This is a genomic window from Pseudomonas sp. BT-42-2 (genome assembly GCF_025847435.2).
Classification (GTDB): domain Bacteria; phylum Pseudomonadota; class Gammaproteobacteria; order Pseudomonadales; family Pseudomonadaceae; genus Aquipseudomonas; species Aquipseudomonas urmiensis.
Genome location: NZ_JAOYTM010000011.1, coordinates 113,918 through 226,314 on the forward strand (window position 1 = coordinate 113,918; position 112,397 = coordinate 226,314).

Consider the following 112,397-nt stretch of genomic DNA (forward strand, 5'->3'; position numbering starts at 1 on the left):
AATCGCCCGCCTGGTTGCGCATCCTCTCGCGCAGCGCCGCAGCCCTGCTTGGCGGCTATGCCTTCAGCTACGCCGCTACTGCCTGCCTGGCGCGGATCCTGCCGCTGTCGCCTGCCGACGCGGTATTGGTCGCCACACTCCCGGCCTTCATTTTCTACACCCTGGCAATCCTCTGGGCCTTCGCCAGCCGTGACGCGCTGCGTGCCTGGGCGCCGTTGGCGCTGGCCGCGCCGCTGATGTTGATCGGCTTCTGGCCACAGGCATTAGGGTGGCTGGCATGAAAAACACCTTCACCCAATCGATGTCCTGGCTGCACACCTGGGCCGGGCTGATCTTCGGCTGGCTGTTGTTCGCCATCTTCGTCACCGGCACCCTGGCGGTGTTCGACAAGGAGCTCAACCACTGGATGCAGCCGGAAATCCCGGCTGCCGAGGTGTCCCAGGTCGATGCCGCCACGCGCGCCATCGCCTACCTGCAGACCCACGAACCGAACGCCGGCAACTGGAGCATCAGCCTGCCTACCGAGCGTGCTCCAGGGCTGAGGGTATCTACTGGCGATCGTCGCCATGGCGTGGGCGTGCAGCTCGATCCGCAGACTGGCGAGCCGATTGCCGTGCGCGACAGCGTCGGCGGCAACTTCTTCTTCCGCTTTCACTTCACCCTGGATCTGCCGCGCAACTGGGGCATCTTCGTCGTCGGTGCGTTGGCCCTGGTGATGCTCGCCGGGTTGCTCACTGGCATCGTCATCCACAAGAAGATCTTCAAGGAGTTTTTCACCTTCCGCCCGGACAAGGGCCAGCGCTCGTGGCTGGATTTTCACAATGCCAGCGCCGTGTTGTTGCTGCCGTTTCATTTGATGATCACCTACACCGGCCTGGTGATTTTTATGCTGATTTACATCCCGGCTGGCGTGGACGCGTTGTTCGAGGGTGATACTCGGGCGTACTTCCAAGCCCAGGGCAATGCGCGCATGGAACAACCACGCCGGCTGGCCAAGCAACCGGGTGAGCTGGTCGATGTCGCGCCGTTGCTGACCCAGGCCGAAGCGCGCCTGGGGCCGATTGGTGGGCTGAACATTCGCAATCCCAATACTGCAGGTGCGCGCATCGAGATCCGTCCGGTGCTGGGTAATCGCATCGCCCTGACCAAGGGCAACGCAATGGTATTCGATGGTGTCAGCGGCAAGCTGCTCAGTGATGTCCCTGAGCTACGCCCGGCACCGCTGACCCAGCGGGTGATGGCCGGCCTGCATTTCGCCCAGTTCGGCGGCTACCCGATGCGCTGGTTGTACTTCATCTGCGGGCTGGTTAGCTGCGCGATGATTGCCAGCGGATTGGTGCTGTTCTGCGTCAAACGCGGGCGCAAGTACGCCAATGCCAATGCCGATGCCTCGGCGCGCCGCTGGTATCGCGTGGCTGAAGTGTGCAACGTCGGTTTCATCGCCGGGCTGTTGCTGGCGTGCGTGGGCCTGTTGTGGGCCAGCCGCCTGTTGCCGGCGGAGCTGGCGCACCGTGAAGCGTGGGAAGTGCGCAGCTTCTTCGGCCTATGGTTGCTGGGGTTGTTGCATGCCAGCGTGCGTCCGGCCAAGCGCGCATGGATCGAGCAACTGGGGGTGAGCGCACTGCTGTGCGCCGGACTGGGCGTGCTGGGCATGCTGGCGGGCGCCGCGGATAACCTGCGCATCGGCGTCGAAGTGACCGGGCTGGTGCTCGGCCTAGGCCTGGCCCTGGCAGCCTGGCGAGTCGCTCATCCCAAGCCTGCGCCGATCAGGGCCAGGCGCCAGGTGGAGGCTCAGGCATGACGATGATTATTGGCAGTTTGCTGTTCGCTTATGCCGGCATGCTCGGGCTGTGCCAGGGGCTGGAGCGGCATTTCAAACAGGTGTGGAACCGACCTGGCCCGCGCAGCCTGCGCCTGGCCCTGCGCGCAGCGGGCTGGTTGGGCTTGGCGATCAGCTTGCTGTTGTGTGCCCAGGCCTGGGGCTGGGCGATGGGGCCGGTGGCGTGGTGTGGGGTGATTTCGCTGGCGGCGATGGTGCTGGTGATGCTGTTGCCCTATTGGCCCAAGCTGGCAGTCGGGCTGGTGGCGGCGGTGCCGGTTTGGGGTGGTTTGCAGATGTTGATATGAGCCAAGCTTTTTCAGCTCAGAGGCGGCCTCTGCGCGGGTAAAGCCACTCCCACAAGATCTCAACGGTAATTCTTGTGGGAGCGGGCCGCAGCAGGCAGCGCCAGTGCCAGAGTCTTAACTGACGGTCACCTTGGCAAACGCCTCGCGGAACCTGAGCATCTCCCGTTCATTCCCGACACTGACCCGCACCCAGTTCGGCCAACTCGGCCAGACCCTGCCAATCAATACCCCCTCCTTGGCCAGACGCTCGACCACCGGCTGGCCCGGCCCTCGCAGGTCGATCATGAAGCAGTTGGTCTGCGAAGCGGTGCAGCGCCAGCCGCGCTGGTTGAGCCAGGCGATGGTGGCATCGCGCAGGCGGGCATTTTCGGCCTTGCGCTCAGGCACCAGTTGGCGGTCGTGCAAACTGGCCAGCGCACCGAGCAGGGTAGGTGCCGCAGCGACGTTCCCGCCATCATAGACTTCCAGGCGCTGCAACAAAGACGCCTGGCCGATGGCCAGCCCCAGGCGTGCGCCGGCCATGCCGTAGAGTTTGGAGAACGTCTGCAGGACCAATAGCTCAGGGTGCTCCTTGACCAGGTCGATGCAGCTTTGGGCATCGCTGAAGTGAATATAGGCCTCATCGACCAGTACCACGCTGTCCTTGGCCTTGTTTGCCAGCAAGCGCTCGATGTGGCGCCGCGGGGTGAGGGTGCCGGTGGGGTTGTTGGGGTTGCATAGGTAGATCAGCCCGGGTGCCTGGTCGGCGGCCAGCATGGCTTGGATGTCATGCGCATGTTGCCGATCCAGGGCAACCCGATGCACCTTGGTGCCGCGGCTCAAGGCCGCTTCGATCGGGGCTTCGTAGGAGGGCTCGGGCAGCACCAGGCTGTTGGCGCCGGTGAAGGCCATCACCGCATGTTGCAACGCCAGTTTCGAGCCACAGAACACTTGCACTTGATCCGCCTGCAGAGCGTTCTGGGCGGCGAATTCGTCGATCAGGCGATACTGCGCGTCGTAGGGATAGCGGCCGCATTGCTCGATGCCCTCGCGCATCGCCTGGCGCGCGGCGCTGCTCGGGCCCCACGGGCTTTCGTTGAAGTTGATGCGCACCGGGCCGGTGGCGGCAGGGGTGCCTGGCGAACGTGGTGCGGCCCAACCCACTTGGCCGAGCAGCGGTAGAGCCATACCCAGGCCCACCAACGAGCGACGCGTCATATCGGTCATGCTTCGTCTTCCCTGTTGTCATTGGTTACATGAGGGACGAGAGCAGGCGCCGCTGATTAATGGTGGCACTTGGCTTCGCAGGCGCTAGCGCAGCACCCCTTGCTGCGCCAGCCACTGTTCGAAGCACTCGAAGGTGGCGATTGCCGCCTGCACTGTGCGCGTTTGATCCTCGGCGCCACTTGGCGCCTGCTCGAGCCGTTCGAGCAAGCTGCGCCAGCGCGCGCCCGTCAGTGGGCCGTAGACATCGAGAAAGCCTGCGCCGCTGTCTGCGCCAAGGGCCAGGCGTTCGCTCATCGCCCGCTTGAGTACCTGGCCGCCGAGGGTCGAGCCTTCAACCACATACATCACCCCCAAGGCACTGGCTTGATCGCTGATTTGCGGTAGCGCTCGGCAGAGCGGCAGGGTGTCGATCTCGGCGCGGGTCATCGCCAGTGCCAGCAGGTCGGCGACCAGTGTGGGGGTCTTGACCCGCTCGCACTCTTGATAAGCGCCGAGCAGTGCTTCCAGCGGCGCATGAAAGCCGAAATAAGCCTGCATCAGGCGCCGATAGGCTGCCCGGTCGAAATCAGCGGAAAAAAACGGCAGGCGGGCTTCCAGGCGCTTGTGGCAGGTGTGCGTACCCTGGCGCAGGGCGAGCAGCAGAGGGCTGGTGTGGTGGCTGACAGTGGCGGGCATCTTGGGCTCTTGCAGTAAGGTGCCAGTTTTGGACTGGCAAACCTGGCGCGGCGTTCCTGCTACGCGACAGGGTTGGCGAAAAACAGGCATGCTAACGCATCTGCGCGTTTTCTTTCGAAGAGGATACCGGTGAAAGCCGTCCGCCTGACCCTGATATGCCATGGCCTGACCGAGGCCCAGAAGAGCGGGCGCTTGGCCCACCCTGAGGATGCCGTGCTGGCGTTAGCCGAACCGCTGGAGATGGCTGCTCCAGAGGTGCAGGTGCTGTGCGCGCCTGAACGCAGAGCGAGTGAAACGGCTGCGTGGCTCGCCGCCCAGGCCCCTATTGAACCTGCGCTGGCTGACTGCGATCTGGGCAGTTGGCAGGGCCTGGCGCTAAAGCAGTTGCAGCTTGAGCAGCCCGAGGCCCTCGCTCAGTGGCTGCAAGATCCGTATAGCGCCCCGCACGGCGGCGAGTCGATCGCGCAGCTGGTGGAGCGGGTCGGCGCCTGGTTGGCCGGCTTCGATGGGCCGGGACAGTGGCTGGCGGTGACCCATCCAATGGTCATTCGTGCGGTGCTGGTGCAGCTGCTCGGTTGCCCGTTGGCGTCGTTCCAGCGCATCGATGTGTTGCCGCTGTCACGCCTGGCGTTGAGCTTCACCGGGCAGTGGCGGCTGCGTCTGAACTGATCGGCAGTTGGCTCAGAACGCCAGCTTGTAGCCGATCATCAGCAACATGGCCGCCAGGCACGGGCGCAATACGCTGTCGGAGATACGTCCGGTGAGGTGGCTGCCCAGGTAGATGCCAGGCAGCGAACCGAGCAGCAGGTAGCCTAGCAGCGACCAGTCCATGTTGCCCATGCCGGCGTGGCCAAGGCCCGCGACCAGGGTCAGCGGCACGGCGTGAGCGATCTCGGTGCCGACCAGGCGGCGGGTGACCAGGAACGGATACAGCAGGAACAACGCCACGGTGCCCAGGGCACCGGCACCAATCGAGGTGAGGGTGACCATCACGCCCAGCACCACGCCGGTGAGCACGGTGAGGATGTTCAGGTTGCGGTCGCTGAGGTGGTAGTGATCACCGGCGTGGCGGTTGGCGAAGGCTTGCAGGCGCGACTTGAACAGAATCGCCAGCGCCGTGAGGATCAACACCACCGCCAGGCCTTGCTTGATCACCGCGTTGAGCGCCGAGGTGTCGGCATGCAGGGTGCTGAGGAACCACAGGGTCAGGGCCGCCGCAGGCACGCTGCCCAGGCTCAGCCAGCCGGTGATCTTCCAGTCGATATTCTTGTTGCGCCCATGCACCCAGACGCCACTGGCCTTGGTGATGGCGGCGTAGAGCAGGTCGGTACCCACGGCGGTAGCGGGGTTGACGCCAAACCAGAGCAGGATCGGGGTCATCAGCGAACCTCCGCCGACGCCGGTCATGCCAACGATGAAACCCACAACCAGTCCCGCAATGGTGAAACCGAAAGAACCTACATCCATACGCTACTCGACTGCCCAACTTGCCCGTGATCGGATGGGTGCCAGCATATAGATTTTTTTATAGCCAAATAGACTTGTTCGTTATTAGGTTATAACTGTTGGCCCAGGCAGTCAGCGATCGGTCGTCTCCACCATCACAAGCCAAGGGCGAAAAGACGGCATTCTGGGTGGGCCGAGTGGCGGGGCGGCGCTGGGTTTGCTGATGTGGGTGGTTGGCGTGGGTGCGGCGTGGGCGGGTGAGCAAGGCGCTGGCGGCCTAGAAGCATCGCGGGGCAAGCTCGCTCCTACACGATCAGTAGTGACCGGTAGGAACGGGCTTGTCCTTGGCTGCGCAGTTAGATTCGGAAGCTACCCACCAACTGCTTCAAACGCCCGGCCTGCTGGCTGAGGGCATCGCAGTGCACCAGGGTCTCGTTGAGGTTCTGCACCCCTTGCTGGTTCAGCGCGTTGATCTGGGTGATGTCCAGGTTGAGGCTTTCGACCACCGCCGTCTGCTCCTCGGTCGCGGTCGCCACCGATTGGTTCATGCCGTCGATCTCACCGATGCGCTGGGTGACGCTGGCCAGGCGCTCACCGGCTTGGTTGGCGACTTGCACGGTCTGTTCGCTGGACACCTGGCTGGCGTTCATGGTGTGCACCGCTTCACGCGAGCCCACTTGCAGGCTGGTGATCATGCGGTGGATCTCTTCGGCCGACTCCTGGGTGCGGTGCGCCAGGTTACGCACTTCGTCGGCCACCACGGCAAAGCCACGCCCGGCTTCACCGGCCCGCGCGGCCTCGATGGCAGCGTTGAGGGCCAGCAGGTTGGTCTGCTGCGAGATGCCCTTGATCACGTCGAGGATCTTGCCGATGTCGTCGGTGCTGGCATTGAGGGTTTCGATCTGCTCGCACGACTCGCTGATCTTCAGCGACAGCGCGGTCATGGCGTTGATGGCATCGTCGACCACCTGGCGGCCGTCATGCGCCTGCTCGCTGGCGCCGCTGGCGTGCTGCGAGGCATCGGCGGCGTTGCGGGCGATTTCCTGGGTGGCGGCGCCGAGCTGGTTGATTGCCGCCGCCACGCTGTTGGTGCGCATGCTTTGCTCTTCGGAGCCAGTGATCGAGGCGTTGGAGGCGCTCACCACTTTTTCCGACAGGTCATGTACCAGGCGGGTGGCCGAAGACACTTCGCTGATCGAGGCGTGGATACGCTCGACGAAGCGGTTGAAGGAGCTGGCCAGCTCGCCGAACTCGTCTTTGTTCTGCACATCCAGGCGGCGGGTTAGGTCGCCTTCACCTTCAGCGATATCACGCATGGCCCGGCCCATGGTGGTCAGCGGGCGCATCAGCACTGGAATCAACAACCCCAACAGGCCTGCGATGGCCGCCACGGCGATGAGCATGGCGATGATCGCCGAGGTGCGGAATTGGCTCAGCGCTGCGAAGGCCTTGTCTTTGTCGATCGACAGGCCGATGTACCACTGCGCCGAAGGCAGGCCGGTCACTGGTGCGAACGAGATCAGTCGCTCTTCACCGTTGAGGGTCACATCCTGCATGCCCGACTCGACCCGCAGGTTGCTGGCGGGGTAGATGTCCTTGAGGTTCTTCATCAGCTGGCTTTTGTCGGGGCTGACGATCACTTGGCCATCGCGATCGGCGAGGAACGCGTGGCCGATGCCGCCGAAGTCCACCGAGTTGATGATCTCCACCAGGGTATCGAGGGTCAGGTCACCGCCGACCACGCCGATCAGCTGGCCGTCGGCCTTGGCTTTGACCGGGGTGGCGATGGTCACCATCAGGCCGCCCACTGCGCCTTGGTAGGGGGCGGTCAGCACTGTTTGTCCGGCGCTGGCAGCGGCGCCGTACCAGGGGCGCTGGCGTGGGTCGTAACCTGCCGGCATCTGCGTGTCGGGGCGCTGAGTGAACACACCGTTGGCCTGGCCAAGGTAGGTAAACAGGAAGTTGCGCGTGTAGGAAGGCTGATCGACCAGCCCCGCCAAGTTGTCGCCAGCGCCTTGCTGGCCGATGTCCTGGGCGAGGTTTTCCAGGACCAGGATGCGTCCGCTCATCCAGTTCTGCACGCTGCTCGCTGTGAGCGCGCCGGACTGCTGGACCGACGATTCGATATTCTGGCGAATCGTGCTGCGTTGCAGGTAGTCGTTGTAGAGGGTGAACAGTGCGAATGCCAGGACGACGACACCGCAGGCGCTGAGGAGAATCTTGTGGCGGAACTTCAGGTTCATGTTTCGAGACCTTGAGCCATTTCTTGGGGGAGGGCGCCGTGCGCTCGTGGCGCGATGGCGGGACCTTTCAAAGGTTTTATCGGCTCAGGGTGAAAAATGTTGAAACAGTTACCGGCTGTTCTTCATGCGATGTCGACGGACGGCTATGCCAACAACTCAACCAATGTCCGCGCGCCTTGGCGCAACGGCTGCTGCTTGCCCCAGAACGCATGCACAGGCAACTCCAGGGCATTGTGCGTGTTATGAAAATCCAGCCGCACCAACCGCCCGGCAGCTATCAATGGCGCTACCCGTGACAAGGGAAAATCGCCCCAGCCAAGCCCGGCTTCGACCATCTGCAAGGCCAGGTCCAGGCTGTTGCTGCGCCAATGACTGGCGCCGATCAGCGAGCGCGGGTCGGCCAGAGGGAGCTCACTGCTACAGACCAGGATCTGCCGCACGTTGACCAGGTCTTCCAGGTAGCGGATACGTCCGCTAAGTAGCGTCGGATGGTGAGGTGAAAGTGTTGCGACCAACGACTCGCTGGCGATGTGCTGAAAACTGCGGCGTGGATCGACCTGCAGCCCGGCAAAGGCCAGGCACAGGCTGACCCGACCGCTGTCGAGCAGTTGCAAGGCCTCCTCTTGCGGGGCGCTGAGCAGCTCGATGTCGAGCAACGGGTAGCGCTCGGCCAGGCTGGCAATGGCGCGTAACAGGGGGCGGTGATCGATGTCTGGCACCACGGCAATGGCCAGGCTGCTTTCCAATCCCTGGGACAACTCCAAGGCATGCACTTGCAGCAACCCCAGCTGCTCGGCGATCAGCCGGGCATGCGGCTCCAGAGCCTTGGCCTGGGCAGTGGGCCGGGCCTCGCGCGAACCGCGCTCGAACAGCGCATAGCCAAGCTCCGCTTCGAGGTTGCCGATGGCCATGCTCACCGCCGAAGGCACCCGCTTGAGCGCCCGCGCCGCTGCCGAGAACGAGCCGTGGTCGAGTACCGCGAGAAACACCTGGATGGTATCGCTGGAAAAATTCATAGGGTCAGCTCCTTTCAATTAATTTGAAAGCTGCTGACTTTCTCTGTCAAGTTGATTGAAGCATCCTGCACCGCTTTCGTAACCGCATCACCCGAGGTAACCCGGTGCAAGGACTTAAACGCAAACTGGTCTACGTGACCTTCTATGAACTGATCGGCCTGTGCATGTCGACCCTTGGGCTTGCCTACCTGTCGGATACCCAGGCGTCGCACACCGGGCCCTTGGCGGTGATGATCACCACCATCGCCATGCTCTGGAACCTGATCTACAACAGCCTGTTTGAGTGGTGGGAGAGCCGCCAGGTCAAGCGCGGGCGCAGCGTGGCGCGGCGGATTGGCCATGCCATAGGCTTTCAGCTGACGCTGGTGGTGTATTTGATTCCGCTGATTGCCTGGTGGCTGGACATGACCCTGATGGAAGCATTGTTGGTGGACCTGGCGTTCATCGTGCTGGTGCCGTGCTACACCTTTGCCTACAACTGGGCGTTCGATCGGATCTTTGGCTTGCCGACTTCGGCTATGGCCACGGCTTGAGGTTAGCTGCCCCGGCCTCATCGCGGATCAGCGACAACCCTGTAGAAGCGGGCTCGCCCCGCGATGAGGCCGGTGCAGGCGCCAGTGATTGTGCATCCTTGCTCAACAGGCTGTCCTCCACCTGCCCCGACAAGTAATACACCCCAGCCATCGCGCCACTCTGGCGATTCTCCATCAACTCTTTCCATTCCTCGTTCAGCGCCACATTCAGAATCACCCGCAACTGCTCGACCATCTGTGGATGTTCACGGTCGTGGGTCATCATGCCGATGCCGGTCGCCGCCACCGAAATCAATGCACCGGCCGCCTTGCCCACCGCAGCGGCAACCGCACTGGCGATACCGCGCGGGGCCAGGGTAGCGCCGAGTTTTTCACTGGCGCGGGTGGCCACCGATGACAGCCCCACCTGGGTCTTGCTGGCCAGCTTCGCCGCCTGCTGATTGAGGTGCTGGCGTAAAGCAAGCCAGGCCGGTTGCTCATCCAGCGGCTTGGCCCTGAGCAACTGGTACAGCGTGGCGTTACGCGCATCCGGTGGGCCTAGGGCGATTGCCGGGACACGGTTGAGGCGTTGGCTGATCTGATCGGGCGGGGCGTTATAGCGCTGGATGATCGCTGGCAACTGTTGGCCGAACAGCTGCAAGTACAATTCGCTGGCGCGATCACGGATAGCCTCGGGATTGATCTGTTCGGCCACCGGTTCAATCACCCGGTCGTGATACTGCTCTTGCAGATATAACGCCAAGCGTTTCTCCGGTGGATCAGCGCCATTGCCGCTGTTCATCTTGTACCAGGCCACTTTCATGGTCAGCCATTGCTGGGTCCAATAGCCGGTGAACCATGGAATGAAGTCGCTTTCGGTGCGCTGCTGAACCTGCTCCTTCCACACCCGCATCGAGCGCCGGGCATAGTCATTGGCTGAACCTGTGGCGCCGACCGAAGCCTCGATCAGCTCCTGGTCGATCTGTTGCCACATCGCTGCGCTCAGCACGGCAGGCGGCGGCGGGGCAGGCGGGCGCTTGCTGGCGCAACCGGTGAGGGCCAGCAATAGGCAGAGCACGACCAATGCAACACGCGGGTTCACGCAAATAGCCCCCTGGATAGAGGCTGGGTGGTTACCTGATTATAGGTAAGGGCAGGCAGTGGGGCCGGAAGGCGGCCCCTTTTGCGGCAAACGGCATGCCTGCCCGCGCTTATCGCCAGTTCAGCACATTGCGTGCGGGCCGAGGTCCAACTTGGCTTCCAGGCGGTCCAGGTGCTCATGCATCAGCGCCAGGGCCGCCTGGCCGTCGCCGCTCTCCACCGCATCGATAATCGCCGCGTGTTCCTGCCAGGCGCAGTGTTCGCAGCAAGGCGATTCGTAGCGGGCGATGATCAGCGAGGTCATCGGCACCAGGCCGTTGAGAAAGCGCGCCAGCGGCGCGTTGGCGGCCATCTGCGCGAGCTTGAGGTGAAACTCGCCGCCCAGGCGGATCGCCGTGCAGCGTTCACCGCTTTCATGGTGCTGGCGTTCGCGTTCGACCAACTGGCGCAGTTGGCGGATCTGCGTAGGCCGCGCACGCTGGGTGGCCAGGGTGATCAACGTGGTCTCGGCCAGGCGCCGGGCGCTGAGCACCTGGCGCGCTTGCTCTGGATCGGGTGCTGCCAGGTGCGCCGTGTGGCTGGGGCGCTGGACCACCACTTGCTGGTCCGACAAGCGCCCGAGCACCCGCCGGATCACCGTGCGGCTTACCCCAAAGGCGTTGCCCAGGGCCTGTTCGGGTAGGGCGCTGCCGGGTGGCAGGCGCTGTTCGAGGATGGCGTCGAACAGGCGCGGGTAGATCTGCTCGGCCGACAGGCGAGTCTCGCCAGCGCTGAGCAGGGCGGGCAAGTGCGAGGCGGCGTGGGCGCAGGCGGTCATGGTCGCTCTCCTAGATTCAGGGCCCGGGATGTTCGTCCGGGATATTCAGTTCGATGCCCATGCGCTGGCCTTCCTGAAGAATGTGCCGACGCATCTGAGCGCTGGCCTGGGCGCTGTTCTTGTCACGGATGGCGCGCACCACCGCTTCGTTCTCGCTTAGCCGCGCGGCCAGGTGTTCTGGCGAGTTGCGCAGCATGTCGGCGCTCTGCTTGAGGGCATTGCCGGTCTGCTGCACCACGCTCTGGAAGATCGGGTTGGTGGTCAGGGCGAACAGCGCCTGGTGAAAGGCGATGTAGGCGCCAGCGCCGGCTTCACTGTCACCGGCATCCAGCGCTTCGCGCATGTCCATCAGGGTCAGGCGCAATTGGCCGATGTCCTGGCTGTTGGCCGACTGCGCGACCAGGCCGACGATGAACGGCTCAAGCGTGTAGCGCAGTTCCAGTACATCGGCCAGGCTGGCTGTGCCCACGCCATCGCTGAGGTGCTCGGGCTGGGCGGCTTCGGCATCGAGTACCAGCACGCCCTTGCCGGGCAGCGAACGCACCAGGCCGAGCGTTTCCAGCACGGTTACCGCTTCACGCAGGCTGGGCCGGCTGATGCCCAGTTGTTCGGCCAACTCGCGCTGGCCCGGCAGCATCTCGCCAGTGCGCCACTGGCCACGAGCCAGCGCCTGGCGCAGTTTTTCCACCACTGAGGTGACCACGGTCGATGAGCTGATCATGGTTTGCTCCCTGTCGAAGGTTGCATCAAAGCTCCTTGAACAGGCCGGCGCGGTGGCCGGCCTGGGTCAATCAGAATTCCTGTTGATGGGCGTTGGGCTGCTTGCGCGGCAGCGGCGCGAAGCCCGGCTTGCCGCTAAGCACATTGTTGGCCCGCTCAAGGTCGATGTCTTTCTCCCAGCGCGCGATGGCCACGGTGGCGACGCAGTTGCCGATCAGGTTGGTCAGCGCCCGGCCGATACCCATGAACCAGTCCACCGCCAGCACCAGCACCAGGCCAACCACCGGGATCGCCGGCACGGCGGTCAGGGTCGCGGCGAGAATCACCAGCGCCGAGCCTGGGATGCCATGCGCGCCCTTGGACGTTACCAGCGACACCAACAGAATGGTCAGCAGGTCAGTCATGGCCAGCGGCGTGCCGGTGGCATTGGCGATGAACACGATAGCCAAGGTCAGGTAGATGGAGAAACCGTCGAGGTTGAACGAGTACCCGGTAGGGATGACCAGGCCGACCGTCGAGCTGCCGATACCCAGGTGCTCAAGCTTGCGCATGATCTGCGGCAGCACGGCGTCGGACGAGGCGGTGCCCATGACGATGGTCAGTTCTTCACGCAGGTACTTGATCAGTGGCAACAGCTTCAGGCCGGAAAGGCGCATCACCGTGCCCAGCACGATCAGCACGAAGCCTGCGCAGGTCAGGTAGAACAGCGCCACCAAACCGCCCAGGTGCTGTAGCGACTCCAGGCCATATTTGCTGGTGGTGAAGGCGATGGCGCCGAACACGCCCAGCGGCGCCAGGCGCACGATCATGCCCATGATGCGGAAGATCACGTGGCTGAGTTCGTTGATCAGCCGCGAGATACCCGAGGCCGACTCGCCCACCAGGTTCAACGCGCTGCCGAACAGCACCGAGAACAGCAGCACTTGCAGAATGTTGTTGTCAGCGAAGGCGCCCACCACCGAGGTGGGGATCAAGTCCATCAGGAAGGTGGCGGTGCCATGGATGTGCTGGCCGCGCTCGGCCAGGCCATTGGCGTCGGCCGTAGACAGCTGATCGAGGTGGATGTTGGCACCGCTGCCAATGCCGGAGGTGAAGGCGAACACCAGGCCAATGACCAGGGCGAGGGTGGTCAGCACTTCGAAGTAGATCACCGACTTCAGGCCAATCCGACCGACCTTCTTCAGGTCGCCAGCACCGGAGATGCCGCTGACCACCACGCAGAACACGATCAGGCCGATGAGCATCTTGATCAGCTTTATAAAGCCGTCGCCGAGGGGTTTTAGCTGCAGGGAGACTTCGGGAAAACTGAGGCCGCAGGCAATGCCCAGGGCAAGCCCTAGCACCACTTGGAGGAAGATCGAACGCGAGCACCATTTAAGCATGGGAGGGGTCTCTGATCGGTGTCCTTGCTTCGATGGCGCAGGGTCAAAGAGCGCAGGACTTAATTATTGTGGTCTTACCGGTTTGTTCAGTGCGTCCCCATAAAAGCGCGAAAAATCACACAAAGCAAGCAATTTTGGCCTTACCGGTCTGACCAGTTGTGGTGCGATTATGCTTCGACCGCTCTGCTCTGGTGCACGCATGGTTTTCAGGCCTTGGCCAGCGCCTGGTTGACGGCGGTAATCAGCTTGGCGAGGTCCTTGGGCGCTGCGTTGTGCACGACACCGAACAGGTAGGCGCGCTGATCCTCTTCGTCGTCTGGATCGGCGAAGAAGGCCTTGAGCTTGATCCCTAGCACCCTGGCAAACACCTGCAACGCGTCAATGCTGGGGGTGTAGGTGCCGGTTTCAAAACGACTGATGGTCTTGGGGTCGAAGCCGCTTTGCTCGCCAAGCTGAGCCTGTGTCAGTCCGGCGAGCTTGCGGTAGCGACGCAGGGCAGATCCTAGACCTGACATCGTCATCTCTTAATTCCCATTTAGAATCAAGAACTTAACGATATAAATCGTCATAGCGCAACGCCATGATTCATCACATTTATTGGCAAAATGTGATGGATTTCGTAGAATTGGCTTCTTTGACTGATCAGTCATTCAAGTTAATGTCCAAGGTGATTCGACCGCCTGTGAGGTCGCGCAAGCCGTTGTTGGACATTGGAGCTGGTCAAGGATGAACGGTTCCGGTAAGCCGCTGCCATCAAGGCAGGGCGCCGTTTCGTCTGCGAATGGAGTCTCATCGTGCGCCTCAACCTGCCGGTTTCGCCGGTCGAACAACGCTTCCCGCCAGAACAACGGCTGATCTCGGCCACCGATACGGCCAGCCTGATCACCTACTGCAATGCCGAATTTGCCGCTATCAGTGGCTACAGCCAAGCTGAGCTGATCGGCCAGCCGCACAATCTGGTGCGCCATCCCGATATGCCCGAAGCGGTGTTCGAGGATATGTGGCGCTACCTCAAGGCTGGCAAAAGCTGGATGGGCATCGTCAAGAACCGCTGCAAGAACGGCGACTTCTATTGGGTCAATGCCTATGTGACGCCGATTCTTGAAGACGGGCGGCTGGTGGGCTATGAGTCGGTGCGGGTGTGCCCAACCCGCGAGCAAGTGCAGCGCGCTCAGGCCTTGTATGCCCGCTTGCGCGCAGGCAAGCCCGCCTTGTCATTCGGCCGGCGCCTGGCAGGTCTTGGCCAGGCTATGGCTTTGCCGGTGGTGGCTGGGGCGTTGGCAGTTGCGGCTAACCAGCTGTGGCCGGGTCTGCGGGGGCAGGGGCTGACGCTAGCGCTGTTCGTCTCTTATGGGGTGTGGGCCAATGGCGGTGTTGGCCGGCAACTGCGGCGGATCGTCAACGGCGCCGAAGGCACCTTCGCCGACCCGTTAGTGGCACTGACCTACAGCGATTTGCCCGGCGCCGCGGGGCAGCTCGAGCTGATTCTGATCGGCGAAGAGGCGCGGCTGAAAACCGCGCTGACGCGTTTGAGCGATCTTGCCGGCCAAATGGCCGTGGCCGCCAGTGATGCTGGTCGGCTGTCGCGCAGCACCGAACAAGCGCTGCTCGAACAGCGCGCCGAAACCGACCTGAGTGCCACGGCCATGACCCAGATGGCCGCCTCCATCGCTGAAGTGGCCAATCATGTGCAACTGACCGCAGGCGAGGCGCACACCGCGCATCAGTTGGCGGAGCAGGGCAGTCAGGTCGCCGATGCCAGTGGCACGGCGATCCGTGACTTGGCCGGCACGGTCGATCAGATCAATCAGGCCGTCACCGAGCTCGCCGGGCAGACCGATAACATCGCCGAAGCGGCGGGGATGATCCGCGCCATTGCCGAACAGACCAACCTGCTGGCGCTCAACGCTGCCATCGAGGCGGCGCGGGCGGGTGAACAGGGGCGAGGCTTTGCCGTGGTCGCCGATGAGGTGCGGGCGCTGGCCGATAAAACCCGCCAGTCCACCTTGCATATCCAGACCATCATCGACGGCTTGCGCGGCGGTGCCGAGCAGGCTGTGGCCATTGCCAGTCGCGGTATCGCCGGTGCCGAGCAGGGCGTGGCGCGTGTTCTCGAGGCGCAACATGCCCTCGACGGCATTCGCCAGGCGGTGCAGCGCATCAGCGACATGGGCCAGCAAATGGCCACGGCTTCGCAACAGCAATCGGCGGTGGCCGAGGATGTCTCACGGCAGATCAACGGCGTGGCGGGCATCGCCCAGCAGAGCGCGCTCGGTGCCAACGCCGCAGCGTCGCGCGGCGCCGAACTGGAACAGGTGTGTGCCGGGCTGCGTGCCCTGGTTGAGCGCTTCAACCGCTAAGGCATGATGTACATGGATGATATCTATCGCGCGGCTGTGGACGCGGCCGCGATCTTTTCCGAAACCGACCTGAGCGGACGGATTACCTACGTCAACGAGCAGTTCTGCAGTATCTCCGGCTATGGCCGCGAGGAGCTGCTGGGCGCCAACCACCGCATCCTCAACTCGGGCTTGCACGAGCCGGAGTTCTTCCTCGAAATGTGGCGAGCGCTGGTCGCTGGCCGGGTGTGGAAAGGCGAAATCTGCAACCGCGCCAAGGACGGCTCATTGTATTGGGTCGACAGCACCATGGTGCCGCTGATCGATCCGCAGTCGGGCAAGGTGCACAAATATGTGTCGATCCGCTTCGACGTCACCGAGAAGCGTCAGCTGCTGCACACCTTGCAGTGGCGGGTTGGCCACGATGTGCTGACCGGCCTGCCCAACCGCGCTTATCTCTCCGACCTGCTCAACCAGGCCTTGGCCTTTTCCCGCCGCGAGGAAATTCCGCTGGCGGTGTGCATGCTCGACCTGGATGGCTTCAAAGCGGTCAACGATGGCTACGGGCATGCCGCCGGTGACCTGCTGCTGATGGAAGTCGCCCAGCGCTTGCAGGGCATTTTGCGCGCAGGTGACTCGGTGGCGCGGCTATCGGGCGATGAGTTCGTGCTGATCTTGCGCCACATCGATGGCAGTGCGCCGCTGCATGCGGCGTTGCAGCGCATCCTGCACACGTTGGCTGCGCCGTATCTGATTCGCGAGCGAAGCCTGTCGCTGAGCGCTAGCATCGGCGTCACCCTGTTCCCGCAGGACGATGAGGACGCCGATACCCTGGTGCGCCATGCCGACCAGGCCATGTATGTGGCCAAGCAGCGAGGGCGCAACCGGTATCACCTGTTCGATGTGTCCCAGGAGCAGGAGCTCAAGGCCACCCACCAGACCGTGGCGCGGGTGCGCCAGGCCCTGCATCAGGGCGAGCTGTGCCTGCACTATCAGCCGAAGGTCAACATGCGTACGGGCCAGGTGTTGGGGTTCGAGGCGTTGCTGCGCTGGATGCACCCGGCCAAGGGGCCGGTGCCACCCGGAGCATTCTTGCCTTTAGTGGAGCAAACCGACCTGATCGTCGAGATCGGCGAATGGGTCATCGACCAGGCCTTGGCCCAACTGCAAGGCTGGCAACGCCAGGGCCATCGCTGGTCAGTCAGCGTCAACATCGCCGCCCGCCACCTGCAACGCAGCGACTTCGTCCAACGCCTGCAAGACGCACTTTCCCGCCACGCCGAGGTCGATCCTAAGCAGCTGGACCTGGAAATCGTCGAGTCCGTCGCCATCGAGAACATCCACCATGTCAGCCGTTGCCTGGAGGCTTGCCAAGCCCTGGGTGTGCGCTTCTCGCTGGATGACTTCGGCACTGGCTATTCGTCGCTCAATTACCTCAAGCGCCTACCGACCCAGACCATCAAGATCGACAAATCATTTGTGCGCGACATCCTCCATGACCACGACGACCTGGCCTTGACCGGCGCGGTCATCGGCCTGGCCCGTGCGTTCGATCGTGAGGTGATCGCCGAGGGCGTGGAGAGTGTCGAGCATGGCCGGCTGCTGATGGAGCTGGGTTGTGAACTGGCCCAGGGCTATTGCATCGCCCGGCCCATGCCGGCGGGCGAAGTGGTGGGTTGGGTGGCCGACTACCTGCAGCCGGCGCAGTGGCTCACACCTGTGGCGCCGTGCTCTTGACCGAGGCCAGTTCCGGGTGCGCTACCAGTTTGTCGATGTGCAACTCGTCGTTGTTCATCCAGGTCTCGGTCAGCACCCGGTAGTGCTCCATGTCGCGGCAGCGCATGCGCAAGCTGTAGTCGAAATGGCCGCTGATCAGCTGGCATTCATACACCTGCGGGCAGGCACGCACGGTGGCCTCGAAGGCTTTCTGCGCGGCGCGCCCGCTCTGGTTGGACAAGGCCACCAGCACCAGCAATGACAAGCCCGGCGAGACCGTTTGCAGGTCGATGATTGCGCCATAGCCGCGGATCACACCGCGTCGTTCCAGCTTGCGCACCCGCTCCAGGCAAGGCCTGGGAGTCAGGTGCACGAGGGTCGAAAGCTTCTCATAGGTGATGCGCCCGTTGTGCCGCAGCACATCGATGATGGCTTCATCGATGCGGTCCAGTGCGGCAGGGGCGTGAGCGGTGTTGGCCTTGGTATCCATATACGGCGTGACTTCACTTAAGACGGTTGGAAAGGAACTGCCGCAGGCGATCGCTCTGGGGGCGATCGAGGATCTCGGCGCTGCCGTGCTCCTCGACCAGGCCCTGGTGCAGGAACAGCACCTGGCTCGACACCTGGCGGGCGAATCCCATCTCGTGGGTAACCATCAGCATGGTACGTCCTTCCTCGGCGAGCGTCTGTATCACCTTGAGCACTTCCCCGACCAGCTCGGGGTCGAGGGCTGAGGTCGGCTCGTCGAACAAAATGATCTCCGGCTCCATCGCCAGCGCGCGGGCGATGGCCACCCGCTGCTGTTGGCCGCCAGAGAGAAACGCCGGGTACTGCTCGGCTGCGCGCGCGGGCAGGCCGACCTTGTCCAGGTAGGTGCGGGCGCGGGCCTCGGCTTCGCTGGCACTGATGCCCAGCACCTTGCGTGGCGCCAGGCAAATGTTCTCCAGCACGGTCAGGTGGCTCCACAGGTTGAAGTGCTGGAATACCATCGCCAGGCGCGTGCGCAGGTTCTGCAATTGAGCTGGCGGCGGGGTGCGGGTGCCGGGGCGGATCTCAAGGGTCTGGCCGTCCAGGGTGATACTGCCGGCGTCGGGTTGTTCAAGGAAGTTGATACAACGCAGGAAGGTGCTCTTGCCCGAGCCGCTGGCGCCGATCAGGCTGATCACATCGCCCTTGCGCGCTTGTAGCGAAACACCCTTGAGCACCTGGTGCTCGCCGTAATGCTTGTGCAGGCCGTCGACGCTGAGTTTGCGGGTGCCGCTGAGGCTGTGGGCGCCAGGGGCGAGTTCGGTGATGGGCAGGGACAGGGCAGACAGGGTCATCGGTTCAGCCTCGGGTAGGGTTCAGAAAACGCATCCAACGGCGCTCGGCCAGTCGGAACAAGCCGACCAGGGCAAAGGACAACAGCATGTACAAGATCGCCGCGACGCCGAAGGCCTGGAAGGTCAGGAATGTCGCGGCATTGGCGTCGCGGGCCACCTTGAGGAGGTCGGCGACAGTGGCGGTGAAAGCCAGCGAAGTGGCGTGCAGCATCAGGATCAGTTCGTTGCTGTAGGCCGGTAGCGAACGGCGCAAGGCTGCAGGCAGCACCAGGAACAGGTTCAGCCTCCAGCCGCGCAGGCCATAGGCTTGGGCCGCTTCCATCTCGCCGTGGGGGATGTTGCGGATAGCCCCGGCGAAGATCTCCAAGGTGTAGGCGCAGGTGTTGAGCACCAAGGCCAGCAGGGTGCAGTTCAAGGCGTTGCGAAAGAACTGGTCGAGCAGGGCGTAATCGCGCACCACCTCCAGGCTGTACAAGCCGGTGTAGCAAATCAGCAGCTGGATATACAGGGGGGTGCCGCGAAACACGAAGGTGTACAACTGCACCGGCAGGCGCAGCCAGGCGCGGCGTGAGACCCGGGCCAGGGCCAGCGGCAACGAGAGCAGCAAGCCCAGGAGCATGCTGACCACGAACAACCAGAGGGTCATGGCCAGGCCGGACAAGCCACTGCCGTCGCTATAAAGGTAGGCCAGGCCGTATTCCTGAAGCAGTTCGATCATCGCGCCAGCTCCTTGATCCCGGTGTTGTAGCGCCGCTGCAGGTAGTTGAGCAGGCGATTGGAGAGGGTGGTGATCAACAGATAGACCAAGCCTGCGATGCACAGGAAGAACAGCATGTCGTTGGTGGTCTTGCCGGCGTTCTGCGCGGCTTTGACCAGGTCGGCCAGGCCGATGATCGAGACCAGCGCGGTGGACTTGAGCAACACCAGCCAGTTATTGCCCAGGCCCGGCAGGGCGAAGCGCATCAGTTGCGGAAACAGCACCAGCGCAAATCGCTGTGCCCGGCTCAGGCCATAGGCGGTGGCCGCTTCCAGTTGGCCTGCGGGCACGCTGAGGATGGCGCCGCGAAAGTTCTCGGTGAAGTAGGCGCCGTAGATGAAGCCCAAGGTCAGCACGCCGGCGCTGAACGGGTCGATTTCAACGTAGTCCCAGCCCAGCGTTTCGGTCAGGTCGTTGAGCCAGATCTGCAGGCTGTAGAACAGCAGCAGGATCAGCACCAGGTCCGGTACGCTGCGGATCAAGGTGGTGTAGAGGGTGGCGGGGATGCGCAGCAGGGCTGAGCGCGAGAGCTTGGCGCAGGCGCCGATCAGGCCCAGCAGCAGGCTCAGGACCAGCGCCAGCAGGGCCAGTTTGACCGTCATCCAGGTGCCTTCGGCCAGCAACGGGCCGAAGCCTTGCAGGCCGCTCGTGAGCAAGTCGTTCATGGGGTAGGGATCTCGTGGAGGCCACTTCGCCGGCAAGCCCGCTGCCACACAGTGGTGTGGACAGCGAGGTGAGCTACCGGCCAGGTCATTCGTTGTAGATATCCAGTTCGCCGACGTACTTCTTCTGGATCGCGGCATAGGTGCCATCGGCGTGGATCGCGGCGATGCCTTTATCGAGCAGGGCCTTGAGCTCGGGATCGGTCTTGCGCAGGCCCATGGCGATGTCCAGCGGCAGGGTCGGATCCTTGATCGCCGGGCCTGACTTGAAGCCTGCCCCTTCGGGCTTGGAGAGGAAATTGAGCTGGGCTTCGAGCTTGTCGGTGACGGTGGCGTCGAGGCGGCCGTTGATCAGGTCGGCGTAGTTCTGGTCTTGGGACTGGTAAGCCTTGACCTGGGCGCCCAGCGGCGCCAGCTTGGCGCGGGCATAGGCTTCTTGCAGCGAGCCTTGCAGCACGCCGACCTGTTTGCCCTCGAGCGATTCTGCGGTTTCGCCGAAGTCAGCCCCGTTGCGCACGATGACTGAGGTGGGGCTGAGGAACAGGCGCTCGGTGAAAGCGATCTGCTTGAGCCGCGCCGGGGTGACGGCCATCGACGACATGATGGCGTCGAACTTGCGTGCGCGCAGAGCCGGGATCATGCCGTCGAACTCGTTGTGCACCCAGGTGCATTTGACTTGTAGCTTGGCGCAGATGGCATTGCCCAGCTCGATGTCGAAGCCTTGCAGGCTGCCGTCTGCGGCGACCGATTCGAACGGGGGGTATTCGGGGAACACGCCGAAGCGGATTTCAGTCCACTCCTTGGCTTGGGTGGCGCTGGCGCACAAGGAAAGCAGAAGGACGCCGAGGCGTTTTCGCATGCGGATCATATGAAGGTCCCTGGGTGTTGTTATTTGAAGTAGGGGCAGTTCAGAACGGTCGGTTGCTGTTGTTAAGGGTGACTCATCGGTCAGGGCTCAGGATGCGCGAGCTAGAGGGTTTTTTTGTGTCGTTTGGTGTGTTCTGGGCTGACCGATTCGGTTGTTAGGTTCGTGTTGGCAGCAGAATCGGCTGTTGCGACACCGGTTTATAGAAGTGCGACAGCGGTTTTAGCGTGGGTTTTGGCGTTTTGGGGCCTGCAATGCAGGCCCCAAAAACCGTTCAGGCAATGCGTTTGACGCTGGCCACCTTCGGCTGCAACAGCGCATACAGATCCTTCGGATTCTCAAGCGTCGGCACCAGCGCGATGTCACTGCCAATCTCCAACGCCTTGGCCTGATCCAGCACATAACGCAGCGCCGAGTAATCCTCGATGGCAAAGCCGACCGAGTCGAACAGGGTGACCTGCACCTCACTCTCGCGCCCGGCGACCAGCCCCTGGACCACCTGCCAGAATTCAGTGGTCGGCGAGTCCGCCGGCATTTGCTGAATCTCACCCTCGATGCGGCTCTGCGGCTCGTACTCGACGATCACCCGCGCTCGCTCGACGATCTCCCGGTGTAACTCGGTCTTGCCGGGGCAGTCGCCGCCCACGGCATTCAGATGCATGCCCGGTTCGATCATCTGCGGGGTGAGAATGGTCGCGTAAGCCTTGTCGGCAGTCACCGTGGTGACGATGTCGGCGCCGCGTACCGCCTCGGCCACGGAGCCTGCAAGGGTCAATTTCAAGCCAGGGTAGCCGGCCAGGTTGGCCAGCAGCTTGGCCGATGCGTCGGGGTCGATGTCATACAGACGGATCTCCTCGATCCCCAGCATCGTATGGAAGGCAATGGCTTGGAATTCGCTCTGCGAGCCATTGCCGATCAGCGCCATGCTGCGGCTGCCAGAGCGGGCCAGGTAGCGGGCGGCCAGGGCTGATGTGGCGGCAGTACGGATGGCAGTGGTCAGGGTCATTTCGCTGAGCAGCACCGGTGCGCCGGTGTCGACGTCGCCCAGGGCGCCAAAGGCCATGACCGTGAGCAGGCCATTGTGGGTGTTCTTCGGATGGCCGTTGACGTATTTGAAGGCATACAGGTTGGCGTCCGATACCGGCATCAACTCGATCACCCCGTCAGGCGAGTGGTTGGCCAGGCGTGGGCATTTCTCGAAGTCGTGCCAGCGCAGATAGTCCTGGCGGATGTACTCGGCCATTTCGCCAAGGCAGCTGGGCAGGCCCTTGCGATTGACCAGGCGGGCGAGGTCTTGCACGTCGATGTAGCGGGTCATGATGGTCTCCTTCAAGGGTCAATGGCGCACGGGCAGGTGCACCTCGGCGAGCATGCAGCGGGCGCTGCCGCCGCCGATGCGTTCGATATGGTCGATGTTCACCACCACCGGCCGGTTGTGCCGCTCGACCTGGCTGCGCTGGCGGCTGTCTAGCGAGCGCCAGGCACTGCGCGACATCACCAGCAGTGGTTGGCCTTGTTTGTCGTGGACTTCGAGCATGTTGCCGGCGAAGTTCTCCAACTGCTCGAAACCCAGCGCAAGGATGTCTTTGCCGGTATCGCGCAGCGAGTGTTCCAAGGCCTTGCGTTCATGGGCGTGGGGCAGGGCATCGAGACAGGCGACGGCGAGCTGGCGGCCTACATTCATCATTACGTTGCTGTGGTAGATCGGCGCCTGCTGGCGATCAACGGCATGGAACAGGCACAGGCGATAGTCCAGCTGTTCGGCGAATTGGCGCAGCGCGGTCTCATGGGTGCGGTCGGAGTGGCAGGCGTAGCTGATCCGGTGTTCGCGGTCCAAAACCATGCTGCCAGTGCCCTCGAGGAACAGATTCTGCTGCTCCAGCGGGCTCAGATCGATGGTCTGGCCGATGCTGAAACGCTCGCGGATAACCTGCAAAACGCCCTTGTCGCGCTCCAGGCGGCGGTTGTGGCCCTCCATGGGGTAGAGCACCAGGCTGCCGTCGGCATGGCTGCTCCACCAGTTGTTGGGAAAGATCGAGTCTGGGGTGTGCGGCTCAGGTGTGTCTTGCACCACCAGCACCTCGACCCCGTGCTGGCGCAAGGTGTCGACGTAGCCATCGAACTCTTCCAGTGCTTTGCGGCTAGCGCTTTCTGGATCCAGCGGGGCCTGCTGGAAACGGTTGTTGCTGGCGGTATCGGGGTTGAAGGCGAACCGCGCCGGGCGAATCATGAGGACGGTATTTGTTGTTTGCATTAGGGCACGCATCCACAGGTGGGCTGTGTGTCCATTGTCCGCTCAAGGGTGATGAAATCCCGGCTGAAGCGCGGCTGGAGTTCAGCAGGTCCAGCTGAAAAGGTGGGGTGTGCAGCCGAATCGGCTGCACGTTGTCAAAGCCGCCCTGATCAGGCTTGGCTGATGTGGAACAATTCTTCAGCCAGCTGAGCATAAAGCGCTTGTTCTGCTTGGCGACGGGTGCTTAGCAGCAATCTGCCTGCCTGCTCATACAAGGCACTCTCGCCAGGGTAGCGATTGGAAACCAGATCGATGCGTTGCAACACGCCGTCGATCCGCCAGATCAGGCCAGGCACCGCCTGGGTTTGTCGCTCTAGTGCAGCGACAAAGCGTTCGGGCACAGCGGGACCACTGTAGGGGCCGGGGCTGGAAGTTGCCTCGCTGAGTTCATTGAAGTATTCCGAAGCCGCTTCCCAGTCTCGCGCCAACGCCTCGAACGAGGCCGGACGCAAGCGCCGGGTCCAGGCCTGCCAGAAGCGTTGCTCGCTGGCCCAGTGCGCCAGGTAACGAGCATCTGTCTCGCGCTCAACCGCTACTGCCAGGCGTTCTAGCGTCGCCTCGCTGAGGTTGGCCAAATAGCCAAAGGCGATCTGTCCGGGCTGCTCGGGCAAGCCCAGCCGGTCAGCGAGGTAGATCCGCGCAACCAGCGCCATTTCGATTTCATCCAGCGGGCTTTGCGGGTTGCTCAACAGCGCGTCGCTCAGATCGTCATCAGGGTGCAAGGCGGGAGCCGCCTGGCGCTCTGCATCGTCTTGTGCGGCTGCCAATGCACTACGCCGAGCGACGCGGGCGTCGTACACGGCGGCGACTTGCGCATCCAGGCGGCTCTGGCGCGCCATGGCGGTGGCCACGGATACCGCCACGGCCTCGTCGCCAGCACCGGCTTGGGCGGTAGAGACGGCGCGCCAAATCGATACCTCTGTCTCGACCTGCTGGAACAGCAGGCTGGCCTGATCAACGCACGCTTGGGCGGCGGCATCGATCTGGTTGACCAACTGTTGCTGCAATTGCGCCAATCCCCAACCGCCGTCTTCGCCGGCAACCGGTTGCAGGCTTAGCACACGCAGGATATGCACGATCCGTTCGCGCATCCGAGGTGGGCTGGCGACATATTCCGGCGTATCTATCATGCGCTCGAACAGCTGGTACAGCGGGGCCCACATAGGGTCCTCGGCGTTGGCTTGACGTTGCGCTTGCAGGTCGGCGGGAAGCTCGATATTCCACGCTTGGGCGGGCGCCTCGAGCGCGTCCATGTCGGGAATCGCTGCCAAGCCAGCATCACGCAGGGCGCGTTGGGCGGGTTCGGCGAATGGATTGCCGTCGAAATCGTAGAAGGTTGCCTGTTCTTGGTTGCGGATCGCTTCGGCAAATGCACTGTCATTTAGCGCTGGTGCATCGACCAGTCGGTTGTCGCTCAGGTCCAGTGAGCGTAACACCAGTGGCCGCTGGTTCATCAGATCCGCCAGGCCCTGGGGCCACTGGGTGAGTTCGCACTGACCCAGGTCCAACGACTCCAGGTGTTGCCAGCCGCTGACATCGGGGGCCAGCTGCAATGGGTTTTCCCCCAAGTGCAGCGAGCGCAGACGAGTGAGTTGAGCGAGTGCTGCGCGGCTTTCGGCGGTCAAGGTGATGGAGTTGGAGCCGAGGCTGAGTTCGGTCAGTGCAGGCCAGCCGTGCAAGGCTTGGAAATGCTCGGTTTGCAGGGTCAGCTTGTTAGCGTCGAGTTGCACCGCTTGCAGGTGTTGCAACTGCGCCAGTCGTTGCAGCGCTGCAACCGAAAGATTTTCAGCGGCATCGGTCAGGTTCAGGCGCTGCAGCTGCGCCAGGCGAGTCAGCACATTGAGGTTTTGTTCGCCATCGAGCGGGAGGCAATTTTCCGCGACATCCAATGCTTGCAACTCGCGCATCTGGGCGATGGACTCAGGCAACCAGCGCAGCATGTTGGAGGAAATGTCCAGTAGCTGAACCCGCGGGAAGGCTTGCACAAAGCCCTCCATGTTCATCGCTTCGCCACTGCGTGAGCCGTTGATCATGAGCATCCTCACGTGTTCGAACTGGGTTGGCAGATTAGGTAACGGGCCCAGGTGCTCGGCCTGCAGGATCAGCCCCGCATCACCCGGCTGGCTTTGCCTGCGCCAGGCTTGGCGTATTCGCTGCGCAGCCTCGGCACGTGCGGCCCTTCTTTGCTCGAATTCGCCTACAGCGATGCCGTCTGGATCGTTGGTCCAGGTATCGAGCGTGCGGTTAAGCCGCTGCAGGTCGCTGCGTAGACGTTCCAGCAATCTGCCGAACGCACCTGGGCTGTTGCCTGCTTCCTCGCGCAGGCGCTGGCGTAACCAATCACGATCCTGCGGCTCGCGGCTGGGAAACAGCGCCTCGAACACTTGCTCATCAGTCGTCCAGCCTTGGCCTCGGCCGCTGAGTGGATAACCGATACGGCGGTCTTGTGGCAGACGCGTTGGCAGACGGTACAAGGGGCGAATGGGCACCAGCCCTAGTTGATTGGCAGTACGCTGCCGATCTATCGAGGCCTTTTCGAACAGCGCGTCTCGCAGGCGCAGCGGCTGATGGATCTCAAGTTTCATTGCAACGCGCTCGGTATCGGGCAGTGCGTTGAGAATCGCCTGGTAGATAGTCATCTTGCTGGCCAGAGCCTGGCTGCGTTCATCAAAGGGTTGGTAGCCCTGCGCGCTGCGCACCAGGGTTTTGACCGGCCGGTCCTGGGCGCCGCAGGCCTGGAGCAGCGAGCCATGTGGGCTGCCTTGGCGTAGCTCGAGGCGTACCTCGTTGGTCCAACCAGGCAGTTGCTCAAATGCGCTGAAGATCAACGCATCACGGTCCTGGGCTGGGCCGCTTTCTTGATAAAAGCGCTGCAAAGCGCGGTCGATGCGCGCTTCACGCAAATACACGCGGGCCGTTTCGGCGATCGGCAGGGGCAGTCGGCTGCTCTGTTGCATCCGCATGACGTCTTTGGCATCTGCCTTGGCCAGGATCTCAGCGCGGACCCTTGAGCTTAGCGATGGGAAGTCGCGCGCCAACGCGCTGGCGTCCGCCCAACTGCTCTCAGGCCCAGCTGCACCAGTGGCATCCAGTGCTTGCAGGCTGTCGAGCAGCAGCGCGGGCGCCGCTTGCTGATCGGCCATCACTCGACGTACCGCCGCTTCGCTGTAGCCACTGCAGCGCAGCGCACGCAGCAGGGTTTCATCGCTCACTGCCGGCCCGCACTTGGCGATGCGCCTGAGCGACTTGGCAGTACCCCAGGCCAAAGGTTGCTCGTGTTCGAGCTGCCAGGGTATCTGGCCGTTACCAAGCAAGCGCGGCTGATACTGATGGCCCTTGGCAGGCGCCAATTGCCAGCCACCTTCGGGGTTTTGCTCCACGGGCAATGCCTTGCCATCAAGGTTCAGCCAGTGCTTGCCTTGCCATAGGCGCAGGCCTTCGCCGTTGCTGGCGGTGCCGCTGGGCCATGGGGTTGGCTTGCTGAAAGGCTTGAGATCTCCGTGCCACAAGCGTGCACCGGATTTGCCGGCAATGCTTGTCCAGTGCTCCAGCGGCCCAGGCAGTTCGATTGCCGCATGTGCAGCCCCCAGCACAGCGAATTGCACCAGGCTATCGAACACCTCGAAGAGATGCTCGATAGCCGCATCCGTTTCGCCTTCCTCGAGTGCGTGGACCCCCTCGAGAAACTCGTTGACGATCTGCGCGCCTCCTATCACCAACATGACTTGAGCAAGACCAGGAACGAACAAACTGACCACGTTCAGCACAGTCAGGCCGACGCCGAACCAGCCCATAATTCGCGCGCGTTGCGCCTGGGTGTCCAATCGCGCGGTCGGGACGGCGAGGGTGACGGCATCGTCAAGCGTGCTCTGAACCTGATTGCTGGCGCGGGCAGTGAAGCAGTTGCCGGGCCACTGGGTGAATGTCAGGCTCAGGCGGGCATTCTTATCCAAGGTTTCCTGCCACAGCTCATGCGGGGCGGGAAACGCACGCTTGATCCAGCTGAACGCCTGGCCTTTTTCCAGTACGGGTGGTGTGGGATGAAGGGTTGCGTAGGGATAGCGCGGATAGAGCGTCTGGCGCAGCCGGGCGATGAAAGTGGGGCGTTGCGCGTGGCTGACGTAACGCGTGAAGAATTGGCGAAAGTCGGGCTCCCATAGCCTTCGAGTCAGCGCGGCTCCAGCAGCCTGCAAGGAGGGATACTGGCGCACTGCGCCTGGCTGATCGCCAGGTAGATAAAGTAGGCATGGTTCGGTTTGCCCTTGGGGCTCGCGGCGCACCAGCAGCGGGCCGCTCAGAGGTACGCCCAAGAGGCTCAGGTAGCCACATTGCAGGCGCGCCGAGCCGTGTACAGAAGGGATCTCGACCGCTCCTGCCAGGGCAGCTTCGCCCAGCGCTTGCCCCCGGCTGTCGAGCCGACCCTGCATCTGTGCGCAGCTGAGCTCGGCGGCAAAAGCGGCGTGGTCCTGGGCGCGCAACAGGCTGCGAAAAATGTCGTTGTCGACATGATCACGCAGGTGGTTCAGATAGCGCTGGCCCAGGTCAAGGTTGCGGATGCCCTTGACGAACCTGCTCGTATCCAGCGCCATCCGCTCGCCATCGGCTGAAGGATAAAGCCAAATTGGCGTGTCCGGCTTCAGGTTTTGCAAAGCGGCCTCCAACCAGGACATCGATCGGTGGTGGTCCGGGGTGCGATCGCTGAGTACTGCTTGGTCAACCTGGGGCAGCGTTTGGCCGGGATACCAGGACTTAAGAGCGTCGTGCAGCAGTGGCCGGCAGAAAGTCTCGACCGATTGGATCGAGGCCATGGCCTGCTCCAGCTTGCGGGTTGCCTTATGACTGAGCTGCAGACGGCTTTTCAGCGTGCTGCGCTGCGCAAGGGTGCTCTGTTGCAGCCAACTCGGCATTCGTTGATGGATCAAGGCAAGGTGATGAGGCAGTGCGTGAGACATGAGCTGCTCCTGGTGTGTGGAGCAGAGAGGCTAAGCAAACGCCAGTGCCGGGGTTGTGTATCCGGTTGCTACCTGTGCCGGACAAGGCTTGAGTGGGCGGGCTCGACACCTTGCTCACGCAAGCGTTTGTACAAGGTGGTGCGGCTGATACCCAGGCTGCGGGCCAGCGATGAGAGGTTGCCGTTAGCCGAGCGCAGCAGTTCAACCAGGCTGCCGGTTGCCGGCGCACTGCCTGGCAGCGCGCAAGGTTCTGAGATACCAGGCTGTGGTTCAGCAAAGCCTTGTGGTAGGTGCTCAATGCTGATCGCAGCGGTACCGGCGAGTGCCAGTGCCACTTGCAGCACGCTGCTCAGTTGCCGCAGGTTGCCAGGCCAGGGGTGATTGAGCAAAACCTCCAGCACTGGGGCCGTCAGCTGCTGGGGTTGCCCAGCCTCGCAATAGCGGGCGTGCAGTTGTTCGATCAACTGGCGGCGGTCGCTGCGCTCGCGTAGCGCCGGCAGGGTCAGGCTCAGCCCGGCGATGCGGTAGTAAAGGTCCTGGCGAAATGAGCCGTCGCGCACTTGCGCGGCCAAGTCACGGTTGCTCGCCGAGACCACGCGGATGTCCACCGCTACCGGCTCAGCGCTGCCCAGCGGTTGAATGCTGCGCGATTGCAGCACCCGCAGAAGACGAGCTTGGGTGGCCAGTGGCATGTCGCCGATCTCATCGAGAAACAGGATGCCCAGGTGGGCCTTGCGGATCAGCCCAGGGTTGCCTTTGTGGTGGGCACCGGTAAAGGCGCCTTTGTCATAACCGAACAGTTCCGACTCCACCAGCTCGGCCGGGATCGCTGCACAGTTGACCGCCACCAGTGGTTGCTGGGCACGGCTGCTGGCGCGGTGCAGGGCTTGCACGAAGACTTCTTTGCCGACGCCCGTTTCGCCCTGAACCAGCACCGGGATGTCCTTTTCCAGCAGTAGCCCAGCCTGGGCCAGGGCCTTGTCCACGCGCGGGTCGCAGTGGCCGCTGCGCTGCCGAGTGCGCGGCTTGCGTGGGGCGTGCCATTGGCAATGCAAGCGGTTGCGCCCGGTCGCTTGCAGGGCAAACGGCTGACCTTCGGCTTGCGCCAGTATCTGGCGTAGTGGGATCTGAAAGAGTTGTTCCAGATTGTGCTGCAGCGGCACCCGTCCCAGCAGGCTATCGGCCCGGTGGTTGGCGGCCAGTATCCGACCGTGCTCGTCGAACAGCAGCAGGCCGGCCCATGAGCTGTCGAGGTTGTCCGGACCACTGTTGAACAGCAGCTGATGCAATTGATCGGCATGCCGGGCGAGGATCAGCCGGTTCTCCAGGCTCTGGCTCATCATGCGCACCAGGCCCAGGGTTTGAGCGGCGGGCAGATAACCATCGCTGGCCACATCGAGCACGCCAATCAGGCCCCGCTCGGCATCGAACAACGGCGCAGCGGCGCTGGCCATGTAGCGATTCTGGCGCAGGAAGTGCTCGTCCTGGCTGACATGAATGGCTTCACCGCAGATCAGCGCGGTGCCCAGGGCATTGGTCCCCACGCCTTGCTCGCGCCAGCAGGCTCCGGGGCAGAAACCATGTTGCTGGCGCGGCTCGACAAAACGCTGCCTACCCCAGGTCTGCAGCAGGCAGCCAGCGGCATCGGCGAGCATGACCAGATAGCTGGAGTTGCCCAACAGGTGGCTGTATTGCGGCATGACCTCATCTCGGGTCACGTGCAGCAGGGCTTGCTGGCGTTCGAGCAGGGCGCTGAGTTGCGCGGGGGGTAGGCAGTCGAAATCCGGCGCGCCGTGGGGCGCCAGGCCATGCTCGCGGCAACGCGCCCAGGAGGCCTGGATCAGTTGGGCATGGGTCGATGCGGATGCGGCCATGGGCCTGTCCTGTGTGGTTGTTGTTTTATGCCGACCGCAGTTCAGTGTTGTTCAGCTCTGTTCATTGTCAATGCCGAGCCTGTTCAGCTGTGCAGCGAAACTGTTCATTTGTGTTCAGTCGCGTTGTGCTGGCAACCAGCGCTGATGCCCCACGGCTCGGTGATAGAGCGCTTGCCCCTGGCCTGGCACGGATCTGGCTCTGGTCTGCGCACAACAACGACAAAAGGCCACGCCATGTCCCTGGTGCTCGAGCAGGTCAGCCGCAGCGTCGATAACCAACCCTGGATTGTCGATGCCAGCCTGCGTTTCGAACCCGGCTCGTTCAACGTGCTGCTGGGTCGCACCCTGGCCGGCAAGACCAGCCTGATGCGCCTGATGGCCGGGCTCGATCGGCCCGATCGTGGCCGGGTGCTGATCAATGGCCAAGACGTGACCGGCGTGCCGGTGCGTCAGCGCAACGTGTCGATGGTGTATCAGCAGTTCATCAATTACCCGACCCTGACGGTCTTCGAGAATATCGCCTCGCCCTTGCGCCAGGCACGTCTGGCGGAGGATGAAATTCGTCGGCGCGTGCAGGAAACTGCGCAGATGCTGCGCATCGAAGCCTATCTGCAGCGCTTGCCGTTGGAGCTTTCCGGCGGCCAGCAGCAGCGCACGGCGATGGCTCGCGCGCTGGTCAAGGACGCCTCGCTGATCCTGTTCGACGAGCCGTTGGTCAACCTCGACTACAAGTTGCGCGAAGGGCTGCGCCAAGAGTTGCGCGAGCTGTTTGCCGCACGCAATTGCATTGCCGTGTACGCCACCACCGAGCCGAACGAAGCGTTGGCCTTGGGCGGTACCACGACCCTCGTTGATCGAGGGAGGATTATCCAGAGTGCAGCCAGTGCCGAGGTCTACCACCACCCGTGTAATGAACTGGCCGCCGAGCTGTTTTCCGAGCCGCCGATCAATCTGGTGCCCGGGCAGATCGCCGGTAACGAAGTCAGCCTGGCCGGCGCGGTGCACTTTGCCCGCAACGCCGACCTGCGCAGGCTGGGCGATGGCCAGTACCGCTTCGGCGTGCGTCCCAGCCATATCACGCTAGTGCCGGCGCATGACGATGACCTGGAGTTGCCGGTGTTGGTGGAGTTGGCCGAAATCAGTGGCTCGGAAACCTTCCTGCATGTGCGCAACGAGCACTGGCGGATGATTCTGCACCTGCCCGGTGTGCACGAGTATCAGGTCGACACGGCCATTCGCGTGTTTGTCCCGACCCACAAGCTGTTCGTCTTCGACAGCACCGGAGCACTGGTGCAGGCGCCTGGCCTGCGCGAAGCGAGGAGCGCCTGATGGCCGAGATTCGTTTGCGCCAGTTGGCTCACAGCTACAGCCGTCAGCCACGCTCATCGGCCGACTATGCCTTGCATGAGCTGGAGCATGTCTGGGAGCAGGGTGGGGCCTATGCCTTGCTGGGGCCGTCGGGCTGCGGCAAGTCGACCTTGCTCAACATCATTTCCGGTTTGCTCAGCCCATCCCAGGGCGAGGTGCTGTTCGACGGCAAGCCGGTCAATGAACTGTCGCCGCAGCAGCGCAACATCGCCCAGGTGTTTCAGTTCCCGGTTGTCTACGACACCATGAGCGTGTTCGACAACCTGGCCTTTCCCCTGCGCAACCAGGGCCTGGACGAAACTCGGGTGCGCGCGCGGGTGGCGGAGATCGCCGAGGTGCTCGACCTGACTGACGTGCTGAAAAAGAAAGCGCGCAACCTCAGCGCCGACGAGAAGCAGAAAGTTTCCATGGGGCGTGGCCTGGTGCGTGATGACGTCTCGGCGATCCTCTTCGACGAGCCGTTGACGGTGATCGACCCGCACCTGAAGTGGAAGCTGCGGCGCAAGCTCAAGCAGATCCATGAGCAGTTCAACATCACCATGATCTACGTCACCCATGATCAGCTGGAAGCCTCGACCTTCGCCGACAAGATTGCGGTGATGCATGGCGGACGTATCGTCCAGTTCGGCACCCCGCGTGAGCTGTTCGAGCGCCCGCGTCACACCTTTGTCGGCTACTTCATCGGTAGCCCTGGGATGAACCTGATCGAGGTGCGCGCGCAGGCCGATGGCGTGGGTTTTGGCGACGTCCACCTAACGCTGCCAGCAGGCTTGCGCGAGCGGCTGGCGGCGCAGCCGGGCGGACGCCTGCAGGTGGGGATCAGGCCGGAGTTCGTGCAGGTTTGGGAGCGGCCGCTGGACGATACCTTCGAGGCGCGTGTGGTGGATGTCGAGGATTTGGGCACCTACCGCATTGTCACGCTCGATTTGGCCGGCACCCCGCTCAAGGCGCGTATGGCAGAAGATCGGCCGGTGCCACAGGGGCGCGCCTGGGTGAGCTTGCCGAGCCAGTGGTTGATGCTCTATGTCGATGATCTGCTGCTGGAGCTGGCGCCATGAACAAGGTGCCGAACAACAAGGCCTGGTGGCTGGTGCTGCCGGTGTTCCTGCTGGTCGCGTTCAGCGCGGTGATCCCGATGATGACCGTGGTCAACTATTCGCTGCAGGACATCTTCGATCAGTCCAATCGCTACTTCGTCGGCGCCGACTGGTATCGCCAGGTGCTGCGAGACCCGGCCCTGCACGACGCGCTGTGGCGTCAGTTCATCTATTCCGGTTGCGTGCTGCTGATCGAGATCCCGCTGGGCATCGCCATCGCCCTGACCATGCCGACCAAAGGCCGCATGGCCTCGGTGTGCCTGATCGTGATGGCCATCCCGCTGCTGATTCCATGGAACGTGGTGGGCACCATCTGGCAGATCTTCGGCCGTGCCGATATCGGCCTGCTCGGGGCTACCCTGGCGCAGCTGGGGGTCAACTACAACTATGCCGGTAACCCCTTCGATGCCTGGGTCACGGTGCTGGTAATGGATGTCTGGCACTGGACTTCACTGGTCGCGCTGCTGTGCTACTCGGGCCTGCGCGCGATCCCCGATGTGTATTACCAGGCCGCGCGCATCGACCGCGCCTCGGCCTGGGCGGTGTTTCGGCATATCCAATTGCCGAAGCTGAAGAATGTGCTGCTGATCGCGGTAATGCTGCGTTTCATGGACAGCTTCATGATCTACACCGAGCCTTTCGTGCTCACTGGTGGCGGCCCCGGTAATGCCACCACCTTCCTCAGTCAGACCCTGACGCGCATGGCCGTGGGGCAGTTCGACCTAGGCCCGGCAGCGGCGTTTTCGCTGGTGTATTTCCTGATCATCCTGCTGGTGTCGTGGCTGTTCTACACGGCCATGACCCATGCCGACAAGGACTAGGCCGATGACCGTGCGCAAGACAGTACCACTGCTGCTGTACTTCTTCTTCCTGCTGGTGCCGATCTATTGGCTGCTGAACATGTCGTTCAAGCCCAACAGCGAGATCCTCGGCGGCCTGACCTTGTGGCCAGAGGCATTCACTTTGGATAACTACAAGGTGATCTTCACTGACCCCAGCTGGTACACCGGCTACCTCAACTCGCTGTACTACGTGTGCCTGAATACCCTGATCTCGCTGGCGGTGGCGCTGCCGGCTGCGTATGCCTTCTCGCGTTACCGCTTTCTCGGCGACCGGCATCTGTTCTTCTGGCTGTTGACCAACCGCATGGCACCGCCGGCGGTGTTCTTGCTGCCGTTCTTCCAGCTGTATTCCTCGATCGGCCTGTTCGACACCCATATCGCCGTAGCGCTGGCGCACTGCCTGTTCAACGTGCCGCTGGCGGTGTGGATCCTGGAAGGCTTCATGTCCGGCGTGCCCAAGGAAATCGACGAAACTGCCTACATCGACGGTTATAGCTTCCCGCGTTTTTTTGTGAAGATTTTCATCCCGCTGATCGGCTCAGGGATCGGTGTGACGGCGTTTTTCTGTTTCATGTTTTCCTGGGTCGAGCTGCTCCTGGCGCGCACCTTGACCTCGGTCAACGCCAAACCGATCGCCTCGGTGATGACCCGCACCGTGTCGGCCTCGGGCATCGACTGGGGGGTGCTGGCCGCCGCCGGGGTGCTGACGATCCTGCCAGGCATGCTGGTGATCTGGTTTGTCCGTAATCATGTGGCCAAGGGCTTTGCCTTGGGCCGGGTGTAGGAGGGCGACGCGATGGAGTGGATGGCCTGGACCTTGCCCACTGCGCTGTTTTTCATCGCAGTCGGCCTGTTGCTGTTGGGCATGACCGTGCTTGAGCTGCGCCGGCCGTGCATCGAGCGGCGTGGTTTTCTGCCGATCGCCACCACCCGTGGTGACCGGCTGTTCATCGGTTTGCTGGCCAGTGCCTACCTGCACCTGTTGCTGGTCGGGGTCAGCGACTGGCCGTTGTGGGTGGCCTCGCTGTTGTCGCTGGCTTGGCTGGTGCTAGTGCTGCGCTGGGGATGACTGGCGCCGTGGAATAACTCAATCGGGAGATCACAATGTTCGATAACGACAACAACCGGCGACATTTGACCCTGGCCGCGGTACTTGTGCTAGGGCTGCAGGGCAACGCCTGGGCCGATCAGTACGAGGACGCGGCGAAGAAGTGGATCGACAGCGAATTCAAGCCCTCGACCCTGACCCCGCAGCAGCAGATGGACGAACTCAAGTGGTTCATCAAAGCCGCAGAGTCGTTCCGTGGGATGAAGATCAACGTGGTGTCGGAAACCATCACCACCCACGAGTACGAGTCCAAGGTACTGGCCAAGGCCTTCAGTGAGATCACCGGGATTGCGCTGACCCACGATCTGCTGCAAGAAGGTGATGTGGTGGAAAAGCTGCAGACCCAGATGCAGTCGGACAAGAACATTTATGACGGCTGGGTCAACGACTCCGACTTGATCGGTACGCATTTTCGCTACGGTAAGGTCGAATCGATTACCGACATGATGGCCAACGAAGGCAAGGCCTACACCTCGCCGACCTTGGATCTGCAAGACTTCATCGGTATCTCGTTCACCACCGCGCCAGACGGCAAGGTCTACCAACTGCCTGACCAGCAGTTCGCCAACTTGTACTGGTTCCGCGCTGACTGGTTCGATCGCCCCGACCTCAAGGCCAAGTTCAAGGAGAAATACGGCTACGAACTGGGCGTGCCGGTGAACTGGTCGGCCTATGAGGACATCGCCAAGTTCTTCACTGAAGACGTCAAGCAGATCGACGGCAAGCGCGTGTATGGTCACATGGACTATGGCAAGAAGGACCCATCGTTGGGCTGGCGCTTCACGGACGCCTGGTTCTCCATGGCCGGCGGCGGCGACAAGGGCCTGCCCAATGGCCTGCCGGTGGACGAGTGGGGGATACGCGTTGAGGACTGTCATCCGGTCGGCTCCAGCGTGACCCGGGGGGGTGACACCAACGGCCCAGCAGCGGTCTATGCGACCCAGAAGTATGTCGACTGGATGCGTGCCTACGCGCCCAAGGAGGCCCAGGGCATGACCTTCTCTGAGGCAGGCCCGGTGCCTGCGCAAGGCAACATCGCCCAGCAGATCTTCTGGTACACCGCGTTTACCGCTGACATGACCAAGCCCGGCCTGCCAGTAGTCAATGCCGACGGTACGCCGAAGTGGCGCATGGCGCCTTCGCCGAAGGGCCCGTACTGGGAGGAAGGGATGAAGCTCGGTTACCAGGACACGGGCTCCTGGACGTTCTTCAAATCCACTCCCGAGAAGCAGCGTTTGGCGGCCTGGCTGTATGCGCAGTTCGTGACCTCCAAGACCGTGTCGTTGAAAAAGACCATCGTCGGCCTGACGCCAATTCGTGAGTCGGACATCAACTCCCAGGCCATGACCGAGCTTGCGCCCAAGCTTGGCGGTTTGGTGGAGTTTTACCGCAGCCCGGCTCGGGTGCAGTGGACGCCGACCGGGACCAACGTGCCGGATTATCCGCGCTTGGCCCAGTTGTGGTGGAGCCATATTGCTGAAGTGGCCAGTGGCGAGAAGACTCCGCAACAGGCGCTCGATGGGTTGGCCCGCGATCAGGACCGCATGCTTGAACGGCTTGAGCGCTCCAAGGCGCAGGCGACCTGTGCACCCAAGCTCAATCCGGAGAAAGATGCCCAATACTGGTTCGACCAGCCGGGTGCACCCAAGCCTAAGCTTGAGAACGAGAAGCCCAAGGGCGAGACGGTGAGCTACAGCGAATTGCTCAAGTCGTGGGAGGCGGCGCGTAAGTGACTTGAGGGTGCTGCTGTACGTGCCAAGGCGCAGAGCGTGGGGGCGGGCTTGCCCCGCGATGAGGCCGGTGAGGGCTGCGTGAAATCCAGAGCATAAAAAAACGGCACCTGCTAAAGGTGCCGTTCTCTGTTCAACTCACTTATGCAGCTCTTCGGCGGCAAACAGTGTGTTCTCCAGCAAGCAGGCCCGGGTCATCGGGCCGACGCCGCCCGGTACCGGGGTGATCCAGCCTGCGCGGGGCAGGGCAGTCTCATAGACCACGTCGCCGACCAGCTTGCCGTCTTCCTGGCGGTTGATGCCGACGTCGATGACGATCGCACCTTGCTTGATCCACTCACCCTTGACCAGGCCTGGTTTGCCAGCAGCCACCACCACCAGGTCGGCGCGGCCGACGTGGCCGGCCAGGTCCTTGGTGAAGCGGTGGGTGACGGTCACGGTGCAGCCGGCCAGCAGCAGCTCCATGGCCATTGGCCGGCCAACGATGTTTGAAGCGCCCACTACGACCGCGTTCATCCCATACAGATCCTGCCCGGTGCTTTCCAGCAAGGTCATGATGCCTTTCGGCGTGCACGGGCGCAGCAGCGGGATGCGTTGGGCCAGACGACCGACGTTATAAGGATGGAAGCCATCGACGTCTTTGTCCGGGCGGATGCGCTCGAGCAGCAGCGAGGCGTCCAGGTGTGCCGGCAGCGGCAGTTGCAGCAGGATGCCGTCGACCGCTGCATCGTCATTGAGGCGATCGATCAGCTCGGTCAGGGCTTGCTGCGTGGTATCGCTAGGCAGGTCGAAGGCTTGGGAAATGAAACCGACCTCCTCGCAGTCCTTGCGCTTGTGCGATACATAGACTTGGGAAGCGGGATCGGTGCCGACCAGGATCACCGCCAGGCCTGGCGTACGCAGGCCTTGCTGGCGACGCTCCACGACACGTTGAGCGATCTGCTGGCGCAGGCTGGCGGCGATCGCCTTGCCATCGATAAGGTGTGCAGTCATAGACGCGTGATTAACCATCGAGAAAGGAACATATAGAAGCGCGCATTCTCGCACGACACGGCGCGAGGGCAAAGGCGGGTGGTCGGGCAAATCCCCTAACCCCTTCAATAATTTAAATTTTTTAGAGAAAGAGGTTGACGCTTTTGCAGCTCGTCTATAACATTCGGCGCACTTGTCGGGCACAGCCTAGCACTGGTTGGCTAAGTCGGGCAGAATGAGTGGTTTAACAGCTTGACTGATAAGCCTCATTCGGTCAGGCGGCATGCTTATGCGCCCGTAGCTCAGCTGGATAGAGCATCCGCCTTCTAAGCGGATGGTCGCAGGTTCGAGTCCTGCCGGGTGCGCCATTAGGCGGCATAGGCACGCAAGTGAAGTTGTAGCGCGATATGGTGGGCGTAGCTCAGTTGGTAGAGCGCCGGATTGTGATTCCGGTTGTCGTGGGTTCGATTCCCATCGTCCACCCCATATTCTGCAAAGGCGCCTTGATTGTTGGATCTGGCGCCTTTGTTTTAAGTGTTACACGCGGACGTGGTGAAATTGGTAGACACACTGGATTTAGGTTCCAGCGGCGCAAGCTGTAAGAGTTCGAGTCTCTTCGTCCGCACCATGTTTCTCTAGGCTTCAGCGCAACACTGCAACACCGCAATATGGTGGGCGTAGCTCAGTTGGTAGAGCGCCGGATTGTGATTCCGGTTGTCGTGGGTTCGATTCCCATCGTCCACCCCATATTTTTCGAAGGCGCCTTGATTGTATAATCAGGCGCCTTTTGTTTTATCTGCTTCACGCGGACGTGGTGAAATTGGTAGACACACTGGATTTAGGTTCCAGCGGCGCAAGCTGTAAGAGTTCGAGTCTCTTCGTCCGCACCATCCAAGTGCTTGATCGTTCGAGCACAAAAAAGAGGCAGCCAGTGGTGCTGCCTTTTTTCTGCCTGTATCGAGGCTTTCTGCGAGGCTGAATGATTCGCCGCTGCGCCGCACTGCCCGGATTGTTACTGCTAATGGCCACCTTGCTCAGCGCGGGATGCCAATCGCCGCGCGACAGCCTGCAAGCCCTCGCAGCCGGGCATGGGCAGCGCGTTGAGCTCATCCACACTCGCGACTATCCAGTGCTCTACAGTGCAGTGCGTGTTCCTGCGGCGCCCACGCTGCAGGTGCAGACCTTGGCGGGTAATCTGAGTCCACAGCAATGGGTGCGCTTGCTCTTATTGGCCTCATGAGCAAGCCTGGCGTCAGTGGCGCGGGCGCTCGCTGGAGTGCGTGGGCGCGCAGGATTAGCGCCGATCACGCAGCTGGCTCTGGTGGCGGCGTAATAAAAGCTGATAGATTTCAGTCGGTTGAAACTCCGGTCGACAAACCGGTAGAGGGATTGCCCCAATGATTGCAAAAGAAGCCCGCCAAGCCTTGGCGCTAGAGCGTTTCGCCCAAGCCAATCCGCAGATGCTCGAGGAGATCCGCGAGTTGGATCCGCGCGAGCAGGCCCAGCAGATTGAATGGGCGTTCGAAGATGCAGCGCAGGAGCAGGGCATAGAGCCCTGGGAGTTGACCCTGCAACTGATCGCCGAGAGCCCAGAACAGCTGCAGGCCATGCGTCTGGAGGTCCATCGCGAGGTGGCCGAGGCGCTGGGGATGGAGTGGCAAGAGTACTGCGCGTTCAACGAGATCGATCCCGAGCAGGGGTGATGGTCGCTTGGCCGGGTAGTTGTTTGACAAGGTTTTTCAGCTGCGTGCCCCAAGCGGTGGCGTGCAGCCCTTAACGGATAGGGCCTGGCGGCTGAGCGCGCAGGTCCTTGAATGAAATCGATCGGCGTGGTTTCCCGTCGTCCCGAGTGGGGTGACTTCTGGTGCGTGAGTCACTAGAATGCTTGCCCTTGATTCTGGAGTCGGGCTATCGCCGGCTAACGTCTGTGCAACGAGGAATATCCATGCAAGTTTCGGTTGAAAACACTTCCGCTCTCGAGCGCCGCATGACCATCGCCGTTCCGGCCGAGCGCGTCGAGACCGAAGTCAACAAGCGTCTGCAACAGACTGCCCGTCGCGCCAAGGTTCCAGGCTTCCGTCCTGGCAAGGTGCCAATGAGCGTCATCCGTCAGCGTTACGAAGACGCTGCCCGCCAGGAAGCGTTCGGTGACCTGGTCCAGTCGTCCTTCTACGAAGCCGTCGTCGAGCAGAAGCTGAACCCGGCTGGCGCCCCAGCTGTTGAGCCTAAGTCCTTCGAAAAAGGCAAGGACCTGGAATTCGTTGCCATCTTCGAAGTATTCCCAGAGTTCACCGTTGCAGGTTTCGAGTCGATCAACGTCGAGCGCCTGAGCGCCGAAGTGGCTGACGCTGACCTGGACAACATGCTGGAAGTCCTGCGCAAGCAGAACACCCGTTTTGAAACCGTTGAGCGCGCTGCGCAAAACGATGACCAGGTCAACATCGATTTCGTTGGCAAGGTCGACGGTGAAGTATTCGCCGGCGGTTCGGCCAAGGGCACCCAGCTGGTGCTGGGTTCCGGCCGCATGATCCCAGGCTTCGAAGATGGCCTGGTTGGTGCCAAGGCTGGCGAAGAGCGCGTTGTCAACGTGACCTTCCCAGAGGACTACCAGAACCTCGACCTGGCGGGTAAAGCCGCCGAGTTCACCATCACTGTCAACAGCGTTTCCGCGCCTCAGCTGCCAGAGTTGAACGAAGAGTTCTTCGCTCAGTTCGGCATCAAAGAGTCGACCCTGGAAGGCTTCCGCAACGAAGTTCGCAAGAACATGGAGCGCGAGCTGCGCCAAGCGATCAAGACCAAGGTGAAAAACCAGGTCATGGACGGTCTGCTGGCCGCCAACCCGATCGAAGTGCCAAAAGCGCTGCTGGAAAACGAAGTCAACCGTCTGCGCGTACAAGCTGTTCAGCAGTTCGGTGGCAACATCAAGCCTGACCAACTGCCGGCCGAACTGTTCGAAGAACAGGCCAAGCGTCGCGTTGTCCTGGGTCTGATCGTTGCTGAAGTGGTCAAGCAATTCGACCTCAAGCCTGACGAAGGCAAGGTTCGCGAGATGATCGAAGAAATGGCTTCGGCTTACCAAGAGCCAGAGCAGGTCATCAGCTGGTACTACAAGAACGACCAGCAACTGAACGAAGTGCGTTCGGTTGTGCTGGAAGAGCAAGTTGTAGATACTGTCTTGCAGAAAGCGACTGTGACCGACAAATCGGTCTCGTACGAAGACGCAGTCAAACCAGCCCAGGCCCCTGCCGAAGCTGAGTAAACTGCCCCTCTCGTAGGAAGCCCCCACAAGCCAGCCTTCGCGCTGGCTTGTGCGTATTCAAGCCATGACTATTTGGGAGTGAGTGCAGGACATGTCCCGCAATTCTTATATTCAGCAGAGCTCTGACATCCAGGCCGCAGGCGGTCTGGTCCCGATGGTTATCGAGCAGTCCGCCCGTGGCGAACGCGCCTATGACATCTACTCGCGCCTGTTGAAGGAGCGAGTGATCTTCCTGGTAGGTCCGGTAGAAGACTACATGGCCAACTTGGTCGTGGCGCAACTGCTGTTCCTGGAAGCGGAAAACCCGGACAAGGATATCCATCTCTACATCAACTCACCGGGCGGTTCGGTGACTGCTGGCATGTCGATCTACGACACCATGCAGTTCATCAAGCCGGACGTCTCCACCATCTGCATCGGCCAGGCCTGCAGCATGGGCGCCTTCCTGTTGACCGCGGGTGCCAAAGGCAAGCGTCACTGCCTGCCGAACTCGCGCGTCATGATTCACCAGCCGCTCGGCGGCTTCCAGGGGCAGGCGACCGACATCCAGATCCACGCCCAGGAGATCCTCAGCATCAAGGGTCGTCTGAACGAGCTGCTGGCCTACCACACCGGCCAGGACCTCGAGACCATCCAGCGTGATACTGAGCGCGACAACTTCATGAGCGCCCAGCGCGCGGCCGAGTACGGCCTGATCGACTCGGTATACGACAAGCGGCAACTGGTCTCCTGATCCCAGGGGCCAGAGCGGGTAGGCGCCGAAAGCGCCTACCTGCGGACTTGAAAAAGCCCGCAATTGCCTTCATCTTGTGTTTCAAGCCTACCGGATTGGATCGATCGAATGACTGACACCCGTAACGGCGAGGACAGCGGCAAATTGCTCTATTGCTCCTTCTGCGGCAAAAGCCAGCACGAAGTGCGCAAATTGATTGCCGGGCCCTCGGTATTTATCTGCGACGAGTGCGTCGACCTGTGCAACGACATCATCCGCGAGGAGGTGCAGGAAGCCCAGGCCGAGAGCAACGCGCACAAACTGCCTTCGCCAAAAGAAATCAGCGGCATCCTGGACCAGTACGTCATTGGTCAGGAGCGCGCCAAGAAGGTGCTGTCCGTAGCGGTGTACAACCACTACAAGCGCCTGAACCAGCGTGACAAGAAGGGCGACGAAGTCGAACTGGGCAAAAGCAACATCCTGCTCATCGGGCCTACTGGCTCGGGCAAGACCCTGCTCGCCGAAACCCTTGCACGCCTGTTGAACGTACCGTTCACCATTGCTGACGCCACCACCCTGACCGAAGCCGGTTATGTCGGTGAGGACGTCGAGAACATCATTCAGAAACTGCTGCAAAAGTGCGACTACGACGTAGAAAAAGCCCAGATGGGCATTGTCTACATCGACGAGATCGATAAGATTTCGCGTAAGTCGGACAACCCGTCGATCACCCGCGACGTTTCGGGCGAGGGCGTGCAGCAGGCACTGTTGAAGCTGATCGAAGGCACCGTGGCCTCCGTGCCGCCGCAAGGTGGCCGTAAGCACCCGCAACAGGAATTCCTGCAGGTTGATACCCGCAACATCCTGTTCATCTGCGGTGGCGCGTTCTCGGGTCTGGAAAAAGTCATCCAGAACCGTTCCACCAAAGGTGGCATCGGCTTTAGCGCTGAAGTGCGCAGTAAGGAAGAAGGCAAGAAGGTCGGTGAATCCCTGCGTGAAGTCGAGCCTGACGATTTGGTCAAGTTCGGTCTGATCCCAGAATTCGTTGGTCGTCTGCCAGTGCTGGCGACGCTCGACGAGCTGGATGAGGCAGCGCTCATGCAGATCCTCACCGAGCCGAAGAACGCGCTGACCAAGCAATATGGCAAGCTGTTCGAAATGGAAGGCGTGGACCTTGAGTTCCGCAGCGATGCGCTCAAGGCCGTTGCTCGCAAGGCTCTGGAGCGCAAGACTGGCGCCCGTGGCCTGCGTTCGATCCTCGAAGGCGTGCTGCTCGACACCATGTATGAAATTCCTTCGCAGAAGGAAGTCAGCAAGGTGGTGATCGACGAGAGCGTCATCGAAGGTAGCTCGCAACCGCTGCTCATCTACGAGAACAGCGAGCCGCAAGCCAAAGCCGCGCCAGACGCCTGAATCAGGTATTTGTTGCGTAAACAGAAGGGGCCTACGGGCCCCTTTCTGCTTTTCCTGCTTAAGCGCTTGTAATTTCGCAGGGCTGCCCCCACATTAGGTCCAAGCATAATTTCCACCGGTTTCCGGCCATAAGGCCGCTGTAGAGGCGAAATCATGAAGACCACCCTCGACTTGCCTCTTTTGCCATTGCGCGATGTCGTCGTCTATCCGCACATGGTTATCCCGCTGTTCGTGGGGCGCGAAAAATCCATCGAGGCCCTCGAGGCCGCGATGACGGGCGAAAAGCAGATCCTGCTGCTGGCCCAGAAGAATCCAGCCGATGATGATCCAGGTGAAGACGCCCTGTATCGCGTGGGCACCATTGCCACTGTTCTGCAGCTGCTGAAACTGCCCGACGGTACCGTCAAGGTGCTGGTCGAGGGTGAGCAGCGCGGCGCGGTCGAGCGTTTCACTGAAGTCGATGGGCATGTGCGTGCCGAAGTCAGCCTGATCGATGAAATCGACGCACCTGAACGTGAGTCGGAAGTCTTCGTACGCAGCCTGCTGTCGCAGTTCGAGCAATACGTGCAGTTGGGCAAGAAGGTGCCAGCCGAAGTGCTGTCCTCGCTCAACAGCATCGAAGAGCCTGGGCGCCTGGTCGATACCATGGCCGCGCACATGGCGCTGAAGATCGAGCAAAAGCAAGAGATCCTCGAGATCGTCGACCTGCAGACACGTGTCGAACACGTGCTGGCCCTGCTGGACGCGGAAATCGACCTGTTGCAGGTTGAGAAGCGTATCCGTGGTCGGGTCAAGAAGCAGATGGAGCGCAGCCAGCGCGAGTACTACCTGAATGAGCAGATGAAGGCCATTCAGAAAGAGCTCGGCGATGGCGATGAAGGTCACAACGAAGTCGAAGAGCTGAAAAAGCGTATCGACGCCGCTGGCTTGCCTAAAGATGCCCTGGCCAAGGCCCAGGCCGAGCTGAACAAGCTCAAGCAAATGTCGCCGATGTCGGCCGAAGCCACCGTGGTCCGTTCCTACCTGGACTGGCTGGTGCAGGTGCCGTGGAAGGCGCAGAGCAAGGTGCGTCTCGATCTGACCAAGGCCGAGGAAATCCTCGACGCCGACCACTACGGTCTGGAGGAGGTCAAGGAGCGCATCCTTGAGTACCTCGCCGTGCAAAAGCGGGTGAAGAAGATCCGTGGTCCGGTGTTATGCCTGGTCGGTCCTCCGGGTGTCGGCAAGACCTCGCTGGCCGAGTCGATCGCCGCTGCGACCAACCGCAAGTTCGTGCGCATGGCCCTTGGTGGGGTGCGTGACGAGGCTGAGATCCGTGGCCACCGCCGCACCTACATCGGTTCCATGCCCGGTCGTCTGATTCAGAAAATGACCAAGGTGGGTGTACGCAATCCGCTGTTCTTGCTCGATGAAATCGACAAGATGGGCAGCGACATGCGTGGCGACCCGGCATCGGCGCTGCTGGAGGTGCTCGACCCCGAGCAGAACCACAATTTCAACGATCACTACCTGGAGGTCGACTACGACCTGTCGGATGTGATGTTCCTGTGCACCTCCAACTCGATGAACATCCCGCCGGCGCTGCTTGACCGGATGGAAGTGATCCGCCTGCCGGGTTACACCGAGGACGAGAAGATCAACATCGCGGTCAAGTACCTGGTGCCCAAGCAGGTCAAGGCCAACGGTTTGAAGAAGGATGAGCTTGAGGTCGACGTCAGTGCGATCCGCGACATCATTCGTTACTACACCCGTGAAGCTGGCGTGCGTGGCCTGGAGCGACAAATTGCCAAGGTCTGCCGCAAGGTGGTCAAGGAGCACACCGGGCAGAAACTGGTGAAGGTCAAGGTCACTGGCGAGCAGCTTGAGCAACTGCTGGGTGTGCGCAAGTTCCGCTACGGCCTGGCCGAGCAGCAGGACCAGATTGGCCAGGTCACCGGCCTTGCCTGGACCCAGGTGGGCGGCGAATTGCTGACCATCGAAGCGGTGGTCATCCCGGGCAAAGGCCAGTTGATCAAGACCGGTTCGCTGGGCGATGTGATGGTCGAATCGATCACTGCCGCGCAGACCGTGGTGCGTAGCCGTGCCCGCAGCCTGGGGATTGCCGCTGATTTCCACGAGAAGCGTGATGTGCACATCCACATGCCCGAGGGCGCCACGCCCAAGGATGGCCCGAGTGCCGGTATCGGCATGTGCACTGCACTGGTCTCGGCCCTGACCCAGATCCCGGTGCGGGCAGATGTCGCGATGACCGGCGAAATCACCCTGCGCGGGCAGGTTCTGGCCATTGGTGGTTTGAAGGAAAAACTGCTCGCAGCGCACCGTGGTGGGATCAAGACCGTGATCATTCCCGAGGAGAATGTTCGCGATCTGAAGGAGATTCCGGAAAATATCAAACAGGATCTTCAGATCAAACCGGTCAAATGGATTGACGAAGTCCTCCAAATTGCGCTGCAATACGCCCCGGAGCCCTTGCCAGATGTGGCTCCTGAGATTGTCGCGAAAGATGACAAGCGCGACAGCGATGCCAAGGAAAGAATCAGCACGCACTAATCCGTTTCTCGCTGGGGGGCTTTCCTTGACAGTTTTTTCGGGCCCTTGTTATAAAGCGGCACGCCAGTGTCAACAGGCCACCCAGCGCTAGTTTCATACGCTTTTCATTACATACTTAGAAACAAACTCAAATAGAGATATAAGGGGACTTAGAGTGAACAAGTCGGAACTGATTGACGCTATCGCCACATCTGCTGATATTTCGAAAGCCACCGCCGGCAAGGCGCTGGACGCCGTAATCGAATCCGTCACCGGCGCCCTGAAGCAAGGTGATGACGTGGTACTGGTAGGCTTCGGTACTTTCTCCGTCAAGGATCGCGCTGAGCGCACCGGCCGCAACCCGCAAACCGGTAAGGCGATCAAGATCGCAGCTGCCAAGGTTCCAGGTTTCAAAGCTGGTAAAGGCTTGAAAGACGCCGTCAACTAAGTCGTCTCTTTCAGCCGGTCCGGGCGCCGCCAGGGCCGACCGCGTGACGGCGGGACGCAAACGTTCCCGCCCGACACGCTCGCTTCGAGAAGGCGCATCTTCGGATGCGCCTTTCTTCTATCAGGACTCTACCCACGCTCCGCGGTTGACGACGCAGTGGTACAACCGTTTCTGGGGGACGCATGCTGCAGAATATCCGGGACAATTCACAAGGTTGGATTGCCAAGTCCATCATCGGCCTTATCGTCGTGTTGATGGCGTTGACTGGCTTCGAGGCCATTTTCCAGGCCGCCAGCCATAGCCAGGACGCCGCCAAGGTGAACGGCCAGACCATCAGCCAGAACGAGCTGAGCCAGGCCGTCGACATGCAGCGCCGCCAGCTGATACAACAGCTGGGCAAGGATTTCGATCCTGCTCTGCTGGATGAGAAAATGTTGCGCGAAGCCGCGCTCAAAGGGCTGATCGATCGCAAACTGCTGTTGCAGGGTGCCGAAGACGCCAAGTTCGCATTCTCCGAGGCTGCACTGGATCAAGTGATCCTGCAAACGCCGGAGTTCCAGGTTGACGGCAAGTTCGACGCCAACCGCTTCGACCAGGTCATCCGCCAGATGGGCTACGGTCGCATGCAGTTCCGTGAAATGCTCGCCGAAGAAATGCTCATCGGCCAGCTGCGCACCGGGCTAGCCGGTAGCAGCTTCGTCACCGACAAGCAGGTCGATGCGTTTGCCCGCCTGGAAAAGCAGACCCGTGATTTCGCTTCGCTGACCTTCAAGGCCAACCCGGCATCGGTCAACGTCAGCGACGACGAGGTCAAGGCCCATTACGAGCAGCACGCCAAAGAGTTCATGACGCCTGATCAGGTAGTCATCGACTATATCGAGCTGAAGAAGTCGGCGTTCTTCGACCAGGTCAAGGTCAACGAAGACGAGCTCAAGGCGCTGTACGAGAAAGAAATCGCCAACCTGTCCGAGCAACGCCATGCCGCGCACATCCTCATCGATGTCAACGACAAGGTCAGCGAAGCCCAGGCCAAGGCGCGTATCGAAGAGATCCAGCAACGTCTGGCCAAGGGTGAAGACTTCGCCAAACTGGCCAAGGAGTTCTCCCAGGATCCAGGTTCCGCGACCACCGGTGGTGACCTTGGCTTCGCAGGGCCTGGCGTCTACGACCCAGCCTTCGAAGATGCGCTGTACAAGCTGAGCAAGGACCAGGTCTCCGAGCCAGTGCGCACAGAGTACGGCTATCACCTGATCAAGCTGCTGGGCGTCGAGGCACCTGAAGTGCCGAGCTTTGCCAGCCTGAAAGACAAGCTGACGCGTGAGCTCAAGACCCAGCAGGTCGAACAGCGCTTCGTCGAAGTGACCAAGGAACTCGAAGATGCTGCCTTTGAAGCTTCCGACCTGGCCCAACCGGCCCAGGACCTGGGCTTGAAAGTGCAGACCTCGGCGCCGTTCGGTCGTGAAGGTGGCGAAGGCATCACCGCCAACCGTGCGGTAGTCCAGGCAGCCTTCAGCGAAGAAGTGATCGATGAAGGTTCCAACAGCAACGCCATCGAGCTCGATCCGGAAACCGTGATCGTGCTGCGCGCCAAGGAACACCGCAAGCCAGAACAACTGCCGCTGGAAGCGGTAGCCAAGAACATCCGCGAGCACCTGGCCAAAGAGAAGGCGACCGCCGAACTCAAAGCCAAGGCTGACAAGCTGATTGCAGGTTTGCGTGATGGCTCGATCGCTGCCGGCACCGCCCACGAAGGTCAGAGCTGGAAGGTCCAGGAAGCGGTCACCCGTGGCCAGGACGGCATCGACCCGCTCGAGCTGCAGGCGGTATTCCGCCTGGCCAAGCCAGCCGCCAAGGACAAGCCGGAATACGGCAGTGTGGTCCTGGCCGATGGCAGCCTGGTGGTAGTGCAGCTCAAAGGCGTCAACGAAGGCGCTGCGGCCACTGACGAGGAGAAGCAGCAGATCCGTCGCTACCTCGCCTCGCGTGCAGGCCAGCAGGACTTTGCCGCCTACCGCAAGCAGCTGGAAGCCAATGCCGATATCACGCGCTACTGAGTGATCATTGGATAACCAGACAGGCCGCTTTTGCGGCCTGTCTGCTTTGCGCGATCTGAACTACCATGCCGACCTCATCGCGCGGCTAGCCCAGAGGCATCGCCTGGCTAGTCGAGCGACCTCGTGGGAGCGGGCTTGCCCCGCGATGCTCAGCTTGCATCAACGCCGTGTCCCTTCGTAGTTATCCAGCGTATCGCGTGCAATCTCCCGCCCCAGCGCAATCAACTCCGGCGCCTTGTAGAACTCGAAGAACTGGCACACCCGCTTGGGTACGTTGATCAGTACATCCGGCGGATAGCCGGCGATCTTGTATTGGGCCAGCGAGGTCTGCATCACTTCAAAACTTTGGTTGATCAGGTCCAGCAACGAGGCAGGTCCCACGTTGTCGATGATGAACGAGCCGGTCGCCGACTTTGGCGCGCCGCTGCTTTCCGGCGCCGCCGCCGGTTGCTGGCCTTCAGGTTCGGCCGAGTCACTGAGCCAGGGGTTGGGCGGCGCCATGCCCTCGGCAGCGATCTCCTGTTCGATGCGGATCATCTGCTCGGCCGGCTTGCGTCGAAACGGCAGGCGCGAGCCTACCGAGTTGATCAAGGAATCAAAGCGTTTCTTGAACGCTGCTGGGCGCTCGATCACGGGCAGTTGATACTGCTTCTGGTTGGTGGCGTTGAGGTTGACCGCGATGATCAGGTCGCAGTGGCTGGACACCACCGGCACGATTGGCAGCGGGTTGAGGATGCCGCCGTCCACCAGCATACGATTGCCTTGCACCACGGGCGTGAACAGGCTGGGGATCGCCGCCGAAGCGCGCATGGCCTGATGCAGGCAACCTTCCTGGAACCAGATCTCCTGTTGGTTGGTAAGGTCGGTGGCTACCGCGGTATAGGGGATGCGCAGCTGCTCGATGTTGATCTCGCCCACGATCTTGCGGATCTGGCCAAACACCTTATCGCCCCGAATGGCGCCAAGGCGAAAGCTCACATCGACCAAGCGCAACACATCCAAGTAGTCCAGACTTTCGATCCAGTGCCGGTATTCGTCGAGCTTGCCAGCGGCGTAGATGCCACCGACCACGGCACCCATGGAGCAGCCGGCGATGCAGGCGATGTCATAGCCGCGTCGCTCGATTTCTTCGATCACACCAATGTGGGCATAGCCCCGTGCACCACCTGATCCCAGCACCAACGCGACACGTTTGCTCATAGAATTCCCCCGCAGCTGTGCAACCATGGTCCAACAATGCACCCATTGCACCCTGTGCTTCAATGGACGCCGTGCTGAGCTACGCTGAACAGGGCACTTTTCCCTAGCCTGAGCGTCGAACGGCCACTGACTTTTTCACCTTTGGAGTATTACCGATGAAAGCCTGGATCTGCCTTCCACTGATCGCCCTGGCCCTGGCTGGCTGCGCGGGCAAGACGGCCTACCGTGACAGCTGCGCGACCCAGTTGGATGCCGCCTGGAAGGAGCTTGACCTGGCCAAGGCCGAAGGCTTTGCCGGCACTGTCAGCTACTCCAAGGCGTTATCGCTGCTGACCGGTGCCAAGACCCAGCAGCAGTTCGAAGGGTTCGAGGGTTGCACCAAGAAAGCCGAGAAGGCGCGGTTCTACATTCGTGAGTCGCGCGCGGGTCGTTGATCAAGGAGCCTTGAATGTCTGCCATGCTCGATCATGTCGTCGCGCAACTATTGACCTTGCAAGTACGCCTGCTGGCCTGCCGCGAGCGCTTGGCAGGCGATGTCGACAGCGAGGCGCTGCATGACCTGCGCACCACCACCCGGCGCTTGCGCAGCCTGCTCAGGCCGTTACGCGGCCTGCCAGGGGTCGAACAGCTGGAAGATGCCGCTGGGGCCCTGGGCGACCTGACTACGCCATTGCGCGACCGTGAGGTGCTGGCCGATCAGTTGCTCGAGCGCGGTTACCAGCAGGCCGGTCAAGCGCGTTTGCAGGGCAGGGCGCGCACCTTCGCCAGCGTGGCCGGCAGCGCTCAGCTCACGCGCATGCTGGCGATTGTCGATGCCTTCCCGCTGTTTCTGCGTGCGGCCGATCGTGAAGGGCTCGCCGATCGGCTCAAGCGGCGCATCGACAAACGCCTGACCAAGCAATGGCGCAAGCTGGAAAAGGGGTTGAAGGATCCGGCCCATGATCGCCATCGGCTGCGGCTGCTGATCAAACGGGTGCGCTATGGCGACGAAGCCTACCCGCAGCTCGATCACGCTGGGCGCAAGCTGCAGCGGTTGCTCAAGCGCGCCCAGGGCGACCTGGGCGACTGGCATGACCGCGTTCAGTGGCTGTCGCAGGTGCCGAGGCATGCCGACCTTGCGTCGTGCCAGGTGGCCTGGGAACAAGAGCTGCAGGAGGCTGAGCAGCAGTCTGATGTCACCCTGCAGAAGCTGCAGGATGCCTTGGCGCGACGATAGCCCGCTGAAATGACCGATATGCGGGCTGCTGTGTGCAGGTTCGCTGGCTAACATCGGAGTTTTCCTGCAAAAGCCGAGGGCATCATGAATTTCACTCAATTGCTGGCTGCGGTGCGCGAGCACCCCGAATCGGTGTGCGTGCCCGCCAGCTGGGCTCAGGGGCGGGCGGCGTTTGGCGGTCTGATGGCCGCGCTGGTGTACCAAGCCATGCGCTTGAAGCTGACAGACGAGCGCCTGGTTCGCTCCCTGGCGATCACCTTCGTTGGGCCTGCTGCGCCTGATGTGCCGATCAGTTTCGAGGTCGAGGTGCTGCGTGAAGGCAAAGCCGTCAGCACCCTGCTTGGCCGTGCGGTGCAAGACGGCCAGGTGGTGACGCTGGTGCAGGGGAGTTTCGGTGCGGGACGAGCCTCAGAGGTCGAGGTGACGGCGCTGCCCGCGGTAGAGATGAAAGCGCTCGAGCAGAGTGCCCCCGAGCTGCCTTATATCAAGGGCATCACACCGGAGTTCATGCGCCACGTGGCGCTGCGCTGGGCTATCGGCGGGTTGCCTTTTACCGGCAACGCTTCGCGGCAAATGGGCGGTTGGGTGCGCCTGCGCGATGTCGAGCAGGGGCCGGTCAACGAATCGCACCTGCTGGCCCTGGTGGATGCCTGGCCGCCTAGCTTGATGCCGTTTCTCAAGCGGCCCGCTGCGGGCAGCACGTTGACCTGGACCATCGAGTTCGTCCAGCCGACACCGACCCTGTCGACCCTGGACTGGTGCCGCTATTGCGTCGAGACCGAGCACGCCAAAGACGGTTACGGCCACGCCTCGGCCGCGCTGTGGAGCGCCGAGGGTGAGTTACTGGCGCTAAGCCGGCAAACGGTCACGGTGTTCGCTTAACGCCGGTGCTTGTGCCGTTCGCGCCAGGCCCGCCACCAGGCGCCACTCAAAAGGAAGCGGGGAAAGGTGATGAATTGCTCGGTGAGCAGGCGCTGCACGGCGTCCTTGCGATTGGCGAAAGGCTCTGGCTGCTCGGCTTCCAGGCGATGCCCTTGGCGTTGTAGCCCAAGCCCGGCAATCAGGGCGATGATGCCCACAGCGATCTGCCCCAGATCCAGGCCGAACAGCCCGGACAGCACCAGCAAGGCGCCGAGGATGAACAGCGGCACGGCAATCAGGTGCAGTACCAGGTTGGCCGGGTGACGGTGATTGTGGTGATAGCCGCGCCATTGCCAGGCGGGCAGGTTGGGCAGGCGTTTGCTCATGGACAATTCCTCAGGGTCATGTCCAAAGCTTAGTGCGGCCCCCGCCAGGGGGCCAATCGAGGCTGGCTATGATGACTATAGCTTGAGCTGGCCGATGGCCTTGCTCAGTTCCCCGGCGAGGGTCGCCAGTTCGCTGCTGGTGGTCGCCGAGCCGACCGTCTGCTGCACGGTCTGTTCGGTCACGTCGCGAATGCTCACCACAGCCCGATTCATCTCTTCGGCGACTTGGCTCTGTTGCTCGGCGGCTACCGCTATCTGGGTATTGCTCTCACGCATCTGGGCTACGGCGCTGGTGATTTCCGCCAGCGACTCACCCGCCTCCTGGGCCTGCTTGACGCAGTCGTCGGCCTTGTACGAGCTCTCCTGCATAAACTCCACCGCATCGCGTGTGCCCGATTGCAGCGCAGCGACCATGCCGGTGATTTCATCGGTGGAGGTTTGCACGCGCTTGGCCAGGTTGCGCACCTCGTCGGCGACCACTGCGAAGCCGCGACCGAGGTCGCCCGCCCGCGCGGCTTCAATCGCAGCATTGAGCGCCAGCAGATTGGTCTGCTCGGCAATACTGTGGATCACCCCAACCACGCCATTGATCTTCTGGCTGTCTTCGGCCAACTGGCGGATCATTTCGGCGGTCTGTTGCACGCCGCTGGACAGGCCAGAAATCGAATCCTGCACCCGGCTGACCACAACCTGGCCGCTGCCTGCCAGACTATCGGCGGTTTGCGAGAGGTCACGAGTGGCGCCGGCGTGCTGGGCGATATGATGCACGGTGGCCGACATCTCGTTGATCGCTGTCGCCGCCTGATCGGTCTCGCTCTGTTGGCCGATCATGCCGTGGCGCACCTCGTTCATGCTCGCCGCCAGGCGCGCCGCGCCGGAGTCGAGCTGCGCGGCGGTGCGGGCGACGGTGCTGACGACCCGGTGATAGGTCGACTGCATGGCATTGAAGGCGCCAGCCATCTGCCCGACCTCGTCGCCACAGGCCAGTGGCACCCGCGCCGACAGGTCGCCAGTCTTCTCCACATGCAGCATCACATCCTTGAGAGTGTTGAGCTGGCTGAGCAGGAAGCGGATCAACAATTGCGAGGCACAGAGCATCGCCAGCATCAGGATGGCTACGCACACCGCATAGTTGCCGAAACGGTCGAAGAACACCTGGCGCAGGCTCGGCGACTGGGCCAGAACAGCCAACTGCTGATCGCCCTGGCGCACAACCTGGGCGCCGCGCAGTGGATTGTCGCCAAGGATCCACGCGCTGGGTAACTCGACCCAGCCTTGGGCGTCCTTGGGTAGCATCAGGGGTTCGCCAGCAATGCTCGGTGTTTGCCCCGGCTGCCAGCTGATCACGTTGCTTTGCTTGGGCAGTTGCTGTGCGCTGGGCCAGGCTGCCAGCAGCTGCGCCTGGGCTTGCGCTTGTGCGCGTGCGCCCTCGGCGCGGGCCTGTTGCTCCAGGTGCACGGCATACAGCACCAGCAACAGGGTGGTGACGAAGGCCACCGCATTGACGGCCCAGAACTTGTACTTCAGGGAAATATTGCTAAGCCAGGCACCCATCGTAGGTCTTCTCTGAGTTGAGCGGAAACAGTATTGGCAAGGTGCCATCATTGTGTCCGAGCGGCTCAGTGTGGGTCTTGATGTGCGTCAAGAAAGCGCAGGGGGAATCTGTCATTTGCGCGGTGCTCTTTTCGCGGGCAAGCCCGCTCCCACAGGTTCCGCGCAGGATTGGAAATCTGCGCTTAGCCTGTGGGAGCGGGCTTGCCCGCGAAAACAACGACTCGATTTCAAGGCAAATCGAAGAACTGCCGGGCGCATTCGCTGGTATGTCGAGCCGTATGCTCTGGCGCTTCGCCCCGATGCAAGGCCACCTCGTGTAGCACCTGGGGCAAGAACGCCGGTTCATTGCGGCCATTTTTTGGTTTGGGCCGCAAGCTGCGTGGCAACAGGTAGGGCGCATCACTTTCCAGCATCAGTCGCCCTTCGCGAATATTGCCCACCAGCGGATGCAGATGAGTACCGCGGCGCTCATCGCAGATCCAGCCGGTGATGCCGATGTGCAGGTCCATGTCCAGATAGGCAAACAGCGCCTCACGCTCACCGGTGAAACAATGCACCACGGCGGCCGGCAGGTGATCGCGATAGTCCTTGAGAATGGCCAGCAGGCGCTCGCTGGCGTCACGCTCATGCAGGAATACCGGCAGCTGCAGTTCCGCGGCCAGGCTCAGTTGCGCCTCCAGGGCTTTTTCCTGCAGCGGGCGAGGGGAGAAGTCGCGGTTGAAGTCCAGGCCGCATTCGCCCACGGCCTTGACCCGAGGTTGTTCGAGCAACTGGCGCAAGCGACGTTCACTGGCGTCATCCCAGCGCTTGGCGTCGTGCGGGTGGACACCTGCGGTCGAGAACAGCCGCTGCCCTTGCTCATCGAGTTGCTGGCACAGTTCCAGGGCCTGTTCGCTGACCGCCAGGCTGGTGCCGGTTACCACCATTTGCACCACGCCCGCTTGCACGGCCCGCTCGACGATCTCCGCCTGTTGGTCATTGAAGCTGCTGTTGGTCAGGTTGACGCCGATATCGATCAGTTGCATGGTGCTACCTCGTGCCGCGGGGCGGCCAGCATAGCAAAAACCGGGAATTTCAGGAAAAAGCCAAGAACTTCAAGCTGTTGCCATGGTCTTCTAGCGTCATTTGTCACGGACGCACTGGCCTTGATGGTTTCCGCCCACAGCCCTCGGACACGTTTTCGCATGCAGCGAACCTTGCTGACCCTACTGCTGATGATTGGCTTGCTCCTGCCTGGGGCGGCCAGCGCCCGCTTGCCAGGGCCGCAGCAGACTGCCAACAGCAATCAGCCTCGTGATCTGGCCCAGGTGCGCGCAACCAAGGTGCTGCGGGTGCTGGTCAATCAGAGCCGCAATAGCTCTGGCGAGGTCAAGGGCGAGCCGGTTGGTATCGAATATCACCGGCTCAGGGCGCTGGAGCACTACCTTAATGGCCGCGAAAGGGAAGGGCAGCTGATCCAGGTCAAACTGATTCCGCGGGCCAAGGAGCAGTTACTCGGCGCCTTGGCCCGGGGTGAGGGTGATCTCGCCGCTCCCGGCGAACTACTTGATCCGGGCGTGGTGCGCGGTGTCAGTACCAGCGCCCCGGTGCTCGATCAGGTGCCGTTGCTGCTGGTCGGGCGCAAGGGCGAACGCAGTTTCAGTCGGGTCGAGCAACTGTCCGGGCGGACCATCGCGCTGACCACGGCCAGTGCCGCCGGAGCGCTGATCCAGGACATCAACGAGCAGTTGGCCCTGCGCAAGCGCGCGCCGATCAAGATCGAGTGGGTCGATCCGAGCTTGGCCATCGAAGACGTGTTGGAGATGGTCCAGGCCGGCATCTATCACCTGACAGTGGTGGAGCGGCCCATTGCCCAGCGCTGGGCGCGCGTGATGCCGCGTCTGCGTGTAGACACTCGCTTGAAGCTCGGCGAACCCCAGGCCATGCGTTGGTATGTCGGTCGCGATGCGCATCAGTTGCTGGCCACGGTCGACCGCTTCCTCGCGGGCTACCGCGCCCCAGACAACCAGGACGCCGCGTTCGAGCGCATTTATCGGCGTCAGTACCGGGTGCACAACCCATTGGCGCGCAAAGACCGCCAGCAATTGCAGACGCTGCGGGCGGTGCTGCAAAAGCATGGGCAGGCGCAACAGATCGACTGGCTCAACCTGGCTGCGCTGGCGTTCAAGGAGTCCACCCTCAATCCCGCCGCGCGAGGGATGGGCGGCGCTCATGGATTGATGCAGATCACGCCCTCGGCAGCGCAACGGGTCGGGGTCAGTAACACCACCACGGTCGATGGCAATGTCCAGGCCAGCGCCCGCTACCTGGCGTTGATCCGGCGCAAGTTCTTCGCCAGCCCCAAGCTTAACGAGCGCGAGCGCATGGCGTTCATTCTGGCGGCTTACAACCTGGGCCCGGAGCGGGTGCAGGCGATGCGTGCCGAAGCGCGTCGGCGCGGACTCAATGGCAACCAGTGGTTCTTCCAGACCGAACGCATCGCCATGGAGCAGGTGGGCATGGGGCCGGTCAATTTCGTCAACAGCGTCAACAAGTACTTCCTGGCCTTCAATCGTGAGCGGGCTGCGCTAGAGCGCGTGGCAAAGCGTTAATGAATCGAATTATTCGATATTAATTACGCATATTATGCGATTTTACTATTGGTTAATTTGATTAAGATGGCGCCCATCCCAACCCAACATTGCTTGCCCTAAGGAAGATTTGAAATGAACTCCAACACCCTCAACTCGCTGTTCGTCACCCGTGCTGGCGCTGGCTTGAGCGTTATCCGCATCCTGGTCGGTCTGATCTTCATGGCCCACGGCGCACAGAAATTGTTCGGCCTGTTCGGTGGCTACGGCCTGGAAGGCACCGGGCAGTGGATGGAAAGCATCGGCCTGGCCCCGGGTTACCTGATGGCCCTGTTGTCGGGTAGCGCCGAGTTCTTCGGTGGTCTGGCACTGCTGATTGGCCTGCTGGTGCGCCCAGCTGCCCTGGCACTGACGGTGACTTTGGTGGTGGCGATCTTCTCGGTGCACATCGGCAATGGGCTGTTCATGTCAAACAACGGCTACGAGTTCGCCCTCGCGCTGATGGCAGGCACCGTGGCAGTGCTGATCGAAGGTGCCGGTCGCTTCTCCCTGGACCGCCTGATCGCCCGCTGACACAACGCTGTAAAGCCCATCCCTCAAGCTGCGAGTAAAGTCTACTTGCAGCTTGTCGTTTCACTCTCTAGGATACCGCTTGCGCCGATTTAAACAGCTACTTGCGGGGCGCAGGAAAGGCCCCCAGCCGGGTCATCCGAAATACCGCTAAAGCGCTGGTTCGGTGACGCCTCCCACCGCTGCCCAGCGGGATTTGCGAGGCGGAGAAATACTCCATGAGTTGTCCACGTACCAGTGTCTGCCTGTCCCCCCTGCCTGCCAGCCAGGCCTCTCGCACACCGCGCATCCTGCTCGGTGGCCAGCATCAGCCTACCTTGTTGCGTCACCTCGATGGTTTCTCGCGACGCAAGGGCCAAGCCCGCGCTTTCCTCATCCAGTTCGCTGAAACCTGCGGCTTGCTCGAACAGTACGGCAGCGATCGCTTTGACCTCGCGGTGATCCAGTCGCCGGCCGCCGAAGACGCCGCCGAGGTTATCGGCCATCTCACCCGCATCGCCCGACAAGGCCTGATTACCCGTCGTTGAGTAGCATGTCAGCGCCGGGCGTTTTTGGTTAAGCTCGGCCTCACTACGTCGGCACGCACAGGCGTTGAGGAGAATGCCGTTTGAGCACCAACATCATCACCACCGAAGGTCATCAGGCGCTCAAGCAAGAGCTCGACCATCTGTGGCGGGTCTACCGGCCGGAAATTACCCAGAAGGTTGCCTGGGCAGCGTCGCTGGGCGATCGCAGTGAAAACGCCGATTACCAGTACAACAAGAAGCTCTTGCGCGAGATTGATCGTCGCGTACGTTACCTGCGCAAGCGTCTTGAAGATGTCAAAGTGGTTGCCTATTCCCCCGAACAGGAAGGCAAAGTGTTCTTTGGCGCTTGGGTGGAAATCGAAAACGATGACGGCGAGACCCTGAAGTTTCGCATCGTCGGTTATGACGAGATCTATGGGCGCAACGACTACATTTCGATCGATTCGCCCATGGCCCGCGCGTTGCTCAAGAAGGAGGAGGGCGACGAGGTGGTGGTCAAGACGCCGACGGGGGATGCTACCTGGTATGTCAACAGCATCCGTTATCCGGCTGTGCAGGCGGATGCCTGAATAACTGAAGTTTCGAAGACTGGGGCCGCAAAGCAGCCCCAGTTCACAGTTGCGTTGAGCTCAAGTGTCGCGCAAAACCGCCAGAGGGCTGGCATTGAGCGCGCGCCGGGTGCCAATCACACCAGCACCCGCCACCAGCAATGCCCCCGCCAGCGGCAATGCCAGTAGCCATGGATGCGGACTCCACGGCAGGTCGAACGCGTAGCGATACAGCGCCCAGCTGATCAGCTCGCAACCCAGTGCCGCCAGGACGCCGCTGGCCGCCCCCAGCAAGCCGAACTCGATGCGCCGGGTCCTGACCAGCAAGGGCCTGGGCGCACCCAGCGCGCGCAGCAAGGCGCCTTGGTGAATGCGCTCATCCAGCGTTGCCTGTAGCCCGGCGAACAGCACTGCCAGGCCCGCCGCCAACACGAACAACAGCACATACTCCACCGCCAAGGTCACCTGGGCCAGGATGCTGCGCAACTGCTCGAGCAGCGCGTCGACCTGAAGAATGGTCGCGGCCGGGAACGCGCGGGACAGGGCGACCACTTCCTGGTCGTGACCCGCTGCCAGGTAGAAGCTGGTCAGGTAGGTGGTGGGCAGGCCCAGCAGCGTGCCGGGTTGGAAAATCATGTAGAAGTTGGGCTGGAAACTGTCCCAGTGCACAGAGCGCAAGCTGCTGACCCGTGCCTGGCGCTGCTGACCACCGATATCGAAATTGAGCAAGTCGCCCAGCTTCAGGTGCAGGCTGGCAGCAAGCTCCGCTTCTACCGACACACCAGGGATGCCATCGCTTGCTGGAGTGGGTTGCCACCAATCGCCTGAGGTCAAGGCATTGCCCTCGGGCAGCTCGGCGGCCCAGGTCAGGCTGAGGTCGCGTTGCACGGCGCGTTCACCGGTGGACTCCTTGCTCACCAGCTGGCGTACCGGCTCGTCGTTGATGTGCGTCAGCCGACCCGGGATCACCGGATACAACGGCGCCGAAGTGGCGTTAACCTCGCGCAAGCGCTGGATAAAGGCATCGCGTTCATCCGGTAGGATGTTCAGGGCGAAATGGTTGGGAGCATCTTTGGGTAGTTGCGCTTGCCAGGTATCCAGCAGCTCGGCGCGCAGCAATGCGACCAGGCCCATGGCCAGTAGGATCAGGCCAAACGCCAGCGCTTGGCCGGCCGCCGCCAGCGGATGGCGCAGCAATTGGCCCAAGCCCAGCCGCCAAGTCAGGGGAGCGCCCGCCAGTAACCGGCGCAGGCTGCGTAAACCGAGCAGGAGCAAGCCACCCAGTAGCAGCGCAGCGATCAGCCCGCCGCCGAGCAGGGCAAAGGTCAGCAACAGATCCAGGCTCAGGCGCCACATGATCAGGCCCAGGGCGAATAGGGCAGCGCCATACACCAGCCAGCTGCTGGGCGGTACCGGCAGCAGATCGCGGCGCAACACCCGCAGCGGCGGCACACGGCCCAGTGCCGCCAACGGCGGCAGGGCAAAACCTGCAAGGGCGACCAGACCCGTGCCGATGCCAGCCAGCGCCGGGGTGATGCCACCGGGTGGAATGACGCTGGGCATCAGCCCGTGCAGCAGGCGAAACAGGCCCAGCTGTGCCAGCCAGCCGACCAGAGCCCCGGCCATTGCTGCCACCAGGCCCAGTGCAGCCAGTTGCACGCAGTACAGGCCCAGGGCCTGGCGGCGAGACAAGCCCAGACAGCGCAGCAGGGCGCTGGCGTCCAGGCGACGGGCCGCGTAGCGGCTGGCCGAGAGCGCCACGGCAACGCCTGCCAACAGCACCGCCACCAGGCTGGCCATGTTCAAGTAGCGCTCAGCCTTGCCCAGGGCGCCGCCGATTTGCCGGTTGCCATCGCGGGTATCGAGCAGGCGCTGGTTGGCGGCCAGATCCTTGTCGATGGCCTGGCGATACTGGCTCAACGTTTGCGCCTCGCCTCGCCATAGTTCGCGATAGCTGACCCGGCTGCCTGGCTGGATCACGCCGGTGCTTTGCAGGTCGTCGAGGTTCATCAGCACCCGCGGGGTGAGGCTGTAGAAATTGTTGGCGCGGTCTGGTTCGTAGGTCAGTACGCGGGTCATGCGCAAGCTCTTCATGCCGACATCGATGCTATCGCCTATCGACAAACCCAGCGCCGCCAGCAGACGTGGCTCGACCCAGACCTCGCCGGCTGCTGGGCCGCCCCCGGGCGCTTCCTGCGCATAGGGCGCTGCGGCGCTGCGTAGTTTTCCCCGCAGCGGGTAGGCAGTGTCGGCGGCCTTGATGCTGGAGAGCTGGATGCCGCTATCGCCCCCGACCACGCTGGTAAATTCCACCACCCGTGCATGGCGCAAACCCAGCGCCGTGCCGGCGTCGATCTGCTCCTGGCGAGCTGGCGAGCTGCCCTGCAGGACCAGATCTGCGCCGAGAAACTCGCTGGCGCGCAGCTGCATGGCGCCATTCAGGCGTGCGCCGAAATAGCCGATGGCGGTGCTGGCCGCCACGGCCACCAGCAGGGCGAAGAACAGCACGCGTACTTCACTGGCACGGGCGTCGCGCCAGAGCTGGCGCAGGGCCAGGGCGCACAGGCGCAGAAACGGCAATCGAGTCATCACGGCTCCAGGGGCGCCACCAGGCGTCCAGCGTCCAGGCGGATCAGGCGCCGGCAGCGCTTGGCCAGGCGTTCGTCATGGGTGACCAGAACCAAGGTGGTGCCGCGCTCCTTGTTCAGTTCGAACAACAGGTCGCTGATGCGCTCGCCGGTGTGGCTGTCCAGGTTGCCGGTAGGTTCGTCAGCGAACAGCACCGCTGGCTGCGCGGCGAACGCGCGGGCAATCGCCACTCGTTGCTGCTCACCGCCTGAAAGCTGGCGCGGGGTATGAGTCAGGCGTTTGCCCAGGCCAACCCGTTCGAGCAGGCTGCGCGCATGCTCGCGGGCATCGTGGCGGCCATCGAGCTCCAGCGGCAGCATGACGTTTTCCAGTGCATTGAGGCTGTCGAGCAATTGGAACGACTGGAACACGAAGCCGACATGCTCGGCGCGCACCCGCGCCCGTTGATCTTCATCCAGCGGCCCCAGGTCGTGACCGGCAAGGATCACCGTGCCGGCGCTCGGGCGGTCCAGGCCTGCGAGCAAGCCCAGCAGGGTCGATTTGCCCGATCCCGAAGCGCCGACGATGGCCAGGCTGTCGCCCTGGTTCAGATCGAGGGAGAGTGCGTGGAGGATGGTCAGGTCGCCTTCCGCACTGGGAACCACTTTGCTAAGGTGCTGCGCAACGAGAATGCTTGGGCCCATGGAGAATCCGATGCGAGTGTGGTGGTTGAGTGCCGGTCTGGCCCTGTATTGCCTGGCCCAGAGCGCGGCGGCGGGAACACTGCTGGTCGTCGGCGATAGTATCAGCGCCGGTTTTGGCCTGGATACCCGCCAGGGGTGGGTTTCCCTGTTGCAGCAACGGCTGCAGCAGGAAGGCTCCAGCGATCAGGTGGTCAATGCCTCGATCAGTGGTGACACCAGTGCAGGTGGCCAGGCGCGGCTGCCGGCGCTGCTTGCAGAGCATAAGCCGAGCCTGGTGATCATCGAGCTGGGCGGCAACGATGGGCTGCGTGGACAGCCGCCAGAGCAATTGCAACAAAATCTTGCTTCGATGATAGACCGCTCCCAGGCGGCAGGGGCCAAAGTGGTCCTGTTGGGCATGCGCCTGCCGCCCAATTACGGGGTGCGCTATACCACTGCCTTTGCCCAGGTCTATGAGCAGTTGGCGACACAGAAAAAAGTGCCCTGGGTGCCGTTTTTCCTCGAAGGGGTTGGCGGCGTGCCGCAGATGATGCAGGCCGATGGCATTCACCCAGCCCAGGGCGCCCAGCAGCAACTGCTGGAAAATGCCTGGCCGGTGATAAAACCCTTGCTGTGACGCTTTTAACGGGGGCTGCTTTCAGATAATGTTGCGCCCCCCGTTTCGAGACCCCCCAATGCCGCGCCCTGCCTGGTCCCTGTATGCCTATCAACTGATCGAGCCCGATGAGCAACTCGACCTGTTCGCGTGTCAGGAAGTCCGCGTCCACCTGGTAGCCCGCCAACTTGAGCTGGGCGCGCCGGTCGACCGCACCCTATGTGGCGGTCTGTTGCCAGCACAGCCACGGTGGTCGATGGTGCCGCGCACGATCAATCGCGACAGCCGCCTGTGCACGTTGTGCAAAGCGATCCTCGATGCCCAGCGCCGTGGCACTCGACCGATATGGCCGCAACTCTAGAGGGCAACTGCCGGCCGGAACTAAGACTGCCTTTCATCATCTGAAACGCATGCAACTGCCCGATGCCTCCCGCTTGTGCCGGGGCGGGTGTACAATCGATCCTCTTGACCCACCTTTCGAAGGATTTACCGGATGTTGCCGCGCTTTCCCGCCGTCACCCGTAGCCTGTCCCTGGCCGCCCTGCTGGTAGCGGGCCCTGCCTGCGCGCTGGAGCTGCCACTGCCGCCACCCGGTGAGGACGTCGTCGGCCAGGTCCAGACGATCAAGGCCAAGTACGAAGACACCTTCGCTGACATCGGCACCGCCAATGATCTGGGCTATCTGGAGATGATCGCGGCCAACCCGGGCGTCGATCCATGGTTGCCCGGCGCCGGAACCGAAATCATCCTGCCGACGCGCTATGTGCTGCCTCCGGGGCCACGCGAAGGCATTGTCATCAACCTGGCTGAATACCGCCTGTACTACTTCCCTAAAGGGCAGAACGTAGTGCATACCTTCCCGCTGGGCATCGGCCGTGAAGGCTGGGGCTCGCCGATCGCCAATACCAAGATCACCGCCAAGACGCCGAATCCGACCTGGACGCCGCCTGCTTCGATCCGCGCCGAGCATGCCGCCGATGGCGACATCTTGCCGACCGTAGTGCCCGCTGGCCCGGACAACCCGCTGGGGCCTTTCAAGTTCACCCTGGGGGTGCCTGGGTACCTGATCCACGGTTCCAACAAGAAGTTCGGTATTGGCATGCGCACCAGCCATGGTTGCTTCCGCATGCTCAACAATAACGTCCTGGAACTTTCCAAGATGGTCCCGGTAGGTACGCCGGTGCGCATCATCAACGAGCCGTACAAGTTCGGTATCAGTGCCGGCAAGGTCTATCTCGAGGCGCACACACCGCTTGATGATCATGGCGATCCGTCGGTGGTCGACAAGCACACTGCAGTTATCAATGCCTTGCTCAAGCGTGAAGACCTGGCCAATAACCTGCGAATGAACTGGGACATGGTGCGCGACGTGGTTGCCGCTGAAGATGGCATGCCGGTGGAAATTGCCGTTCCCGTCAGCGGTGGTGCGGCACCGATGGTCTCGAGCATCCCGCCTGAACTTCAGTAAGTCGTAAGTCGCTGTGCCGCGATCAGGCCTGCCTTAGTGCAGGCCTTTTTCGTTTTTGCCGCAGGCTTTTTCATCGGCAATAAAAAAGCCGACCCACAAGTGGGTCGGCTTCATAACAATCCGTGAGGATTATTACTTGCGGCTGGCTTTGTCCAGCATACGCAGAGCGCGCTCGTTGGCTTCGTCAGCGGTTTGCTGAGCCTTCTGAGCGGCAGCCAGAGCGTCGTCAGCCTTACGGTAGGCTTCATCGGCACGGGCTTGGGCGCGAGCTGCTGCGTCTTCGGTAGCAGTCAGGCGAGCTTCGGTTTCTTTGGAGACGCTGCTGCAACCGGTAGCCAGAACTGCGGCCAGAGCCAGAGCAGAGAATTTCAGAACGTTGTTCATCGTGTTCCCCTTCAAGGACTTTCTATTAAAGAGCCATCTCTCGGAAAAGAGAAACTGGCCGGCGTACATAGTACCCATTACTTGTAGTAAGTAAACTGACTGAGCGCAAGAACTGCAAAAAAAATGTGGACTGCTGGGGCGCTGACACCTTTGTAGCGCTTTTGTGAACAACCTGCTCAGGATTCGCAAGCGATTGTACTAGCGGAACTTTTTGTTGAACTAAAGGTGACTTGTACTGTCCTTGTGCGTCTTAGCAGTACAACATCCGCGTGCTGTTGCGAGTCCACCTTCAGGTCCGTTCAACTCGGTGTAACGGCTAATTTTTGCCGTCTGCCACCTTGAGCAATCCCGCTGGCGGCGCCTACTATTTGTGGGTGCCCAGGATACAGAACGACCCAGTCACCTTGCTGTCCAAGGGGGCATGAGGGGGCGTAGAAGATTCCGCGCCGGATACATCATCGGGTAAGGTAAAAGGTCTGCCGAGAAGACCTGCGAGGAGTAGTGATGAGCGAAGCGCTGACCATCCACCATGACCAGGCCGGTCATCAGTTCGAGACCAACGTGGACGGTCATCGTGCCTACCTGACGTACATGGACCTGGGCAAGCAGACGCTGGATATCTATCGCACCTTCGTGCCCAACGCCCTACGCGGCCGCGGCATTGCCGCAGCACTGACCGAACAGGCCCTGCAGTATGCTGACCAGATGGGCTACACGGTCATCCCGTCGTGCTCGTACGTCGAGCGCTACATGGAGCGCCAGCAGCGCCATTCCAGCAAAGCCTGACGTTCGGGGCTGATCGAAACACAGAAAAATTCCGGGCATTGCCCGTAATGCTGTTCACTTAAGATTTTGGGGCCGCCTTGCGGCCCTTCGCGGGCAAGCCCGCTCCCACAGGTATCGCGCCGCCCTCAAGTTAAGCGCTGTCCCTGTGGGAGCGGGCTTGCCCGCGAAGGGCTGCAATGCAGCCCCAAAACAGACGACACTCAGCCGCGTTGGCGTTTGGGCAGAACGTCCTTGAGCTTGTCGCGCATGCTGCGCACGGACTTTTCGGTGGCGGCCCAGTCGATACAGGCGTCGGTGACCGATACGCCGTACTGCAGGTCGGCAAGATCCTTGGGAATCGACTGGCAGCCCCAGTTAAGGTGGCTCTCGACCATCAGGCCGATGATCGACTGGTTACCTTCGAGGATCTGGTTGGCGACGTTGTCCATCACCAGCGGTTGCAGGGCCGGATCCTTGTTGGAGTTGGCGTGGCTGCAATCGACCATGATGTTGGCCTTGATCTTGGCCTTGGCCAGGTCTTGCTCGCACAGGGCCACGCTGACCGAATCATAGTTGGGCTTGCCGTTGCCGCCGCGCAGTACTACGTGGCCATAGGCATTGCCCTTGGTGGTGACGATGGACACGCCACCTTCCTGGTTGATCCCCAGGAAACGGTGTGGCTTGGATACCGACTGCAAGGCGTTGATCGCCACGGTCAGGCCGCCATCGGTGCCGTTCTTGAAACCGACCGCCGAGGACAGGCCTGAGGCCATCTCTCGGTGGGTCTGCGATTCGGTGGTGCGAGCGCCGATCGCCGACCAGCTGATCAGGTCCTGCAGATACTGCGGGGAGATCGGGTCAAGTGCTTCGGTGGCGGTTGGCAGGCCCATTTCGGCCAGGTCCAGCAGCAGTTGGCGACCGATATGCAGACCGTCCTGGATCTTGAACGAGTCATCCAGGTACGGGTCGTTGATCAGGCCTTTCCAACCGACGGTGGTACGTGGTTTTTCGAAGTACACGCGCATTACCAGGTACAGGGTGTCGGCGACTTCCGCGGCCAGTACCTTGAGGCGCTCGGCGTATTCGTGAGCGGCCTTGATGTCATGGATCGAGCAGGGGCCGATCACGACGAACAGTCGATGGTCCTTGCCGTCGAGGATGTTGCGCACCACTTCGCGGCCGGCAGTCACGGTCTGCAGGGCCTGGGCGCTGAGAGGAATTTCCTTCTTGAGCTGATCGGGGGTGATCAAGGTCTCGTTGGAGGCAACGTTTAGGTCATCGATCGGTAAATCAGCCATCGTGTTACTCGTCAGGTCACGGGTGCCGGCCGCCAGCAATCCCCGTGCGGCCTAGCAGCAGATTGTTCGCAACGGGGAGGCCGAACCTTAGCGCGTTACAGGGGGGCGCGACAATGGGCTGGGCCCCGTCGGCGTGGGGTTTTTGGCCTATAGAGGGTTTTTTGTTTCTGCGCGCTGGAAGCTACCTGCCGGCAGTGCCTGTGTGCTTGGTTGTGCCGGCCTCATTGCGGGGCCAGATCTGACACTAGAAAATGCTGCTCTGACTTCAATCGCGGCATTACAGTTGGGCTACATCGGCCTGGCTTGTAAGCATCTGGCGAACCAGCAACTGGATCGAAAAGGAGTACAGCATGGAGTCTCGCAGTACGCGTATCGGGATCATCGGCAGTGGTGCCATCGGTGGGTTCTACGGGCTGATGCTGGCCCGCGCAGGCTTTGAGGTGCACTTTCTGTTGCGCAGCGAGTATGAGGCGGTGCGCGAGCAGGGGCTGAGCTTGCAAAGCGCGGTGCATGGTCAAGTGCATATGCAGGTCAACGCCTATGCCTCGGCCGCCGACGTGCCGCCGTGCGACTGGTTGCTGGTGGGCGCCAAGGCCACCAGTAATGCCGAGCTTGCGCCGCTGATCGTCCAGGCTGCCGCGCCTGAGGCCAGGGTGGTGCTTTTGCAAAATGGCCTGGGCGTTGAAGATCAGTTACGCCCTGCGTTGCGTCCAGACATGCACTTGCTCGGCGGCTTGTGCTTTATATGTGTCAACCGTGAGGCCCCCGGAGTGATTCGTCACCAGGCGCTGGGCGCGGTCAACCTTGGCTATCACAGCGGCCCGGCCGCAGGTGCAGCGCTGGCCATCGTCGAGGAGGGCGCCGCGCTGTTCCATGCCGCGGGGATCGACTCGCAGGCCATGGAAAACCTCGACCAGGCCCGCTGGCAGAAGCTGGTGTGGAATGTGCCCTACAACGGCCTGTCGGTACTCTTGCAAGCCAGTACCACGCCGTTGATGGCCGACGCCGACAGCAGGCTGCTGATCCAGCAACTGATGGCCGAAGTGGTGCAGGGCGCCCAGGCCTGCGGCCAGCTGCTGGCGCAGGGCTATGCCGAGCACTTGTTGCGCATCACTGAGCAGATGCCTGACTACTGGCCCAGCATGTATCACGACCACGCCCAGCAGCGTCCGCTCGAGCTTCAGGCGATCTATGCCGAGCCCCTGGCGCGGGCACGCGCCGCAGGCTGCCAACTGCCGCGCATGGAAATGCTCTACCAATCGCTGGCCTTCATCGATCGACGCAATCGCCAGGCCTGACTGAGCCTCAAGGCCGCTGGGCAGCACGCCGGACGGCGCAGCGCCCGGCTACGGCGCTGCTAAGCTGAAACTTGCTCTGCCGTAGCGGCAGTCGAGGAGGTCGAATGATTCGTTCCATGCTGTATGCCACCGACCTCGGTGTATACGCGCCTGTTGTCATGCAGCACGCCCTGGCCTTGGCGCGCACCTTCAATGCAGAGCTTTATGTAATCCACGCGGTCGAGCCGATGGGCCAGTTCGCCGAATCGTTGCTGCAGAGTTATCTGGACGAACAGACCCTGGACCAGTTGCACAGCCAGGGGGTGAACACGGTGATGGCCAATATCGAGCAGAGGGTCCTGGAAAATTTTCGCGATGAGCTGGGCGAGGAAGCGGATCTGGCAGTGATCCGTGCCGTGCGCGTGCGCCAGGGCGATCCTGCACAGGTGATCCTCGATCAGGCGCAACGGCTGAGTGTCGATCTGTTGATCTTCGGCAGCCATACCCAAGGTGCTGGGGTAGATGTGCCGATTGGTAGGACGGCAGTGCGGCTCTTGCAGCTGTCACCGGTGCCGGTCTACATGGTGCCGTTGGCGCAGCATTTGGGGCGTAGGAAAGCATGAAGATGGCGGTAGGTCATTTCCCCTTGGCGTAACAAAATAGTTCTAGATTTATTTCCAGAACCACTAATATAGTTATATATCGTCGCTGCCAGCTGCCGGTGACCTACCGCTGAACCGAGGGAAACCTATGAAGCTCCAACAACTGCGCTACATCTGGGAAGTGGCGCACCACGACCTCAACGTCTCCGCGACAGCGCAGAGCCTCTATACTTCCCAGCCGGGGATCAGCAAGCAGATTCGCTTGCTCGAGGATGAGTTGGGCGTCGAAGTTTTCGCCCGCAGCGGCAAGCACCTGACCCGCGTTACCCCGGCCGGCGAGCGCATCATCAATACCGCTGGCGAAATCCTGCGCAAGGTTGAAAGCATCAAGCAGATCGCCCAGGAATTCTCCAACGAGAAGAAGGGTACCCTGTCGATCGCCACCACCCACACCCAGGCGCGCTATGCCTTGCCGCCGGTAATCAGCAGCTTCATCAAGCAGTACCCGGAAGTGTCCCTGCACATGCATCAGGGCTCGCCCATGCAAATCGCCGAAATGGCGGCTGACGGCACTGTCGACTTTGCCATCGCCACTGAAGCCCTGGAGCTGTTCGGCGATCTGATCATGATGCCGTGCTACCGCTGGAATCGCTGCGTGGTGGTACCCCAGGGCCACCCGCTGGCCAAGCTGCCGAAGCTGACCCTCGAAGCGCTCGCCGAATACCCGATCGTCACCTACGTGTTCGGCTTCACTGGCCGTTCCAAGTTGGACGAGGCGTTCAACCATCGCGGTCTTACGCCAAAAGTAGTGTTCACCGCCGCTGATGCTGACGTGATCAAGACCTACGTGCGTCTGGGCCTGGGCGTGGGCATCGTGGCCGGTATGGCGGTGGATGCCAAGCTTGATAGCGATCTGGTTGCCCTGGATGCCAGCGAACTGTTCGAAGCCAGCGTGACCAAGATCGGCTTCCGCCGTGGCACCTTCCTGCGTGGTTTCATGTGCGACTTCATCGAGAAATTTGCTCCGCACCTGACCCGTGAAGTCATGGCCAAGGCTATCCAGTGCCATAACAAGCAAGAGCTTGAAGAGCTTTTCCACGGCGTCGAGTTGCCGTTCCACTGATCGACAGGCGAAAAAAAACCGGCTGATTGGCCGGTTTTTTTATGCCTGCTACAAGGTTAGGCCTTGGAGATCAGGTTGCCGGCATGCAGCCCGCATTCCTTCTGCGTGGACTCTTCCCACCACCAGCGGCCTTCGCGTTCATGCTGGTTAGGCAGCACTGGGCGGGTGCAAGGCTCGCAGCCGATACTGATGAAGCCGCGTTCATGCAGGCTGTTGTAGGGCAGCTCAAGCATGCGGATATAGCCCCACACTTCAGCGCTGGTCATCTGCGCCAAGGGGTTGAACTTGTACAGCGTGCGCTCAGCGGTGGAGAACGCCGAGTCGATTTCCAGCGCGGCAACCTGGCTGCGGGTGCCGGGGCTCTGATCGCGCCGTTGGCCTGTGGCCCAGGCGCTGACGGTGGACAGCTTGCGCCGCAGCGGCTCGATCTTGCGGATGCCGCAGCATTCGCCATGGCCATCCTTGTAGAAACTGAACAGGCCCTTTTCCTTGACGAATGGATCCAGCTTGGCCCGGTCCGGGCTGAGGATCTCGATCGGCAAGTTGTACTGCTCGCGGACCTGATCGATAAAACGATAGGTCTCCGGGTGCAGGCGGCCGGTATCGAGGCTGAAGACATTGACCTGTTTATTCAGTTTCCAGGCCATATCCACCAGCACCACATCCTCGGCGCCACTGAATGAGATCCACAGGTCGTCGCCAAAGTGTTCGAAGGCGAGCTTGAGAATGTCCTGCGGGGACTTGTTGGCGTAGGTCGCGGCCAGGGCGGCGACGTCGAAGGCTTGGCTCATCAGGCGGTTTCCATCGAGTGTATGGCGCTGTGCGCTCGTAATAGGCAGATGGTAACAAAAAATGGCGGGGTAGACGTTCTGCCATGGCGTAATCGGTTCGAGAACGGTGTTGTCCTTTTCGCGGGCAAGCCCGCTCCCACAGGGATAGCGCTGATCTGAAAATATGCGCGGTTCCTGTGGGAGCGGGCTTGCCCCGCGATAGCGATAGTGAATTCACCGACGCTATCGCGGGGCAAGCCCGCTCCCCCGTAAGGGTTTGAATCAAAGGCCTTGGAGCAGATCCGCCATGTCATCGGCGTGCTCTTCTTCCTGCGCCAGGATGTCCTCGAAGATCCGCCGAGTCGTTGGGTCACTCTCACCAATGAACTGAATGATCTCGCGATAGCTATCGATCGCGATGCGTTCAGCCACCAGGTCTTCCAGCACCATTTCCTTGAGCGAGTTACCCGCCACGTACTGTGCATGGGAGTTCTTGCTCAGGTTATCCGGATTGAAGTCCGGCTCGCCGCCCAGCTGGACGATCCGCTCGGCCAGCTTGTCGGCATGCTCCGACTCTTGGTTGGCGTGCTCGAGAAACTCCGCGGCAGCAACACTGGCCTTGATGCCACTGGCCATGAAGTAATGGCGCTTGTAGCGCAGGACACATACCAGCTCGGTTGCCAGCGACTCGTTGAGCACACGCAGGATCTTCTCGCGATCAGCGCTGTAGCCCTCGGTCACCGCCCCTTGCTCGACATGCTGGCGGGCACGCTCGCGCAGGGTTTTCACATCGGTCAGTTCAACGTTGCTCATGGTTATCTCCGAAGATTCAGGGTGGTCAGGGTGTCAGGAGGGCTCAGGCGCCGGGCACGGCTTCCTTGTCCTCTTCTCGTTGCTTGCAGGTCTTGAAGCCCTTGGCGTCGACATGGCCAGTGGCATCGAAGCGCACGTAGTAGGGCTGTTGGTGGCCGTCGCGGTTGAGGATGTAGTCGTTGCAGGTGCCGCCATGGGGCAGGTCGATGACATTCGATGGGCTGCCGCCGATGGCAATCACCTTCTGCATGGTCATGCCGTGTTCGACCTGCTTGACCAATGGTTCATCGCGATAGGTGACGTAGTCGACCGGGTTCTCTGGGCGGCTGCCGCAGGCGGTCAGGGTGGCGCTGGCCAGAAGGATTGCCAGGGTCTGCTTGTACATGGTCCCGCTCCTTGCTCAGGGTCTGTTTGGTTTGGAACCGCACGACGCGCCAGGAGTTCGATTGCGATGTTCATCGACATGGCGCTAGTGTTGACCGACTGACCATGGAGAGGGATGGGCGATGAACCAGGATCTGGCCACGCGTTACCCGTTGGTGCTGGTGCCGGGAATGCTCGGCTTTGTGCGGCTGCTGCTCTATCCCTATTGGTTCGGCATCGTCGCCGCGTTGCGTAAAGGTGGCGCGCAGGTGTTCCCGGTGCAGGTGTCGCCGCTGCATTCGAGCGAAGTGCGCGGGGAGCAGTTGCTGGCGATCATCGAGGACATCTGCCAGCGCACCGGGGCTGAGCGGGTCAATTTGATCGGCCACAGCCAGGGCGCGCTGAGCGCCCGCTATGCGGCAGCCAAGCGGCCAGACCGAGTGGCCTCGGTGACCTCGGTGGCAGGCCCCAATCATGGCTCGGAGCTGGCCGATTACCTCGATCACAAGGCACCTGGCGACTCACCCCACGGACGCATCCTCAAGGCTCTGCTACATGGCTTGGCAGTGTTGCTGGTGTGGCTGGAGACAGGTTGGCGCCGCGATCCACTGCCAATCGATGTGCACGCCTCGCATCAATCGCTGACCCACCATGGCGTGGCTCGCTTCAACCAGGCTTATCCACAGGGCCTGCCAGAGGTGTGGGGTGGCGAGGGCGCGTATGAAGTCAATGGCGTGCGCTACTACTCCTGGTCCGGCACCCTGCAACCAGGGCGCACTGATCAAGGACGCAATCGCTTCGATGGCAGTAACCGCTTCTGCCGCTTGTTCGCCCGCACCTTCGAGCGCGAGAAGGGCCAATGTGACGGCATGGTCGGGCGCAACAGCTCGCACCTGGGCCAGGTGATCGGCGATGACTATCCGCTGGATCACCTGGACATCGTCAACCAGTCACTGGGCGCGGTCGGCAAGGGCGCCGAGCCGGTGCGACTGTTCACCGAACACGCCGCTCGGCTCAAGGCTGCCGGGCTGTAGCGGCGCGGCGTACGGGGGTGGTCCAACGCTCGGCGAGCAGTACCCCGGCCAGGGTCAGCAGGCCGCCATACAGGTGATAGGCGGCCAGCTGTTCGTCCAGCACCCAGGCGGCGATCAGCGCCGTCACTACCGGCAGCAGGTTGAAGAACAAGGTCGTGCGGCTTGGCCCCAGGCGATGCACGGCCTGCATCCACAGTAGCGGGGCGATCATCGAGGCCAGTACGCAGGCGTACAGCACCAGGCTGAGGTTGTGTGGGTTGAGCCCGGTTTTCGCCGACAGCAGGAACAGCGGCAGCAGTACGATGATCGCCACCAGCACTTGCAGGTACAGCAACTGCAACGGCGGCAGGCGCAATTGCCACTTCTTCAGCAGGAAGCTGTACAGGGCGTAGGCGAAGGTCGCCACCAGCATCAACAGGTCGCCGCGATTCAAACCCTGGTCGAGCAACCCCAGCGGGTGGCCGGCCGACACCACTTCCAGGACCCCAACGAAGGACACCAGCGCCCCCAGCAGTGCGCCGAAGGTCAGCCGCTGGCCGAGCCAGGCGATCGACAGGGCCAGGGACATCAACGGCATCAGCGAGAGAATGATGCCCATGTTGGTCGCGCTGGTGATCTCTGCGGCGAAGTAGGCCAAGCTTTGGTAGAGGGCCATGCCGAGGATGCCGAGGATGAAGATCTTGCCCAGGTGTGGGCGGATTGCCGGCCAATTGCGCCAGACCTTGGGCAGCAGGAACGGGGTGAACAGCAGGCCAGCCAGCAGCCAGCGGTAGAAACCGATTTCGGCCGGGAAGATGGCACCGGCCGAGAGCTTGGTGACTACTGTGTTGCCGGCCCAGATGAGGATGGCCATGAGGGGGAATGCGTAGTTCATGTAGCGGGGGCTCTTTGGCTAACGATGAGCGTGGGAGCAGGCTGCGGTGGTGAGTTCACTGCCGCTATCGCGGGGCAAGCCCGCTCCCACGATGACGGTCATTATCCTTCTGTCTGTATGCAGACCTATACTCGTATCCAGACAACCCACCCCTAGATCCAGACAATGGCCGGCAAATACCTCGACATCCCCCAGTTCGACCAGCTCCCTGCCCCGGTCTACTTTCGCTACGACGAATTCGGCGCCGACACCATCAGCGCGCCCCATCGACACACCTGGGGCCAGCTCAACTACGCCGCCCACGGCGTGATGCACCTGGATGTCGACGGCCAGCGCTTCATCTCACCGCCGCATCAGGCGGTGTGGGTGCCGCCCGGCTGCGAGCATGGTTGTTACAACCCCCAGGCCATCGTCTATCGCTCGGTCTATCTGCACCGCGACCTGTGCCACGACTTGCCGCAGCAGCCCTGTAGCCTGGTGATCAACGACATCCTCAAGGCGATCCTCAGCGATTTTGCCCGTCGCGACCTCAAGGTCGCCCAGGATCAGTGCGACCTGCGCCTGACCCAAGTCCTACTCGATCAGCTGCATCTGTCGCCAATCCAGGCCTGCTACCTGCCGTTCGCCCGCAGCGAAGGCTTGAGCCAGATCCTCGACGCCCTCAGCGCCGAGCCAGGCGACAACCGCCCCTTGGCCGACTGGGCCGCGCGCATCCATGTCAGCGAGCGAACCCTGGCCCGGCAGTTTCTGCGCGAGCTGGGCATGAGCTTTGGCGAGTGGCGGCTGCGCTTGCGCTTCTTGCGCGCGATCGAGGCGCTGGAGGCCGGCACGCCGATCCAGTCGATCGCCTTCGATCTTGGTTACAGCAGCGCCTCGGCGTTCATCGCCATGTTCCAGCGCCAGGCGCACTGCACGCCGCAGCAGTATCGCCGGCAGGCGCGCGCGGCCTGAGCAGGGGGTGGCCATTGTTGGCTACACTCAGGCGCATGTCCGTGCATCGGGCGCGGAGACAAGGAGACCACTCCATGAAGATGCTGCAAGTGCCGTTGCTGGTGTTGGGTGTGTTGATCAGTGCACAGGGATTCGCCGCCACTGCCCAGCAGGAAAAAATGAAGACCTGCAATGCCGAGGCTACCGAGCAAACCCTCAAGGGCGATGAGCGCAAGGCGTTCATGAGCAAATGCCTGAAAGCCACCCAGCAGGAAAAGATGAAGAGCTGCAACGCCACCGCGACCGAAAAGGCGCTCAAGGGCGATGAGCGCAAGGCCTACATGAGCGACTGCCTGAAGAAGAAATGACCTGCGCCTATGTTTGCCGGGCGAAGGCTGGCAGACTGCGGATCTTTTCCGCTGTCTGCCCCTGAGGCTGTATGACTTTCACCCCTCGCCAAGTCACCCTGGCCAGCTGGATCATCGTGTTTGCCGGCCTGCTGCTGGCGCTGCCGCTGAAGTTGCTGCCGAGCCTGCTGGCCGGCCTGCTGGTCTTCGAACTGGTCAACATGCTTACCCCCAGGTTGCAGCCATTGATCGCCGGGCAGCGTGCGCGCTGGCTGGCCGTGGCGCTGCTCGGCACCCTGGTCGTCACTACCCTGACCCTGTTGATTGCCGGCGCTTTCAGCTTCCTGCTGCACGAAGCGGAGAACCCTGGCGCGTCGTTGGACAAGTTCATGGGCCTGGTTGAGCGCGCCCGTGGCCAGCTGCCGCCGTTCATCGAAGGCTACCTGCCGGCCAGTGCGGCCGAGTTCAAAGTGGCGATTGGTGACTGGCTCAAGAGCCATCTGGGTGAGCTGCAACTGGTAGGCAAGGGCATGGCGCACATGTTCGTCACCTTGCTGATCGGCATGATTCTCGGCGCCATCGTCGCCTTGCAGCGTATCCCGGACATTTCCCGGCGCAAACCACTGGCCGCCGCGCTGTTCGAGCGTCTGAGCCTGTTGGTCCAGGCGTTTCGCAATATCGTTTTCGCCCAGATCAAGATTTCCCTGCTCAACACCTTCTTCACCGGGATCTTCCTGGCGGTGGTGTTGCCGATGTTCGGCGTGCACCTGCCGCTGACCAAGACCCTGATCGTGTTGACCTTCCTGCTGGGGTTGCTGCCGGTGATCGGCAACCTGATGTCCAACACCCTGATCACCATCGTTGGCCTGTCGCTGTCGATCTGGGTGGCAGTGGCGGCGTTGGGTTACCTGATCGTGATCCACAAGGTCGAGTATTTCCTCAACGCGCGGATCGTGGGTGGGCAGATCAGTGCCAAGTCGTGGGAATTGCTCTTGGCCATGCTGGTGTTCGAGGCGGCGTTTGGTTTGCCGGGGGTGGTGGCGGGGCCGATCTACTACGCCTATTTGAAGAGTGAGTTGCGCCGGGCTGAGTTGGTCTGAGGGTTGAGTTCGTCAGTACCTGCCTCTTCGCGGGCTTGCCCGCGAAGAGGCCGGGACAGACTGGCGAAATGACTCAGACAGTTCCGTAGCGCTTGCGCGCCTCGATTGCCAGACCACTACCAATGCTGCCAAAGATATTGCCTTCGACATGCCGGGCATTGGGCAGCATCGCCGCCACGCTGTTACGCAGCGCCGGAATCCCGCTCGAACCACCGGTAAAGAACACCGTATCCACCTGGCTCTCAGTGACCCCGGCCTTGTTCAGCAACTCGCTGACACTGCCGCGTACCCGCTCCAGCAAACCGTCGATGGCCTCCTCGAACACCGTCCGCGTCAGCTCCACGCCCAGCTCTGGCTCGATCCGCCGCATGTCGATGCGCCGGCTCGGCTGCTCGGTCAGTTCGATCTTGCTGGCTTCCACTTCCATGGCCAGCCAGTGCCCGGCGCGCTGCTCGATGACCTTGAACAGGCGGTCGATACCCAGCGCGTCTTCGATGTCATAGCGCATGCTGCCCAACGCCAGCTGCGATTTCTGCGAATACACCGAGTTGATGGTGTGCCAGGTCGCCAGGTTCAGGTGATAGCTGGTCGGCATCAGGGCGCCGCTCTTCATCCGGCTGCCATACCCGAACAGCGGCATCACGCCCTGCAGGCTCAGCTGTTTGTCGAAGTCGGTCCCGCCGATGTGCACACCGCCAGTGGCGAGGATGTCGCTCTGGCGCTCATCCAGCAGATGACGTTCCGGCGACAGGCGGATCAGCGAGAAGTCGGAAGTACCCCCGCCGATGTCGACGATCAGCACCAGCTCTTCGCGGTCGATGCCCGACTCATAGTCGAAGGCCGCAGCGATTGGCTCGTATTGGAACGACACGTCCTTGAAGCCGATCTTGCGCGCGACGTCGGCCAGGGTGTCCTCGGCCTCCTGGTCGGCAGCCGGGTCTTCATCGACGAAGAACACCGGACGGCCCAGTACCACCTGCTCGAACTCACGGCCGGCAGCGGCCTCGGCACGCTTTTTCAGCTCGCCGATGAACATCCCCAGCAGGTCCTTGAACGGCAGCGCGGTGCCGAGCACGCTGGTATCGTGCTTGATCAGCTTGGAGCCGAGCAGGCTCTTGAGCGAGCGCATCAAGCGCCCTTCGTAGCCTTCCAGGTATTCGTGCAGGGCCAGGCGGCCGTATACCGGGCGACGCTCCTCGATATTGAAGAAGACCACCGAGGGCAAGGTGATCTTGCCTTCTTCCAGGGCGATCAGCGATTCGGCACCCGGGCGGTGCCAGCCGACCGTGGAGTTGGAGGTACCAAAGTCGATGCCCAGGGCGCGGGCCGGGGATACGTCGGACATGAAAAATAGCTTCCGGAGGCAAAACGGCCGCGCAGTTTATGCCAGTGGCCAGCAGAATCAAGACCAGTCGTCTGCTCTCGAGCAACCCCAAGCGGCCCTTGAAAGGCTATGCTTGACCCCTATCTTCAGAAGCAACGTGCAATTTCTCATTGGTGATCCATAGATGGACTTCAAAGACTATTACAAGATACTCGGCGTAGAGCCCACTGCGGACGACAAGGCGATCAAGGCCGCGTACCGCAAGCTGGCGCGCAAGTATCACCCCGATGTCAGCAAGGAGCGCGACGCCGAGGACAAGTTCAAAGAGGCCAACGAGGCCTACGAAGTGCTCGGCGACGCGCAGAAACGCGCCGAATTCGACGAGATCCGCAAGTATGGCGGCCAGCATGGCCGGCCTTTCCAGGCACCCCCTGGCTGGCAGAGCCGGGGAGGCGCGGGGGCTGGCGGTGGCTTCGAAGGCGGCGATTTCTCGGATTTCTTCAGCTCGATCTTCGGCGCCCGTGGCGGCAGCCCGTTCGGTCGTGGCCAGCAGCAACAACAACGTAGCGCGGGCAGGCGAGGGCAGGACGTGGAACTGGAACTGGCAGTCTTTCTTGAAGAGACGCTGAACAACGAGTCCAAGCAGATCAGCTTCCAGGTCCCGCAGACCAATGGCGCCGGCCAGCGTACCGGGTTCACCACCAAGACCCTCAACGTCAAGATTCCAGCCGGCGTTGCCGACGGCGAGCGTATCCGCCTCAAAGGCCAAGGCGCGCCCGGTGTCGGCGGCGGCGCCAATGGCGACTTGTTCCTGACCATTCGCATGGCACCGCACCCGCTGTTCGATGTCGAAGGTCATGACCTGATCATCACCGTGCCGCTGGCGCCGTGGGAGGCTGCGCTGGGTACCAAGGTTGAAGTGCCGACCCTGAGCGGCAAGATCAACCTGACCATCCGCCCCGACAGCCAGAGCGGCCAGCGCCTGCGGATCAAGGGCCGGGGCCTGGCGACCAAGCACGGCGAGCGTGGTGACTTGTACGCCCAGCTCAAGGTGGTCATGCCGACCCAGTCGGATGCCGAGACCCGCGAATTGTGGAGCAAGCTCTCCGAGAAAGCCGCGTTCAATCCGAGGACACAATGGAGTAGTTGATCATGAGCAGCACCCTGATCGTTCAACTGGACATGCGTACCCTCTGTCAGGAAGCCAACCTTTCGGCCGACTGTGTGATCGAAATCGTCGAACATGGGATTGTTGAACCTTCAGGGCGAACGCCTGAAGACTGGCTGTTCGACGACCGCGCGCCGGTGACGGTCAAGCGTGCGGTGAAGCTGCATGATCAGCTTGAGCTGGAGTGGGAAGGGGTAGCGCTGGCGCTGGAACTGCTTGAAGAAGTGCAGCATCTGCGCAGTGAGAACAGCATGCTCCGGCAGCGGTTGGGTAGATTCATCCAGATGTGATGTCGCCTGTACCGGCCTCTTCGCGGGCAAGCCCGCTCCCACAGGTGCTGCACAGGCCTCGAGTGTTGTGCGGCCTCTGTGGGAGATGTGATGTCGCCTGTACCGGCCTCTTCGCGGGCAAGCCCGCTCCCACAGGTGCTGCACAGGCCATGAGTGTTGTGCGGCCTCTGTGGGAGATGTGATGTCGCCTGTACCGGCCTCTTCGCGGGCAAGCCCGCTCCCACAGGTGCTGCACAGGCCTCGAATGTTGTGCGGCCTCTGTGGGAGCGGGCTTGCCCGCGAAGAATCCAACACGGAACTCAGGTTGGATCGGCACCCGGATTTAGCACCAGTTGCATGAAGGTCAAATCCAGCCAGCGGCCAAACTTTACCCCCACCTGCGGCATCTGCCCGGTGATCACGAACCCCAGCCGCTCATGCAGGCGCACCGACGCCGCATTGCCACTCTCGATCGCGGCCACCATCACATGCTTGCCACACGCCCGTGCCCGTTCCAGCAGTGCCTGCATCAGCACCGGGCCCAGGCCCTTGCCGCGCTGGTCATCGCGCACGTATACCGAATGCTCGACGGTGTAGCGAAACCCTTCGAACGGCCGCCAGTCGCCAAACGAGGCATAACCCAGCACGCCACTGGCATCCACCGCCACCAGGATCGGATAAGCCTGCTGCGCCCGCGCCGCAAACCAGGCTTGGCGGTTAGCCAGGTCGACCGGGGTTTCATTCCATATCGCCGTGGTGTTGCGCACGGCATCGTTGTAGATGTCGAGGATGCCCGGCACATCGCCTGGCAGGGCATCGCGGATCTCGTAACTCATGACAAGCGTCTCGCAGGGGGAATGGATGCAGATTAAATGGTTACCAGCCCGCGTACACCTTCGGCCTGCATGTTTTCACCACGCCCCTGCTGGATGATCTCGCCACGGGCCATGACCAGGTAGTGGTCGGCAAGCTCGGCGGCAAAATCGTAGAACTGCTCGACCAGCAAGATAGCCATGTCACCGCGGTCGGCCAGCGTGCGGATCACCGCGCCAATCTCCTTGATCACCGAGGGCTGGATGCCCTCGGTCGGTTCGTCGAGGATCAGCAGCCGCGGACGGCTGGCCAGGGCGCGGCCGATGGCCAACTGTTGCTGCTGTCCACCGGAGAGGTCGCCGCCGCGGCGTTGCTTCATCTGCTCCAGCACCGGGAACAGCTCGTAGATGAACGCCGGTACCTCGCGGGCTTCGCGCGCCGGGAAGCGCGACAGGCCCATCAGCAGGTTTTCCTCGACGCTCAGGCGCGGGAATATCTCGCGGCCCTGGGGCACATAGGCGATGCCGGCGTGGACCCGTTGTTGCGGCTTGAGGTTGGTGATGGTTTTGTTTTCCCAGTGCACGCTGCCTTCGCGTGCCGGGACCAGGCCCATCAGGCAGCGCAGCAGGGTGGTCTTGCCCACCCCGTTGCGCCCGAGCAGGCAGGTGACTTCACCGATCTTGGCCTCGAACGACAGGCCGCGCAGAATGTGGCTGCCGCCGTAGTACTGGTGCAGGGTGTCGATTTTCAGCATGAGTAGTCCCTTGATGTCCGTGGGAGCGGGCTTGCCCCGCGATAGCGACGGTGAATCCACTACCGCCATCGCGGGGCAAGCCCGCTCCCACGTAATGAAAATGAACGGCTTCAGCGGCCTAGATAAACCTCGATCACCCGCTCATCTGCCTGCACCTGCTCCAGCGATCCTTCGGCCAGCACACTGCCCTGGTGCAGCACAGTCACATGGTCGGCAATGCTGCCGACAAAGCCCATGTCATGCTCCACCACCATCAGCGAATGCTTGCCTGCCAGGCCTTTGAACAGCTCGGCAGTGAATTCGGTCTCGGCGTCGGTCATGCCCGCCACCGGTTCGTCGAGCAGCAACAGCTGCGGCTCCTGCACCAGCAGCATGCCGATCTCGAGAAACTGCTTCTGCCCATGCGACAACAGTCCGGCCTGGCGCGCAGCCAACGGCAGCAGGCGCACGGTGCTGAGCACCTCGTCGATACGCTCTCGCTGCTCGCCCGACAGCCGCGCAGCCAGGCTGGCCCACACTGACTTGTCGGTTTTCAGCGCCAGCTCGAGATTTTCGTACACGGTCAGCGCTTCGAACACGGTGGGTTTCTGGAACTTGCGGCCGATCCCGGCCTGGGCAATCTGGTACTCGCTCATGCGGGTCAGATCGAGGGTGTCGCCGAAGAACGCCGTGCCGGTATCCGGCCGGGTCTTGCCGGTAATCACGTCCATCAGGGTGGTCTTGCCGGCGCCGTTAGGGCCGATGATGCAGCGCAGCTCGCCGACCCCGATGTACAGGTTCAGTGCATTGAGCGCCTTGAAACCATCGAAACTGACGCTGATGTCTTCCAGGCTCAACACAGTGCCGTGGCGTACGTCCAGGCCTTTGCCGCGGCGCTGGCCGAGGCCGATGGCATCGCGGCCAGCACCCAACTGGTCGAACACTGGCTCGAGCATGAACTCGGGGTGTACCGGGGGTACGCCTCTCATGGCTGGCTCCTTTTCTTCAACAGGCCGACCACACCCTTGGGCAGGTACAGGGTGACGACAATGAACAGCGCACCGAGGAAGAACAGCCAAAACTCCGGGAAGGCCACGGTGAACCAACTCTTCATGCCATTGACCAGACCGGCGCCGAGTAGCGGCCCGATCAGCGTGCCACGCCCGCCCAACGCGACCCACACCGCGGCTTCGATGGAGTTGGTCGGCGACATCTCGCTGGGGTTGATGATGCCCACCTGCGGCACGTACAGCGCCCCGGCCAGGCCACACAGCACGGCGCTGAGCACCCACACCAGCAGCTTGAAGCCGCGCGGGTCGTAGCCGCAGAACATCAGCCGGTTTTCCGCATCACGCAGCGCGGTGAGCAGCCGGCCAAACTTGCTCACGGTCAGCCGCCAGCACAGGAACAAGCTCGCCAGCAACAAGCCGACCGTGAGCAGGAACAACACCGCCCGGGTGCCTTGCGCGGCGATGTCGAAGCCCAGGATGGTGCGAAAGCTGGTAAAGCCGTTGTTGCCGCCAAAGCCGGTCTCGTTACGGAAGAACAGCAGCATGCCGGCGAACGTCAGCGCCTGGGTCATGATCGAGAAGTACACGCCCTTGATTCGCGAACGGAAGGCGAAGAAGCCGAACACCAACGCCAGCAGGCCGGGCGCCAGCACCACCAGGCACAAGGCCCAGGCAAAATGCTGAGTACCGGCCCAGTACCAGGGCAGCTCGGTCCACGACAGGAAGGTCATGAAGCCCGGCAGGCCATCGCCTGCGGCCTGGCGCATCAGGTACATGCCCATGGCGTAGCCGCCCAGGGCGAAGAACAGCCCGTGGCCGAGCGACAACAGCCCGGCGTAGCCCCAGACCAGGTCCAGGGCCAGGGCGACGATGGCGTAGCAGAGGATCTTGCCAACTAGCGTCAGGGTATAGGCCGATACTTGCAGCGGGTGATCTGCCGGCAGCAGCGACAGCAGCGGCAGGGCCAGCAACAGCAGGACGACGGCGATGCCGATAGCCAGCGACAAGCGCGGCCCGGCCTTTTGCGTGGCGGTGACAAGCAGTGGCTGGTTCATCAGTCGATTACCCGTCCCTTGAGGGCGAACAGGCCTTGCGGACGCTTCTGGATGAACAGGATGATCAGCGCAAGGATGAGGATTTTGCCCAGCACCGCACCTATCTGCGGCTCCAGCAATTTGTTGGCGATGCCCAAGCCGAACGCGGCCCACAGGCTACCTGCGAGTTGGCCGACACCGCCGAGCACCACCACCAGGAACGAGTCGATGATGTAGCTCTGGCCAAGATCCGGGCCGACGTTGCCGACCTGGCTCAGGGCCACCCCGCCAAGGCCTGCGATCCCCGAGCCGAGGCCGAAGGCAAGCATGTCTACCCGGCCCGTGGCGACGCCGCAGCAGGCGGCCATGTTGCGGTTTTGGGTCACCGCACGCACGTTAAGGCCCAGACGGGTGCGATTGAGCAGCAGCCAGGTCAGCAGCACCACAGCCAAAGCGAAGCCAATGATCACCAGGCGGTTGTACGGCAAGACCAGGTTGGGCAGCACCTGGATGCCGCCCGATAGCCAGGCCGGGTTGGCCACTTCGACGTTCTGCGCACCGAACAGCAGGCGGATCGCCTGGATCAGGATCAAGCTGATGCCCCAGGTCGCTAGCAGGGTTTCCAGCGGCCGGCCATACAGATGGCGGATCACCGTGCGCTCCAGCGCCATGCCGACCCCGGCACTGACGGCGAAGGCCACAGGCAGGGCGATCAGCGGGTAGAACTCGATGGCGCCGGGCATGTAGCGCTGCAGCAGCACCTGGACCATGTAGGTGCTGTAGGCGCCGAGCATGAGCATCTCGCCATGGGCCATGTTGATCACCCCGAGCAGGCCGAAGGTGATGGCCAGGCCCAGTGCCGCGAGCAACAGGATCGAACCCAGCGACAGGCCGCTGAAGGCCTGGCCGAGCAGCTCGCCGATCAGCAACTTGCGTTTGACCTGGGCCAGGCTGGTTTCAGCCGCGGTGCGTACGGCTGCATCGTTTTCGGCGCCAGGCTGCAGCAGCGCCTCCAGGCGCGTGCGGGCCAAGGGGGCGCCGGTTTCACCGAGCAAGCGCACGGCCGCCAGGCGTACGGCCGGTTCGCTGGCGCCCAGTTGCAGGTTGGCCAGGGCCAGGCCGAGGGCGGCGTGCACGGCGGCGTCCTGTTCGCTGGCGAAGCGTCGGTCGAGAAAGGCCATTTGCGCGGGTTGGGCGCTGCGTTGCAGTTCGCTGGCAGCGGCCAGGCGCACGCTGGCATCGTCGCTGAACAGTTGGTGGCTGGCCAAGGCGTTGTCGATCAGCCCGCGCAGACGGTTGTTCAGGCGCACTTTGCGGGTGTCGTCGGGCGCGATGCGGCCTTGCTTGAGCGAGCTGAGCAGGGCCAGCCGAGTGGGGTCTGGCTGCGCCGCCCAGTCCTGGAGCAGGCGCGCCTGCTCAGCGGGTTTGGCGCTGAGGAAGAATTCGCCTTCGCTGGCCTGGGTTGCCAGGGGCAGCAGCAGGAGCAGGGCGAGCAGAAGTCGATACATGGGGTATCCCTGGAAAAGGGTGGTGTATTCATCGCGGGGCAAGCCCGCTCCCACGGAGATTGCACAGGTTTTCGAAACGTGCTCGTTACCTGTGGGAGCGGGCTTGCCCGCGAATGGCCGCGTAGCGGCCACAGCCAATCAGTTACCTTTCACGGCGTAATCAGGCCGCTTGTCATTCCCCGGAATGAACGGGCTCCAAGGCTGCGCCCGCAGTGGCTGCTCGGTTTCCCAGACCACGCTGAACTGACCGTCATCCTGGATCTCGCCGATCATCACTGGCTTGTGCAGGTGGTGGTTGGTCTTGTCCATGGTCAAAGTGAAACCGGACGGTGCCTTGAAGCTCTGCCCGGCCAGCGCCTCGCGCACTTTGTCGACATCGGTCGATTTGGCCTTCTCGGCCGCCTGCGCCCACATATGGATACCGACGTAGGTGGCTTCCATCGGGTCGTTGGTCACGGCTTTGTCAGCGCCTGGCAGGTTCTTGGCCTTGGCATAGGCCTTCCAGTCGGCGACGAACTGCTGGTTGACCGGGTTATCCACCGACTCGAAGTAGTTCCACGCCGCCAGATGCCCCACCAATGGCTTGGTGTCGATGCCGCGCAGTTCTTCTTCGCCGACCGAGAACGCCACCACCGGCACGTCGGTCGCCTTCAGGCCCTGGTTGGCCAGCTCTTTGTAGAACGGCACGTTGGAGTCGCCGTTGACGGTGGAGATCACCGCCGTCTTGCCGCCTGCGGAGAACTTCTTGATGTTGGCGACGATGGTCTGGTAGTCGCTGTGGCCGAACGGCGTGTAGACCTCTTCGATGTCCTTGTCGGCCACGCCTTTGCTGTGCAGGAAGGCGCGCAGGATCTTGTTGGTGGTGCGCGGATAGACGTAGTCGGTGCCCAACAGGAAGAAGCGCTGGGCGCTGCCACCGTCTTCGCTCATCAGGTACTCGACCGCCGGGATCGCCTGCTGGTTGGGCGCGGCGCCGGTGTAGAACACGTTCGGCGACATCTCTTCGCCTTCATATTGCACCGGGTAGAACAATAGGCCATTGAGTTCTTCGAACACCGGCAGCACCGACTTGCGCGACACCGAGGTCCAGCAGCCGAACACCACCGCCACCTTGTCCTGGGTCAGCAGCTGGCGGCTCTTCTCGGCGAACAGCGGCCAGTTGGACGCCGGGTCGACCACCACCGGTTCGAGCAGCTTGCCATTGACCCCGCCCTTGGCGTTGATCTGCTCGATGGTCATCAGGGCCATGTCCTTGAGCGAGGTCTCGGAAATCGCCATGGTCCCGGACAGCGAATGCAGGATGCCGACCTTGATGGTCTCGGCGGCCTGGATGCTCCAGCTAAGACCCATCGCCGCAATCGATGCGCTGAGGGTAAAGGCCTTGATCAGACTGCGACGCTTCATGTGCTCTCTCCGATGAGATGGTTTTGGTGTTGGCCAGGCGGAGAGTGCAAAGGCTGTGCCGAGCGACAAAAGGTGCTCGATAGAGCGGTTGTGCGACCAATCAGGGCGCAGGGCGGGGCCAGGATGGTGCTTGCCAGCCTGGCGTGCACAGGATTGGGGCCTGGCGGGATGAACACTTTTGACCCAGAGGTGCTACTTGATGTGCGCAACTTGCTGGTAGCGACAGCAAACGCGCTGGAGAAAGGCATGGTGCTGGCCGAGGCGGTGCTCGAAGGGCTGGAGCAGGGCTGATACGTTGAGGCCGCTGTACGACCCTTCGCGGCACACGCCGGCGAAGGGTCGCAAGGGCCGTTAGAGAACAGAAGGTTTAACTATCGCTGGCCGGGGCTGTCTTTTTCTTGGCCTCGCTCCTGGCCTTGCCAAGTTCTTTGATGAAGGTTTCATCCCCGGCCTTGGCGGTGTACACCATATTGAAGCGAATATCCTCGATGACCGAGAGGTCCTTGAGCAGGCCCTCGTCGCCCAGCAGCTCAAGTGTCCATTGCGAGATGGCGCCGGTCCCCTCAAAGGGCAGATAACGGCCATCGTGGAACATCAGCTCGTAGACCCAGGTACCGGCATCGTACCCCAGCCCATCTTCGGCCACGGTCGACGACAACGCGATCTGCTGGTTTTCGCGGGGGTTGCGCAGCACTAGACAGAGGTTCTCGCGCGCCGCTTTTGCCTTGGCGTTGTTTTCACTCTCGGGGTAGAACGAGAAGGCCGCAGCGGTGTCGGGCTCAAGCAGCGTTGTACTGCCTGTCTGCTTGAGGAGTGCGCACAGCTCTTCCACCGGATTGTCCGCTTTGAGTACGAGTGTGACGGACACATACTTGAGCTGACGCAGGTATTGACCTGGGAAGCTCTTGTCGAAGTCTTCTGCCGTGAACTCGAACGTGTGGATCAGCGGCTCAGTGCGCTCGGCATCCATTTTGAAAATGCCGGCCCACTTTTCTTCGTCCCTGGTTGCGAGGCTGTCCAGTTTTTTCTTGAGGCTGAATGACTTCTTGATCGTCAACCGTCGCTCGTTTCGGGCCAGGTACTCATTTTCCATTTGCTGCAGGTTCACCAGCAGCGATTCGCCCACCAGCATGCCTTTGTAGTTGTCACGCCAGGCGGTGGTATCAATGAAGCTTTCACGCCGGTAGTCACCGATCTCGTAGCGCCAGGCAGCCTCTACCCCCATGCACAGCGAGCGTACAGCGTCGTAGGCCGCGCCGTAGAGATGCTCCTGGCGCGCCACCAGCCAGTTATAGACGGGGATGATGGTGAAGCCGGTGGTCATGGACACGTAGGCTTCCTTCAGGTTGACCAGCTCCTGTTGGCACTGGGCAAGGGTGATGGTGCTGGCGTTGAACTCGATGTTGGTTTCTTTGATTTGCTGGTCGAGGATTTTCAGGTCCCATTCGACCTGGCTTTTATCAAATACCCATTCCGCTGCGCGGCGGTTGTAGCCCGCTTGGGTTGTGAGCTCATCGGCAAGCATTTTTGAAACATCACCTGCGATATGTAAGCATTTAGCTGTCGCGACCATGGGTGCTTCCGGGCTGTTGCCACCGACTGAAAAGCCGTAAATGGTAGGAAATGCCGCATCTACGGTGCTTGCTAACATTTCGAAGGGAATACTCATCAACATTGAAGCATTACTGATCCAGGTAAGCGCGGTGGCCGCCTCTTCTTCCGGCGATCGACCGACGTCGATAAGCTCGCTAAGATGAACTTGCTGCGCGACCGCTTTCTCGCGGCTGAGCAGCAGTACCTTTTTCTTGGCTTCAATGCCGCTAATGGCCTCCTTCTGCAGGCGAATTGCAAAGTCGGACATCTTGATATCCTGAGCTTTCAACTGCACCGCCAAGCTGGTGTTGAACTCCTCCTCCATCAAACTCATGTAGTGTCGGCCGAAGTCTGACAACTGCTGGGCCGCTGCCTTGGCGAGGGGCAGCAACTGGCGGAAGCGGTAGTGCGGAATGATATCGAGGCCACTGCGGTAGGGAATCGGCAAGTTACTCACGCCGCCTCGCCCATTGTCGAAGGCGTCCAGGCTTTCGCTGTTCCAGTCCAGCGCAGGCAGCTGTTTGCCATCGAGGGTAAGCCCATGGCGCAGATTGTACAGGCGGCTTTTCAGGGTCTGGTGCAGGCCGAGCACGCGGTCATTGAGTGGGCGGCGGAACCCGCCCTCGTCGACCGACGCCAAGGTCACCGCCTTCCAGCGCGACGCATTGCTGCCCTCGGGGAGCGGGCCGAGCAACTGCTGCGCCTGCTGGTAGCACAGCCAGGCCTGGTTCAGCGCGCTGAGGGTGAGCTGGCGGTAGAAGTGGTCGCCCTGCAACTGCCAGTTCTCCAGCAACGCCAGGTAGATTGCCTGCCGGTAGTGGCGCGACAGGGTGAACACCCGGCTAACGGGGTCGACGTCCTTGCGCAGGGTGGAGCTCAGGGTCCCCACCTGGGCCAGCGGGCGGGTACCCCAAGGGGCCGGCCGGCCTTCCGCGTCGGGTGTGGTACGGTAAGGGTTGAACAGGTAACGCAGGTACCAGTCTTCGGCTTCTTCGAACTGCTGTTGCTCGGTTAGGCGCATAGCCACCAGGGCGGGCACATGCAGGAACAGCTCACGCAAATAAAGTGCGTTGGCGCCGTGGAAGTCCATATCGACAAGCGTGGTCGATGTCCCAAGCCCTGGTTCTTTCAGCTCTTGGGTGTTCCAGGCCAGTACCTGCTCGACCCCCTGACTGGCCCGTGCGACCAGGTTTTTACCGAAGAGTGTATTAAGGCGTATCATGTCCCACGGCAAGGCAGGCTCGAGCGCAGTGGCACTGCTGAAGTCGAGATACTGTGCTTGTTGTTCGTTGGAAATGATAGAAATATGCCAGCTTTCGTCGCCTTGAGTGTAGTCTATTATTCTGTAAGTAACGTGTTTTTTAACGCGCTTAGCGTAAGTTTCGAAATATTCAATGTCTTCCTTATCGTCGGGACGATATCGGGGGGTAATTGATATTTTGAATTCATTGCAGTCATCACTGCTTACTGTGAGTGAGGTGTGGAGCCTAATATCTAAGCCTTCGTATTTGCCGGAGTGGTTTCTGGTCTCGGTAAGCTTGTTATCTTTGAAAAGTTCTATTTTATATTGCGGATAGAAGCGCTAGGTCCTGATTTTGGTGGGAGGAAGTCGTCTGGTATGCCGATTATATCAACATTTATACTGCTCTTTGCAGGTGAAGAGAATTTTGCCGTAATTACACCGCTTTTATAGTTGATCTGTTTTAGTTTTGTCGGGGTGCCGTCGTATGGGTGCTGGATTGTTTTATTGTTCGGGTAAGAGAAAAGTAGCGATTTAGTGATGGTCTTGGCGAGGTCATCATTTGTATTTTTGTTCTCTAGCAGAAGAAGATCTCGTGATTCAATGTAGTAGTCGATGTTTCGGGTAAGATCTTCTTTTTTGCTGTCTTTGATGATTTTGCTGGCAGTGTCATATAGCAGCGCCGTCAGCCACAGCTCTTTTGTCTCGGTTTCCTGGACCACTACTATCAAGGCGGGCTTGAAATTGAAGTCTTTTGCATAGGCCGTATTCCAGACGCCGTCTTTGTAACCATCCAGGCAGAACAGTTCATTCAGGGTACTCCAACTGCCATCGCTCTGTTGGAATGCGAAGTTCACCGACAGCTTGCGCGTATTAAGCAAGGTCTTATTGGGTGCTGTGCCATCCGGTAGGTCGGTGCTGCCACGTTCCACCCAGAACACATAACGGCGGCCGGCAATCACCACCGGGCGGACGGCGTCGTGAAGCTTGCCGTCGAATGTGCTTTGGGCAATCTCGCCCGTGGCCGCCAGGTCGATTTTCTCCCACTCGCTCCACGCCAGCGGGCTGAGCCGGTTCTGATCGTCACGCAGGCTGATATCAAGTGTGCGCCAGTAGTACTCATGCGGTGTGGTATTGGTCTTGGCGATCAGGTGATAGGTGTCCTGTTTGGGGTCATGCCCATCCAGGTAACCGCTGATCACTTGCAGGTTGCTGACCCGCTCGAACTTGGCCAGGTAGCTGCAGATGGCCGTGTGCAGCAGCGAGGTATCCATCTTGCCCTGGTTGAGGGCCACTTCCAGTTCCTGGAACGCCACGCTCTTGTTCGGCCGGTTGGCATAGTAGATGAGGTTGGCAGGGTGGTTGTCGCGGTCGATCAGGCGTTTCCAGGTACCGTATTGCCCCAGCCCGTTTTGCCAGGCGGCCTGAGCCTCGCCGGAGGGGCCGCTGTCGCCGTACCCCGGCTCAAGCCGGGCAAACAACCGCGAAAGGTAATGCTGCAGGCTGCCGATGGCCTGGTTGAGGGTTGTGGTAGTCACCTCGCCGCTGACCTGGATATCGCTCAAACAGTAGGTCGACAGGTCGTCGAAGGAGGCCACCCTGGGTTTTGTCTCCGGTTCAGGCGGTGCCCAGTGCCCGATCAGGTAGCCGGCCAGTGCGTCGCGCCAGTGTCCGCGCATCTGCTTGTCGACCACTTCCCGTAGTGCGTCATCGGCGCTGGCCATCAGCAGTTGGCTGGCACCTTCGAACTCGCGGTACGGCGAGTGCTCGTTGAGTTCGCTGAGACTCAGCAGCGAACCGCAGGCCAGGCCGGTTTTTTCGGTTAGCCGTTTCAGCCTCAGGATAGAGTCGATATCGCTGATCGTGTTAGGCACACAAGGCGTGCCAACCAGGCGATTGACCGTCCCAGGCCGCTCAGCCAGTGTTTCCATGGCGATCGGGTAATAATGCATGGTTGCAGTTGTTTTATAAGATTCCCAACGCTTTTTCCACGCATCAGGTTTGTACCCTGCGGCATATTGCGCCTGCGTGACCAGTAGTGGCCCTGGGTTGTGTTCGAGGAATACAATCAGTTTCTCCACAAAACCTCGAAGCCCTTTATCGGCATAGTTGTCCCGAACGTAGCGAACGACAAAATGATTTAGAGCTGACGCAATCCCGTGTCTTTCGTAGGAAGCCCGTTCCACCTCTGAGAGTGTTTGCAGAAAGTCGTCAAAGCTCGGCTTGCTCTCCTCAACCGTCTCCATCGCCATGATGCATGGGCAGGCCGCTTCCACTTCACTTGCATCCCAACCCAACAACCTGCCTAAAGCTTCGGCAGCGTGGGCAACCTTTTCTGGCTCGGTCGCGTGGCGGTGGTTGGAGAGATAGGTGATGGCGTCACGCTCATCGGCGCCATTGGCCCTGCACACCTCGACCCACTCGCGGAAGCGGCTAAGTTGATAGCACAGGTCGAGGTTAATGGCTGCGTCTGGCGTATTTTCCAAGTCGAACCATTCGGGGTTGTCGCGCAGCGCCCGGAGCACGCCTGGGCTCACACGCAGCAGTTTAACGAGCACGCAGCGGCGTGCGAGTTTGAACCATAGCTGGCGCGCGGCTGACAGGGCTTCAGCATTGGCCTTGGATTTGGCCTCGCTCTCGGTTTTGCCGCCTGGGCTGATGACCAGGTTGGCGGCTTTCAGCACTGCTTCCGCAGTGGTACCGGACCAGCCCAGCAGTGGCGGGACATGCTGCAGGCTCAGGCCGGGCTGATCCCGCTGGTTGCCAAAAACGATCATCAACAAGGTGCCAGCCATGTCTTGCTGTTGGCTTTCAGTGGCCTCGGGCTGTAAAACATCTTCGATAAATTCCCGTTGCCCCTTAAGAGCAGTCAGCAGCGCGTTGCCCAGCATCACCTCCGTGGTGGGCGCTGGTTGCAACACTTCCAGCAAAACGCTGGGCAGGATTTGCTGTTGACGCAGCCATTGGTCAAGGTTGCTCAACGCGACGAGGGTGTCGAGCACATCGCAAGCACCGGTGGTATCGCTGATCAGCGGCGTACCTGCCAACTGGGCAAGCACGTCGGTGCCCGTCGTCGCCAGCAGGGCAGCCAGTGCGTTCGCCTCGCGGGCGGATCGCTGGAACAGGCGATGCAACCGGCTGAGGCGATACAGCGCAGAGAGTAGCGACAGCGAGACCGTGAGCGTCTCCAGCCCTTGTGCCTGCTTGACCTGCGCCAGGTACACCTGTGTCGCCTGCTCATTCACGCCCAAGGCTTTGGCCAGTGCGGGCAGGACCTTGAACTGGCCGTCCTTGCCATCGGCGGGGTCGAATGCGCGATCGTCGATGATCAGGGGGTTGAGCGGGTCGAGCTGCCCGGCACCGGGGCCATCGAGTACCCGGTCGAGCATTGGCACCTGCTCGCCAATGGCATACGGGTTGACTTCACACACCAGGGCGGCGAACTGCTCGGTGCTGATGCCGTAAGCTTCGTTCAGGTAGCGGAAAACCCCCAACGCACGAATGCTCGCGGGTGACAGGTGCCAGCTCGTGAACTGCCCTTCGGCACGCAGGATCGATGTCACCAGCAGGTCGACATCGTGGAATGGCAGCGCCAGCGCCCGCTGCAGGTGGATCATCTGGTACATGCGCGACAACGCATTGTAATCGAGCTTGTCAAACTGCGGTTTGATACCCGCTCCGGCCAAGGCATCTTTGATCGTCACTGGCGTATTTCGACGCGCATTGATGTACGCCGCGCCGTAATGGAAATTTTTCAGTTTTGGCTCGCCGGTGGGACGGTAGGCATTGGACGCGCGCACCAGGCTGTAACTGGCGGTGGCATTGTCATCAATGCCTTCCACGGCCAGCATTTCCAGTATTTGCTCGAAGCTCAGCCCGGTGCGGCGCCCGAATGTCTCGACATCAAGCAACGAAGCAATCGCCTCTTTGGCGTCGACAGCGGCCATGCCATACCACTTGCGCCAGTCATTGCCAGTCTGGTGCAGGGGTTTTTCGTCCAGCAGCAGCGCTTGCAGGGCTGGGCTGAAACCGCTGGCGTTGCGCATGACCTGGCGCAGTTCATCGCTGCGCAACCCCTCGTAGCAGAAGCTGGGGTAGCTGTACTGCGTCTTTTGCAGCAGTTCGAAGAGCGGGATCTTCTTGTACGAGAGCACGGCCTTGGCTTGCTCGTGGGCATAGTTGAACGGCAGGCATGCATGCAGGCCGGCGCCCGCCAGGACCTCGGGCAAGTAAGCTGTTGCACCGGCATGTTCCTGGGCATGATGTGTGAGGGCGCGAATGGCCAGGGTCAATGCGCTGACGGGTTGTTCCAGGGTAGTGGGGTCGAGCAGCAGCCTGCCGATGTCCGGGCGCCGCATGGCGAGCGTCAGGCGCGTTGTATCCGTGCTGGCCTCTTCCAACGCCTGGGCCTTCTGGTACAGCGCATGCAGGTAAGCGATGGGGCCGTTGTTCGATTCAGGCGCATCGGGGCTGCAGGGGTTGGCCAATTGTTCGGGGAATAGTTTGGCGTAGGTGTTGGCGGATTGTTCGGTCATGCGGACATGCTCCCTGTCGTATGAGGATCGCCATGGCGATACGTCGCGGTCTGGGAACATTTAGAGGGCAGGGTGGGGGGGGGCACAACTGGCAAAAATATCAGGTCGGCGCCTGAGTAGAAGCTGAAAGTTGATGTGGCGGGGGGCGGCGGGTATGAAGATTTCGCTTTGCCCGCCGGGCGCTTTACCAGCCCGCGCGAGCGCTGCGAAGGGCTGCAAAGCAGCCCAGATGAATTCAGCCGTTACGCACAGCGGTGCGGGGATGGCGTTTGCTGCGCACACCCTGATAAGTGACTGCCAGCAGCACGAACCAGATCGGCGTCACCAGCAGCGCCGAGCGGGTGTCCGCCTCCAGGCTCAGCAACACTAGGATGAAGGCGAAGAACGCCAGGCACACGAAGCACATGAAGCGACCGCCCGGCATCTTGTAGGTCGATGCCTGGTGCAGCGCCGCACGGGTTTTGCGGTACTTCAGGTACGACAGCAGGATCAGCGTCCAGACGAACATGAACAGCACCGCCGACACCGTGGTGACCAGGGTGAACGCCTCGACCACATTCGGCACCAGGTAGATCAGCACAGCGCCCAGCAGCAGGCAGGTGCACGAAAAGTACAGGCCGTTGGCCGGAACGGCGCGGCGCGACAGCTTCTCGAAGGCGCGGGGCGCATCGCCTTCCTGGGCCAGGCCGAACAGCATGCGGCTGGTGGAGAACACGCCGCTGTTGGCTGAAGAGGCCGCCGAGGTCAGCACTACGAAGTTGATGATGCTCGCCGCTGCCGGTAGGCCAGCCAGCACGAACAACTCAACGAATGGGCTCTTGCCCGGCACCACGTCGCGCCATGGCGTGACGGCCATGATCGCGATCAGCGCCAGCACGTAGAACACGATGATGCGAATCGGGATCGAGTTGATCGCCCGTGGCAGGGTGCGTTGCGGATCCTTGGCTTCGGCGGCAGTGGTGCCGACCAGCTCGATGCCGACGAAGGCGAACACGGCGATCTGGAAGCCGGCGAAGAAGCCCATCAGGCCATGCGGGAACATCCCGCCGTCGTTCCATAGGTTGGCCAGTTGCGCGGTGCGCCCGCTGGGCGATTCGAAGCCGGTGATGACCATGTACAGGCCAGTGGCGACCAGGCCGAGAATGGCGACGATCTTGATCATGGCGAACCAGAACTCAAGCTCGCCGAACATCTTCACGGTGACCAGGTTCAACGACAGCAGCAGCGCCACGCAGGTCAGCGCCGGTATCCACTGGGGCAGGTCAGGAAACCAGAACTGTGAATAGGCGGCGATGGCGACGACGTCGGCGATACCCGTGACCACCCAGCAAAACCAGTAGGTCCAGCCGGTGAAGTAGCCGGCCCAAGGCCCGAGCAGGTCGGCCGAGAAGTCGATGAAGGATTTGTAGTTGAGGTTCGACAGCAGCAGCTCGCCCATCGCCCGCATGACGAAGAACAGCATGAAGCCGATGATCATGTAGACAAAGATGATCGACGGGCCGGCGAGGCTGATGGTCTTGCCCGAGCCCATGAACAGGCCGGTGCCGATCGCGCCGCCGATGGCGATCAATTGGATGTGGCGGTTGGTCAGGTTGCGTTGCAGGTGCTGGTCATCAGCAGGCGTGGAGGAGGTCCGGGTCATTGGCTGCATTCCATTGAGGGTCAGTCTTTTTGTGCGAGCCGAGTAGGCTAACACGCGCGTCCCAATTCGGGGCGCGACAGATCGACACGACATCTGTGCTGTTTTTGTCCTCATCGCGGGGGCGTGGGAGCGGGCGTGCCCCGCGATGAGGCCATCAGTTCGGAATCAGGCCCGAGCCATCACCCTGCGCCGCACCACCAGGCTATCGACCACCCACATCACCAGCATCGACACCCCCACCAGCGGGAACGCCACACCCAGCACCAGCATCACTACCGTTGCCGTCTTCCAGCGCGGCAGGTCATGACGCAACGGCGGCACCCCCAGCCGCCCCGTTGGCCGGCGTTTCCACCACATCACCAGGCCACTGACCGAGCCCAGCAAAATCATCAGGCATACCAGCAAAATGATGATCTGGTTCAGCGCCCCGAACATCTTGCCCTCATGCAACATCACCCCAAGCTCGGTAGCCCGGGCGACTGGGCTGTAGTCCTGCCAGCGCACATCCGCCAGCACCTTGCCGGTGTACTGGTCGACATGCAGGGTGGCGTCGTTACGCGGATCATCAGCGAACACCGCCAGGGTGAACACACCATCGGCAGTGGTCGGCAGGGTAATGCTGTAGCCAGGCTCGACCTGGCGATGGGTGGCGATGTCCTCAACGTGCTGCAGGCTGACCTGCGGCGCGGCCGGGGCGCTCGACATCATGTGATGGCCAGCATGTTCGGCATGCGCGCCGGACTGCGGCATGGGCGTGTTCTCCATCGCCCAAGGCACGGTCTGGCGATGCGCCTGGTTGAGCACGCGGGCTTGTTGGTCAGACGTGGGCACGTCATTCCACATGGCCGCCGGGAAGCGATTCCACAAATCGGCATACTGCTTGCCCCACAGGCCGGTCCAGGTCATGCCGCTGAGCAGCATCAACAGCAGCAGCGCCGAGCCCCAGAAGCCACTGACCGCATGCAGGTCGCGCCACAGCACCCGGCCGCGGGCAGACAGGCGTGGCCACAGCACACCGGCACTGTTGCGCCCGCGCGACCACCACAGGTACAGCCCCGACACGACCAGGACGATGCCCCAGCCAGCCGCCAGCTCCACCAGGCGATCGCCCACGGTGCCGACCATCAGCTCGCCGTGCAGGGCGCGGGCCACGGCTTGCAGGTTCTGCTTGGCGTCTTGCTCACCGAGCACCTTGGCGCTGTATGGGTCGACGAACACGTTCAGTTCGCGGCCGCCGTCATGCACCACGAACTGCGCGCTACGCTCGGCGTTGAGCGGGGGCAGGTATTGGGCCACATGCCCCTGCGGGTAGGCCTGGTGCACCTGGCTGAGCAGGGTGTCGGCGTCCTGGCGGTGATGACCGGCCTCGACCACCATCAGCTCGCGGTACATCAGCGGGTCGAGCTGTGGCTTGAACAGGTAGATGATCCCGGTGATCGCCAGCAGGATCATGAATGGCGCGACGAACAGCCCGGCGTAGAAATGCCAGCGCCAGGCCAAGTTATAGAAGGAAATGCGTGGTCCGCTCATGGAACCTCCCATCGGCAAGGTGAAAGGGCGCGTCCGTAGCCGCGCCCATAGTTGTTGTCAGAAGCTGATATCGACCTTGGTCCAGAAGGTCCGGCCTGGTTCGCTAACCGGCTGTGGATCGCTGGCCGGATAGCCGAACCCGGCGTTCCCGGCCAGGTTCAAGTGCTCGGCGTAGGCTTTGTCGAACAGGTTGTCGACGCCCGCGCTGAGCTTGAGGTTGTTGTTCACCTTGTAGGCACCATTGAGCGAGAACACCCCAAAGCCTGCGCTTTTTTCGTAGTCCTTGCCGACCACGTTGCCTTGGTTTTCGGCGATGCGATTTTGCGCCGCCACCAGTCGCCACAACGCCCCGGTGCTCCACTTGTCCTGGCTGTAGGTCAGGCCCAGGCGGCTTTCCAGGGGCGGCATCTGTGGCAGCGCTTTGCCATCACTGCTGTTCTTGCCCCAAGCGTAGGACAGGGTCGCGTCGGCTTTCCAGTTTTCCGACAGCTTGTAGGCTGCGCCAAGTTCGCCGCCCATGATCCGAGCGTCGATGTTCTGCGCCTGGGAGGTGCTCATGCCCATCATGCCGGTGCGGTAGTCGAACAGGATGTAGTCGCGGATCTGCCCGACATAGCCCGAGGCCCAGGCCTCCATGCGCTCGTCGCGGTACTGGATACCGAAATCGAGTTGGGTGGTCTTCTCTGGCTTGATGCCGTCAAAGGCATTGGCTGCGCCGGCCGGGCCTTGCTTAGGCGAGAACAGCTCCCAGTAATCGGGGAAGCGCTGGGCATGGCCGAGGCCGATGTAAGTGGTTGCAGAGAGCGCCGCCAGATCATGCTCATAACGCACGAAACCGCTGGGCAGGGTATCGGCGCGGGTAGCGCCGCCGGTGGCGCTGGTCTGGCGGAAATCGCGGGCAGAGGCGCGGTCCAGGCGTGCACCGGTAATCAGGCGGTCAGCACCTGTGGCGTACCAGGTCAGTTCGCTGAACAGCCCATAGTTATGGAAGTCGGCATCCTTGGTCCATGACTGGCCCTTGTGCGCATCGACGCCCATGCCGCCGCGCTTGCGGTGCTCGTTGGTCTGCGCATCGATACCGCTGATCAACTGCACATCGGCCCAGCGCCAAGTGGCCTTGATCCGCGCGCCCAGGGTGCGACGGTCGACGTTGCTGACCATCGGCATGCCCATCATGCCGCTGCCTGACGGTGTGCGCAGGCTGTAGTTGTCCATCACGTGGTCGGCGTAGTTGTAGTAGACCTGCGCCTCGATCTTGTCGAGCACCTCGCCGAGGTTGGATTTCTCGAAACGCAAGCCAAGGCTTTCGCGCTTGAACTGCGAGCCGTCCATGCCACGTCCGGCGTAGCGCGCTTCGCCATCGCCCTTGCCGGCGGTGAGTTCAAGCAGGGTGTCGGCGTCCGGAGTCCAGCCGAGGGTGACGTCACCGTTCCACTTGTCCCAGCGCGAGGGCACGCTGTCGCCGTTGCCGTCTTGATAGTCGTCGGAGCGCGACTGGTTGCCGACAAAGCGCGCATAGGCCTGGCTGTTGCCGGCAGCTGCGTCGAGGACTTTGTCGAAGCGGCCGTTGGAGCCGGCCAGCAGGCTGGCGTTGACCCGGCTGCCGAGCGTGCCGAAGCGTTCCGGCTCGCGTTCGAAGAGGATGGTCCCCGCCGAACCGCCCGGCCCCCAGATCACGCTTTGCGGGCCTTTGATCACGGTCAGGCGGTCGTAGGTTTCCGGCGAAATGTAGGAGGTCGGGGCGTCCATCCGGTTGGGGCAGGCGCCGAGCATCACGCCGCCATTGGTGAGGATGTTCAGGCGCGAGCCGAACATGCCGCGCAACACCGGATCGCCATTGGTGCCACCGGAGCGAATCGCCGAGAAGCCCGGGATGGTCTTCAGGTAATCGGCGCCGTCGCTGGCCGGTACTGGCTGGCGTGGGTCCTTGGGGTTGGTGACGATGGTCAGCGGCGAGCTGGGCGCGACAGCGGTGATTACCGTCGGGCTGAGCTCGGCAGAATCGTGCTCATGGCCCTCGTGGCCGGGCTCGGCCGCTAGCGCCAAGGGGGCCAGCAGCGAGCCGCAGAGCACGGCGATGGTCCCGCGCAGGGACAGGGCAAATACAGGGGTGCAGCCGGACATAATGATTCCAGTCGATCAGTCATGAGTGGGCGCGAAGCCTCCTGGCTCCGTGCGGTCAATAGGTGTTCAGACGTCGATCGACAAGAAGGGCGGGGCGCGGCTGCGCGCACCAGGGAAGACGGCCTGGCCGGCGTGGCCCTGGCGGGTAAACGCATGCAGGGGTGGGGCGGGTGGGGTACTACTGGCGTTGAGCGGGCTGAAGGTCTGCGGCAGGGCTGGGCAGTTGAACAGCAGGCTGCAATAGCCGCACTTTTCCCACAGTGCGTGTAGCTCGCCATTGCTGCCATGGCCAGGGTGCCCGGCGTCGGCATGGCTGTGGCCGGCGGACATGCTCATGTCCATCGGCATGGTCATACCGGCGTGGTGATCCATCGGCATCGACTGGGAAACCAGTGGGCCGATGAAGATCATCCACATGGCGAACAGGCTCAGCCAGCCGCCACCGGCGCGCCTGCGATCAGGGCGGGTGGTACGGCGGGTGGGTCGTTCGCGCAGCACGCTCATGGCGAGTGCCTGTCAGCGATCAGTGCGCGTGCTGGTGCTCTGGCTGGTCGGTCGGTGGTTGTTTCTGCACCGCGACCTGCACGGTGATGTCACCGGCCTTTTCGAAGTGCAAGGTCAGCGGGAAGCGCTTGCCGTCGCTTAGCAGGCTGCGGTCTTTAGGCTGCATGAGCATCACGTGGTAGGCGCTGGGGGCGAATACCAAGTCCTGGCCTGCGGGGATCGCCACGCTGGACACCTGCTGCATTTTCATCAGGCCTTCGGCGGTCTTGGCGTGCTCGTGCAGTTGCGCGTCATCGCTGATCGGGCTGGCCACGCTGAGCAGGCGATCCTCCTGCTTGCCGTTGTTGTGCACGACGAAATAGGCCGCCACGTTGGGCGCGTTGGGCGGCAGTTCCAGCGACCACGGGTGGGCAATGTGCAGGTCGCCCTGGGTGTATTCATGGGCGTTGGCGAAGGTGCCGGGCAACAGCAGGGCGGCCAGGACGAGGGCTTGCTTGAGCATGGAATGAGATCTCCGATCTGTGCAGGTTCAGGGCGATAGCGTCGAGAACTCAGGCCAGCGGAGAGGCACGCGGGTTTAACGCCGGCCAGAGCTGGCGAGGCGTAGGTTGATAGCGGGCGAGGTTGGGTAGTTGGCCAATGCTCAGGTGCGCCGGGCTGTGCAACTGTGGCGGCTGGCCGGGTAGGGCCAGTAGCGGCGCTGCGCCCGAGCAGCACCAGCAGTGCTGCATGTTGGCGTGCGCGTCGCCTTGATCGCCGAGATCGATCTTGGCCAGGGCCTTTACATCGAGCTTGGCTTTGGCGCCCATGCTGGAACAGAAAGCCCCCCACAGCAGCTGCTCGGCCGCGCTCTTGGGCACGGCCGATGACAGCGGCATGGCCAGCAGATTGAACAGCACTGCAAGGCAGGCTATCCAGGCGATGTGCCGACGTGGGGGCATGGAGAGATCCGGTCAGGAATCGTGGTGGGTATTGTACGGCGGAGTATAGGTAAAAATGCTGGGGTGCGGTGAAGTGCCGCAGGTATGAGATGAGTGTTGCCGTATCGGCAGGCCCGATACCTTCCAGCGGGTGTCGTTTGCTTGGGGGCCGCAGCGCGGCCCTTCGCGGGTAAACCCGCTCCCACAGGTATCGCGTTGATCTTGCGCTCGATGCTATGCCTGTAGGAGCCGAGTTGTCGGGGGGCCTTAGGCCTTGCGCCCAAGCAACCCGCGCACGGTCTCTTGCAGATCCGCAGGCAACACCACAACCTTGGCGTTGTCGCTGCCGGCCAGGTTCTCCATCGCGCCAATGTAGCGTTCACCGAGCAGGTACATGGCCGGGGTAGTTTCCGTCCCCACTGCGTCGCGTACCAGCGAAATCGCCCGCGCCGACGCTTCTGCCAGGTTGATCTGCGCCTCGGCATCCAGCTTGGCCGATTGCAGGCGGGCTTCGGCTTCCAGAATCGCCGCCTGCTTGGCGCCTTCGGCACGGGTTACATCGGCTTTACGCTCACGCTCGGCAGCCGCCTGGCGCTCCATGGCCATCTGCATGTTCTCGGACGGCTTGATGTCCTGGATCTCTACCGAGCGTACGGTCACGCCCCAGTCTTCGGTTTGTTCGGACATCGCCTCGCGCAGGCGTGCCTTGATCTGCTCGCGGCTGGACAATGCTTCGTCCAAATCCATCGCGCCGACGATGGCCCGCAGCGAAGTCATGGTCAGACTGGTCACGGCGAAGGAGAAATTCTGCACGCCGTAGGAGGCTTTTTGCGGGTCGACCACCTTGGCGAAGCACAGGGCGTTGGCGACGATCACCGCGTTGTCCTTGGTGATGATTTCCTGCTGCTGCACATCGAGGATGATGTCTTTGGTCGGCAGGCGGTAGGCGACCACGTCCATGTACGGAATGACGATATTCAGGCCGGGCTTGAGGGTGCTGTGGTAACGCCCCAGGCGCTCGACGATCCACTCCTCGCCCTGAGGCACGATGCGCACCCCTTTGAACACGGTGATGAGAACGAACACCGCGAGGGTGCCGACGACGATAAGACTGCTCATGCTACGAACTTCCTTTTAGTACGGATTCAGGCCCGGCTGACCCGGGCGGTGTTGCCTTCGATGGCGGTCAGGCGCACGCGCTCGCCAGCGGCGATGTCGCTGTCAGCGATGCAGGTCCATTCTTCATTGCCGAGGATCGGCTTCTGGAAACGCACTCGGCCTTTCTGGAACTCAGAGACACTGGCGGTGAGCAAGCCGACTTCACCAAGCACGCTGTCGGCGGTCCAGCGCACATCGGCCTTCTTGCGCCGGAATAGCTTGAACCACAGAACGGTGGTGACAGAGGAAAACAGCACCCACAGCAGCACCTGCATATCCAGCTGCAGGTCTGGCGCGAGCAGGGCAATCAGCGACACCAGTACGGCACCGATGCCGAACCAGAGGATGAAGAACGTGGGCAGGACCAGTTCGAGTAGGATCAGGGACACGCCGAAGACGAGCCAGATCCACCATTGCATTTCCATATGGGTGGGCCTTCCAGGAGAGGAGGGCGGAGTTTACGGCAGATTGCAGGCACAAGGCCATCTGCTTGTACGGTATGAGGGGGCTGAAAACTCTGAATATTGCGTAGGGCGAAACCTGGGAAAAGCTAGATCGATGTCACCCAGTCTTCGACCCCAGGGCGCGCTCCTAGTCGGTAGCTAGCGCCGTCAGCAACGACTCGATCTGGCTGAACTCGCGATCCACAGCCGGTAACGCCGGCCGCTTGAGCACCAGCACAGGCATGCCTAGCTCGCGTGCCACCTCAAGCTTTGGCTCTGTGGCCACGCTGCCGCTGTTCTTGCTGACCAGCACATCGATGCGCCGTCGTGCGAACAGTGCGCGTTCATCGGCAATCTGGAAAGGACCGCGGGCGGCGATGACTTCGCAGCGATCATTGCCAGGGCAGGCCTCGAGGGCGCGCAAGGTCCAGAACTGCTGCGCGGGGATTTCGTCCAGATGCTGCAAGGGCTCGCGGCCCAGGGTGAACAGCGGGCGCGCGAAGGGTTCGAGCGCTTGCATCAGCTCAGCCCAGTCCGCCACCTCACGCCAGTCATCACCGGGCTGCGCCTGCCACGCAGGGCGGCGCAAGGCCCAGCACGGGATGCCCGCCGTCTGCGCCGCGCGGACTGCGTTGCGGCTGATCTGGGCGGCGTAGGGATGGGTGGCGTCGATCAGCAGCGTGATGCGCGCCTCGCGCAAATAGGCGGCAAGCCCTTCGGCACCGCCATAGCCGCCGACCCGCACCGTGCAGGCCAGGTCCTGCGGCACCCGGCCGACTCCGGCCAGACTATAGACGTGCTCGGGGCCCAGGCGCCGGGCGATCGCCAAGGCCTCGGTGACGCCGCCTAGCAGCAGGATGCGCTCGCTCATTGCACACCTGCCTGGCCAACGATACCGCCTTGGCGGTCGATGGCGAAGACTTCGACGTGCACCTGAGCGGGGACCACACTGCGGGCGAACGCCTGGGCATGGGTGCACACTGCGTCGCCCAGTTTGATCCCTGCTGCATGGGCCAGGGCCAGCGCTTGCTGGCTGGTATTGGCGGCAATGATCGCCTCTTGCAGGGGTTGATCGGCGCCAATTTCCCGCGCCCAGCCGGCCAGTTGCGGCAGGTCGATACTCGAGTGGCGGCTGTGCAGGTCCATGTGCCCGGCGGCGAGCTTGCTGATCTTGCCAAAACCACCGCACAGACTCAGGCGCGCCACCGGCACTTTGCGCAGGTGCTTGAGTACCGCGCCGACGAAGTCGCCCATCTCGATCAGGGCGATCTCCGGCAGGTTGTAGACCCGGCGCATGGTGTCCTCGCTGGCATTGCCGGTGCAGGCAGCGATGTGCGTGTAGCCATTGGTGTGGGCGACATCGATGCCCTGGTGGATCGAGGCGATGTAGGCCGAGCAGGAGAACGGCCGGACGATCCCGCTGGTGCCGAGGATCGACAGGCCGCCGAGAATACCTAGTCGTGGGTTCATGGTTTTCAGCGCCAGTTGATCGCCATCGCGCACATTCACCGTAACCTCGAAACCGCCGCTGTAGGCGCAATCGCTGGCCAGCTGTTGCAGGTGCTCGGTGATCATCCGGCGAGGCACCGGGTTGATCGCCGGCTCCCCAACCGCCAGCACCAGCCCTGGGCGGGTGACAGTGCCGACGCCGATGCCGGCGACAAAGCGGATACCTGGGGCATCGAGCAGGCGCACCTGGCTGTAGAGTAGCGCGCCGTGGGTGACGTCGGGATCGTCGCCGGCATCTTTCAGGGTGCCGGCCTCGGCGCACTCGCCATTGCGTCGACAGAACTCCAGGCGCATCTGTACTTCCTTGCCCTTGGGCAGGGTGATGGCTACGGCGTCATGGCGCTGCCCGGTCAGCAGCAACCGGGCAGCAGCCAAGCTGGTGGCGGTCGCGCAGCTGCCGGTGGTCAGGCCGCTGCGCAGAGGCGCGGGTTGTTCGCGGGTCTCTTCACGCATCGAAGGGTTTCACCACGTCGAGCAGGGTGATCGGCAAGGCCTGGCGCCAGGTATCGAAGCTGCCCAGGGGGTGCGTCTGGGCGACATGGATGCGGGTCAGCTCGCCGCCATGCTGCTGGCGAAACTGCGCCAGGGCCACTTCGCTTTGCAAGGTCACCGCGTTGGCCACCAGCCGGCCGCCGGGGCGCAGGCGCTCCCAGCACAGCGGTAACACGCCTTCGCGGGTGACGCCGCCACCGATGAAAATGGCATCGGGCCGTTCCAGCTCGGCCAGGGCTTTCGGAGCCTTGCCGCAGATCAGTTGCAGGCCGGGCACGCCGAGCGCGTCGCGGTTGTGTTCGATGAACCCCTGGCGGCCTTCGTCGGCCTCGATCGCCAATGCCCTGCAGCTGGGATGGGCTCGCATCCATTCGATGCCGATCGAACCGCAGCCGGCGCCGACATCCCACAGCAGCTCGCCGGGCTGTGGGGCCAGGCGGGCGAGGGTGATGGCGCGGACATCGCGCTTGGTCAGCTGGCCATCGTGACGGAAGGCGCTGTCGGGCAGTCCGCAAGCTGTCGACAAACGCGGTGCGTCGGGCGTTGCCAGGCACTCGATGGCCACCAGGTTGAGGGCGGCGCTGTGGGCATGCGGCCAGTCTTCAGCGGTACCGCTGAGCTGGCGCTCTTGAGGGCCGCCCAGGTGCTCGAGGACGTGCATCCGGCTTGGGCCAAAGCCGCGTTCGCGTAGCAGTGCGGCGATCTGCGCCGGGCTGTCGCCATCGTTGCTCAGCACCAGCAGGCGCAGGCCGCTAAAGAGCTGGGCATTGATCGCGGCCAAGGGGCGGGCGACGATCGACAGTATGTGCACCTCCTGCAATGGCCAGCCGAGGCGGGCTGCGGCCAGGGCGCAGGAGGAGGGCGTGCTGAGCACGCGTATATGCTCGGCAGGCACCTGCCGCGCCAGGCTGGCACCGACGCCGTAGAACATCGGGTCGCCGCTGGCCAGGACACACACCGGTTCGCCGCTTTGGGCCAGCACGGGGGCCAGTGAGAATGGGCTCGGCCACTGCACGCGTTCGCCGTTCACGCAGCGTGGCAGCAAGGCCAACTGGCGTGGGCTGCCGAAGATCCGCGAGGCGCCCAGCAGAGCACGCCGGGCGGGTTTGCCCAGGCCGCTGAAACCGTCTTCACCGATACCTACTACTGTCAGCCACGGGGCCATTAATTTCACTTCCATCATTTTGGGGCCGCTTCGCGGCGGTGCGGCGCTCCGACAAGCCCGCTCCTACAGGATTAGCGCAGCTCTTGCGGCTGGCGCAGTCCCTGTGGGAGCGGGCTTGTCGGAGCGCCGAGCCGCCGCGAAGGGCGCGAAGCGGCCCCTGAATTCCATACGATCTTCGACCGCCGGTTTTTCATGCCGCCGGACAAAGCAGGCATAATACCGCGCCTTCTACACTCAAGCGCACTTTGACGATTGCCGGATGCCCTCTTGAACCCGTCCCTGCCCCCCACCATTTCGCCCCGCCCCTCGGCCTGCCCGGGGTTGTGGCGTATCGTCGCCGCGCGCGATGGCGGTATCTGCCGGATCAAGCTGCCCGGTGGTGTGTTGCTGGCCGATCAGGCCGATGCCGTCGCCGAGGCGGCAGAGCGATTTGCTGGCGGCGTGATCGAGGCGACCAACCGCGGCAACCTGCAGATTCGCGGCATTGGCGCGCAGCATCGCCAGCTGATCGAGCACCTGCTCGCAGCCGGCCTCGGCCCGCGTGAAGCGGCGGGCGACGATGTGCGCAACCTGATGCTCAGCCCATTGGCCGGCCTCGATCCGCTCATGCTCGTCGATACCCAGCCGCTCGCTGCGCAGATTTTGCAGATGCTCGAAAGCACCCCGCGTTTGCACCAGCTGTCGGCCAAGTTCGCCGTGCAGCTCGATGGCGGCGAAGGCCTGGCGATGCTTGAACACCCGCATGACCTGTGGCTCTCGGCTGTTTACCTCGATGGCGAGTGTTGGCTGGCATTCGGCCTGGCAGGTTGCCCGAGCCGGGCACTGGGTGCGGTCCCCATGCAGGCTGGGCTGGCGCTGACCCGTGCGGTGCTGGAGCGCTTCCTCGACCTGGCCAGCCCTGAGCAATCGCGGATGCGCCAGTTGCTCGAAACCTGTCCGGCCGAACACTTCATCGCGGGACTCGGGCTTGAGATCCGTCGCGACGCCGCTGTGCTTGGCTGGCAGCGCTCAGCGACCCGCACGAGCTGGTTAGGCAGACTGACGCAACGGCAGGGCCTGGCCCTGGGCATCGCCCCGCCCCTGGGCCGCTTGACCCCCGCCATGCTGCGCGGTGTTGCCCGTATTGCGCGCCAGGCAGGCGACGGCCAACTGCGCCTGAGCCCCTGGCAGAGCGCGGTACTGACCAATATCGACCCCGCGCAGATCGACGCCGCCCAAGCCGAGCTCAACGCCCTCGGCCTGCTTTGCGATGCTGCGCAGCCCTTGGCGCGTCTCACTGCCTGCACCGGCTCCAGCGGCTGTGCCAAAGCCCAGGCCGACACCAAGAACGATGCCCTCACCCTGGCCAGCGGGCTGCCTGCTGGCGCACTGGGCAGTGTGCACCTGTCCGGCTGCAGCCGCTCCTGCGCCGCCGCCCATGTCGCGCCGGCCACCCTGCTGGCCCGTGCGCCGGGCCGCTATGACCTTTATCTGCGCGATGCGCGCCTGCCGGGCTTCGGCGCCCTGCGCGCGAGCGACCTTACCTTGAAAGAAGCAGGCGCCATGCTCGACCTGCCCACGGAGCACCTTGATGATTGACTACATCCGCGATGGTCAGGAGATCTATCGCAATTCCTTCCGGATCATCCGTGAGGAAGCCAGGCTCGAGCGGATCCCCGCTGACCTGGAAAAACTCGCTGTACGGGTGATCCACGCCTGCGGCATGGTCGAGGCCATCGACGGCCTGCAATTCTCCGAAGGTGCGGGTACGGCGGGGCGTGAAGCCCTGGCCAAGGGCGCGCCAATCCTGTGCGACGCGCATATGGTCGCCGAAGGCATCACCCGCGCGCGGCTGCCGGCCAACAATCCGGTGATCTGCACCCTGCGTGACACGAGCGTGCCAGACCTGGCCAAAGCGCAGGGCAACACGCGCTCGGCCGTGGCCCTGGAACTGTGGCGGCCGCACCTGGAGGGCAGCGTGGTGGTGATTGGCAACGCGCCGACCGCACTGTTCTACCTGCTGGAAATGATCGATGCCGGCGCGCCGAAGCCGGCACTGATCCTGGGCTTCCCGGTGGGCTTCGTCGGCGCCGCCGAATCCAAGGCCATGCTGGCTGCCGACAGCCGTGGCGTACCGTTCGTGATCATGCAGGGCCGCCTGGGTGGCAGCGCCATGGCGGCGGCTGCCGTCAACGCACTGGCCACGGAGGTCGAATGATGCAGGCGCGTGGACGTCTTCTCGGCCTGGGCGTAGGCCCTGGCGATCCTGAACTGATCACCGTCAAAGCCCTGCGCTTGCTGCGCGAGGCGCCGGTGGTGGCCTATTTCGTCGCCAAGGGCAAGCGCGGCAATGCCTTTGGCATCATCGAGGCGCACCTGCAAGCCGAGCAGACCCTGCTGCCGCTGGTGTACCCGGTAACCACCGAAGTGTTGCCGGCGCCGTTGTCCTACGAGCAGGTGATCAGCGATTTCTACGATGAAGCCGGCCAGCAAGTGGCCGCGCATCTGGACGCCGGCCGGGATGTGGCGGTGATCTGCGAGGGTGATCCGTTCTTCTATGGCTCCTACATGTACCTGCATGATCGCCTGGCCCAGCGCTATGAGGCCGAAGTGATCCCAGGCGTGTGTTCGATGCTCGGTGGTGCTTCGGTGCTGGGTGCGCCGCTGGTCTATCGCAACCAAACGCTGACCGTGCTGTCTGGCGTGCTGCCTGCCGAAGAGCTCAAGCGTCGCCTGGCCGATGCCGATGCGGCGGTGGTGATGAAACTGGGGCGTAACTTGCCCAAGGTGCGCCAGGTGCTTGGCGAGCTCGGTCTGCAAGAGCGTGCGCTGTACGTTGAACGCGCGACCATGGCCAACCAGAAGATCGTCCCGCTGCAAGAGGTCGACCCGCAGTCTTCGCCATATTTCTCGCTGATCATCGTGCCGGGGGAAAAATGGCAGGGATGAACATGCGCAAGCCCCCCGCAATCGTCATCCTCGGCGCTGGCAGCCTGGCCACCGCGCAGCGGATCCAGCAGCTTTATCCACAGGCCACCCTTCACGGCCTGCGCGGTCGGGTCGAGGCGGTCGACAGCCTGTATGAATCCTTTGGCGAGACGCTGCGTGGGCTGTATCAGCAGGACACGCCGATCATTGCCCTGTGCGCGGCGGGTATCGTGATTCGCACTCTGGCCAGCCTGCTCAGCGAAAAGGACGTCGAGCCGCCCGTGCTGGCCGTGGCCGAAGATGGCAGTGCAGTGGTACCGCTGCTCGGCGGCTTGGGCGGGGTCAACCTCATGGCGCGGGAGATCGGCGAGGCGCTGGGTGTGGCGCCTGCCATCACCACCAGTGGTGAGCTGCGCTTCGGCACCTGCCTGCTCAACCCGCCAGAGGGTTACACCCTGGCCGATCTGGAGCAGGGCAAGCGGTTCGTTTCTGATCTGCTGGCCGGCCAGAGCGTGCGCATCGAAGGCGATGCGCCGTGGCTGGCGCACGCGCAGCTGCCGGCTGATGCCCACGCGCAGCGCACTATCCATGTGGGCTACCAAGCCCGCCCGGACCATCGCGATGAGCTGCTGATCCACTCGCGCTCGGTGCTGGTGGCGGTCAGCGCCACCCAGGCGGACCTCTCCACTGAAGTGCGCGCTGCGCTGGCCGAAGCCAACATCGCCGAGCAAGCTTTGGCCTGCTTGCTGGCCAGTGAGCAGGATATGGCTGCCCCCGCGCTGCACCAAGCTGCGCGCGCCCTGGACGTACCGCTGCGTTTCGCGGCGCCAGCCGGCAGCCTGCAGAGCATGGTCGCGCACGTCTTGCCTGAGGCGCAGACGCTGGCAGTTTCAAACGTGGTAATCGCCGCGACCCCAGCACCCATCGAGGTCGCCAAGCTCGGGCGAACACGGGGCCGGCTGGCGGTGATTGGCCTCGGCCCAGGCGCGGCCGAGCTGATGGTGCCGGCGGTCAAGGCCGAGCTGGCGCGGGCCGAGGATGTGCTGGGTTATGAAACCTATGTGCGCATGGCTGGCCCGTTCCGCGCTGATCAGGTGCTGCACTGCACCGATAACCGCGAAGAAATGCAGCGTGCCCGGCATGCGTTCGAGCTGGCCGCTTCCGGGCGTTCGGTGGTGGTGGTGTCGTCGGGTGATCCGGGCGTGTTCGCCATGGCTGCGGCGGTGCTCGAAGCGCTGCACGAGTCCAGCGATCCGGCCTGGCATCGGGTCGATCTGGAGATTCTCCCAGGCGTCTCGGCATCGCTGGCCACCGCTGCGCAAGCGGGAGCGCCGTTGGGCCACGATTTTTGCGTGATGTCGCTGTCCGACAACCTCAAGCCGTGGTCGATCATCGAGAAGCGTCTGGACCTGGCGGCTCAGGCCGACCTGGTCTTGGCGTTCTACAACCCGATCTCCAAGTCCAGGCCGACCCAACTGGGCGTGGCCCTGGATATCGTCCGTCGCCATCGCCAGGGGCAGACGCCGGTAGTGCTGGGGCGCGACATTGGCCGGCCAGGGCAGACGCTACGGGTGGTGACCCTCGCCGAGCTGCAGCCGGAAATGGTCGACATGCGCACCATGGTGCTGATCGGCTCGTCGCTGACCTGTACCTTCGCGCGTGACGGTGGTGGTCAGTGGGTGTACACCCCGCGCTGGTATGGCCAAAAACCCTGATGGGGTTCAGGACACCAGGTAGCCTTTGATCCCGGTGAAAATGATCTGCGCCGCCAGGGCGCAGACGAACAGCCCCATCAGCCGGCTGACGATCTGCAAGCCCTGGTCGCCGAGGATCCGCTCGATGCGGTGGGACAGGTAGAGGACCAGGCCGACGGTGAAGCTGGCCAGGGTAATGCTGACGATGGCCAGCAACTTATCGTCCCAGTGCGGCTGGCCGACGCCCATCACCAGCAGCGCGCCGATGGTGCCGGGGCCGACGGTCAGGGGGATGGTAAGCGGTACGATGGTCACATCCTGCTGGACGTTGTCGGCCTGCACTGCCGGCTTGCCTTGAGCCATGCCCAGCGCCGAGATGAACAGCACGCTGCCCGCGCCGATGCGAAAGGCGTCGGCGGTGATGCCGAACACGCCGAAAATCACCCGCCCGAACAGGTACAGCAGGACGCTGGCGATCAGCACGGCAATGGCCACGCGCCAGGCCAGTTGCTTGCGCTCTTTGCTGGAGTGGCCGCGGGTCAGGCTGATGAAGCAGGACAGCACGAAGAACGGGCTGTAGAGCACGAGCATTTTCAGGTAGACGCTGAACAACTCATGGAGCATGGCCGAGGTCCATGGCGGGGGAGGGTGCGAGGAAGTGTATCAGTTGTGCAGGCCTGAGCGCGTTGAGCAGTGCGGGCGCTATCGCGGGGCAAGCCCGCTCCCACGCAGACGCAGGGTGACTACAAGGTCCTCGTGGGAGCGGGCTTGCCCCGCGATAGAGCCCGCACGGTCATCATGAGGTATGCAGTGTGTCGGACTTGGCCTCACGCTGCCCCGCCCAATACTGGATCAGCTCGCGCAACTGCGACAATTCCACCGGCTTGGCCATATGCCCATCCATCCCGGCCAGGCGCGCGCGTTCCTTGTGCTCGTTGAGAATGTGCGCGGTCAGGGCCACCACCGGCGTGCGCTGGCGCTGATTCTCGGCCTCCCAGGCACGCAACTGCTGGGTCGCGGAGAAGCCATCGAGTACCGGCATTTCACAGTCCATCAGCACCAGGTCATAGCGCCGCGCCTTCATCGCGCGCAGGGCTTCTTCGCCATTGCTGGCGGTGTCCGGCTCCAGGTTGAGCTTGCCGAGCATGCCGCGGATGACCTTGGTCGAAATGCTGTTGTCCTCGGCCACCAGCACATGGAAATCGACCGGCAGTTCCACCGCTGGCGTCGGTGCGGCGAACGCCGCTGGGATCGCTTGTTCGCGCCCCCGCTGGGCCAACTCTTCGGCCAGGGTGGTTTTCAAGGTATAGCCGGCCACCGGCTTGGCCAGGATGCGTTTGACGCCCGCGTTGCGGGCAATCACTTTGCTCGGTGCATTGCTGATACCAGTGAGCATCACCACCAGGATGTCGTGGTTAAGGCTTGGGTCTTCCTTGATCTTCGCCGCCAACTGCATACCGGTCATGCCGGGCATGTTCTGGTCCAACAGCACCGCATCGAAGTAGTCGCGCAAATGCGCCTTGGTGCGCAGCAGGGCAAGCGCTTCCTTGCCCGAGGGCACGGCACTGACGTTCATGCCCCAAGCGCTGCACTGCTGCACCAGCACCTTGCGGCAGGTGTCGTTGTCGTCCACCACCAACACCCGCGCATCGCGCAGCGGGCCGTCGAGGTCGGCCGGTGGTTGCTCCAGGCGCGAGGGGTCGAGTGGCAGGGTCAGCCACAGGGTGTTGCCCATGTTGCTGCTGCTCTTGATGCCGAACTCGCCCTGCATCAGGCCGATCAGCTGCTTGGCAATCACCAGGCCCAGGTGGCCACCGAGCTTGTTGCTGGAAAGGAACTGGTGGCTGTGCAATTCGGCCTGCAGTAGCGCTTCGCGCTCGGCTTGGGGCATGGCTGTACCGCTATCCTGCACAGCGATGCGCAGGCGTGGCTGGTCGGCGCGTTGGTCGAGCGCCACTACCAGCAGGATCTCGCCTTGCTCGGTGTTTTTCAGGGCGTTTTCCAGCAGGCTCGACAGGGCCTGGCGCAGCCGCGTCGGGTCGCCGCTGATAACCCGGGGGACTTGCGGCTGGGTAAAGCTGATCAACTCGATATTCTGTTGTTCGGCTTTGGCCCGGAAGATGTTCAGGCAATCTTCGATCAGGGCGTTGAGGTCGAACTGCACATCGTCCAGCTCGATCTGCCGCGACTCCAGCTTGGAGATGTCGAGGATCTCGTTGATCAGCGTCAGCAGCTCGTTGCCGGCGCTATGGATGGTCTGCACGTAGTCGCGTTGCTTGACCGACAGCGGCGTGCCGAGCAGCAGTTCGGTCATGCCCAGCACACCGTTCATCGGGGTGCGAATCTCGTGGCTGATCTTGGCCAGGAATTCGGCCTTGGCGTTGATCTCGGCATCGCTGGCGGCCAGTGCGCGGCTGGCACGGAAGCGCTCCTCGCTGATCCTGCGCAGGCGCTCGCTGACCGCCAGGTTGAGCAGCAGGCCACTGGTTACCGTCAAGGCCATGAGGATGCACAGCAACCAGGGCGTCGAGGTTCGTGTGAGGCCCAGCAGGGCCGGCAGCAGCACCAGGCCGCCGAGGTTGAACACCAGCATCGCCAGGGCAAACAGGCGCGCCGGGCCGTAGCCTTTGTACCAGTGATAGCTGCTGACCAGCAGCATGCTCACGCTGCCCACGGCGAGCAGGGCGTAGGTCATCAGGTTCAGCGGCAAGGTGTCGACGAACAGCAGCACCAGGCCGCTGACGGCAGCCACCAGCATCTCGCCTTGCAGTAGCCGGTTAAGCCGCGGCGAGCCACAGGGGCTGAAGAAGTGTTGGGTGAAATACAAGCCGGCCAGGCCCGCCAGCACCAGGGTCAAATAGGCGGCTGGGGTCTGGGCGCTATGCCACAGGTGCCACCAGGGCCCGCTGAGGTTGAGCAGGATCAACCCACTGAGCAGCATCAGGCCGTGATACAGCGCCAGGATCAGGGTGGTACTGGAGCGGCTGTAGAAGAAGCGAATCAGGTTGTGCAGGATCAGCATCACCAGCCCGCCGAACAGCAGGCCGAACAACAAGGGGCGGGTCTGGTCGGTCGCGGCCGAGGCGGCGGTCTCCAGGCTGATCGCGGGACGCAGTTGATGTTCCGAGACCAGGCGCAGGTAGATATCCAGCGGCTGGCTGCTATTGGGTAGCGGTAACACGTGATCACTGCCGCGCAGGGTCGGGCTGGCATCGCCGGCCTGTTGCCCATGGTGCAGTTGGCGCAGCAGCTTTTCGCCGTTCAGTGCGTAGAGATCAAGGCGCGACAGGTCTGGGGCGAATACCCGCAGTAGGCGTTCTTGCTCGCCGGGCTCCAGGCGATAGTGCAGCCAGAGTGCTTGATCGGCCGCGGAGGCTTGTAGCTCGTTGAGCTGCAAGGGACTGAATTGGTTGCGGTAGCGGTCCGAGCGCACATCGCTCAATTGCAGGTTGGCCTGTTCGTCGAGCAGCACCGTCCAACCACCGCCTTGATCGGCCGAAGCCGGGAGCAGGCAGAGCAGGGTCAGCAGGCTGACGATAAGGGCAGTGGCAATCCGAAGCCGACGCACGACGAAATCCCTTCTTAGCTAATGTGCCGGATAACAACTATGCGCGGCGCGCCAAGGCGAAGGCAAGGCCCATCGGGGCCTTGTCGACGAGCCGAAGGCCGCGCGCCAGGGGCTTCACGGCCATTCGGTAATGCAATGTTACTGTTGCTCACCGCGCTCGCGGGCAATGGCCCGGTAGCCGATGTCGCTGCGATGGAAACTACCGTCCCAGCTGACTTCCTTGGTCAGGCGATAGGCTTGCTGTTGCGCAGCCTCGACAGTCTGGCCCAAGGCAGTGGCGCACAACACGCGGCCGCCGTTGGTCACGACCTGGCCATCCTTCAGGGCGGTACCAGCATGGAACACCTTGCCTTCCAGCTTGGCGGCAGCATCCAGGCCGTTGATCACCGCGCCTTTAGCGTAGTCGCCCGGGTAGCCACCGGCAGCCAGCACCACGCCCAGGCTCGGACGCGGATCCCATTGTGCTTCGACCTTGTCCAGGGCCTTGGCGAACGCTGCTTCGATCAGCAGCACCAGGCTCGACTCCAGGCGCAGCATGACTGGCTGGGTTTCTGGGTCGCCGAAGCGGCAGTTGAACTCGATGACCTTGGGGTTGCCCGCCTTGTCGATCATCAGGCCGGCGTAGAGGAAGCCGGTGTAGACATTGCCTTCTTCGGCCATGCCGCGCACGGTCGGCCAGATCACCTGGTCCATGACCCGCTGGTGCACATCGGCAGTGACCACTGGCGCCGGGGAGTAGGCACCCATGCCGCCGGTGTTCGGGCCGCTGTCGGCATCGCCAACGCGCTTGTGGTCCTGGCTGGTGGCCATTGGCAGCACGTTGTGGCCGTCGACCATGACGATGAAGCTGGCTTCTTCGCCATCGAGGAATTCTTCGATGACGACGCGCGAACCGGCTTCACCGAAGGCATTGCCGGCAAGCATGTCGCGTACAGCGTCTTCGGCTTCCTGCAGGGTCATGGCGACGATCACGCCTTTGCCCGCGGCCAGGCCGTCGGCCTTGATCACGATCGGTGCGCCTTTTTCCTTCAGGTAAGCCAGGGCTGGCTCGATCTCGGTGAAGTTCTGGTAGTCGGCGGTGGGGATCTTGTGGCGCGCCAGGAAGTCCTTGGTGAAGGCCTTCGAGCCTTCCAGCTGGGCGGCGCCGGCGGTTGGGCCGAAGCAATCCAGGTTGCGGCTGCGGAACAGGTCGACGACACCGGCGACCAGCGGCGCTTCCGGGCCGACGATGGTCAGTTGGACATTCTTTTCGGCGAAGTCGGCCAGTTGCTCCAGGGCAGTGACCTGGATGTCGACGTTCTCGCACTTGGCTTCGGTGGCGGTGCCAGCGTTGCCGGGAGCGACGAAGACTTTCTCAACGCGTGGGTCCTGGGCGACTTTCCAGGCCAGGGCGTGCTCACGGCCGCCGTTGCCGATGATCAAAACTTTCATGTCAAAACCTCGAATTCTTTCGGACGGGAGGCAAAGCCTCACGCTGTACGAGGTCGCAATGGAGCAGGTAGATGCAAGGCGGGGACGGTTGCGCTGGGCGCAGTTGCCTTCTGGCAATGAGCATCAGCGGAACCGGCCCCAACGCAGCAGATGCCTGCTTCAGTGCGGCCGATTGTCGTAAATCAGTGGCGGAAGTGGCGCATGCCGGTGAACACCATCGCGATGCCAGCTTCGTCGGCAGCGGCGATGACTTCAGCATCACGCATCGAACCACCTGGCTGGATAACCGCGGTGATACCAACTTTAGCCGCATTGTCGATGCCATCACGGAACGGGAAGAACGCGTCCGAGGCCATGACCGCGCCCTGTACCTGCAGACCCGCATGCTCGGCCTTGATCGCAGCGATACGGGCGGAGTTGACGCGGCTCATCTGGCCGGCGCCGACGCCGATGGTCTGGCGCTGCTTGGCGTAGACGATGGCGTTGGATTTGACGAACTTGGCCACTTTCCAGGCGAAGATCAGGTCGTGGATTTCTTGCTCGCTCGGCGCGCGCTGGGTGACGATCTTCAGGTCGTCAGCGCCAATCATGCCGATATCGCGGCTCTGTACCAGCAGGCCGCCGTTGACGCGCTTGAAGTCCCAACCGGCAGCACGCTCGGCTGGCCATTCGCCG

Annotated in this window: 102 protein-coding genes, 5 tRNA genes and 1 pseudogene (2 of these 108 running past the window's edge); 51 read left to right on the forward strand and 57 right to left on the reverse strand. The window is 62.3% G+C overall.

From position 1 onward, the window contains the following. The 3 genes in view from OIU19_RS13850 to OIU19_RS13860 are tightly spaced (each overlapping or abutting the next) and all read left to right on the forward strand, a layout consistent with a single transcriptional unit that may run on beyond the window. Positions 1-281, forward strand: the 3' portion of a protein-coding gene (locus OIU19_RS13850; RefSeq protein WP_264235462.1) for an iron transporter. 7 nt of this gene lie to the left of the window's left edge; the window shows 281 of its 288 coding nt (coding positions 8-288); its start codon lies off the left edge, out of view; its stop codon occupies positions 279-281. Next, positions 278-1,801 carry a PepSY domain-containing protein gene (locus OIU19_RS13855; protein ID WP_264235463.1) on the forward strand — a complete coding sequence of 508 codons (1,524 nt, stop codon included), beginning with the start codon at positions 278-280 and terminating at the stop codon, positions 1,799-1,801. The genes OIU19_RS13850 and OIU19_RS13855 overlap by 4 nt, the downstream gene beginning before the upstream one ends. Further along, entirely contained in the window at positions 1,798-2,127 is a 330-nt protein-coding gene (locus OIU19_RS13860) for a DUF3325 domain-containing protein (RefSeq protein WP_264235464.1), read from the forward strand. Before OIU19_RS13855 ends, OIU19_RS13860 begins: the two co-directional genes overlap by 4 nt. 114 nt (positions 2,128-2,241) lie before the next feature. On the opposite strand, the gene OIU19_RS13865 is transcribed toward OIU19_RS13860, so the two are convergent. Then, positions 2,242-3,333 (reverse strand): pyridoxal phosphate-dependent aminotransferase, encoded by a 1,092-nt coding sequence (locus tag OIU19_RS13865; RefSeq protein WP_264235465.1) that lies wholly within the window; start codon positions 3,331-3,333, stop codon positions 2,242-2,244. Positions 3,334-3,417: 84 nt separating this feature from the next. After that, positions 3,418-4,008 (reverse strand): biliverdin-producing heme oxygenase, encoded by a 591-nt coding sequence (locus OIU19_RS13870; protein ID WP_264235466.1) that lies wholly within the window; start codon positions 4,006-4,008, stop codon positions 3,418-3,420. A gap of 129 nt (positions 4,009-4,137) precedes the next feature. On the opposite strand from OIU19_RS13870, the gene OIU19_RS13875 reads away from it, so the two are divergent. Then, positions 4,138-4,677 carry a histidine phosphatase family protein gene (locus tag OIU19_RS13875; RefSeq protein ID WP_264235467.1) on the forward strand — a complete coding sequence of 180 codons (540 nt, stop codon included), beginning with the start codon at positions 4,138-4,140 and terminating at the stop codon, positions 4,675-4,677. A gap of 12 nt (positions 4,678-4,689) precedes the next feature. Here OIU19_RS13875 and OIU19_RS13880 read toward each other — a convergent pair whose 3' ends face one another. The 4 genes and pseudogenes from OIU19_RS13880 to OIU19_RS13895 all read right to left on the reverse strand — a co-directional run bounded on the left by OIU19_RS13880 (position 4,690) and on the right by OIU19_RS13895 (position 8,713). Next, entirely contained in the window at positions 4,690-5,475 is a 786-nt protein-coding gene (locus tag OIU19_RS13880; RefSeq protein ID WP_186555039.1) for a sulfite exporter TauE/SafE family protein, read from the reverse strand. A gap of 335 nt (positions 5,476-5,810) precedes the next feature. Continuing rightward, positions 5,811-6,551, reverse strand: coding sequence for a methyl-accepting chemotaxis protein (locus OIU19_RS13885; RefSeq protein WP_372353318.1), 741 nt, complete (start codon positions 6,549-6,551; stop codon positions 5,811-5,813). A 114-nt stretch (positions 6,552-6,665) separates the two neighbouring features. Further along, positions 6,666-7,697: pseudogene (gene mcpA, locus OIU19_RS13890) on the reverse strand (methyl-accepting chemotaxis protein McpA); the annotation flags it as partial. Between the two features lie 143 nt (positions 7,698-7,840). After that, on the reverse strand, positions 7,841-8,713 hold the full coding sequence (locus OIU19_RS13895; protein ID WP_264235468.1) for a LysR family transcriptional regulator: 873 nt from the start codon (positions 8,711-8,713) through the stop codon (positions 7,841-7,843). A 104-nt stretch (positions 8,714-8,817) separates the two neighbouring features. Between OIU19_RS13895 and OIU19_RS13900 the strand changes: the two genes are divergently transcribed. Then, positions 8,818-9,246, forward strand: coding sequence for a PACE efflux transporter (locus OIU19_RS13900; protein WP_264235469.1), 429 nt, complete (start codon positions 8,818-8,820; stop codon positions 9,244-9,246). Here OIU19_RS13900 and OIU19_RS13905 read toward each other — a convergent pair. The 5 genes from OIU19_RS13905 to OIU19_RS13925 all read right to left on the reverse strand — a co-directional run bounded on the left by OIU19_RS13905 (position 9,230) and on the right by OIU19_RS13925 (position 13,766). Further along, positions 9,230-10,327 carry a hypothetical protein gene (locus tag OIU19_RS13905; protein WP_264235470.1) on the reverse strand — a complete coding sequence of 366 codons (1,098 nt, stop codon included), beginning with the start codon at positions 10,325-10,327 and terminating at the stop codon, positions 9,230-9,232. The two genes, OIU19_RS13900 and OIU19_RS13905, sit on opposite strands and share 17 nt — an antisense overlap. A 120-nt stretch (positions 10,328-10,447) precedes the next feature. Next, positions 10,448-11,143, reverse strand: coding sequence for a GntR family transcriptional regulator (locus OIU19_RS13910; RefSeq protein ID WP_264235471.1), 696 nt, complete (start codon positions 11,141-11,143; stop codon positions 10,448-10,450). 16 nt (positions 11,144-11,159) lie between these two features. Further along, positions 11,160-11,864: a FadR/GntR family transcriptional regulator gene (locus OIU19_RS13915; RefSeq protein ID WP_264235472.1), complete on the reverse strand. Its 705-nt coding sequence runs from the start codon at positions 11,862-11,864 to the stop codon at positions 11,160-11,162. Positions 11,865-11,934: 70 nt separating this feature from the next. Further along, on the reverse strand, positions 11,935-13,245 hold the full coding sequence (locus OIU19_RS13920) for a C4-dicarboxylate transporter DctA (RefSeq protein ID WP_186555030.1): 1,311 nt from the start codon (positions 13,243-13,245) through the stop codon (positions 11,935-11,937). 206 nt (positions 13,246-13,451) lie between these two features. Then, entirely contained in the window at positions 13,452-13,766 is a 315-nt protein-coding gene (locus tag OIU19_RS13925; RefSeq protein WP_264235473.1) for a helix-turn-helix domain-containing protein, read from the reverse strand. Positions 13,767-14,039: 273 nt separating this feature from the next. On the opposite strand from OIU19_RS13925, the gene OIU19_RS13930 reads away from it, so the two are divergent. Then, positions 14,040-15,605, forward strand: coding sequence for a PAS domain-containing methyl-accepting chemotaxis protein (locus OIU19_RS13930; protein WP_264235474.1), 1,566 nt, complete (start codon positions 14,040-14,042; stop codon positions 15,603-15,605). A 12-nt stretch (positions 15,606-15,617) separates the two neighbouring features. Further along, the gene (locus OIU19_RS13935; protein ID WP_264235475.1) at positions 15,618-17,321 is read left to right on the forward strand and encodes a bifunctional diguanylate cyclase/phosphodiesterase; all 1,704 of its coding nucleotides are present in this window, start codon (positions 15,618-15,620) and stop codon (positions 17,319-17,321) included. Here OIU19_RS13935 and OIU19_RS13940 read toward each other — a convergent pair. The 9 genes from OIU19_RS13940 to OIU19_RS13980 all read right to left on the reverse strand — a co-directional run bounded on the left by OIU19_RS13940 (position 17,296) and on the right by OIU19_RS13980 (position 30,025). After that, complete coding sequence (locus OIU19_RS13940; protein WP_186555026.1) at positions 17,296-17,790, reverse strand: Lrp/AsnC family transcriptional regulator; 495 nt, start codon at positions 17,788-17,790, stop codon at positions 17,296-17,298. The genes OIU19_RS13935 and OIU19_RS13940 overlap by 26 nt on opposite strands. Before the next feature lie 13 nt (positions 17,791-17,803). Next, positions 17,804-18,622, reverse strand: coding sequence for an ABC transporter ATP-binding protein (locus OIU19_RS13945; protein WP_264235476.1), 819 nt, complete (start codon positions 18,620-18,622; stop codon positions 17,804-17,806). Positions 18,623-18,626: 4 nt separating this feature from the next. Next, entirely contained in the window at positions 18,627-19,340 is a 714-nt protein-coding gene (hisM, locus tag OIU19_RS13950; RefSeq protein WP_264235477.1) for a histidine ABC transporter permease HisM, read from the reverse strand. Continuing rightward, positions 19,337-20,044 (reverse strand): ABC transporter permease, encoded by a 708-nt coding sequence (locus tag OIU19_RS13955; RefSeq protein WP_264235478.1) that lies wholly within the window; start codon positions 20,042-20,044, stop codon positions 19,337-19,339. The genes hisM and OIU19_RS13955 overlap by 4 nt, the downstream gene beginning before the upstream one ends. Before the next feature lie 85 nt (positions 20,045-20,129). Then, positions 20,130-20,909 (reverse strand): ABC transporter substrate-binding protein, encoded by a 780-nt coding sequence (locus OIU19_RS13960; protein ID WP_264235479.1) that lies wholly within the window; start codon positions 20,907-20,909, stop codon positions 20,130-20,132. Positions 20,910-21,180: 271 nt separating this feature from the next. Further along, positions 21,181-22,224 (reverse strand): ornithine cyclodeaminase, encoded by a 1,044-nt coding sequence (locus tag OIU19_RS13965; RefSeq protein WP_264235480.1) that lies wholly within the window; start codon positions 22,222-22,224, stop codon positions 21,181-21,183. An 18-nt stretch (positions 22,225-22,242) separates the two neighbouring features. Further along, positions 22,243-23,160 (reverse strand): citrulline utilization hydrolase CtlX, encoded by a 918-nt coding sequence (gene ctlX / locus OIU19_RS13970; RefSeq protein WP_264235481.1) that lies wholly within the window; start codon positions 23,158-23,160, stop codon positions 22,243-22,245. Positions 23,161-23,309: 149 nt separating this feature from the next. Further along, a complete protein-coding gene (locus tag OIU19_RS13975) occupies positions 23,310-28,151 on the reverse strand; it encodes a dermonecrotic toxin domain-containing protein (RefSeq protein ID WP_264235482.1) in 4,842 nt (1,613 codons plus the stop codon). Positions 28,152-28,219: 68 nt separating this feature from the next. Further along, positions 28,220-30,025, reverse strand: a complete 1,806-nt coding sequence (locus OIU19_RS13980) for a sigma-54-dependent Fis family transcriptional regulator (RefSeq protein ID WP_264235483.1) — start codon at positions 30,023-30,025, stop codon at positions 28,220-28,222. A 234-nt stretch (positions 30,026-30,259) separates the two neighbouring features. Between OIU19_RS13980 and OIU19_RS13985 the strand changes: the two genes are divergently transcribed. Genes OIU19_RS13985 through OIU19_RS14010 form a run of 6 tightly spaced genes read left to right on the forward strand, consistent with a single transcriptional unit; the run spans position 30,260 to position 36,173 of the window. Continuing rightward, on the forward strand, positions 30,260-31,354 hold the full coding sequence (locus OIU19_RS13985) for an ABC transporter ATP-binding protein (RefSeq protein WP_264235485.1): 1,095 nt from the start codon (positions 30,260-30,262) through the stop codon (positions 31,352-31,354). Beyond that, positions 31,354-32,451 (forward strand): ABC transporter ATP-binding protein, encoded by a 1,098-nt coding sequence (locus OIU19_RS13990; protein WP_264235486.1) that lies wholly within the window; start codon positions 31,354-31,356, stop codon positions 32,449-32,451. Before OIU19_RS13985 ends, OIU19_RS13990 begins: the two co-directional genes overlap by 1 nt. Further along, on the forward strand, positions 32,448-33,311 hold the full coding sequence (locus OIU19_RS13995) for a carbohydrate ABC transporter permease (protein ID WP_264235488.1): 864 nt from the start codon (positions 32,448-32,450) through the stop codon (positions 33,309-33,311). Before OIU19_RS13990 ends, OIU19_RS13995 begins: the two co-directional genes overlap by 4 nt. A gap of 4 nt (positions 33,312-33,315) precedes the next feature. Continuing rightward, positions 33,316-34,116 (forward strand): carbohydrate ABC transporter permease, encoded by an 801-nt coding sequence (locus OIU19_RS14000; protein ID WP_264235489.1) that lies wholly within the window; start codon positions 33,316-33,318, stop codon positions 34,114-34,116. 12 nt (positions 34,117-34,128) lie between these two features. After that, complete coding sequence (locus OIU19_RS14005; protein WP_264235490.1) at positions 34,129-34,401, forward strand: DUF2160 domain-containing protein; 273 nt, start codon at positions 34,129-34,131, stop codon at positions 34,399-34,401. A 35-nt stretch (positions 34,402-34,436) separates the two neighbouring features. Beyond that, positions 34,437-36,173 carry an ABC transporter substrate-binding protein gene (locus tag OIU19_RS14010; RefSeq protein WP_264235491.1) on the forward strand — a complete coding sequence of 579 codons (1,737 nt, stop codon included), beginning with the start codon at positions 34,437-34,439 and terminating at the stop codon, positions 36,171-36,173. 135 nt (positions 36,174-36,308) lie between these two features. On the opposite strand, the gene folD is transcribed toward OIU19_RS14010, so the two are convergent. Further along, entirely contained in the window at positions 36,309-37,163 is an 855-nt protein-coding gene (gene folD, locus OIU19_RS14015) for a bifunctional methylenetetrahydrofolate dehydrogenase/methenyltetrahydrofolate cyclohydrolase FolD (RefSeq protein WP_186555012.1), read from the reverse strand. 270 nt (positions 37,164-37,433) lie between these two features. Between folD and OIU19_RS14020 the strand changes: the two genes are divergently transcribed. From OIU19_RS14020 to OIU19_RS14080, 13 genes are all read left to right on the forward strand, one after another. Next, positions 37,434-37,510: transfer RNA gene (locus tag OIU19_RS14020), tRNA-Arg, on the forward strand. Positions 37,511-37,552: 42 nt separating this feature from the next. Continuing rightward, a tRNA-His gene (locus OIU19_RS14025) sits at positions 37,553-37,628 on the forward strand. A 57-nt stretch (positions 37,629-37,685) separates the two neighbouring features. Further along, positions 37,686-37,770 (forward strand) — tRNA-Leu (locus OIU19_RS14030). Positions 37,771-37,813: 43 nt separating this feature from the next. Next, a tRNA-His gene (locus OIU19_RS14035) sits at positions 37,814-37,889 on the forward strand. Between the two features lie 58 nt (positions 37,890-37,947). Then, a tRNA-Leu gene (locus tag OIU19_RS14040) sits at positions 37,948-38,032 on the forward strand. Between the two features lie 89 nt (positions 38,033-38,121). Continuing rightward, entirely contained in the window at positions 38,122-38,382 is a 261-nt protein-coding gene (locus OIU19_RS14045) for a hypothetical protein (RefSeq protein ID WP_264235492.1), read from the forward strand. A gap of 157 nt (positions 38,383-38,539) precedes the next feature. Beyond that, positions 38,540-38,845, forward strand: coding sequence for a DUF6388 family protein (locus tag OIU19_RS14050; RefSeq protein WP_264235493.1), 306 nt, complete (start codon positions 38,540-38,542; stop codon positions 38,843-38,845). 242 nt (positions 38,846-39,087) lie between these two features. Next, positions 39,088-40,401 (forward strand): trigger factor, encoded by a 1,314-nt coding sequence (gene tig / locus OIU19_RS14055; RefSeq protein WP_186555009.1) that lies wholly within the window; start codon positions 39,088-39,090, stop codon positions 40,399-40,401. A 91-nt stretch (positions 40,402-40,492) separates the two neighbouring features. Continuing rightward, positions 40,493-41,134 (forward strand): ATP-dependent Clp endopeptidase proteolytic subunit ClpP, encoded by a 642-nt coding sequence (clpP, locus tag OIU19_RS14060; RefSeq protein WP_186555008.1) that lies wholly within the window; start codon positions 40,493-40,495, stop codon positions 41,132-41,134. Between the two features lie 108 nt (positions 41,135-41,242). Next, entirely contained in the window at positions 41,243-42,526 is a 1,284-nt protein-coding gene (gene clpX, locus OIU19_RS14065) for an ATP-dependent Clp protease ATP-binding subunit ClpX (protein WP_186555007.1), read from the forward strand. Between the two features lie 153 nt (positions 42,527-42,679). Next, positions 42,680-45,076 carry an endopeptidase La gene (lon, locus tag OIU19_RS14070; RefSeq protein WP_186555006.1) on the forward strand — a complete coding sequence of 799 codons (2,397 nt, stop codon included), beginning with the start codon at positions 42,680-42,682 and terminating at the stop codon, positions 45,074-45,076. A 154-nt stretch (positions 45,077-45,230) separates the two neighbouring features. Next, a complete protein-coding gene (locus tag OIU19_RS14075) occupies positions 45,231-45,503 on the forward strand; it encodes an HU family DNA-binding protein (RefSeq protein ID WP_264235495.1) in 273 nt (90 codons plus the stop codon). 182 nt (positions 45,504-45,685) lie between these two features. Next, on the forward strand, positions 45,686-47,557 hold the full coding sequence (locus OIU19_RS14080; protein ID WP_264235496.1) for a SurA N-terminal domain-containing protein: 1,872 nt from the start codon (positions 45,686-45,688) through the stop codon (positions 47,555-47,557). 159 nt (positions 47,558-47,716) lie between these two features. Here OIU19_RS14080 and OIU19_RS14085 read toward each other — a convergent pair whose 3' ends face one another. Beyond that, positions 47,717-48,757, reverse strand: a complete 1,041-nt coding sequence (locus tag OIU19_RS14085) for a patatin-like phospholipase family protein (RefSeq protein ID WP_264235497.1) — start codon at positions 48,755-48,757, stop codon at positions 47,717-47,719. 155 nt (positions 48,758-48,912) lie between these two features. Between OIU19_RS14085 and OIU19_RS14090 the strand changes: the two genes are divergently transcribed. From OIU19_RS14090 to OIU19_RS14100, 3 genes are all read left to right on the forward strand, one after another. Further along, entirely contained in the window at positions 48,913-49,191 is a 279-nt protein-coding gene (locus OIU19_RS14090) for a hypothetical protein (RefSeq protein ID WP_027593946.1), read from the forward strand. A gap of 14 nt (positions 49,192-49,205) precedes the next feature. Next, on the forward strand, positions 49,206-49,973 hold the full coding sequence (locus OIU19_RS14095) for a CHAD domain-containing protein (protein WP_264235500.1): 768 nt from the start codon (positions 49,206-49,208) through the stop codon (positions 49,971-49,973). An 84-nt stretch (positions 49,974-50,057) separates the two neighbouring features. After that, on the forward strand, positions 50,058-50,855 hold the full coding sequence (locus OIU19_RS14100; protein ID WP_264235501.1) for an acyl-CoA thioesterase II: 798 nt from the start codon (positions 50,058-50,060) through the stop codon (positions 50,853-50,855). On the opposite strand, the gene OIU19_RS14105 is transcribed toward OIU19_RS14100, so the two are convergent. The 3 genes from OIU19_RS14105 to OIU19_RS14115 all read right to left on the reverse strand — a co-directional run bounded on the left by OIU19_RS14105 (position 50,852) and on the right by OIU19_RS14115 (position 53,799). Continuing rightward, positions 50,852-51,220, reverse strand: a complete 369-nt coding sequence (locus OIU19_RS14105) for an Mpo1-like protein (protein ID WP_186555001.1) — start codon at positions 51,218-51,220, stop codon at positions 50,852-50,854. The genes OIU19_RS14100 and OIU19_RS14105 overlap by 4 nt on opposite strands. 75 nt (positions 51,221-51,295) lie before the next feature. Beyond that, positions 51,296-52,774 (reverse strand): methyl-accepting chemotaxis protein, encoded by a 1,479-nt coding sequence (locus OIU19_RS14110; RefSeq protein ID WP_264235502.1) that lies wholly within the window; start codon positions 52,772-52,774, stop codon positions 51,296-51,298. A gap of 227 nt (positions 52,775-53,001) precedes the next feature. Continuing rightward, positions 53,002-53,799, reverse strand: a complete 798-nt coding sequence (locus OIU19_RS14115) for a TatD family hydrolase (protein ID WP_264235504.1) — start codon at positions 53,797-53,799, stop codon at positions 53,002-53,004. A gap of 159 nt (positions 53,800-53,958) precedes the next feature. On the opposite strand from OIU19_RS14115, the gene OIU19_RS14120 reads away from it, so the two are divergent. The 4 genes from OIU19_RS14120 to greB all read left to right on the forward strand — a co-directional run bounded on the left by OIU19_RS14120 (position 53,959) and on the right by greB (position 57,010). Beyond that, a complete protein-coding gene (locus OIU19_RS14120; RefSeq protein WP_264235505.1) occupies positions 53,959-55,365 on the forward strand; it encodes a transglycosylase SLT domain-containing protein in 1,407 nt (468 codons plus the stop codon). Between the two features lie 114 nt (positions 55,366-55,479). Then, the gene (locus tag OIU19_RS14125) at positions 55,480-55,917 is read left to right on the forward strand and encodes a DoxX family protein (RefSeq protein WP_186554997.1); all 438 of its coding nucleotides are present in this window, start codon (positions 55,480-55,482) and stop codon (positions 55,915-55,917) included. 215 nt (positions 55,918-56,132) lie between these two features. Next, on the forward strand, positions 56,133-56,441 hold the full coding sequence (locus tag OIU19_RS14130; RefSeq protein WP_264235506.1) for a hypothetical protein: 309 nt from the start codon (positions 56,133-56,135) through the stop codon (positions 56,439-56,441). An 80-nt stretch (positions 56,442-56,521) separates the two neighbouring features. Next, positions 56,522-57,010, forward strand: coding sequence for a transcription elongation factor GreB (greB, locus tag OIU19_RS14135; RefSeq protein WP_264235508.1), 489 nt, complete (start codon positions 56,522-56,524; stop codon positions 57,008-57,010). A gap of 60 nt (positions 57,011-57,070) precedes the next feature. On the opposite strand, the gene OIU19_RS14140 is transcribed toward greB, so the two are convergent. Both OIU19_RS14140 and OIU19_RS14145 read right to left on the reverse strand, forming a co-directional pair. After that, positions 57,071-59,578 (reverse strand): ABC transporter permease, encoded by a 2,508-nt coding sequence (locus OIU19_RS14140; RefSeq protein WP_264235509.1) that lies wholly within the window; start codon positions 59,576-59,578, stop codon positions 57,071-57,073. Then, entirely contained in the window at positions 59,578-60,261 is a 684-nt protein-coding gene (locus tag OIU19_RS14145; RefSeq protein ID WP_264235511.1) for an ABC transporter ATP-binding protein, read from the reverse strand. The genes OIU19_RS14140 and OIU19_RS14145 overlap by 1 nt, the downstream gene beginning before the upstream one ends. A 10-nt stretch (positions 60,262-60,271) precedes the next feature. Between OIU19_RS14145 and OIU19_RS14150 the strand changes: the two genes are divergently transcribed. The 3 genes from OIU19_RS14150 (at position 60,272) to OIU19_RS14160 (ending at position 62,324) form a co-directional block, all read left to right on the forward strand. Beyond that, a complete protein-coding gene (locus tag OIU19_RS14150) occupies positions 60,272-60,877 on the forward strand; it encodes an arylesterase (RefSeq protein ID WP_186554992.1) in 606 nt (201 codons plus the stop codon). Between the two features lie 58 nt (positions 60,878-60,935). Next, positions 60,936-61,217, forward strand: a complete 282-nt coding sequence (locus tag OIU19_RS14155) for a hypothetical protein (RefSeq protein ID WP_264235513.1) — start codon at positions 60,936-60,938, stop codon at positions 61,215-61,217. A gap of 132 nt (positions 61,218-61,349) precedes the next feature. Further along, positions 61,350-62,324: a L,D-transpeptidase family protein gene (locus OIU19_RS14160; protein WP_264235514.1), complete on the forward strand. Its 975-nt coding sequence runs from the start codon at positions 61,350-61,352 to the stop codon at positions 62,322-62,324. Positions 62,325-62,456: 132 nt separating this feature from the next. Here the strand turns inward: OIU19_RS14160 and oprI are convergent, their stop codons facing one another. Further along, on the reverse strand, positions 62,457-62,708 hold the full coding sequence (gene oprI / locus OIU19_RS14165; protein WP_003259780.1) for an outer membrane lipoprotei OprI: 252 nt from the start codon (positions 62,706-62,708) through the stop codon (positions 62,457-62,459). Between the two features lie 504 nt (positions 62,709-63,212). Between oprI and OIU19_RS14170 the strand changes: the two genes are divergently transcribed. Beyond that, positions 63,213-63,494 (forward strand): GNAT family N-acetyltransferase, encoded by a 282-nt coding sequence (locus tag OIU19_RS14170; protein ID WP_186554989.1) that lies wholly within the window; start codon positions 63,213-63,215, stop codon positions 63,492-63,494. 200 nt (positions 63,495-63,694) lie between these two features. Here the strand turns inward: OIU19_RS14170 and OIU19_RS14175 are convergent, their stop codons facing one another. Further along, positions 63,695-64,771, reverse strand: coding sequence for a 3-deoxy-7-phosphoheptulonate synthase (locus tag OIU19_RS14175; protein WP_186554988.1), 1,077 nt, complete (start codon positions 64,769-64,771; stop codon positions 63,695-63,697). A 350-nt stretch (positions 64,772-65,121) separates the two neighbouring features. Here OIU19_RS14175 and OIU19_RS14180 point away from each other — a divergent pair, with 350 nt between their 5' ends. The 3 genes from OIU19_RS14180 to cysB all read left to right on the forward strand — a co-directional run bounded on the left by OIU19_RS14180 (position 65,122) and on the right by cysB (position 67,773). Then, positions 65,122-66,069 carry a putative 2-dehydropantoate 2-reductase gene (locus tag OIU19_RS14180; protein WP_264235515.1) on the forward strand — a complete coding sequence of 316 codons (948 nt, stop codon included), beginning with the start codon at positions 65,122-65,124 and terminating at the stop codon, positions 66,067-66,069. 104 nt (positions 66,070-66,173) lie between these two features. Further along, positions 66,174-66,671: a universal stress protein gene (locus OIU19_RS14185; RefSeq protein ID WP_186554986.1), complete on the forward strand. Its 498-nt coding sequence runs from the start codon at positions 66,174-66,176 to the stop codon at positions 66,669-66,671. Positions 66,672-66,798: 127 nt separating this feature from the next. After that, a complete protein-coding gene (gene cysB / locus OIU19_RS14190; protein ID WP_186554985.1) occupies positions 66,799-67,773 on the forward strand; it encodes an HTH-type transcriptional regulator CysB in 975 nt (324 codons plus the stop codon). A gap of 56 nt (positions 67,774-67,829) precedes the next feature. Here the strand turns inward: cysB and OIU19_RS14195 are convergent, their stop codons facing one another. The 3 genes from OIU19_RS14195 to osmE form a co-directional block, all read right to left on the reverse strand. Then, positions 67,830-68,564, reverse strand: coding sequence for a phosphoadenylyl-sulfate reductase (locus OIU19_RS14195; protein ID WP_264235516.1), 735 nt, complete (start codon positions 68,562-68,564; stop codon positions 67,830-67,832). 261 nt (positions 68,565-68,825) lie between these two features. Next, a complete protein-coding gene (locus OIU19_RS14200; RefSeq protein WP_186555573.1) occupies positions 68,826-69,356 on the reverse strand; it encodes a bacterioferritin in 531 nt (176 codons plus the stop codon). A gap of 43 nt (positions 69,357-69,399) precedes the next feature. Beyond that, on the reverse strand, positions 69,400-69,741 hold the full coding sequence (osmE, locus tag OIU19_RS14205) for an osmotically-inducible lipoprotein OsmE (RefSeq protein ID WP_264235517.1): 342 nt from the start codon (positions 69,739-69,741) through the stop codon (positions 69,400-69,402). 121 nt (positions 69,742-69,862) lie between these two features. Between osmE and OIU19_RS14210 the strand changes: the two genes are divergently transcribed. Then, a complete protein-coding gene (locus tag OIU19_RS14210) occupies positions 69,863-70,753 on the forward strand; it encodes a triacylglycerol lipase (protein ID WP_264235518.1) in 891 nt (296 codons plus the stop codon). Here OIU19_RS14210 and OIU19_RS14215 read toward each other — a convergent pair. Then, entirely contained in the window at positions 70,734-71,627 is an 894-nt protein-coding gene (locus OIU19_RS14215; RefSeq protein WP_186555570.1) for a DMT family transporter, read from the reverse strand. The genes OIU19_RS14210 and OIU19_RS14215 overlap by 20 nt on opposite strands. 165 nt (positions 71,628-71,792) lie before the next feature. Here OIU19_RS14215 and OIU19_RS14220 point away from each other — a divergent pair, with 165 nt between their 5' ends. The 3 genes from OIU19_RS14220 (at position 71,793) to OIU19_RS14230 (ending at position 74,004) form a co-directional block, all read left to right on the forward strand. After that, positions 71,793-72,578 (forward strand): helix-turn-helix transcriptional regulator, encoded by a 786-nt coding sequence (locus OIU19_RS14220; protein WP_264235519.1) that lies wholly within the window; start codon positions 71,793-71,795, stop codon positions 72,576-72,578. Between the two features lie 74 nt (positions 72,579-72,652). Continuing rightward, a complete protein-coding gene (locus OIU19_RS14225) occupies positions 72,653-72,925 on the forward strand; it encodes a PsiF family protein (RefSeq protein ID WP_186555568.1) in 273 nt (90 codons plus the stop codon). 71 nt (positions 72,926-72,996) lie between these two features. Next, a complete protein-coding gene (locus OIU19_RS14230) occupies positions 72,997-74,004 on the forward strand; it encodes an AI-2E family transporter (RefSeq protein ID WP_264235520.1) in 1,008 nt (335 codons plus the stop codon). Positions 74,005-74,077: 73 nt separating this feature from the next. Here OIU19_RS14230 and OIU19_RS14235 read toward each other — a convergent pair whose 3' ends face one another. Further along, positions 74,078-75,349 (reverse strand): Hsp70 family protein, encoded by a 1,272-nt coding sequence (locus OIU19_RS14235; RefSeq protein ID WP_264235521.1) that lies wholly within the window; start codon positions 75,347-75,349, stop codon positions 74,078-74,080. Positions 75,350-75,512: 163 nt separating this feature from the next. Between OIU19_RS14235 and cbpA the strand changes: the two genes are divergently transcribed. Beyond that, positions 75,513-76,478, forward strand: coding sequence for a curved DNA-binding protein (cbpA, locus tag OIU19_RS14240; protein WP_264235522.1), 966 nt, complete (start codon positions 75,513-75,515; stop codon positions 76,476-76,478). Between the two features lie 2 nt (positions 76,479-76,480). Beyond that, positions 76,481-76,786 (forward strand): chaperone modulator CbpM, encoded by a 306-nt coding sequence (locus OIU19_RS14245; protein ID WP_264235523.1) that lies wholly within the window; start codon positions 76,481-76,483, stop codon positions 76,784-76,786. A 299-nt stretch (positions 76,787-77,085) separates the two neighbouring features. Here the strand turns inward: OIU19_RS14245 and OIU19_RS14250 are convergent, their stop codons facing one another. The 6 genes from OIU19_RS14250 to urtA all read right to left on the reverse strand — a co-directional run bounded on the left by OIU19_RS14250 (position 77,086) and on the right by urtA (position 83,267). Continuing rightward, positions 77,086-77,601, reverse strand: coding sequence for a GNAT family N-acetyltransferase (locus tag OIU19_RS14250; RefSeq protein WP_264235524.1), 516 nt, complete (start codon positions 77,599-77,601; stop codon positions 77,086-77,088). A 32-nt stretch (positions 77,602-77,633) separates the two neighbouring features. Continuing rightward, positions 77,634-78,332 carry an urea ABC transporter ATP-binding subunit UrtE gene (gene urtE, locus OIU19_RS14255; protein WP_264235526.1) on the reverse strand — a complete coding sequence of 233 codons (699 nt, stop codon included), beginning with the start codon at positions 78,330-78,332 and terminating at the stop codon, positions 77,634-77,636. Positions 78,333-78,442: 110 nt separating this feature from the next. Further along, entirely contained in the window at positions 78,443-79,300 is an 858-nt protein-coding gene (gene urtD / locus OIU19_RS14260) for an urea ABC transporter ATP-binding protein UrtD (protein ID WP_264235527.1), read from the reverse strand. Next, positions 79,297-80,376, reverse strand: a complete 1,080-nt coding sequence (gene urtC, locus OIU19_RS14265) for an urea ABC transporter permease subunit UrtC (RefSeq protein WP_264235528.1) — start codon at positions 80,374-80,376, stop codon at positions 79,297-79,299. The genes urtD and urtC overlap by 4 nt, the downstream gene beginning before the upstream one ends. Beyond that, entirely contained in the window at positions 80,376-81,863 is a 1,488-nt protein-coding gene (gene urtB / locus OIU19_RS14270) for an urea ABC transporter permease subunit UrtB (RefSeq protein WP_264235529.1), read from the reverse strand. The genes urtC and urtB overlap by 1 nt, the downstream gene beginning before the upstream one ends. 138 nt (positions 81,864-82,001) lie before the next feature. Next, positions 82,002-83,267 carry an urea ABC transporter substrate-binding protein gene (gene urtA, locus OIU19_RS14275; protein ID WP_264235530.1) on the reverse strand — a complete coding sequence of 422 codons (1,266 nt, stop codon included), beginning with the start codon at positions 83,265-83,267 and terminating at the stop codon, positions 82,002-82,004. A 168-nt stretch (positions 83,268-83,435) separates the two neighbouring features. Here urtA and OIU19_RS14280 point away from each other — a divergent pair, with 168 nt between their 5' ends. Continuing rightward, positions 83,436-83,558, forward strand: a complete 123-nt coding sequence (locus OIU19_RS14280) for a hypothetical protein (RefSeq protein ID WP_264235531.1) — start codon at positions 83,436-83,438, stop codon at positions 83,556-83,558. 76 nt (positions 83,559-83,634) lie between these two features. On the opposite strand, the gene OIU19_RS14285 is transcribed toward OIU19_RS14280, so the two are convergent. From OIU19_RS14285 to cbiE, 13 genes are all read right to left on the reverse strand, one after another. Beyond that, the gene (locus OIU19_RS14285) at positions 83,635-86,094 is read right to left on the reverse strand and encodes a hypothetical protein (protein ID WP_264235532.1); all 2,460 of its coding nucleotides are present in this window, start codon (positions 86,092-86,094) and stop codon (positions 83,635-83,637) included. A 323-nt stretch (positions 86,095-86,417) separates the two neighbouring features. After that, positions 86,418-90,635: a neuraminidase-like domain-containing protein gene (locus tag OIU19_RS14290; protein WP_372353314.1), complete on the reverse strand. Its 4,218-nt coding sequence runs from the start codon at positions 90,633-90,635 to the stop codon at positions 86,418-86,420. Positions 90,636-90,870: 235 nt separating this feature from the next. Beyond that, positions 90,871-92,277 (reverse strand): D-serine/D-alanine/glycine transporter, encoded by a 1,407-nt coding sequence (cycA, locus tag OIU19_RS14295; protein WP_264235535.1) that lies wholly within the window; start codon positions 92,275-92,277, stop codon positions 90,871-90,873. Between the two features lie 165 nt (positions 92,278-92,442). After that, entirely contained in the window at positions 92,443-93,807 is a 1,365-nt protein-coding gene (locus OIU19_RS14300; RefSeq protein WP_264235536.1) for a PepSY domain-containing protein, read from the reverse strand. A gap of 57 nt (positions 93,808-93,864) precedes the next feature. Continuing rightward, positions 93,865-95,931, reverse strand: coding sequence for a TonB-dependent copper receptor (locus OIU19_RS14305; protein ID WP_264235537.1), 2,067 nt, complete (start codon positions 95,929-95,931; stop codon positions 93,865-93,867). A 66-nt stretch (positions 95,932-95,997) separates the two neighbouring features. Continuing rightward, positions 95,998-96,435, reverse strand: coding sequence for a DUF2946 domain-containing protein (locus OIU19_RS14310; protein WP_264235538.1), 438 nt, complete (start codon positions 96,433-96,435; stop codon positions 95,998-96,000). A 19-nt stretch (positions 96,436-96,454) separates the two neighbouring features. Then, on the reverse strand, positions 96,455-96,937 hold the full coding sequence (locus OIU19_RS14315) for a copper chaperone PCu(A)C (protein WP_264235539.1): 483 nt from the start codon (positions 96,935-96,937) through the stop codon (positions 96,455-96,457). A gap of 49 nt (positions 96,938-96,986) precedes the next feature. Continuing rightward, positions 96,987-97,376: a DUF2946 domain-containing protein gene (locus OIU19_RS14320; RefSeq protein ID WP_264235540.1), complete on the reverse strand. Its 390-nt coding sequence runs from the start codon at positions 97,374-97,376 to the stop codon at positions 96,987-96,989. A 246-nt stretch (positions 97,377-97,622) separates the two neighbouring features. Then, on the reverse strand, positions 97,623-98,474 hold the full coding sequence (locus OIU19_RS14325; RefSeq protein WP_264235541.1) for an SPFH domain-containing protein: 852 nt from the start codon (positions 98,472-98,474) through the stop codon (positions 97,623-97,625). Between the two features lie 26 nt (positions 98,475-98,500). Then, the gene (locus tag OIU19_RS14330; RefSeq protein ID WP_264235543.1) at positions 98,501-98,938 is read right to left on the reverse strand and encodes an NfeD family protein; all 438 of its coding nucleotides are present in this window, start codon (positions 98,936-98,938) and stop codon (positions 98,501-98,503) included. A 166-nt stretch (positions 98,939-99,104) separates the two neighbouring features. Continuing rightward, the gene (locus OIU19_RS14335; protein WP_264235544.1) at positions 99,105-99,827 is read right to left on the reverse strand and encodes a cobalt-precorrin-6A reductase; all 723 of its coding nucleotides are present in this window, start codon (positions 99,825-99,827) and stop codon (positions 99,105-99,107) included. Next, positions 99,824-100,918, reverse strand: a complete 1,095-nt coding sequence (locus tag OIU19_RS14340; RefSeq protein WP_264235546.1) for a cobalt-precorrin-5B (C(1))-methyltransferase — start codon at positions 100,916-100,918, stop codon at positions 99,824-99,826. Before OIU19_RS14340 ends, OIU19_RS14335 begins: the two co-directional genes overlap by 4 nt. Further along, a complete protein-coding gene (cbiE, locus tag OIU19_RS14345; protein WP_264235547.1) occupies positions 100,911-102,122 on the reverse strand; it encodes a precorrin-6y C5,15-methyltransferase (decarboxylating) subunit CbiE in 1,212 nt (403 codons plus the stop codon). Before cbiE ends, OIU19_RS14340 begins: the two co-directional genes overlap by 8 nt. Before the next feature lie 252 nt (positions 102,123-102,374). Between cbiE and cobG the strand changes: the two genes are divergently transcribed. The 4 genes from cobG to cobJ are packed head-to-tail and all read left to right on the forward strand — an operon-like array spanning position 102,375 to position 106,744. Then, positions 102,375-103,700, forward strand: coding sequence for a precorrin-3B synthase (gene cobG / locus OIU19_RS14350; protein WP_372353315.1), 1,326 nt, complete (start codon positions 102,375-102,377; stop codon positions 103,698-103,700). Next, on the forward strand, positions 103,693-104,319 hold the full coding sequence (locus OIU19_RS14355) for a precorrin-8X methylmutase (protein WP_264235550.1): 627 nt from the start codon (positions 103,693-103,695) through the stop codon (positions 104,317-104,319). Before cobG ends, OIU19_RS14355 begins: the two co-directional genes overlap by 8 nt. Next, the gene (locus OIU19_RS14360) at positions 104,316-105,050 is read left to right on the forward strand and encodes a precorrin-2 C(20)-methyltransferase (protein ID WP_372353316.1); all 735 of its coding nucleotides are present in this window, start codon (positions 104,316-104,318) and stop codon (positions 105,048-105,050) included. The genes OIU19_RS14355 and OIU19_RS14360 overlap by 4 nt, the downstream gene beginning before the upstream one ends. Further along, on the forward strand, positions 105,038-106,744 hold the full coding sequence (gene cobJ, locus OIU19_RS14365; protein ID WP_264235551.1) for a precorrin-3B C(17)-methyltransferase: 1,707 nt from the start codon (positions 105,038-105,040) through the stop codon (positions 106,742-106,744). The genes OIU19_RS14360 and cobJ overlap by 13 nt, the downstream gene beginning before the upstream one ends. A gap of 6 nt (positions 106,745-106,750) precedes the next feature. Here the strand turns inward: cobJ and OIU19_RS14370 are convergent, their stop codons facing one another. The 4 genes from OIU19_RS14370 to purH all read right to left on the reverse strand — a co-directional run. Then, positions 106,751-107,347: a MarC family protein gene (locus OIU19_RS14370; protein ID WP_264235552.1), complete on the reverse strand. Its 597-nt coding sequence runs from the start codon at positions 107,345-107,347 to the stop codon at positions 106,751-106,753. A gap of 172 nt (positions 107,348-107,519) precedes the next feature. Next, positions 107,520-110,291, reverse strand: a complete 2,772-nt coding sequence (locus OIU19_RS14375; protein ID WP_264235553.1) for a hybrid sensor histidine kinase/response regulator — start codon at positions 110,289-110,291, stop codon at positions 107,520-107,522. A gap of 138 nt (positions 110,292-110,429) precedes the next feature. Next, positions 110,430-111,722, reverse strand: coding sequence for a phosphoribosylamine--glycine ligase (gene purD, locus OIU19_RS14380; RefSeq protein WP_264235554.1), 1,293 nt, complete (start codon positions 111,720-111,722; stop codon positions 110,430-110,432). Positions 111,723-111,904: 182 nt separating this feature from the next. Further along, positions 111,905-112,397: the 3' end of a bifunctional phosphoribosylaminoimidazolecarboxamide formyltransferase/IMP cyclohydrolase gene (gene purH, locus OIU19_RS14385; protein WP_264235556.1), read on the reverse strand. It continues 1,115 nt past the right edge of the window; the window shows 493 of its 1,608 coding nt (coding positions 1,116-1,608); its start codon lies beyond the right edge, outside the window; the stop codon is at positions 111,905-111,907.

What these genes read in the sequence shown, in the direction of transcription:
- OIU19_RS13855 (WP_264235463.1), top strand. Translation starts at nt 278, where the DNA reads ATGAAAAACACCTTCACCCAATCGATGTCCTGGCTGCACACCTGGGCC.
- OIU19_RS13860 (WP_264235464.1), top strand. Translation starts at nt 1,798, where the DNA reads ATGACGATGATTATTGGCAGTTTGCTGTTCGCTTATGCCGGCATGCTC.
- OIU19_RS13865 (WP_264235465.1), bottom strand. Translation starts at nt 3,333, where the DNA reads ATGACCGATATGACGCGTCGCTCGTTGGTGGGCCTGGGTATGGCTCTA.
- OIU19_RS13870 (WP_264235466.1), bottom strand. Translation starts at nt 4,008, where the DNA reads ATGCCCGCCACTGTCAGCCACCACACCAGCCCTCTGCTGCTCGCCCTG.
- OIU19_RS13880 (WP_186555039.1), bottom strand. Translation starts at nt 5,475, where the DNA reads ATGGATGTAGGTTCTTTCGGTTTCACCATTGCGGGACTGGTTGTGGGT.
- OIU19_RS13885 (WP_372353318.1), bottom strand. Translation starts at nt 6,551, where the DNA reads ATGCGCACCAACAGCGTGGCGGCGGCAATCAACCAGCTCGGCGCCGCC.
- OIU19_RS13895 (WP_264235468.1), bottom strand. Translation starts at nt 8,713, where the DNA reads ATGAATTTTTCCAGCGATACCATCCAGGTGTTTCTCGCGGTACTCGAC.
- OIU19_RS13910 (WP_264235471.1), bottom strand. Translation starts at nt 11,143, where the DNA reads ATGACCGCCTGCGCCCACGCCGCCTCGCACTTGCCCGCCCTGCTCAGC.
- OIU19_RS13915 (WP_264235472.1), bottom strand. Translation starts at nt 11,864, where the DNA reads ATGATCAGCTCATCGACCGTGGTCACCTCAGTGGTGGAAAAACTGCGC.
- OIU19_RS13920 (WP_186555030.1), bottom strand. Translation starts at nt 13,245, where the DNA reads ATGCTTAAATGGTGCTCGCGTTCGATCTTCCTCCAAGTGGTGCTAGGG.
- OIU19_RS13925 (WP_264235473.1), bottom strand. Translation starts at nt 13,766, where the DNA reads ATGACGATGTCAGGTCTAGGATCTGCCCTGCGTCGCTACCGCAAGCTC.
- OIU19_RS13935 (WP_264235475.1), top strand. Translation starts at nt 15,618, where the DNA reads ATGGATGATATCTATCGCGCGGCTGTGGACGCGGCCGCGATCTTTTCC.
- OIU19_RS13940 (WP_186555026.1), bottom strand. Translation starts at nt 17,790, where the DNA reads ATGGATACCAAGGCCAACACCGCTCACGCCCCTGCCGCACTGGACCGC.
- OIU19_RS13945 (WP_264235476.1), bottom strand. Translation starts at nt 18,622, where the DNA reads ATGACCCTGTCTGCCCTGTCCCTGCCCATCACCGAACTCGCCCCTGGC.
- hisM (WP_264235477.1), bottom strand. Translation starts at nt 19,340, where the DNA reads ATGATCGAACTGCTTCAGGAATACGGCCTGGCCTACCTTTATAGCGAC.
- OIU19_RS13955 (WP_264235478.1), bottom strand. Translation starts at nt 20,044, where the DNA reads ATGAACGACTTGCTCACGAGCGGCCTGCAAGGCTTCGGCCCGTTGCTG.
- OIU19_RS13960 (WP_264235479.1), bottom strand. Translation starts at nt 20,909, where the DNA reads ATGATCCGCATGCGAAAACGCCTCGGCGTCCTTCTGCTTTCCTTGTGC.
- OIU19_RS13965 (WP_264235480.1), bottom strand. Translation starts at nt 22,224, where the DNA reads ATGACCCGCTACATCGACGTGCAAGACCTCGCCCGCCTGGTCAATCGC.
- ctlX (WP_264235481.1), bottom strand. Translation starts at nt 23,160, where the DNA reads ATGCAAACAACAAATACCGTCCTCATGATTCGCCCGGCGCGGTTCGCC.
- OIU19_RS13975 (WP_264235482.1), bottom strand. Translation starts at nt 28,151, where the DNA reads ATGTCTCACGCACTGCCTCATCACCTTGCCTTGATCCATCAACGAATG.
- OIU19_RS13980 (WP_264235483.1), bottom strand. Translation starts at nt 30,025, where the DNA reads ATGGCCGCATCCGCATCGACCCATGCCCAACTGATCCAGGCCTCCTGG.
- OIU19_RS13985 (WP_264235485.1), top strand. Translation starts at nt 30,260, where the DNA reads ATGTCCCTGGTGCTCGAGCAGGTCAGCCGCAGCGTCGATAACCAACCC.
- OIU19_RS13990 (WP_264235486.1), top strand. Translation starts at nt 31,354, where the DNA reads ATGGCCGAGATTCGTTTGCGCCAGTTGGCTCACAGCTACAGCCGTCAG.
- OIU19_RS13995 (WP_264235488.1), top strand. Translation starts at nt 32,448, where the DNA reads ATGAACAAGGTGCCGAACAACAAGGCCTGGTGGCTGGTGCTGCCGGTG.
- OIU19_RS14000 (WP_264235489.1), top strand. Translation starts at nt 33,316, where the DNA reads ATGACCGTGCGCAAGACAGTACCACTGCTGCTGTACTTCTTCTTCCTG.
- OIU19_RS14005 (WP_264235490.1), top strand. Translation starts at nt 34,129, where the DNA reads ATGGAGTGGATGGCCTGGACCTTGCCCACTGCGCTGTTTTTCATCGCA.
- OIU19_RS14010 (WP_264235491.1), top strand. Translation starts at nt 34,437, where the DNA reads ATGTTCGATAACGACAACAACCGGCGACATTTGACCCTGGCCGCGGTA.
- folD (WP_186555012.1), bottom strand. Translation starts at nt 37,163, where the DNA reads ATGACTGCACACCTTATCGATGGCAAGGCGATCGCCGCCAGCCTGCGC.
- OIU19_RS14045 (WP_264235492.1), top strand. Translation starts at nt 38,122, where the DNA reads ATGATTCGCCGCTGCGCCGCACTGCCCGGATTGTTACTGCTAATGGCC.
- OIU19_RS14050 (WP_264235493.1), top strand. Translation starts at nt 38,540, where the DNA reads ATGATTGCAAAAGAAGCCCGCCAAGCCTTGGCGCTAGAGCGTTTCGCC.
- tig (WP_186555009.1), top strand. Translation starts at nt 39,088, where the DNA reads ATGCAAGTTTCGGTTGAAAACACTTCCGCTCTCGAGCGCCGCATGACC.
- clpP (WP_186555008.1), top strand. Translation starts at nt 40,493, where the DNA reads ATGTCCCGCAATTCTTATATTCAGCAGAGCTCTGACATCCAGGCCGCA.
- clpX (WP_186555007.1), top strand. Translation starts at nt 41,243, where the DNA reads ATGACTGACACCCGTAACGGCGAGGACAGCGGCAAATTGCTCTATTGC.
- lon (WP_186555006.1), top strand. Translation starts at nt 42,680, where the DNA reads ATGAAGACCACCCTCGACTTGCCTCTTTTGCCATTGCGCGATGTCGTC.
- OIU19_RS14080 (WP_264235496.1), top strand. Translation starts at nt 45,686, where the DNA reads ATGCTGCAGAATATCCGGGACAATTCACAAGGTTGGATTGCCAAGTCC.
- OIU19_RS14085 (WP_264235497.1), bottom strand. Translation starts at nt 48,757, where the DNA reads ATGAGCAAACGTGTCGCGTTGGTGCTGGGATCAGGTGGTGCACGGGGC.
- OIU19_RS14090 (WP_027593946.1), top strand. Translation starts at nt 48,913, where the DNA reads ATGAAAGCCTGGATCTGCCTTCCACTGATCGCCCTGGCCCTGGCTGGC.
- OIU19_RS14095 (WP_264235500.1), top strand. Translation starts at nt 49,206, where the DNA reads ATGTCTGCCATGCTCGATCATGTCGTCGCGCAACTATTGACCTTGCAA.
- OIU19_RS14100 (WP_264235501.1), top strand. Translation starts at nt 50,058, where the DNA reads ATGAATTTCACTCAATTGCTGGCTGCGGTGCGCGAGCACCCCGAATCG.
- OIU19_RS14105 (WP_186555001.1), bottom strand. Translation starts at nt 51,220, where the DNA reads ATGAGCAAACGCCTGCCCAACCTGCCCGCCTGGCAATGGCGCGGCTAT.
- OIU19_RS14110 (WP_264235502.1), bottom strand. Translation starts at nt 52,774, where the DNA reads ATGGGTGCCTGGCTTAGCAATATTTCCCTGAAGTACAAGTTCTGGGCC.
- OIU19_RS14115 (WP_264235504.1), bottom strand. Translation starts at nt 53,799, where the DNA reads ATGCAACTGATCGATATCGGCGTCAACCTGACCAACAGCAGCTTCAAT.
- OIU19_RS14120 (WP_264235505.1), top strand. Translation starts at nt 53,959, where the DNA reads ATGCAGCGAACCTTGCTGACCCTACTGCTGATGATTGGCTTGCTCCTG.
- OIU19_RS14125 (WP_186554997.1), top strand. Translation starts at nt 55,480, where the DNA reads ATGAACTCCAACACCCTCAACTCGCTGTTCGTCACCCGTGCTGGCGCT.
- OIU19_RS14130 (WP_264235506.1), top strand. Translation starts at nt 56,133, where the DNA reads ATGAGTTGTCCACGTACCAGTGTCTGCCTGTCCCCCCTGCCTGCCAGC.
- OIU19_RS14140 (WP_264235509.1), bottom strand. Translation starts at nt 59,578, where the DNA reads ATGACTCGATTGCCGTTTCTGCGCCTGTGCGCCCTGGCCCTGCGCCAG.
- OIU19_RS14145 (WP_264235511.1), bottom strand. Translation starts at nt 60,261, where the DNA reads ATGGGCCCAAGCATTCTCGTTGCGCAGCACCTTAGCAAAGTGGTTCCC.
- OIU19_RS14150 (WP_186554992.1), top strand. Translation starts at nt 60,272, where the DNA reads ATGCGAGTGTGGTGGTTGAGTGCCGGTCTGGCCCTGTATTGCCTGGCC.
- OIU19_RS14155 (WP_264235513.1), top strand. Translation starts at nt 60,936, where the DNA reads ATGCCGCGCCCTGCCTGGTCCCTGTATGCCTATCAACTGATCGAGCCC.
- OIU19_RS14160 (WP_264235514.1), top strand. Translation starts at nt 61,350, where the DNA reads ATGTTGCCGCGCTTTCCCGCCGTCACCCGTAGCCTGTCCCTGGCCGCC.
- oprI (WP_003259780.1), bottom strand. Translation starts at nt 62,708, where the DNA reads ATGAACAACGTTCTGAAATTCTCTGCTCTGGCTCTGGCCGCAGTTCTG.
- OIU19_RS14170 (WP_186554989.1), top strand. Translation starts at nt 63,213, where the DNA reads ATGAGCGAAGCGCTGACCATCCACCATGACCAGGCCGGTCATCAGTTC.
- OIU19_RS14175 (WP_186554988.1), bottom strand. Translation starts at nt 64,771, where the DNA reads ATGGCTGATTTACCGATCGATGACCTAAACGTTGCCTCCAACGAGACC.
- OIU19_RS14180 (WP_264235515.1), top strand. Translation starts at nt 65,122, where the DNA reads ATGGAGTCTCGCAGTACGCGTATCGGGATCATCGGCAGTGGTGCCATC.
- OIU19_RS14185 (WP_186554986.1), top strand. Translation starts at nt 66,174, where the DNA reads ATGATTCGTTCCATGCTGTATGCCACCGACCTCGGTGTATACGCGCCT.
- cysB (WP_186554985.1), top strand. Translation starts at nt 66,799, where the DNA reads ATGAAGCTCCAACAACTGCGCTACATCTGGGAAGTGGCGCACCACGAC.
- OIU19_RS14195 (WP_264235516.1), bottom strand. Translation starts at nt 68,564, where the DNA reads ATGAGCCAAGCCTTCGACGTCGCCGCCCTGGCCGCGACCTACGCCAAC.
- OIU19_RS14200 (WP_186555573.1), bottom strand. Translation starts at nt 69,356, where the DNA reads ATGAGCAACGTTGAACTGACCGATGTGAAAACCCTGCGCGAGCGTGCC.
- osmE (WP_264235517.1), bottom strand. Translation starts at nt 69,741, where the DNA reads ATGTACAAGCAGACCCTGGCAATCCTTCTGGCCAGCGCCACCCTGACC.
- OIU19_RS14210 (WP_264235518.1), top strand. Translation starts at nt 69,863, where the DNA reads ATGAACCAGGATCTGGCCACGCGTTACCCGTTGGTGCTGGTGCCGGGA.
- OIU19_RS14215 (WP_186555570.1), bottom strand. Translation starts at nt 71,627, where the DNA reads ATGAACTACGCATTCCCCCTCATGGCCATCCTCATCTGGGCCGGCAAC.
- OIU19_RS14220 (WP_264235519.1), top strand. Translation starts at nt 71,793, where the DNA reads ATGGCCGGCAAATACCTCGACATCCCCCAGTTCGACCAGCTCCCTGCC.
- OIU19_RS14225 (WP_186555568.1), top strand. Translation starts at nt 72,653, where the DNA reads ATGAAGATGCTGCAAGTGCCGTTGCTGGTGTTGGGTGTGTTGATCAGT.
- OIU19_RS14230 (WP_264235520.1), top strand. Translation starts at nt 72,997, where the DNA reads ATGACTTTCACCCCTCGCCAAGTCACCCTGGCCAGCTGGATCATCGTG.
- OIU19_RS14235 (WP_264235521.1), bottom strand. Translation starts at nt 75,349, where the DNA reads ATGTCCGACGTATCCCCGGCCCGCGCCCTGGGCATCGACTTTGGTACC.
- cbpA (WP_264235522.1), top strand. Translation starts at nt 75,513, where the DNA reads ATGGACTTCAAAGACTATTACAAGATACTCGGCGTAGAGCCCACTGCG.
- OIU19_RS14245 (WP_264235523.1), top strand. Translation starts at nt 76,481, where the DNA reads ATGAGCAGCACCCTGATCGTTCAACTGGACATGCGTACCCTCTGTCAG.
- OIU19_RS14250 (WP_264235524.1), bottom strand. Translation starts at nt 77,601, where the DNA reads ATGAGTTACGAGATCCGCGATGCCCTGCCAGGCGATGTGCCGGGCATC.
- urtE (WP_264235526.1), bottom strand. Translation starts at nt 78,332, where the DNA reads ATGCTGAAAATCGACACCCTGCACCAGTACTACGGCGGCAGCCACATT.
- urtD (WP_264235527.1), bottom strand. Translation starts at nt 79,300, where the DNA reads ATGAGAGGCGTACCCCCGGTACACCCCGAGTTCATGCTCGAGCCAGTG.
- urtC (WP_264235528.1), bottom strand. Translation starts at nt 80,376, where the DNA reads ATGAACCAGCCACTGCTTGTCACCGCCACGCAAAAGGCCGGGCCGCGC.
- urtB (WP_264235529.1), bottom strand. Translation starts at nt 81,863, where the DNA reads ATGTATCGACTTCTGCTCGCCCTGCTCCTGCTGCTGCCCCTGGCAACC.
- urtA (WP_264235530.1), bottom strand. Translation starts at nt 83,267, where the DNA reads ATGAAGCGTCGCAGTCTGATCAAGGCCTTTACCCTCAGCGCATCGATT.
- OIU19_RS14280 (WP_264235531.1), top strand. Translation starts at nt 83,436, where the DNA reads ATGAACACTTTTGACCCAGAGGTGCTACTTGATGTGCGCAACTTGCTG.
- OIU19_RS14290 (WP_372353314.1), bottom strand. Translation starts at nt 90,635, where the DNA reads ATGACCGAACAATCCGCCAACACCTACGCCAAACTATTCCCCGAACAA.
- cycA (WP_264235535.1), bottom strand. Translation starts at nt 92,277, where the DNA reads ATGACCCGGACCTCCTCCACGCCTGCTGATGACCAGCACCTGCAACGC.
- OIU19_RS14300 (WP_264235536.1), bottom strand. Translation starts at nt 93,807, where the DNA reads ATGAGCGGACCACGCATTTCCTTCTATAACTTGGCCTGGCGCTGGCAT.
- OIU19_RS14305 (WP_264235537.1), bottom strand. Translation starts at nt 95,931, where the DNA reads ATGTCCGGCTGCACCCCTGTATTTGCCCTGTCCCTGCGCGGGACCATC.
- OIU19_RS14310 (WP_264235538.1), bottom strand. Translation starts at nt 96,435, where the DNA reads ATGAGCGTGCTGCGCGAACGACCCACCCGCCGTACCACCCGCCCTGAT.
- OIU19_RS14315 (WP_264235539.1), bottom strand. Translation starts at nt 96,937, where the DNA reads ATGCTCAAGCAAGCCCTCGTCCTGGCCGCCCTGCTGTTGCCCGGCACC.
- OIU19_RS14320 (WP_264235540.1), bottom strand. Translation starts at nt 97,376, where the DNA reads ATGCCCCCACGTCGGCACATCGCCTGGATAGCCTGCCTTGCAGTGCTG.
- OIU19_RS14325 (WP_264235541.1), bottom strand. Translation starts at nt 98,474, where the DNA reads ATGAGCAGTCTTATCGTCGTCGGCACCCTCGCGGTGTTCGTTCTCATC.
- OIU19_RS14330 (WP_264235543.1), bottom strand. Translation starts at nt 98,938, where the DNA reads ATGGAAATGCAATGGTGGATCTGGCTCGTCTTCGGCGTGTCCCTGATC.
- OIU19_RS14335 (WP_264235544.1), bottom strand. Translation starts at nt 99,827, where the DNA reads ATGAGCGAGCGCATCCTGCTGCTAGGCGGCGTCACCGAGGCCTTGGCG.
- OIU19_RS14340 (WP_264235546.1), bottom strand. Translation starts at nt 100,918, where the DNA reads ATGCGTGAAGAGACCCGCGAACAACCCGCGCCTCTGCGCAGCGGCCTG.
- cbiE (WP_264235547.1), bottom strand. Translation starts at nt 102,122, where the DNA reads ATGGCCCCGTGGCTGACAGTAGTAGGTATCGGTGAAGACGGTTTCAGC.
- OIU19_RS14355 (WP_264235550.1), top strand. Translation starts at nt 103,693, where the DNA reads ATGATTGACTACATCCGCGATGGTCAGGAGATCTATCGCAATTCCTTC.
- OIU19_RS14360 (WP_372353316.1), top strand. Translation starts at nt 104,316, where the DNA reads ATGATGCAGGCGCGTGGACGTCTTCTCGGCCTGGGCGTAGGCCCTGGC.
- cobJ (WP_264235551.1), top strand. Translation starts at nt 105,038, where the DNA reads ATGGCAGGGATGAACATGCGCAAGCCCCCCGCAATCGTCATCCTCGGC.
- OIU19_RS14370 (WP_264235552.1), bottom strand. Translation starts at nt 107,347, where the DNA reads ATGCTCCATGAGTTGTTCAGCGTCTACCTGAAAATGCTCGTGCTCTAC.
- purD (WP_264235554.1), bottom strand. Translation starts at nt 111,722, where the DNA reads ATGAAAGTTTTGATCATCGGCAACGGCGGCCGTGAGCACGCCCTGGCC.